The sequence below is a fragment of the Rubripirellula lacrimiformis genome (assembly GCF_007741535.1).
GTDB lineage: Bacteria > Planctomycetota > Planctomycetia > Pirellulales > Pirellulaceae > Rubripirellula > Rubripirellula lacrimiformis.
On the sequence record NZ_CP036525.1, the window covers coordinates 1,153,430 to 1,268,772 of the forward strand.

83 protein-coding genes (2 of these 83 running past the window's edge) are annotated in these 115,343 nt (G+C 58.0%); 40 read left to right on the plus strand and 43 right to left on the minus strand.

Annotated features, from left to right (window positions below):
* From K227x_RS04055 to K227x_RS04080, 6 genes are all read left to right on the plus strand, one after another.
* Nucleotides 1–793 carry the 3' portion of a COX15/CtaA family protein gene (locus tag K227x_RS04055; RefSeq protein WP_246146491.1) on the plus strand. 458 nt of this gene lie to the left of the window's left edge, so only the last 793 of its 1,251 coding nucleotides appear in the window; the start codon falls outside the window, past its left edge; it ends in the stop codon at nt 791–793.
* A gap of 14 nt (nt 794–807) precedes the next feature.
* Nucleotides 808–1,890, plus strand: coding sequence for a protoheme IX farnesyltransferase (locus K227x_RS04060; protein WP_145168184.1), 1,083 nt, complete (start codon nt 808–810; stop codon nt 1,888–1,890).
* A 6-nt stretch (nt 1,891–1,896) separates the two neighbouring features.
* Nucleotides 1,897–2,814, plus strand: a complete 918-nt coding sequence (locus K227x_RS04065; protein WP_145168185.1) for an ABC transporter ATP-binding protein — start codon at nt 1,897–1,899, stop codon at nt 2,812–2,814.
* Nucleotides 2,815–2,918: 104 nt separating this feature from the next.
* Nucleotides 2,919–3,752 (plus strand): ABC transporter permease, encoded by an 834-nt coding sequence (locus K227x_RS04070; RefSeq protein WP_145168186.1) that lies wholly within the window; start codon nt 2,919–2,921, stop codon nt 3,750–3,752.
* Nucleotides 3,753–3,813: 61 nt separating this feature from the next.
* Complete coding sequence (locus tag K227x_RS04075; protein WP_145168187.1) at nt 3,814–4,482, plus strand: SCO family protein; 669 nt, start codon at nt 3,814–3,816, stop codon at nt 4,480–4,482.
* The gene (locus K227x_RS04080; protein ID WP_145168188.1) at nt 4,482–4,949 is read left to right on the plus strand and encodes a DUF420 domain-containing protein; all 468 of its coding nucleotides are present in this window, start codon (nt 4,482–4,484) and stop codon (nt 4,947–4,949) included. Before K227x_RS04075 ends, K227x_RS04080 begins: the two co-directional genes overlap by 1 nt.
* A gap of 392 nt (nt 4,950–5,341) precedes the next feature.
* On the opposite strand, the gene K227x_RS04085 is transcribed toward K227x_RS04080, so the two are convergent.
* Together K227x_RS04085 and K227x_RS04090 are read right to left on the minus strand one after the other, a co-directional pair.
* Nucleotides 5,342–6,205, minus strand: a complete 864-nt coding sequence (locus K227x_RS04085; RefSeq protein ID WP_145168189.1) for a hypothetical protein — start codon at nt 6,203–6,205, stop codon at nt 5,342–5,344.
* A gap of 134 nt (nt 6,206–6,339) precedes the next feature.
* Nucleotides 6,340–6,762, minus strand: a complete 423-nt coding sequence (locus K227x_RS04090) for a hypothetical protein (protein ID WP_145168190.1) — start codon at nt 6,760–6,762, stop codon at nt 6,340–6,342.
* Nucleotides 6,763–6,875: 113 nt separating this feature from the next.
* Here K227x_RS04090 and K227x_RS04095 point away from each other — a divergent pair, with 113 nt between their 5' ends.
* The 9 genes from K227x_RS04095 to K227x_RS04135 all read left to right on the plus strand — a co-directional run bounded on the left by K227x_RS04095 (nt 6,876) and on the right by K227x_RS04135 (nt 14,891).
* Nucleotides 6,876–7,226, plus strand: coding sequence for a hypothetical protein (locus K227x_RS04095; RefSeq protein WP_218933763.1), 351 nt, complete (start codon nt 6,876–6,878; stop codon nt 7,224–7,226).
* A 159-nt stretch (nt 7,227–7,385) separates the two neighbouring features.
* Nucleotides 7,386–8,336, plus strand: coding sequence for a type III secretion system chaperone (locus K227x_RS04100; protein WP_145168192.1), 951 nt, complete (start codon nt 7,386–7,388; stop codon nt 8,334–8,336).
* Nucleotides 8,337–8,409: 73 nt separating this feature from the next.
* Nucleotides 8,410–9,615: a S1 family peptidase gene (locus tag K227x_RS04105; RefSeq protein WP_145168193.1), complete on the plus strand. Its 1,206-nt coding sequence runs from the start codon at nt 8,410–8,412 to the stop codon at nt 9,613–9,615.
* Between the two features lie 215 nt (nt 9,616–9,830).
* The gene (locus tag K227x_RS04110; RefSeq protein WP_145168194.1) at nt 9,831–10,760 is read left to right on the plus strand and encodes a hypothetical protein; all 930 of its coding nucleotides are present in this window, start codon (nt 9,831–9,833) and stop codon (nt 10,758–10,760) included.
* A 269-nt stretch (nt 10,761–11,029) separates the two neighbouring features.
* Nucleotides 11,030–12,508 (plus strand): signal recognition particle protein, encoded by a 1,479-nt coding sequence (gene ffh, locus K227x_RS04115; RefSeq protein ID WP_145168195.1) that lies wholly within the window; start codon nt 11,030–11,032, stop codon nt 12,506–12,508.
* 227 nt (nt 12,509–12,735) lie between these two features.
* Nucleotides 12,736–13,098 (plus strand): 30S ribosomal protein S16, encoded by a 363-nt coding sequence (gene rpsP / locus K227x_RS31500; protein ID WP_391540440.1) that lies wholly within the window; start codon nt 12,736–12,738, stop codon nt 13,096–13,098.
* A gap of 24 nt (nt 13,099–13,122) precedes the next feature.
* Nucleotides 13,123–13,830 carry a tRNA (guanosine(37)-N1)-methyltransferase TrmD gene (gene trmD, locus K227x_RS04125; RefSeq protein WP_145168197.1) on the plus strand — a complete coding sequence of 236 codons (708 nt, stop codon included), beginning with the start codon at nt 13,123–13,125 and terminating at the stop codon, nt 13,828–13,830.
* Nucleotides 13,831–13,847: 17 nt separating this feature from the next.
* Nucleotides 13,848–14,201: a 50S ribosomal protein L19 gene (rplS, locus tag K227x_RS04130; RefSeq protein ID WP_145168198.1), complete on the plus strand. Its 354-nt coding sequence runs from the start codon at nt 13,848–13,850 to the stop codon at nt 14,199–14,201.
* 249 nt (nt 14,202–14,450) lie between these two features.
* Nucleotides 14,451–14,891 (plus strand): YraN family protein, encoded by a 441-nt coding sequence (locus tag K227x_RS04135; RefSeq protein WP_246146492.1) that lies wholly within the window; start codon nt 14,451–14,453, stop codon nt 14,889–14,891.
* Here the strand turns inward: K227x_RS04135 and queC are convergent.
* Nucleotides 14,888–15,577, minus strand: a complete 690-nt coding sequence (gene queC / locus K227x_RS04140; RefSeq protein WP_145168200.1) for a 7-cyano-7-deazaguanine synthase QueC — start codon at nt 15,575–15,577, stop codon at nt 14,888–14,890. The two genes, K227x_RS04135 and queC, sit on opposite strands and share 4 nt — an antisense overlap.
* Before the next feature lie 27 nt (nt 15,578–15,604).
* Complete coding sequence (locus tag K227x_RS04145; RefSeq protein WP_218933764.1) at nt 15,605–16,567, minus strand: 3'-5' exoribonuclease YhaM family protein; 963 nt, start codon at nt 16,565–16,567, stop codon at nt 15,605–15,607.
* Between the two features lie 423 nt (nt 16,568–16,990).
* On the opposite strand from K227x_RS04145, the gene K227x_RS04150 reads away from it, so the two are divergent.
* From K227x_RS04150 to K227x_RS04170, 5 genes are all read left to right on the plus strand, one after another.
* On the plus strand, nt 16,991–19,150 hold the full coding sequence (locus K227x_RS04150; protein ID WP_145168202.1) for a serine/threonine-protein kinase: 2,160 nt from the start codon (nt 16,991–16,993) through the stop codon (nt 19,148–19,150).
* Nucleotides 19,151–19,411: 261 nt separating this feature from the next.
* Nucleotides 19,412–20,104 carry a hypothetical protein gene (locus tag K227x_RS04155; protein WP_145168203.1) on the plus strand — a complete coding sequence of 231 codons (693 nt, stop codon included), beginning with the start codon at nt 19,412–19,414 and terminating at the stop codon, nt 20,102–20,104.
* Nucleotides 20,105–20,401: 297 nt separating this feature from the next.
* Nucleotides 20,402–21,472, plus strand: coding sequence for a c-type cytochrome domain-containing protein (locus K227x_RS04160; RefSeq protein ID WP_315854338.1), 1,071 nt, complete (start codon nt 20,402–20,404; stop codon nt 21,470–21,472).
* A 219-nt stretch (nt 21,473–21,691) separates the two neighbouring features.
* On the plus strand, nt 21,692–23,938 hold the full coding sequence (ppk1, locus tag K227x_RS04165) for a polyphosphate kinase 1 (RefSeq protein ID WP_145168204.1): 2,247 nt from the start codon (nt 21,692–21,694) through the stop codon (nt 23,936–23,938).
* Nucleotides 23,939–23,980: 42 nt separating this feature from the next.
* Nucleotides 23,981–25,627 (plus strand): alpha/beta hydrolase, encoded by a 1,647-nt coding sequence (locus tag K227x_RS04170; RefSeq protein ID WP_246146493.1) that lies wholly within the window; start codon nt 23,981–23,983, stop codon nt 25,625–25,627.
* A 179-nt stretch (nt 25,628–25,806) separates the two neighbouring features.
* Here K227x_RS04170 and purB read toward each other — a convergent pair whose 3' ends face one another.
* A complete protein-coding gene (gene purB / locus K227x_RS04175; protein ID WP_246146494.1) occupies nt 25,807–27,234 on the minus strand; it encodes an adenylosuccinate lyase in 1,428 nt (475 codons plus the stop codon).
* A gap of 392 nt (nt 27,235–27,626) precedes the next feature.
* Between purB and K227x_RS04180 the strand changes: the two genes are divergently transcribed.
* Nucleotides 27,627–29,660 carry a membrane or secreted protein gene (locus K227x_RS04180; RefSeq protein WP_145168207.1) on the plus strand — a complete coding sequence of 678 codons (2,034 nt, stop codon included), beginning with the start codon at nt 27,627–27,629 and terminating at the stop codon, nt 29,658–29,660.
* Nucleotides 29,661–29,710: 50 nt separating this feature from the next.
* Nucleotides 29,711–32,857, plus strand: a complete 3,147-nt coding sequence (locus tag K227x_RS04185; RefSeq protein ID WP_218933765.1) for an FG-GAP-like repeat-containing protein — start codon at nt 29,711–29,713, stop codon at nt 32,855–32,857.
* A 35-nt stretch (nt 32,858–32,892) separates the two neighbouring features.
* Here K227x_RS04185 and K227x_RS04190 read toward each other — a convergent pair whose 3' ends face one another.
* Both K227x_RS04190 and K227x_RS04195 read right to left on the minus strand, forming a co-directional pair.
* Nucleotides 32,893–33,879 (minus strand): DHH family phosphoesterase, encoded by a 987-nt coding sequence (locus K227x_RS04190; protein WP_145168209.1) that lies wholly within the window; start codon nt 33,877–33,879, stop codon nt 32,893–32,895.
* A gap of 39 nt (nt 33,880–33,918) precedes the next feature.
* A complete protein-coding gene (locus K227x_RS04195; protein WP_246146495.1) occupies nt 33,919–34,953 on the minus strand; it encodes a bifunctional riboflavin kinase/FAD synthetase in 1,035 nt (344 codons plus the stop codon).
* A 319-nt stretch (nt 34,954–35,272) separates the two neighbouring features.
* Here K227x_RS04195 and K227x_RS04200 point away from each other — a divergent pair, with 319 nt between their 5' ends.
* The gene (locus tag K227x_RS04200) at nt 35,273–35,944 is read left to right on the plus strand and encodes a hypothetical protein (protein WP_145168210.1); all 672 of its coding nucleotides are present in this window, start codon (nt 35,273–35,275) and stop codon (nt 35,942–35,944) included.
* Nucleotides 35,937–36,623, plus strand: a complete 687-nt coding sequence (locus K227x_RS04205; protein WP_145168211.1) for a hypothetical protein — start codon at nt 35,937–35,939, stop codon at nt 36,621–36,623. Before K227x_RS04200 ends, K227x_RS04205 begins: the two co-directional genes overlap by 8 nt.
* 3 nt (nt 36,624–36,626) lie before the next feature.
* On the opposite strand, the gene K227x_RS04210 is transcribed toward K227x_RS04205, so the two are convergent.
* Nucleotides 36,627–37,496: an NAD(P)H-hydrate dehydratase gene (locus tag K227x_RS04210; protein ID WP_145168212.1), complete on the minus strand. Its 870-nt coding sequence runs from the start codon at nt 37,494–37,496 to the stop codon at nt 36,627–36,629.
* Complete coding sequence (gene larB / locus K227x_RS04215; RefSeq protein WP_145168213.1) at nt 37,493–38,494, minus strand: nickel pincer cofactor biosynthesis protein LarB; 1,002 nt, start codon at nt 38,492–38,494, stop codon at nt 37,493–37,495. Before larB ends, K227x_RS04210 begins: the two co-directional genes overlap by 4 nt.
* 91 nt (nt 38,495–38,585) lie before the next feature.
* Between larB and K227x_RS04220 the strand changes: the two genes are divergently transcribed.
* Entirely contained in the window at nt 38,586–39,800 is a 1,215-nt protein-coding gene (locus K227x_RS04220) for an argininosuccinate synthase (protein WP_145168214.1), read from the plus strand.
* Nucleotides 39,801–39,966: 166 nt separating this feature from the next.
* On the opposite strand, the gene K227x_RS04225 is transcribed toward K227x_RS04220, so the two are convergent.
* The gene (locus K227x_RS04225) at nt 39,967–40,884 is read right to left on the minus strand and encodes a DUF1559 family PulG-like putative transporter (protein ID WP_145168215.1); all 918 of its coding nucleotides are present in this window, start codon (nt 40,882–40,884) and stop codon (nt 39,967–39,969) included.
* A 171-nt stretch (nt 40,885–41,055) separates the two neighbouring features.
* Here K227x_RS04225 and dtd point away from each other — a divergent pair, with 171 nt between their 5' ends.
* A complete protein-coding gene (gene dtd, locus K227x_RS04230) occupies nt 41,056–41,523 on the plus strand; it encodes a D-aminoacyl-tRNA deacylase (RefSeq protein ID WP_145168216.1) in 468 nt (155 codons plus the stop codon).
* A gap of 476 nt (nt 41,524–41,999) precedes the next feature.
* Here the strand turns inward: dtd and K227x_RS04235 are convergent, their stop codons facing one another.
* A complete protein-coding gene (locus K227x_RS04235; RefSeq protein ID WP_145168217.1) occupies nt 42,000–42,725 on the minus strand; it encodes a metal-dependent hydrolase in 726 nt (241 codons plus the stop codon).
* A gap of 240 nt (nt 42,726–42,965) precedes the next feature.
* Here K227x_RS04235 and K227x_RS04240 point away from each other — a divergent pair, with 240 nt between their 5' ends.
* Nucleotides 42,966–43,694 carry a CvpA family protein gene (locus K227x_RS04240; RefSeq protein WP_145168218.1) on the plus strand — a complete coding sequence of 243 codons (729 nt, stop codon included), beginning with the start codon at nt 42,966–42,968 and terminating at the stop codon, nt 43,692–43,694.
* A gap of 374 nt (nt 43,695–44,068) precedes the next feature.
* Here the strand turns inward: K227x_RS04240 and K227x_RS04245 are convergent, their stop codons facing one another.
* From K227x_RS04245 to serC, 10 genes are all read right to left on the minus strand, one after another.
* On the minus strand, nt 44,069–45,034 hold the full coding sequence (locus tag K227x_RS04245) for an acetyl-CoA carboxylase carboxyltransferase subunit alpha (protein ID WP_145168219.1): 966 nt from the start codon (nt 45,032–45,034) through the stop codon (nt 44,069–44,071).
* Nucleotides 45,034–45,996: a serine/threonine protein kinase gene (locus tag K227x_RS04250; RefSeq protein WP_145168220.1), complete on the minus strand. Its 963-nt coding sequence runs from the start codon at nt 45,994–45,996 to the stop codon at nt 45,034–45,036. The genes K227x_RS04245 and K227x_RS04250 overlap by 1 nt, the downstream gene beginning before the upstream one ends.
* A gap of 106 nt (nt 45,997–46,102) precedes the next feature.
* Complete coding sequence (locus K227x_RS04255; protein WP_145177248.1) at nt 46,103–47,284, minus strand: glycosyltransferase family 4 protein; 1,182 nt, start codon at nt 47,282–47,284, stop codon at nt 46,103–46,105.
* A 198-nt stretch (nt 47,285–47,482) separates the two neighbouring features.
* Nucleotides 47,483–48,280, minus strand: a complete 798-nt coding sequence (locus K227x_RS04260; protein WP_246146496.1) for a FliA/WhiG family RNA polymerase sigma factor — start codon at nt 48,278–48,280, stop codon at nt 47,483–47,485.
* A 185-nt stretch (nt 48,281–48,465) separates the two neighbouring features.
* Nucleotides 48,466–48,735: a hypothetical protein gene (locus K227x_RS04265; RefSeq protein ID WP_246146497.1), complete on the minus strand. Its 270-nt coding sequence runs from the start codon at nt 48,733–48,735 to the stop codon at nt 48,466–48,468.
* Between the two features lie 160 nt (nt 48,736–48,895).
* The gene (gene flhF / locus K227x_RS04270) at nt 48,896–50,197 is read right to left on the minus strand and encodes a flagellar biosynthesis protein FlhF (protein WP_246146498.1); all 1,302 of its coding nucleotides are present in this window, start codon (nt 50,195–50,197) and stop codon (nt 48,896–48,898) included.
* Between the two features lie 61 nt (nt 50,198–50,258).
* Entirely contained in the window at nt 50,259–52,313 is a 2,055-nt protein-coding gene (gene flhA, locus K227x_RS04275) for a flagellar biosynthesis protein FlhA (protein ID WP_246146824.1), read from the minus strand.
* 458 nt (nt 52,314–52,771) lie between these two features.
* Nucleotides 52,772–53,377: a DUF2726 domain-containing protein gene (locus K227x_RS04280; RefSeq protein ID WP_145168223.1), complete on the minus strand. Its 606-nt coding sequence runs from the start codon at nt 53,375–53,377 to the stop codon at nt 52,772–52,774.
* A 208-nt stretch (nt 53,378–53,585) separates the two neighbouring features.
* Entirely contained in the window at nt 53,586–54,761 is a 1,176-nt protein-coding gene (locus K227x_RS04285) for a phosphoglycerate dehydrogenase (protein WP_145168224.1), read from the minus strand.
* Between the two features lie 147 nt (nt 54,762–54,908).
* On the minus strand, nt 54,909–56,021 hold the full coding sequence (serC, locus tag K227x_RS04290; protein ID WP_145168225.1) for a 3-phosphoserine/phosphohydroxythreonine transaminase: 1,113 nt from the start codon (nt 56,019–56,021) through the stop codon (nt 54,909–54,911).
* 164 nt (nt 56,022–56,185) lie between these two features.
* On the opposite strand from serC, the gene K227x_RS04295 reads away from it, so the two are divergent.
* Nucleotides 56,186–59,863 (plus strand): proline dehydrogenase family protein, encoded by a 3,678-nt coding sequence (locus K227x_RS04295; protein ID WP_145168226.1) that lies wholly within the window; start codon nt 56,186–56,188, stop codon nt 59,861–59,863.
* A 37-nt stretch (nt 59,864–59,900) separates the two neighbouring features.
* Here the strand turns inward: K227x_RS04295 and K227x_RS04300 are convergent, their stop codons facing one another.
* The 9 genes from K227x_RS04300 to K227x_RS04340 all read right to left on the minus strand — a co-directional run bounded on the left by K227x_RS04300 (nt 59,901) and on the right by K227x_RS04340 (nt 71,790).
* Nucleotides 59,901–60,455 carry an NYN domain-containing protein gene (locus K227x_RS04300; RefSeq protein WP_145168227.1) on the minus strand — a complete coding sequence of 185 codons (555 nt, stop codon included), beginning with the start codon at nt 60,453–60,455 and terminating at the stop codon, nt 59,901–59,903.
* A 44-nt stretch (nt 60,456–60,499) separates the two neighbouring features.
* Complete coding sequence (locus K227x_RS04305; RefSeq protein WP_145168228.1) at nt 60,500–61,654, minus strand: glycosyltransferase; 1,155 nt, start codon at nt 61,652–61,654, stop codon at nt 60,500–60,502.
* The gene (locus K227x_RS04310) at nt 61,651–62,970 is read right to left on the minus strand and encodes a glycosyltransferase family 4 protein (protein WP_145168229.1); all 1,320 of its coding nucleotides are present in this window, start codon (nt 62,968–62,970) and stop codon (nt 61,651–61,653) included. Before K227x_RS04310 ends, K227x_RS04305 begins: the two co-directional genes overlap by 4 nt.
* Before the next feature lie 96 nt (nt 62,971–63,066).
* Entirely contained in the window at nt 63,067–64,440 is a 1,374-nt protein-coding gene (locus tag K227x_RS04315) for a lipopolysaccharide biosynthesis protein (protein WP_145168230.1), read from the minus strand.
* A 210-nt stretch (nt 64,441–64,650) separates the two neighbouring features.
* Nucleotides 64,651–65,589: a tRNA pseudouridine synthase A gene (locus K227x_RS04320; RefSeq protein WP_218933766.1), complete on the minus strand. Its 939-nt coding sequence runs from the start codon at nt 65,587–65,589 to the stop codon at nt 64,651–64,653.
* 208 nt (nt 65,590–65,797) lie between these two features.
* Nucleotides 65,798–66,817 carry an aspartate-semialdehyde dehydrogenase gene (locus tag K227x_RS04325; RefSeq protein WP_145168232.1) on the minus strand — a complete coding sequence of 340 codons (1,020 nt, stop codon included), beginning with the start codon at nt 66,815–66,817 and terminating at the stop codon, nt 65,798–65,800.
* A gap of 101 nt (nt 66,818–66,918) precedes the next feature.
* The gene (locus K227x_RS04330; RefSeq protein WP_246146499.1) at nt 66,919–68,103 is read right to left on the minus strand and encodes a formylglycine-generating enzyme family protein; all 1,185 of its coding nucleotides are present in this window, start codon (nt 68,101–68,103) and stop codon (nt 66,919–66,921) included.
* Between the two features lie 371 nt (nt 68,104–68,474).
* Nucleotides 68,475–69,995, minus strand: a complete 1,521-nt coding sequence (locus K227x_RS04335) for an O-antigen ligase family protein (RefSeq protein WP_145168234.1) — start codon at nt 69,993–69,995, stop codon at nt 68,475–68,477.
* Between the two features lie 220 nt (nt 69,996–70,215).
* Nucleotides 70,216–71,790: a S1C family serine protease gene (locus K227x_RS04340; protein WP_246146500.1), complete on the minus strand. Its 1,575-nt coding sequence runs from the start codon at nt 71,788–71,790 to the stop codon at nt 70,216–70,218.
* 317 nt (nt 71,791–72,107) lie between these two features.
* Between K227x_RS04340 and K227x_RS04345 the strand changes: the two genes are divergently transcribed.
* Complete coding sequence (locus K227x_RS04345) at nt 72,108–74,105, plus strand: glucuronate isomerase (protein WP_145168235.1); 1,998 nt, start codon at nt 72,108–72,110, stop codon at nt 74,103–74,105.
* A 457-nt stretch (nt 74,106–74,562) separates the two neighbouring features.
* Here K227x_RS04345 and K227x_RS04350 read toward each other — a convergent pair whose 3' ends face one another.
* On the minus strand, nt 74,563–76,086 hold the full coding sequence (locus tag K227x_RS04350) for a 2-isopropylmalate synthase (protein ID WP_246146826.1): 1,524 nt from the start codon (nt 76,084–76,086) through the stop codon (nt 74,563–74,565).
* A gap of 519 nt (nt 76,087–76,605) precedes the next feature.
* Here K227x_RS04350 and K227x_RS04355 point away from each other — a divergent pair.
* Nucleotides 76,606–77,178: a hypothetical protein gene (locus tag K227x_RS04355; protein ID WP_145168237.1), complete on the plus strand. Its 573-nt coding sequence runs from the start codon at nt 76,606–76,608 to the stop codon at nt 77,176–77,178.
* 246 nt (nt 77,179–77,424) lie between these two features.
* Here the strand turns inward: K227x_RS04355 and K227x_RS04360 are convergent, their stop codons facing one another.
* The 6 genes from K227x_RS04360 to K227x_RS04385 all read right to left on the minus strand — a co-directional run bounded on the left by K227x_RS04360 (nt 77,425) and on the right by K227x_RS04385 (nt 82,591).
* Nucleotides 77,425–78,507: an EscU/YscU/HrcU family type III secretion system export apparatus switch protein gene (locus tag K227x_RS04360; RefSeq protein ID WP_145168239.1), complete on the minus strand. Its 1,083-nt coding sequence runs from the start codon at nt 78,505–78,507 to the stop codon at nt 77,425–77,427.
* 9 nt (nt 78,508–78,516) lie between these two features.
* Complete coding sequence (locus tag K227x_RS04365; RefSeq protein WP_145168241.1) at nt 78,517–79,323, minus strand: flagellar biosynthetic protein FliR; 807 nt, start codon at nt 79,321–79,323, stop codon at nt 78,517–78,519.
* A complete protein-coding gene (locus K227x_RS04370) occupies nt 79,323–79,586 on the minus strand; it encodes a flagellar biosynthetic protein FliQ (protein WP_145168243.1) in 264 nt (87 codons plus the stop codon). Before K227x_RS04370 ends, K227x_RS04365 begins: the two co-directional genes overlap by 1 nt.
* A gap of 55 nt (nt 79,587–79,641) precedes the next feature.
* On the minus strand, nt 79,642–80,385 hold the full coding sequence (gene fliP / locus K227x_RS04375; protein WP_391540441.1) for a flagellar type III secretion system pore protein FliP: 744 nt from the start codon (nt 80,383–80,385) through the stop codon (nt 79,642–79,644).
* Between the two features lie 735 nt (nt 80,386–81,120).
* Nucleotides 81,121–81,939, minus strand: coding sequence for a histidinol-phosphatase (gene hisN, locus K227x_RS04380; RefSeq protein WP_145168247.1), 819 nt, complete (start codon nt 81,937–81,939; stop codon nt 81,121–81,123).
* Nucleotides 81,923–82,591: a signal peptidase II gene (locus tag K227x_RS04385; protein WP_145168249.1), complete on the minus strand. Its 669-nt coding sequence runs from the start codon at nt 82,589–82,591 to the stop codon at nt 81,923–81,925. Before K227x_RS04385 ends, hisN begins: the two co-directional genes overlap by 17 nt.
* A 261-nt stretch (nt 82,592–82,852) precedes the next feature.
* Here K227x_RS04385 and thrC point away from each other — a divergent pair, with 261 nt between their 5' ends.
* The 7 genes from thrC (at nt 82,853) to K227x_RS30240 (ending at nt 104,135) form a co-directional block, all read left to right on the plus strand.
* Nucleotides 82,853–84,214, plus strand: coding sequence for a threonine synthase (gene thrC / locus K227x_RS04390; RefSeq protein WP_145168251.1), 1,362 nt, complete (start codon nt 82,853–82,855; stop codon nt 84,212–84,214).
* 75 nt (nt 84,215–84,289) lie between these two features.
* Nucleotides 84,290–85,096: a 4-hydroxy-tetrahydrodipicolinate reductase gene (gene dapB, locus K227x_RS04395; RefSeq protein ID WP_145168253.1), complete on the plus strand. Its 807-nt coding sequence runs from the start codon at nt 84,290–84,292 to the stop codon at nt 85,094–85,096.
* A gap of 42 nt (nt 85,097–85,138) precedes the next feature.
* Nucleotides 85,139–85,507, plus strand: coding sequence for a hypothetical protein (locus tag K227x_RS04400; protein ID WP_145168255.1), 369 nt, complete (start codon nt 85,139–85,141; stop codon nt 85,505–85,507).
* Between the two features lie 62 nt (nt 85,508–85,569).
* Nucleotides 85,570–86,889 (plus strand): MFS transporter, encoded by a 1,320-nt coding sequence (locus tag K227x_RS04405; protein ID WP_145168257.1) that lies wholly within the window; start codon nt 85,570–85,572, stop codon nt 86,887–86,889.
* A 729-nt stretch (nt 86,890–87,618) separates the two neighbouring features.
* Nucleotides 87,619–103,239, plus strand: coding sequence for a CARDB domain-containing protein (locus K227x_RS04410; RefSeq protein WP_218933767.1), 15,621 nt, complete (start codon nt 87,619–87,621; stop codon nt 103,237–103,239).
* A gap of 63 nt (nt 103,240–103,302) precedes the next feature.
* The gene (locus K227x_RS04415) at nt 103,303–103,974 is read left to right on the plus strand and encodes a PEP-CTERM sorting domain-containing protein (RefSeq protein ID WP_145168261.1); all 672 of its coding nucleotides are present in this window, start codon (nt 103,303–103,305) and stop codon (nt 103,972–103,974) included.
* Complete coding sequence (locus tag K227x_RS30240; RefSeq protein WP_218933768.1) at nt 103,974–104,135, plus strand: hypothetical protein; 162 nt, start codon at nt 103,974–103,976, stop codon at nt 104,133–104,135. Before K227x_RS04415 ends, K227x_RS30240 begins: the two co-directional genes overlap by 1 nt.
* A gap of 608 nt (nt 104,136–104,743) precedes the next feature.
* Here K227x_RS30240 and thiC read toward each other — a convergent pair.
* The 4 genes from thiC to K227x_RS04435 form a co-directional block, all read right to left on the minus strand.
* On the minus strand, nt 104,744–106,075 hold the full coding sequence (gene thiC, locus K227x_RS04420) for a phosphomethylpyrimidine synthase ThiC (RefSeq protein ID WP_145168263.1): 1,332 nt from the start codon (nt 106,073–106,075) through the stop codon (nt 104,744–104,746).
* 144 nt (nt 106,076–106,219) lie between these two features.
* Nucleotides 106,220–107,698 (minus strand): c-type cytochrome, encoded by a 1,479-nt coding sequence (locus K227x_RS04425; protein ID WP_218933769.1) that lies wholly within the window; start codon nt 107,696–107,698, stop codon nt 106,220–106,222.
* 49 nt (nt 107,699–107,747) lie between these two features.
* Entirely contained in the window at nt 107,748–109,439 is a 1,692-nt protein-coding gene (locus K227x_RS04430) for a glycosyltransferase family protein (RefSeq protein WP_145168264.1), read from the minus strand.
* Complete coding sequence (locus tag K227x_RS04435; protein ID WP_218933770.1) at nt 109,439–110,485, minus strand: threonine aldolase family protein; 1,047 nt, start codon at nt 110,483–110,485, stop codon at nt 109,439–109,441. Before K227x_RS04435 ends, K227x_RS04430 begins: the two co-directional genes overlap by 1 nt.
* Before the next feature lie 228 nt (nt 110,486–110,713).
* Between K227x_RS04435 and hisD the strand changes: the two genes are divergently transcribed.
* From hisD to hisB, 3 genes are all read left to right on the plus strand, one after another.
* A complete protein-coding gene (hisD, locus tag K227x_RS04440) occupies nt 110,714–112,060 on the plus strand; it encodes a histidinol dehydrogenase (RefSeq protein ID WP_145168268.1) in 1,347 nt (448 codons plus the stop codon).
* A gap of 178 nt (nt 112,061–112,238) precedes the next feature.
* Nucleotides 112,239–113,288, plus strand: a complete 1,050-nt coding sequence (hisC, locus tag K227x_RS04445) for a histidinol-phosphate transaminase (RefSeq protein ID WP_261343450.1) — start codon at nt 112,239–112,241, stop codon at nt 113,286–113,288.
* On the plus strand, nt 113,285–113,872 hold the full coding sequence (gene hisB, locus K227x_RS04450; RefSeq protein ID WP_145168270.1) for an imidazoleglycerol-phosphate dehydratase HisB: 588 nt from the start codon (nt 113,285–113,287) through the stop codon (nt 113,870–113,872). Before hisC ends, hisB begins: the two co-directional genes overlap by 4 nt.
* 34 nt (nt 113,873–113,906) lie before the next feature.
* On the opposite strand, the gene K227x_RS04455 is transcribed toward hisB, so the two are convergent.
* Entirely contained in the window at nt 113,907–114,941 is a 1,035-nt protein-coding gene (locus K227x_RS04455) for a glycosyltransferase family 61 protein (protein ID WP_145168272.1), read from the minus strand.
* Nucleotides 114,942–115,191: 250 nt separating this feature from the next.
* Nucleotides 115,192–115,343, minus strand: partial view of a hypothetical protein gene (locus K227x_RS04460; protein ID WP_145168274.1) — the 3' portion only. The gene runs 682 nt beyond the window's last position; the window shows 152 of its 834 coding nt (coding positions 683–834); the start codon falls outside the window, past its right edge; its stop codon occupies nt 115,192–115,194.

Sequence of the window (115,343 nt, forward strand, 5' to 3'; positions counted from 1 at the left end):
GTGGCCCCCCGGGGGAACCAGAACAGCCGCTGGGAAGGCTGGTGCCCGCAGCGGCGGCTTGGACAACGATGGATCTAGCAACGCCGAATCTTCCCAAACAGCCCCGTCCCAAAATGACCCGTCCCCAAATGACCCGTCCCCAACAGACCCGTCCCCAACAGACCCGTCCAGCGCCGATCCTTCGCTCTGTGCCGCCGGGAACTCGATCGCGGATTGGCCCAAAATCGGCTCGGGGATCGTGGGGATCGGGTTCGCATTGATTCTAATCAGCTACCTGCAACTGGTTCTGGGGGCTCAGCTACGTCACGTCCAGCCGACGACGCGTCCCGGAATCTTTGCGATGATCATCATGATGCACGTGATGACCGCGTTCATTCTGTGGGGGATGACTGCGTTGTCGTGGTGGGTTTTGCGGCGCCGCGGCCAGGGAAACCGGTGCGGCGATTTGACGCTCTCGCGTCCTGCCGCCAGCTTGGTAGGATTGGTGGCCTTGCAGATCGGTCTGGGAATCGGAACCTGGGTGGTGAACTACGGTTGGCCGTCCATTTTACAGTGGGTTCCTGGGTCGGCCGAGTTCTTGCTGCGGGCCAAGGGGTTCGCTGATTCGATCATCGTGACAGCTCATGTCGCCACAGGTTCGCTGATCTTGGCCGTCGCGGCGATGCTGGCAATCCGGTTGTGTCGGGTTCGGTCATGGCAAGGACAAACGGGGGCATCTTTGTCGCCCGCTGTCGCGGCAGCGACGGAATCCGAAATCGCACCCGTTTCCGCTCCGGCGACCGCTTCTTCCTAGTACCGGCTTTTCTAATGGCGACAGACTTACTTTCGGCCGACGCGACCACCGCAGATTCGGTGGCGACCCGGTCGCTGCGAACCGGCACGATCGCGGGCGGTGAAGACGGCAGTCGAAAAAATTCAACCGGCGAAACGATTCCGTCGGTACGCCGCGGACGAAGGTTTCGAACCAGCGGAGCAGGGCAGGGGAGTGCCGAAAATTTGGATACGCCGCAAACGAAGACCCCGACCGTCTTCGGCGACTACGTCGAACTGACCAAGCCTCGCATCGTCACCATGATTTTGGTGACGACCACCGCGACCGCCATCATGGGTGCGGGCGGTTTGGTGGCTTGGATCGATTGGATGTGGCTGATGATCGGTACCGCCGCGATCGCGGGCAGTGCCGGCGCGGCCAATCAGATCTGGGAACGCGTGATCGATTGCAACATGACTCGCACGGCCAATCGTCCGCTGCCTGCCGGTCGCGTTGGATTGCTGCCTTCGTTGATCTACACCGCGACATTGGGTGTCGTTGGCACCACGGTATTGTGGTCGTTCTTTGGGGTTCAACCGGCGCTTGCCGGCCTAGCCACTTGGATGATTTACGTTTTGGTCTACACGCCGATGAAGACGCGGACGGCATGGAACACCACCATCGGCGCCATCGCCGGTGCTCTTCCGGTGCTGATTGGGTACACCGCCACGGGCGGCCAATTGTCCGATGCCACCGGTTGGTTGTTGTTTGGGGTCTTGGGGACTTGGCAGTACCCGCACTTCATGGCGATCGCATGGATGTATCGGCGTCAATATGACGAGGCCGGTTTTAAAATGACCACGACGGTCGAACCCACCGGTCGCAGTGCAGGTTGGCAAAGCATCGTCGGATCGTTGGCGTTGATCGTTTGTGGGGTCGCGTTGTGTTTCATCAACGGATTCACATGGTTCGCCGTGCCCGCCGCGATCGGGGTCTTGGTTGCCACCGTACCGATGCTACGCGCTTCGCTGCTGTTTGCTGGCCAGCCCGACGACATCACCGCTCGCAAACTTTTGCGGTCATCCCTGTTGGTTCTGCCGGCGGTATTGTTGATCGTCACCCTCCGCGTGTTCTGGTAATTGTTCATGTCGGTTTGCATCGCGGAAAGCTTGCACCACAGCTATGGCGATCATGTTGCGTTGTCGGGGCTCGATCTATCGGTGGATGCTGGCCAAGTCGTCGCATTGCTGGGACCCAACGGCAGTGGCAAAACAACTTTGTTTCGTCTGCTGTGCACGTTGTTGCCGATCCAGCAAGGGAGCGTGACGATCGGCGGATTTGATGCCAAGACCAGCCCATTGGCGGTTCGTGGACAGATCGGGATCGTGTTCCAGTCGCCTAGTTTGGACAAGAAGCTAACGGTCGACGAAAACATCGCCTGCCAGGCGGCGCTGTACGGCATCCGCGGTGACGAACTGAATCGCCGCCGCGACGAACTGTTGGATCTATTGGATTTGAAAGATCGCCGCAGCGATTACTGCGAATCGCTTTCCGGTGGCTTGAAACGACGTGTTGAATTGGCCAAGGGGATGTTGCACCAGCCGCAGTTGTTGCTGTTGGATGAGCCCAGCACGGGGCTGGATCCGTCTGCCCGGTTGAGCTTATGGTCGGCGATACGTCGGATGGCCGACGGTGGCATGGCGGTCCTGATGACGACTCACTTGTTGGAAGAAGCCGACAAGGCCGATCGCGTGATCATCATGGCGGATGGCCGAAAGATCGCCGAAGGATCACCCCATACACTGCGCAGTGAGATGGGTGGCGGTTTGGTGACCATTCAAGCAGCGGATGCCGAAGCGGTTCAGGCCACGTTGCGTGACGACTTGGGGTTGGATGTCCAGCGGCTGGATCACCAACTTCGGTTACAGTCCGATGCACCGGAAGATTTGGTCCCGCGGTTGATCGCGGCTTTGGGGGATCGAGCCGAATCGATCACGATCGGCCGGCCCAGCTTGGAAGACGTGTTTGTCGCCAAGACTGGCCAAGCTTTTGACGTTGTCTGATCCAGACCGTCTGGTCGCGGATCCGCGGTTGCCCCGTCTTTCCACCTCCCTGCATTTTCCGTGATCAGCATCGCGGTTTTACCCCCCCCACAGCGATTTTCAATATGACTGCCACCAACACGACCACTGCCGATGGCGTCGGGGCTGCCTGGATGTTGGCACGCCGCGAATGGATTCGTTTTTTTCGCCAACGCAATCGCGTGACGGCGGCGATCCTGCAGCCGTTGTTGTTTTGGTTGCTGTTCGGCACAGGGCTGAAGGGATCGTTTTCCGGTGCCGGTGAACTGGATTTCATGCAGTTCTTTCTACCTGGCACGGTCGGGTTGATCGTGTTGTTCACCGCGATCTTCGCCACCATTTCGGTGATCGAAGACCGCCGCGAAGGGTTCATGCAGTCGGTATTGGTCGCGCCTGTGGGGCGATTGCCCGTGTTGGTCGGCAAGGTCGTCGGCGGATCGGCGATCGCGTGGGTCCAGGCGGTCGCGTTCTTGATTTTGGTATATGCGGTCGGCACCGTTTCGCTGCATGTCGGTGTGCTGGCATTGTTGGTGTTGTTGGCGGTCGTTGCCGTGGCGATGTGTTCGTTGGGGATGATCGTCGCTTGGCCGATGGAGAGCACGCAGGGGTTCCACGCGATCATGATGTTGGGGCTGATGCCGATGTGGTTGCTAAGCGGATCGTTCTTTCCGATTCCTCCGCTGGGCCAAGGGGCCGGTGTGGGGCAATGGCTGTTGGGTGGTATCATGCGAGTGAACCCACTGAGCTATTCGATGGTCGAAATGCGTCGTCTTATGTTTCCGCAAGTGGATTTTGCGGCGGTTGGATTTGCACCGTCTTCGGCGGTGTGTTGGGCCGTGACAATTTCGATGGCGCTGGGGACGACCCTGATCGCTTGGTGGTTGATGCGTGGCAGTCGAAAAGTGGACGTGATCGTTTAGTGTTGGCATCGCGCCAGACGCCGGCCCGAAGGTCGGGGGACAAACCAGCGAGAAAAATCAAATGAAGACACTGATAAACATCGTGATCATCCTGTTGGTCGGCGTGGGGCTCGGGTTGGCGATCCGCTCCTATCGCACACCAGCAAGTTCGGATGGTCCGGGCCCGGACGACGTTGTGTTCACCGACGACGGCGAGCCAGCCGAATCGCCTGACGAGATCGAAAATTCGACGCCGACCAAGCCGCCCGAAGACGAGGAATGGCTGAGCCGTTTCGAGTTGACCGAGCGCAGTGGCAAACTGGTCAAGAGCGAAGAACTGGCTGGACAGCCTTACGTGGTCAGTTTCTTTTTCAGCACCTGTCCTAGCATCTGCATCCAACAGAACCAGGTGATCAAGGAATTGCAGGACGAGTTTGCAGGGCAGGGGGTTCGGTTCGTCGCCATTTCGGTGGATCCAGAGACCGACACTCCGGAAGTTCTGCAAGAGTACGCAGCCCGATTCGGCGCGGACGACCAGCAGTGGCTATTTATGACTGGCGACCTGACCTATATTCGCCGCATCGGTGCCGAGATTTTTCGGCAGCCGGTGAACAAGCAGTTCCACACCGAACGGTTCGTGTTGGTGGACCCCAGCGGCGAGATCGAAGGCTTTTACAACTGGCCCGAGAAGAAGCAATTGTCGGCGCTGAAAGATAAAATCCGAGAAATGATCACGGCCAAGGATTCTTGATGAGCTGGCAATTTTTGGCGGACAATCTTCCTCATGCAACCGCAGCGCTCAACGCGACCGCGGCAGTGCTGTTGGCCCTGGGCTTGATCAACATCAAGAAGGGCAGGGCACGCGTCCACAAAAAATACATGTTGGCCGCCCTGGGTGTCAGCGCGTTATTTCTGTTGTTGTACCTGTTCCATAAAGTGGCCCTTTTCCAGGCCACGGGCGAGCCGAATAAGCGGTTCGCGACGGATCCCGCAATCGCCTCGGATGCCGCTCGGTATACCTATTACGGCATCCTGGGGACTCACCTGGTGCTAGCGATCACGGTGCCATTCTTGGCCATTCGGGCGGTCTACCTCGCCAAAGTAGGCCGGATCGTAGCGCACAAGAAACTGGTGCGGTATGCCTTCCCGATCTGGATGTACGTCTCGATCACCGGCGTGATGGTGTACGCGATGCTGTACCAGCTTTACCCCAGCTAGCTCAGTCGCGGTCCACCACCGATGCCGTGGGGTGAACGATCGGCGAAACAGCTGCGGAGCAGCGACAGCCCAATGCCGTTTGCCTTGGCCAACGGATTGTTTCAGTGGACCTCGCTTGATTCTTCCCCTCTCCGATCGCCGCGCACCGCGGCGATCGGAGAGGGGAGATGTCGAAGTAGTCGCTCGCGGGTACCGTTGGCCAAGGCCAACGGCATGGGGGCTGTCGCCACTGCGTGGCTGAGTGCTGAGTGGCAGGGTGCAGGGTGGCATGCTCCTCGCAGGCAGCGTGCTTTCGCCACCAGCGTGGATAAGTGCAGGGTGCCAACTGCTGGTCCTTTCCAGGATCTGGCTAGGTCGGCCGGCCTGGAATGGAGTGTTGGCGAGAACGGTCGTCAAAGCTGCGTGCTCGCTGTCTCGGCTTCAGGGATTCCGAGCTTCTCGACCGCCATCCGTAGTGCGTCGGTATCGGTGATACCACTGGGGGCCACGGCTTGTGGTCCGGTGGTGCCAGGGTCGTCAAACGTGGGCATGGTGTCGGCCGGGTTGATCCCGGTTGGATCAATCGACTCCGGTGCAATTGCCGGTGATTCGATGATGGGTGACTCGGCAGTGCCGGGGCTAGGTGCCGGCGCGGCAACGGGAATGTCCCCCACGCCTATCGCTAGGATGTTGTTGGCTTCGTTCGTTTCGACCCATTCGTCGTGTCCGTCGATACAGACGACCAGACTTTGGAATCCGACAACGCTGCCAAATCGATTCCCCATCGACAATGCTTCGACCGGCAGCGTCACGATCACTTCAGCCGCGGTGCAGGGCGGGATCGGCGTCGAAAAGGATGTCGCGGTGGGGCAGTGCGGATGAATTTGACCGAGCAACGCGACCAGCGATACTTCGACGTCGCTGACTTCGCGTTGGCTTTGGTTCATCACAACGACGGCGAACTGAGGTGCGACGCTGCCGTCGGCAGTATCGCAGCGGTGTACCGACATGATTTCAAGGTCGCCGATTTCGGATGTTGGTGTGGTCGCAAATCCGTTGGGGGTTGCGACCGTGAAGCCCACGCCTGCGGACCGGTCCATGCTTTGGTTGACGCCGTGCCGCATGATCTGGGCGATCACGTGATCACAGCGGTGGCTTCCGTGCAGGACTTGCCAGGTTTGGATTTCTTGGCCGCGAGCGACAGCGGCAAAACAGAACAAGATCGTTGTGGCCAGACTGGCAAAGGCCACGTAGCGGCAAACAGAGTAGACGTTCATCGGGATCACCATGGGGGCGGTTGGGATGATGGAATCGGAGTACGAAAAAAGCCCGTCAACTTCGATCACTGGAGTTGCGATCGCTAGAGTTGCCGAGCTTGGGGATGGTGGCTGCTAGGTCGAATGCCGTGTGCTTAGTGGCAACCCCAGTAGCTGGTGTAGCTGGGGGTGTAGTACGAGTAGGTCGGTGGACAGTAGACCGGGGTGTAGCAGTGGGTGTAGGTGCGGTAGGACGTGTGGCAAGGGTTGTGCCAAGTGGTGTAGCTGGATCCGTAGTGGCGGTGTCCGTAGCTTCCATAGCTGCTGTAGTGTCGGCCGTACCCGCCTCGGAATCGGCGGTAGCAAGCGGCGATGGCGTCTTCGCTGCTGGCATCGTCATCGCCCAGCAAGGCGTCGACATCGGCTTGCCCCAACTTGGCGTCAGCGATGTCGGCCCCAGACACCATGCTTTGGTCGACATTCATCTTGGCCAGTGCCGAAAGCAGATCGTCATCAGCAACAACCGAACCGGCGATCAGCATCATGGGAGCAATCGCAAACATCATTTTCTTGAACATCGGAAACATTCCTTGGCGTGGCAGGGTGATGGGGTGAAAGCGATCGTGAGTCTGCCGTGTCTCGGTCGTCGCTGGGCGTCACTTGACTAACCCACCAAGCGAAGGCCGCCGAAATGTGTTACCGAAAAGTTTTGAAAACTTGTTGGGGGTGCAGCGGAGGAGCGTCCCAATGGACGCTTTTGTTGGGGTTGGGGGAGTACGAGTTCGAGTTCAAGTTCGAGTTCAAGTTCGAGTTCGAGTTCGAGTTCAAGTTCAAGTTCGAGTTCAAGTTCGAGTTCAAGTTCAAGTTCGAGTTCAAGTTCGAGTTCAAGTTCAAGTTCGAGTTCAAGTTCGAGTTCAAGTTCGAGTTGGGCACTGACATGCGGCCCAAAAACTTAAACTCGAACTTAAACTCGAACTCGAACTTCTTTCCCCACGCTGCCCCCCATCATCATTCTGCCGGCGTCCTCTTTCCCACGCGATGATGAATGGAGGCCGAAACTCTTGGCGAGTCTCGCTACGGTTGCGGACGGGACTTGCGGAAACGGGGCTTGCGGAAACGGACTTGTAACAACGGCGCCCCTTTCACGCTTAGCAAAGCACACCCCCCCCCAAATCTTTGCCTTTCTGTTGCGAGTTGAACCATGTCACTGCGAATCACCTGCTTGCTGATGACGTCCATCTTGTCCACCGTTTCGGTTTCCGCAGCCGATGACCCTTTGTTCTCGGAAATTGCGATGGAAGCCGTGTTTAAGAAGGCCGGTGCATCGGTGGTGGAGATGGCGACCAGTGACGCAGTTGCCGGTTTCGACCGTGTGACGGGGGTTGGATCGCTCAGCCAGGCGTTGGAATCGGCTGGATTCGATCCGCAGCGGAAGGGCCAGTCGGTGTCTGTGCGAGTCGAAAAGGCGGGCTGGAAGCTGCCTGTTTTGATGGATGTCGATATCCAACGTGATCGAATTTATTGCCGAATGTCGCTGGTCACGATCGATCCCGATACCGTCACCGATCACGCCAGCCTGCTGAGTCTGATGGCGGCCAGCAACCAGGCGGGCGATGCCCATTTCGCCTTCGATCCCGACACCAAGTTGATCCAGCTGCGGACCACCTTTTCCAACCGCGGGCTGACGGCGTCGAAAATCCAGACTCGTTTGACCGAGCTGGCCGAAACCGCTCTGGGCCAATCCGACGTCTGGATGGCACTGAAGCCGGCGAAATCGAAGTCCACGGCGGCCGGCGATACGAAAACAGCGGCGGAAAGCACGGAAATCGCCGCTGCGGACGCAAAAACCAGTGAAGACGATCTGACGCCGATCATCGGACGCTGGTCGGCCACGGTTTCGGCCGATGTCTCGATCGCGATCGACTTTGTCAGCGGCGGGACCTTCCAGATGGTGCATGTCGCGGGGAAACAGTCGGCCGTGTCCTCCGGAACCGTCACCCGCAGCGGTGACCGCTTGGTCATGGCAGAGAAGGGAGCGACCAAGATGACCTTCCTGATCCAATCGATCGAAACCACGTCGATGGAACTGAAAATTGTCGACTCGGACGGCAAATCAGGACGTTTGATCCGTTTCCAGAAATCGGGTTCGTAACATTTTGGTCGACTTGCCGCTGAGTGATACAGCCCAACACCCCCCACCAAGTCCCCGTCCGAGGTTCACCATCATGTCCGCGACCTATCCAGTGCCCCACGCATCGAACCCATCGCCAATCTTGGGCCGTGCAATCTTGTTGCTGATCGGTTGCACGATCGCCGTGACCGCTCACGCCGATGCGGATACCTATGCCCAAGTGGTTCGATCGACCGCCTGGATCGTCACCAGCAATGCGGACAACGAAACGGCTACTGGAACGGGCGTTTTGGTCGATGCCGAAAAACGAATCGTGCTGACCAACGCCCACGTCGTCGGCGACAGCCGCACCGCCGTGGTGTTCTTTGCCGACATCAAGGACGGCATTCCCAATGTCAAACGCAAACATTATCTGGACAACGTCCTAACTTTGGCTCAGCCCGGCAAGGTTGTGGCCGTGGACCGCCGCCGCGACTTGGCTCTGATTCAACTGCCCAAGGTGCCCGAAGACGTCACCGCGATCGAGCTGGCCGACAGCAGTAGCAAGCCAGGATCCACGATCGAATTGGTCGGAAACCCTGGCAATAGCGATGTGATGTGGGTTTCGACGACCGGTTCGGTGCGAGCGGTGTACGACAAGAAATTCAAGTCCAACCACGGCGAACATGACTTTCGCGCCGTCGAAACTCAAAGCCCCATTCAGCCTGGCGACAGCGGCGGCCCGATCGTGAACGCCGACGGAAAACTGGTTGCACTGGCCCAGTCGTTTTCGCCCGCCAACACGCTGATCAGCTTCTGTGTGGACGTGTTCGAAATCCGGGCGATGTTGGCCAGCAGTTGGAAGACGGCACCGATCGCCAGCAAAAAACTGTTGGAAGACGCCGGCATCGAGCACTCCGTTAACGCGACCGGTCACTACCAAATCGAGCACAAGATCGCCGCTGAAACGACTCAAACCGTCTATGTCGCCAAGGACACCGAGTACTTCCAGCGAGCCGATGTTCGCAAAGTCTGGTCGCTTGTTCAGGTCAGCAAGGAAGAACCGACGGCGACACTGATGAACCGTCTGCTGCGTCAGAGCTCGGTGACCAAGATCGGAGCCTGGGCGATCGAAAAGAACTCCGACGGTGACTTCCTGGTCTTGTATGTCGCCAAGCTGGACGCGACCGCACCGGACGAAGCGATCAAAGGCACGATCGAGTATGTGGCTCGGATCGCAGCCGCGATGGCGAAAGAACTGAACCCCAAAGCGTCTTCCAAGACATCCGCCGAAACGCTGGCGTCCTGGTTGGCTCAGTGATCGCAGGTACGAGGCGACGGGGGTTGGCTCGGGAAAAGGGGGCGAATCAGCGGCGGGGAATCCCGGGCTGATCACGCCCCTTTTTTCGTTTTCGAAGTTTCCAGCGAAAGTTTCGTAACACATCGGACTGGAGGACGCTTGGAATCTTGGCGAGCAAACGACTGGCCGCCGACCGCATCCACCCCCACCTGTTCCCTTTCCAAGGAAACCTAGCCATGACCAAGAATTTCAAACGACTGATGATCGCCGGCGTGATCGCTTGCAGTGCAGTAAGCGGCGTCTCGGCAGTGGCTTGTGGCGGCAGCGGTCGCGGCGGCAGCGGCGGACGCAGTATCGGTTTCTCGGGCGGTTTCGGCGGCAGCTTCGGACGACACAGTGGCGGCTACGTCTCGGCTCGACCGACCTACGCTGCTTCGGTTCACACGCAATACGTCCACCCGCAACCTGTTCATTCGCAACCAGCCTACGGGCATTCTTCCTACGCTCGGCCAATCCAGTCGCAGCCCGGCTTCGCACAGGCCGCACCCGCACCGAGGCAGGCACCTGCACCCGCATTCGCCCCGAATCGGGCACCTGCACCAGCCCCGACTCAGGCATTTGCACCCGCACCCGCCCAGGCACCCGCCCAGGCACCCGCACCGACGCAGGCACCGGCCCCGATTGCCCCATCGTCGCGGGCCGCGGCACCACCAGCATCGTCACAGCCGGCAACCTTGGCGGCTCCGGCACCCGTGTCGCCTGTCGCAGCATCGACGGGGACCCCATCGGCTCTGCAGATGTTGGCATCGCTGACCCGCGAATCGGCGCCCACCACCGATGCGGCCGTGTCGTCGCTGATTCCCGAGTTCACCGCCGCGTCGACCGCTGCGGTTTCATCGCCCAGCACGGGTGCGTGGAAAGTTTCGTTGCCTGGCGATCAGTCGGTGGAACTGGTTTTGAATGATGACGGCCAGTTCACTTGGACAGCCACCAAGGCCGGATCGTCCAATTCTTTCTCGGGTCGCTACGACTTGGCCGGCGACCAACTGACACTGATCCGGTCGGGCGATCAGCAACAAATGCGAGGCCAGTGGATCGCCAATGCCACCGGATTCAGCTTCAAGCTGGACGGTGCCACCACCGGCGGCCTGTCGTTCACCCGATGAATCAACGATCGCATTGGCATACTTTCCCAGGTAAAAAACGGCAGTTCTGTTCGTGCGATCCCTCTGCGGGTGCAATGTTTCAGTAGCAGCCGGATGGTGGGTTTCAGTGCGGCTGCGATCGCGGCCAGCGACTGGCAAGAACTTTGTCGGAAAATGCGGTTTGGGTAAAAACGGCGGAGCCATTTACAAAACGGCTCCTGTTTGCGTAAACTGCCGGGCTTCGATTTCCCCGTTATTGCCCGTGTTTCTCGCTTTCGAGCCGGTTTTTCGTGTTTGAGTCCCTTTCCGACGGTCTGCAGTCTGCTTTCAAGAGTTTGTCCGGCAAGGGCAAGCTGACCGAAGGCAATATGCGCGACGGGCTGGAGATCGTCAAAAGATCGATGCTTGAAGCCGACGTCAGCTATGGCGTTGTCGAAGATTTCATGGCCCAGGTCAGCGAGCGAGCGCTGGGGAAACGGGTGCTGCTGAGTCTTCGCCCGCACGAAGAACTGGTCAATATCGTCCACAGCGAGCTGATTTCGATCCTGGGGCCTGTGGACCCGTCGTTGCACCTGAAAAAAGAAGGTCCGACGATCATCATGCTGTGCGGCCTGCAGGGCAGCGGCAAAACAACGACCTGTGGCAAGTTGTCGCAGTTGTTGAAGGAAGAAGACATCACACCGTTGTTGGTCGCCGCCGACCTTCAGCGACCCGCCGCGATCGACCAGTTGCATGTCATTGGCGATCAGCTGGGCGTGCCCGTCTTTAGTGACAAGGGCAATCAGGACCCGGTCAAGGTTTGTAAGGCTGGCGTCGACAAGGCGATCAAAGACGGCAACCGCGTTGTCATTCTGGACACCGCCGGACGTTTGGCGATCGACGAAGAGTTGATGGCCGAGTTGAAGCGGATCGACAAAAAGGTGTCGCCCGACCAGGTCTATCTGGTCGTCGACGGAATGACGGGCCAAGACGCCGTCAACAGTGCCGGGGCGTTCAACGAAGCGTTGGAACTGGACGGCGTCATCATGACGAAGTTGGACGGTGATGCCCGTGGTGGGGCTTTGCTGTCTGTCAAACATGTGACCGGCGTGCCGATCAAGTTCATCGGAACCGGCGAGCATTTTGATGCGTTGGAACCGTTTCGCCCCGAAGGCATGGCGGGCCGGATTTTGCAGATGGGCGATATGGTCGCCGCTGCTCGCGAAGCGCACCGGATCGTCGACGAAAAGGAACGCGAAGAATTAGAAGCCAAGATGGCGTCCGGCGATTTCACGCTGGACGACTTCAAAAACATGATGCAAAAGGTCGCCAAGCCAGGCATCATGGGCCGCATGATGGGGCTGATGCCCGGCATGGGGCAGTTCAAGGATGTGCTGGAAAGCGACGAAGCATCCAAGGGCATCAACCAGACCATCGGCGCGATCAACGCGATGACGATGGAAGAACGTCGCAACCCGAAGATCATCGACGCCCATCGTCGCAACCGGATCGCCCGGGGCGCCGGGGTGCAGACGCCGGTGGTGTCGCAATTGATCAAGCAGTTCGAGGTCATGAAGCCGCTGATGCAGGGCATGGCCGGCGGTGGCATGGGCGACCGGATGAAGATGATGCAGCAGCTGCAGTCCAGTGGCGCGATGTCGGATCCGTCGATGGGCATGAGCGGTTTGAAGGTCAAAAAGGGCACGGGCAAACGATTGAGCCCGGCCGAACGAGCCAAGCAAAAGAAAGAACGCGACCGAATGCTGCGTCGCCAAAAACGAAAGAAATAACACCGCTCGCAGCGCTGTCTGCGAGCTCTTCAACTGGACTACAGTTGAACACCGAACAAGTGCCAGCCGTTCTGGCACCGACCCGGCGTCCGAAACGTTTTCGGGCCCCAGGAAGTCTGACTAGTAGTCAAAAACTCGTTTCCAACAGGAACATTTTACTGATGGCAGTTCGTATTCGATTGAAGAAGATGGGACGCACCCACCGTCCGTTTTATCGCGTTGTTGCAATGGATCAACGCAGCCCCCGCGACGGTCGTGTGATCGAAGAATTGGGCACCTACGACCCGATGTGCCCCGAAACGGATGCTCGCGTCACGCTGAAGGGTGAACGAGTCGACTACTGGTTGGGTGTCGGTGCACAGCCTAGCGAAAAAGTTGGCGTGTTGATCAAGAAGTTCGGTACTAACGGAAGTCACCTGGAGGCCCAAAAGGCCGCCGTGGAACGCTTGGGCCGCCGCAAGGAATACACTCCTGCACCGCCCGAGCCTGTGAAGGCCAAGAAGGAAGAGCCAAAGGCGGAAGCACCAGCCGAAGAAGCCGCCGCGCCGGCTGCCGACGCTGCTGCGACCGAAGAAGCTGCTTCCGAGTAATCGATTCCACCGTCGGAGAGATCCATGCGATTCGATATCGTGACGCTCTTTCCGGCGTTGTTCGACGGCTACCTAAGCCAGGGATTGCTCAGCAAAGCGCTGAAGAACGAACTGGTTGAAATCCATCGGCACGATCTTCGTGATCACGCCCCCGAAACCACTCACCGACCGGTTGATGACAAACCGTTCGGCGGCGGGCCTGGGATGTTGATCCAAGTCGAACCGACGGTGAACTGTGTCGAAGCAGTCGAAGCGGCGGTCCCGGAAAAGGCAAGACGAGTCTTGTTGACGCCCCAGGGAAAACGTTTCGACCAGCGAATGGCCGAAGACTTTGCAAACGACCCACGGCTGATCTTGCTGTGCGGACGTTACGAAGGATTCGACCAGCGAGTGATCGACATTTGGGAACCCGAAGAAATCAGCGTTGGCGACTTTGTCCTAAACGGCGGCGAAGTAGCAGCGATGGTGATCATCGATGCGGTCGTCCGGTTGATTCCGGGCGTCCTAGGCGACCAGCAAAGTAACATTGACGACTCGTTCAGCCGGGGCAACCGATTGCTCGAGTTTCCGCAGTACACGCGACCGAGAGAGTTCCGCGGCCATACCGTGCCCGACGTCCTGACCGGCGGCGATCACGGGGCCATCGCCAAGTGGCGAGCAGAGCAAAGCCGATTGCGGACCCAACAACGACGCAGCGATTTGCTGCCTGAATCAGACAACCAAAACCCTTAATAGAGTGAGTAATATCCATGTCCCGAGCTATCATGGACTTGGTCGAAAAGTCCTCGATCAAAGAAGATGCACCGCAGTTCGAAATCGGTGATACCGTTGACGTTCACTTGAAGATTCTTGAAGGCAGCAAAGAACGCATCCAAGTGTTCTCTGGCGTCGTCATCGCTCGCAGTGGCAGCGGCAGCCGCGAAATGTTCGCAGTTCGTCGGATCGTCGCCGGTGAAGGTGTGGAACGTAAGTTCCCCGTCCACAGCCCGCGGATCGAGCGGATCGAAGTCAAGCGAAGCGGTATCGTACGTCGTGCGAAACTGTACTTCCTGCGTGACCGCGTCGGGAAGGCTGTTCGTCTGAAAGAACGTCGCCGCAGCTAGTCGGCAGACGATCCCAAATCGACCCATCAAGCGGCAGGTTCTCTTCGACGAAGAGTGCCTGCCGTTTTTTCATGCGCACGTGGACCCAGGCCGTTGGCGAGATTCGCTGCAAGCTTGCGCGAGAGGTGTCTGCGTTGCGCCTTTCCGCACGCCTTCCCGCACCCGTTTCGATACATTGATGGGGGTGGGTGTCGACACACTTGACGCATTTTCTGTCCTTGTCGGTGGGTGTCTCCGATGCATCCTTGGGTGCGAATTCTTTGTCAGCGTTATATCGACCTGCGTTATGGTGCGATCGATCTGGCCGCGCCGGTGGGGCGTCGCGGCGAACAGGCGGCAGCCAGGTTGCTGCGCCAGAAAGGCTTGGTCGTGGTCGCCGAGAGCGAATCGGACAAGGGTGGTGAAATCGATTTGATCGCGATCGATCAACGACAAAAGTTGATCGTGTTCGTCGAAGTCAAAACTCATTCAACTCGCAAGCCCGGGCATCCGGCGCAGCGGGTGGATGCCGAAAAGCAGGGCAGGGTATCGCGGGCTGCGCTGCGGTACCTGAAACGCAAGAAACTGCTCGGTGTGACCGCCCGTTTTGACGTTGTGGCCGTTTGGTGGCACGGGGACGGCCCGACGCCGGACCGAATCGAACACTATGAATCGGCGTTCGAAGCCAGTGGGGACTACCAAATGTTTTAGGCAGCAGGATCCGTCAAGCTGTTTTCTGCGAATCCCTTGGCACGCAGCAGGCAGGCGTCGCACTGGCCACACGCGGTGCCGTTTTGCCCCGGGTCATAGCACGACAACGTTTGTCCGTAATCAACGCCCAGTTGGATGCCGGTCGCGATGATTTGTCCTTTGGTCAGATCGATCAGTGGCGTGTGGATTCGCAGACGTTCGGCCCCATCAACCGACGCCTTGGTCGCCAGATTGGCCATCTGTTCAAAGGCTTCCACAAACTCCGGTCGGCAATCGGGATAGCCGCTGTAATCGAGTGCGTTGACGCCGATGAAGATGTCGCGGGAACCGATCGTTTCGGCCATCGCCAGGGCGAGCGACAGGAAAACGGTGTTGCGAGCCGGCACGTAGGTGACCGGGATATCGTCGCCGATGTTATCCAGGTGGTCCGTCTTGGGGACCGGGATCGATGCATCGGTCAGCGCCGATCCGCCGAACTGTGACAGATCGATGTCAACGATCCGGTGGGATGCGGCCTTCAGGTTTTTGGCCAACTGGATCGCGCGATCCAGTTCGTACTGGTGGCGCTGGCCGTATCGAAAGCTGATCGCATGCGGCGTGAATCCCTCGTCGCGTGCGATTGCCAAACAGGTGGCGCTATCGAGTCCACCGGACAGCAGCACAACGGCGGGACGTGAATTTGTCATCGGAATGGTCCGTGGCGGTAGCGATCGCTAGCTGCGTTTCTTCCACAGTTTGCGACCGATCGAAGGGTTGTAGTTGGTCCAGTGGCTGTCGCCTGAAATGTCGGTGTCGATCACCGTGGTGTAAGTCGACAGTTTGGCGTCCAGGTTATCGATGTGATGCAGCGTGACGGATTCCAGCATCACAGGCAGTTTGGGGCTGCCGTATTCGATCTGGCCGTGGTGGCTGACGATCAGGTGTTCCAGGTGCAATCGAAGTTCGGCTGGGAAGGCTTCGCCCCCGGCATCGTATTCCGCGATTTTGTCGCCCAGCATTTGGACGCCGATGACGATGTGTCCGACCAGTTGGCCGCGGTCGGTATAGGCGATCTCGCCGTCGCTGGCCAATTCTTCGATTTTGCCAAGGTCATGCAGGAACGCACCGAACATCAGCAGTTCGGCATCGATTTGAGGGTACCGTGGCGCGATCAACGCACACAGTTCCATCATGTCGACCGTGTGTCGTAGCAGTCCGCCGGGATAGGCATGGTGGTTGGATACCGCAGCAGCGGCCTTCTGGAACCGCGTGACGAAGTTTTGATCGGCAAGGTAGATCTCGCCCAGGCGACGCAGCGGAGCGTTCTGTAGCCCGCCTAGCAGTTCGGTCAGTCGCTGCAGTAGACGTTCGGAAGCGTCGGCGTCGAAACGCTCGAACTGGGCGACGTCGACTTCGGACACATCCATACGTTCGACATCGGTGACGATCAGTTGCAGCGTGCCGTTGTGGATCTGGGTTCGTCCACGGCAAAAAACGTAGTCGCCACGGTCGAACGAATCGAACATTTTTTCATCGGCGTTCCATTGCATGGCGGCGATCACGCCGGTGCGATCCGAGAGCCGCATCAGGATGTACTTGCCACCTTGGCGATTGACCCGCAATTGTTTGTCGGCTGCGCGAAAGGGTTGCTCGATCGATTGGCCGTCGGTCAGGTCGGAAACGGGGATGCGGTTCACGGGAATCGACTCAAATAAAGGGAGGACGGCGGAGCGTAGCGAATCCAAGGGCAAAACGCCCGAAAGGGAATGTATCAGTTGAAAGGATGGTCCGAAGCCTTGTCGATTGGCAAGGCCTCGCATTTAAAAAGCCGTTGGTTGGGACGGCGCCAGCGCCGCGTAGCCAAGGGGGCGGTGGAATCGAATGGATCGCCAACGATCGGGCCGATCGCCCGAAAGCGTTGAATCCGACGCCGCTAACGTCTAGTTTGCAACCAGGATGCTGCCACAATGGTGATGGTCACCAGGGGCGATGCATGGGGGGGATCGGGAAGAGCAGGGCAGGGCGGTTGATTCCGGCCGTGTGTCCCTGTGTGCCCCCGCGAGCGTCGCATTTTTCGCACTTCGATCGATCCACCGATTCCGTCACCGTCGGCCGTCTGAATGAACACCGATTCCACCGAATACGATTTCCTTGATCCGCCGCTGCAGGCTGGCGAGATCGGTCGGTTGGGGCCTTATCGGATCGTGGCCGTTTTAGGAAAGGGCGGCATGGGGCAGGTGTTCCAGGCCGAAGATGGGCGGCTAAAGCGGACGGTGGCGTTGAAGGTGATGAACCAGCGTTTTGCTGCCACGCCGAACAGCCGAAAACGGTTTGTCGAAGAGGCTCGGTCGATGGCTGCTGTCCATCACGACAATGTGGCGACGATCTTCGAAGTGGGGCTTCACGAGGGGATGCCGTTTTTGGCGATGGAGTTGTTGAAGGGCCAGTCGTTGCTGGATCGCATCAAGAGTCAGCCGGTGTTTCCTTATCGCGATGTCATCCGCATCGCACGCGAAGTGTCTCAGGGGCTGGCCGCCGCGCACGCGTGCGGGATCATTCACCGGGATATCAAACCGGCCAACATCTGGCTGGAATCGCCTAGCGGTCGAGCCAAGATTTTGGATTTTGGATTGGCCGTGACTGGGCCGGACCACCTAGCACCCAAGGGCGCCGTTGTTGGCAGCCCAGGATATCTTTCGCCGGAACAGGCTCGTAACGAACCGCTGGACGATCGCACGGACCTGTATTCGTTGGGCGTTGTGCTGTATCAGCTGTGCTGTGGGAAGGTCCCGCTGCGTGTTCGATCGTTGATCGGGCAATTGGTTGCCATCATCTGTCGTGACATCGTGCCGCTGCGGCAGGTGAATCCTGATCTGCCGGCGCCGCTTTGCGAGTTGATTGAAACGCTGTTGAAAAAAGAGGCTCGGGATCGTCCCGATTCGGCCCTTCGATTGACTCAGTGGATCGACCGGGTCGACGCGATTTGCCAGGCCGAACAAACGATGGCAATCGACATCGTCGTTGACCCGGTAGCCGTCGGCGCTGGCAAGGCACCCGCATCGCCCGAGTCACGTTGGACGCGGCGTGGCCGTGATGGCGATCCCGGCGATGGCAGGGGCCGTGGGCCGGTCTTGGTTTGGGCGATCGGGGCGGCGATGGTTGTGGTGGCGATGCTGGGCATCGGTTGGTGGGGGATGTCTGGCACGACCACCGATAGGGGAGTCGATCAGCGGCCGCAGGCTTTGAAGCCGAAGGTCACCGTCATCACGTCGGCATCGCTGGCGCCACTGAAATTGTCACCGGTGATCGCAGGTTCGTCGCGAGTGGTGGCTGGCCAAGCAGCTCGATTTCAAATGCGTCTGGAGAACCAAGCGGTCAGTCCAGCGGCGGATCCCCGGTCCATCAATCAAGGGGCCAACGTCGCAGCCCAGATTGTGACGTATCTGAAGATCATCGACGCCGACAATCCAAACGTGATCGCGAGAAAGGCACCGACGTTTCCTCGCAAGGTATCGGCACGCCAACTGCCCAGTCCGGGACAGTTGGCCGAGATTGAAATCCAGTTTTTGACCGGCAGTTTGGCGCCGGCCGAATACGAAGTGACGTTCCAGTTGCAGACGCCGGGCGGCACCGAAGTCAGTGAAACCAAGTCGACTTTGACGATCGACGAGAACATCATCGAAAGCGATTTGTTGGGTTTCGAAACCGTTCGCACTCACGAAGGTCGCGGGGCCGATACCGTGGTCAGCAGTGCAGCGGACGAATCAATGGGTGGGGGGCCAATGTTGCAGGGATTGTTGACGACCCAAAAGGGGCAAGAGGTCCGCGACCATATCTATTTGCGATTCGATCTGGCCAAATTGGGGATCCCTCGTGACACCATCGATCGATCGGTGCTGATGATGACGATCGCCGGTGACGGGAATCCATCGAAGGATGAATTTCGGGTTTATGGCATCGACGATCCCGGGGCTTCGGATTGGGTGGAATCGGGCGACGGCTATCTGGACTGGCAGCATTCGCCGCTCCGCGATGGGATCGCTGGGCAATCTTTTTTGGGGCGGCTGACCTTTGACAATTCCGGCAACCATTTGAAAGATGCCGTGGATAAAATCAGGATGGTGGGCGAAGGGTTGGACGATTTTCTGCGTTCGGCCAACAGCGATCAGGTGACCATTGTGTTGCAGCGAACCAGTACGTCGAAGAAACCAACCTATTTTTGGTCCAGGGAGGGCAAACCCGAGGCGTCGCCGGCGCTTGCCGTGCGGCCGCGATCATGACGGCGGTTATCGCGTGGGGCCGCCGATCGGTTCTGGGATGCGGGGTGCCGCGGATGAGTGCCCGGGCGAATCGGGAATTGGGCGATTCGGGAATTGGGCGATTCGGGAATTGTGCGATTCGGGAATTGGGCGAATCCGGAATTGGGCGATTCGGGAATTGGGCCGATCGGGCATCGGACCAAGCAGCGTTCTGTCGCCATGGCCATCGTTTTTGGCCCGCTGACTTCCCACATCGAATATCGGACCAGTTAGACTAACCGCATGGCAGACGTAACCTCCACCGATTCTGGCCGCATCAGTTCGATCAACTTGGTGCGGTCCTCGCACCCCTGGACCCAGGCCGACAGCGCCGCGGGGTTTGTGCTGAGATATTTGTCACCGATGCGCCGACAGCTGACGGCGATCCTGGGGACCAGCGAATTGGCGGACGAAGCGTTGAAGCTATTGCTCGGGCATTTGGTCTCGGTGGGTTTCGGCGAACACAAGCGAGGTCGGTTGCGGGACTTTCTGTTGCGGGGGATTCGATCGGCGGCGAAAAGTTCGGTTGCGGAACTGCCCGAGGCAGCGCGACCGAAATTGAAACTGGACGAGGTCACGCTGGAATCCAAACAATGGCTTAGCTATTGGCGGGAAGGATTGTTGGAACGGGCTTGGCGATCGCTCGAACGCCAGGAACATTCGGATCCTCAGATGCCGGTGTACACGATTCTGCACGGGGCGACGAAGAGTTCGCCGTCGTCGCCATCGATGTTGGCCGTTCAGATCGCAAGCGAGACCGGGCTGAAGATTGACGAGTCACAGATTCAGAAGATCTTGGTCGAATCTCGTACCCTGTTTGCCCAGTTGATTGCCGACGAAGTGGCTGAAACGTTGGAAGATCCTTCGGGCGAAGATGTGAAACGCGAAATCGCTCAATTGGGGCTCGGAAAAGCGTTTGCTGGGATCAGCGTTTAACGTTTGGGGGCCGCGTTGGCAGCCATCGGTCGGACGCTGTCATCCATCGGAGGGACGCCGTGCCACCGGTGCCGGCGACAGTGGATCGCAAAGAAACGTCGAAAGTCTTCCCCCCAGATCTGCACTGGTCTGGAAAGATTGGTGGCGGGGGGCGACAATGGGGGTGCGGTTGCCGATCGTTTTTATCGTCTTCTGCATGGGCGGCTGGTCGTGACAGGATCATGCAGCCGTCGATCCCACCCCATCTCTCTCTCTGAACACGTTGGTGCCGCTGGGGTGCCAACGGAGGTCTATCGAATGCGATCTTTTTGCTTGTCGACCCGGTCTCGGCTGACACCTTTTGCGTTCACCTTCGCCGTGTTGGCGGTCGCGATTGCGATGCCCTGTTCGCTGGCCAACGCACAAGAAGCGTTGCTGGTCGACGAAGATGTGGTGATCGAAGAGATCGTCCAGCAGGTCATGACGCCGCTGAATGAGGATGGTCATTTGGTGGATTTCGGTCGCGATATCGCTCCCATTCTTCAAGTCCGATGCTTGGACTGTCACGGTCCCGAGGAAGCCAAGAACGATTTTCGTGTCGACGATCGCGAATTGATGATGGACTACATCGAACCGGAGGACGCCGAATCGAGCACGTTGTACGTCGACTACCTGACGATTGATGACGAGGACATGCTGATGCCACCGCGTGCCCACGGTGGTCCACTGACACCGTCGGAGTTGGCGTTGGTGCGAGTTTGGATCAACGAGGGCGCCGAGTGGCCCGAGGGCGTTTCATTGACCGACGCTTTGGACGCCGCCGAAGTGCCTGTTGCAGTGGTCGGTCCGACAACGTTGGTGGGGCGCGTTTGGGCGGCCCAGGGGTTTTTGCATCCGGCGACCGTTCACTTTCCGATCGCGCTGTTGATGTTGGGCGCAGGGTTTGTCGTTTTGGGGTGGAAGTGGCCAGCACTGGGGACCCAGATCCCGTTGGCGTGCCTGTTGATCGGGTCGGTGTCGGCGGTCGTGGCAACCGTGATGGGTTGGTCGTTTGCCGTCGAACAGGGCTATGGTTCGTGGAATCGATTTGATGCCGAGATGATGGAGAAAGAAGTTTTTTGGCACCGTTGGAGCGGCGTGATCGTTTCGATTTTGTCGATCGGCTTTGCCATCGTCGCACTCTTGTCGCTGCGTTCTGATCGGCCCCGATTGACGTTCACCTGGAAGTTGGGGCTGTTGATCTGTGCCGCAATTTGCGGGGCCGTCGGACATCAAGGTGGCGAAATGAGCTACGGCGAGGACTTCTATCCCAAGATGTTCCGAGTGTTGACGGGGACCAACGATATCCAGGCGTCCGCAGTCGAACCGGAAACCACCGAATCGCCGTAACGCGTGGCCGCCACCAGACACCCGTAGCGACTGTCGCCAAGACATTCGGGCACCCGTAGCGACTGTCGCCAAGACATTCGGTGTGTCGGTGGCGCGTGGCCGAAACTCTTGGCGAGTCTGGCTACGTTTGCGCTGGCGCCGCTGGCAGCAATCGGGATAGGGTTGTATTTTGGCGGCTGGTAATGCTCGTTCGCCTTTTCTCCGGATTCGGAATCCCTCGTGACATCGAAGCCAACCCACAAGAAAAAACGCCGCTCGAACCGTCGCCCCGCTGCATTGCCGGAGGATCGGTTCATCAATCGGGAACTGAGTTGGTTGGAATTCAATCAGCGGGTTCTTGATCAGGCGGATGATCCATCGCTGCCGCTGCTGGAACGGGCGAAGTTTTTAGCGATCACCAGTTCGAATTTGGATGAATTCGTGATGGTGCGTGTCGGTTCGCTGAAATTGCAGTACCAGCGTAATTCGCTGGTGCGTGATCCATCCGGGATGACCGTTGCCGAACAGTTGCAGGCGGTTGCCAGTCGCTGCAAGGCGATTGTGACGCGTCAGTACGATGTGTTCGAGTCGCTGGAACCCCATTTGGCGGACGCCGATATTCGGCGTATCGATCTGAACGATTGCAGCGATCGATGTTCGGAAACAGCGGATTCCCGATTCCACAGCGATGTTTTTTCGGTGTTGTCGCCGCAAGCGATCTTTTCCGAGCGGCCGTTCCCGCTGATTCAGGGGCTGGGCGTCCACGTGTGTGTGCGTTTGAAAGCGACAACAGTTGGTCCCGGTGATTCGGCCGACCGCAGCAAAGGCGATTCGGCCGAAGTCGCTGATCCATCCCCGGACCAAGTGGACAATCAGGACACCTCGGAAGCCCCCGAGTGGGACTTCGTGATCATTCCGCTCGGACGCACCCTGCCGCGGATGTTGCCCATGCCAAGCGACCGTGGGCATGCGTACGTGTTGTTGGAAGACTTGGTCAAGCACTACATCGAGGACTTTTTCCCGGGCCGCGAAGTGGTCGAATGCATCTCGTTCCGGATCACCCGCAATGCCGATGTCGAACTTCGCGAAGATTCGGCGGCCGATCTGATGGTCGGCATGGAAGACGTCTTGGAAAGTCGCCGGCAATCGCGACCGGTGCGTTTGGAATACAGCGATGGGGCCAGTGATCCCATGCTGGCCTTCTTATCCGAAAAGATGTCACTGCGTAGCGAGGATTTGTTTGCCATCGGTGGTCCGTTGGACCTGACGTACCTGTTCACGCTGCATGGTCTAGAAGGGTTCGACGCGCTTCGGGACGAGCCTTGGCCGGCCCAGGGAAGCCCCGGTATCGATCCGGCGGAATCCATGTTCGCGACCATTGCCGCGGGCGACCTGTTGATGGTGCATCCCTACGAACGATTCGATCCCGTCGTGCGGATGATCGAAGAAGCGGCCAACGACCCGGATGTCCTGGCCATCAAACAGGTCCTGTACCGAACCAGTCGCAACAGTCCGATCGTCGCCGCGTTGATGCGTGCAGCCGAACACGGCAAATACGTATCGGTCATCGTCGAATTGAAGGCTCGGTTTGACGAGGCTCGCAACATCGAGTGGGCACGCGAGATGGAACAGGCAGGCGTCCAGGTGATCTACGGCATTCGCGGGCTGAAGACGCATGCCAAGGTCTGCATCATCGTGCGTCGCGAACCGCAGGGGATTGTTCGCTATCTGCATTTCGGGACCGGAAACTACAACGAAGTCACCGCGAACCTATACAGCGATGTGTCGCTGCTAACGTGCAACGAAGAACTCGGCGGCGATGCGACGTCTTTCTTCAACTGCGTCACGGGAGCCAGTCAGCCACAGCAGTTGCAGCATCTGGCATCCGCGCCGATCACGCTTCGTAAACGTGTGCTGGAGTTGATCGAGGGCGAAATGATCCGTGCCCAAGCCGGCCAACGGGGCGAGATCGTGGCCAAACTAAACGCATTGGTCGATACGCAAATCATCGACGCTCTCTATCGGGCCAGCCAAGCGGGCGTGAAAATCTTGCTGAACATTCGCGGCGTCTGCTGTTTGAAGCCCGGCGTCAAAGGGCTTAGCGAAACGATCCAGGTGGTGTCCATCGTGGATCGTTATCTGGAACACGCACGGGTGGTCCTGTTCCGACACGGCGGTGACGAAGAACTGTATATCAGCAGCGCCGATTGGATGCCCCGCAACCTCGATCGCCGCGTCGAATTGTTGATCCCGGTGGACGACGAATCGTGCCGCAAAAAATTGAAAGAGACTCTGCGGACCTATTTCAAGGACACCACCAACACCTGGGTGATGCAATCCACCGGAAGCTATCAGCGGATGGAAGCGGGCGACACCAAGTATCGATCCCAGAAGGTGCTGTATGATCGCACCTGCAAGGTCATGAAGTTGCAGCGGCAAAGTCGGTTGACGCGTTTTGAAACTCACGAACCACGTGGATCCGAGTAATTCCAGTCATCCAAGACGCAGACCCATTTGAAAGGTGTTGATTTGAATTCTTGGACGCTTCGATACTGGCAGTCGTTTTCGTTTGTAGGTTTGGTTGTCGCGACGATCTTTTTTTGCGGGTCGGTGACACCGTCGCTATTGCCCCGGCCGTATTTTGTGCAAGGAATTCTGTCTGGGTTTTCGTTGGCGATCGGCTACGGCGTTGGCGTCGCGTTGGTGTGGTTGTGGATGTTTCTGGAATTGCCCAAGCCAAGCGAAAAGCTGGAACTTCGGTCCAAACAATTCACGGTGGTCTGCGTTGCGTTGGTGTTTGTGGCCTCGGTGTGGCGGGCGACGTTCTGGCAGAACTCCATTCGTCAACGGATGGAGATGCCACCGCTTGAAACGGCTGACCCGTACCGTTTCTTTCTGATTTCGATCGTCGTGGCGTGTTTGATGGTCGCTGTGCTGCGGGCACTGCTGCGTGGCTGCGCCAGGTTAACGGTGCGTCTAGAAAGATACGTTCCGCCCCGCATTGCAGCCATGGTCAGCATGGTCGTGATTTCGACGTTGACGATCTTGGTTGCCAACGGCGTCGTCGCTCGCGGCTTGCTGGCGCTAGCCGATCAGACGTTTTCGAACGCCGATGAATTGATCGACGAGGGAATTGCCCAACCGTCCGAACCGCTGGCGTGTGGCAGTGTCGAATCGAATGTGCCGTGGGATTCCATCGGTCGGCAGGGAAAGAACTTTATCGCAGGCGGCCCCACGAAGCAGTCGATCAGCGAGTTCACCGGCGACGATGCGAAGACACCGCTGCGGGTTTATGTTGGTGTCCGGTCGGCCGAAGACGAAGAACAGCGAGCCGCATTGGCCGTCCAAGAATTGAAACGGGTTGGCGGATTTGATCGTAAAATCCTAGTGGTTGCGACGCCTACCGGGACCGGATGGTTGGATCAGGGAGCGGTGGACACGTTGGAATACATGCACGATGGCGACACCGCGATCGTCAGCACGCAGTATTCGTATCTTCCTAGCTGGATCACGATCTTGGTCGATCCGTCGTGTTCCAGGCGGTCGGCAACGGCTCTGTTCGACCAAGTCTATGCTCACTGGACAACACTGCCCAAAGACGATCGCCCACAGTTGCATCTGTTTGGTCTAAGTCTGGGATCGTTCGGTTGCGAAGACACCGCGAACTTGTTGAAGACGTTTCAGGATCCGATTCAAGGGTCGGTGAAAAGCGGTCCGCCATTTCCAAGCACTCGCTGGGCATCGATCGTGTCGGAGCGAAACCCCGGTTCAAGCGTTTGGTTGCCGACGTTTCGCGATGGTTCGATGATCCGATTCACGTCGCAACAGAATCGTCTGGAAAGCGGCAAAGCATGGGGGCCGATTCGGGACGTTTACATTCAACATGCCAGTGATCCGATGGTTTGGTTTTCACCATCGTTGGCTTGGCATCGCCCTGCGTGGCTGAACGATCCACGCGGTCCCGACGTGTCACCCCAACTGCGTTGGTATCCGATCGTGACGTTCCTGCAGATCGCGTTCGACCTGCCGATGGCGACTAGCGTTCCGATTGGCTACGGCCACAACTACGCACCGGCGAACTACATCGACGCCTGGATGGCCGTGACTGACCCGCCAAGCTGGGAACCCGACGACGTGACCCGGTTGAAGAACCAGTTTGCTCCGTCGGCACCCTGAAGGACGCCGCCAACGGTTTGTCGATTGAGTCGAACTTTCCACGGCCATGGTGAGCCGCTGGCGGTGCGGTCACGGGCACGGGCACGGGGATTCCCGGCCGCTTACGCGATCGCGGCTCACCTAAGCGACAAACTCTTGACGAGTCCCGCGACGGAAAATCACGCCGGTGCATCCGGGCGCTACAGGATCGAACCGGCTCGATAGGCAGCAGCGTCGGGATGCTGATTGACGATCGCTTCGACCTTTTGGATGACCTTGGCGACTTGTGACGTGGCGTTGCCGACAAATTCGCTGGGGGCACCGATGGCGGCTCGCAAAGTCGCCTCGTCCATCGGGATCCGATCATCGGCGGCCAGTCGTTCGATCAGATCGTTGTCGTCCCCGCCTTGTTCTCGCATCGCAAGTGCTGCGGCGACGGCGTGTTCCTTGATCGCCTCGTGTGCGGTTTCGCGTCCCACACCGGCTTTGACGGCTGCCACTAGGATCTTGGTGGTCGCAAGGAACGGAAGGAATCGATTCATTTCGCGGGCGATGACCGCGGGGTAGGCGCCGAAGTCGACCAGCACCGTCAGGAATGTTTCCATTTGTCCGTCGATGGCCAAGAAAGCGTCTGGGATCGCGATCCGGCGAACCACACTGCAGCTGACATCGCCTTCGTTCCACTGGTCGCCCAGCAGGCCACCGACCATCGATAGATAGCCTCGCAGGATGACGCTGAAACCGTCGATTCGCTCGGCCGATCGGGCGTTCATCTTGTGTGGCATCGCGGACGAACCGACTTGGCCAGGTTTGAATCCTTCGGTGGCCAGTTCGGCGCCCGCCATCAGCCGCAGGGTGCGTGCAAAGTTGGCGGGGGCAGAGGAAAGCTGTACCAGTGCGGAAACGACGTCAAAGTCCAACGATCGGGGGTAAACCTGCCCGACGGATTCAAAGCATCCCGAAAAGCCAAGACGCTTGGAAATTCGTTCGTCCAGTTGGGCCAGTTTGGAAGTATCGCCTTCGAACAGGTCCAGCATGTCCTGTTGGGTGCCGACCGGTCCCTTGATTCCTCGCAGCGGATAGCGAGCCAGCAGATCCTCGGTGCGGTTCAGTCCGATCAGCAATTCTTCGGCAATCGATGCCAGTCGTTTGCCGACGGTGGTGACCTGAGCCGGGACATTGTGGCTGCGACCGGCGATGGCCAGATCGGAAAATTCGGCGGCACGCTGTGCGATCATTCCCAAGGCGGCGATCGTGCGGTCGCGAACCAGGACCAGGGCGGTGCGGATTTGCAGCTGTTCGACGTTCTCGGTCAGGTCGCGGGATGTCATTCCCTTGTGGATATGTTCGTGTCCGGCCAACGCATTGAATTCTTCGATGCGGGCTTTGACGTCGTGTCGGGTGACGCGTTCGCGGGCGTCGATTGAGTGCAAATCGACCTGATCGACGACGGCGCGATAGGCTTCGATGACACCGGCCGGAATGGCGACTCCCAAATCGGCTTGTGCTTCCATCACCGAGATCCAAAATTCTCGCTCCAGCACGACTTTCCCGGCCGGAGACCAGATCTTGACCATTGCATCGCTGGCGTAACGGGATGCGAGCACGTTGGGGATATCGACCGACACGGTGGGATCCTGGTGGGAATCGAGAAAACGGCGGAGACAGGGCATCGAGCCTGCCGAAAATGTCTTGGTAGCCGAAAATGTAATGGACTGGCTTCGAATCGCCACCTGCCCGTCATTTTGGCTTTTTGGCGGATCTGGTCGACGAAGATGGCAATTCGAGCCGCTTCCGACGTACCATTCTGCTGACCCGTTCCCCCACATCGGAGGGTGGCCGGGTGTTTATGCTGCTTGTTTGTTCTTTGTCGCAGGGCAAACTGTTGACGAGAATCCGCTGGATCGGGGCAAAGCCGGCGTTTCGGCCTGAAAACGAGTTCGATAACATACGGGTCGGTCACAACAGCGTTATTCGCTGATTTGACCGCCAATAAATTGTCTAAAGCACCGGATTTTGAATGTTCACCCAGATTGGTCTTCCGCGTCGTCGAGCCATTCGTCGATCGGTTTTTGTTTGCTTGCAGGTCCTGGCGGGGATCCTGGTTGCCAGTCATTCGATGTCGTCGAGCGTCGTCGCACAGGATGCCGGTATCGATGCAGCAGCCCCGGATGCCGTGAATGGGGCCAATCCAGCGATTGCCTATGCACCGGCGATCAGCCTGCTGCCCGATTCGGTCGCTGGGTTGGTGCGTGTGCCAGACCTGCCCGGATTTTGCAAAGCTTGGGAAACCACCAACATGGGCAGGTTGCTGGACGATCCGGCCATGCAACCTTTCATCGAAGCCCGACGTGATCGTGCCAAAGACTATCTGCAATCGCTCGGCAACAAGGTCGGTCTGCATTTAGAAGATCTTTACGAGATCGCATCGGGCGAGGCCGTCTTTGCTTGGTTGCCTTTCGAAAAAGACAATCGTCGCCCATTCGCCATTTGCGTAGTTGCGGATATCCGCGGACGCCGAGCCAAGGCTGACGAGGTCATGGCGACCTTGGACAAGGACCTGAAGGCTGGGGGCTGGATCCGCAGCGATGTCCAGCACCGCGGGGAAGCCGTCCGAATTTACGACACCAAGCCCAAGCCCGGGCAGTTGAAGGTCGAACAGATTGCGATCACGTTGAACGATGCTCGGATCATTGCCGCCGATCGCGACACCGTTGTCACCGATCTGTTGGATGCAATCGCGGGTTCTCCCAAAGGTCCAGCGATCAACAAAGCAGAAGACTTTCGCACCGTGCTGACCCGATCGGCTCGCGAGATCAGTGGTCCCGCCAAGGAAAGCGGCGGAAGTTTGGCGTTTGAATGGTTTGCACGCCCGTTTCAAATGGGACGGATCGTTCGCGAATCGCTGGACATCGATCGGGGCAACCAAGTCGATGTGATCAAGTTGCTGCAGAACCAAGGGTTCGACGCGATCAAAGCGGCCGGTGGGATCGCGATCATGGCGGGCGATCCGTTTGATTTGCTGCACAAGGGTTACATCCTGGCCCCGCCGGTCACCAGCGAGCCCGATAAATACAAAATGGCTGCTCGGATGTTGCAGTTTGTGAACCAGCCGTTGGCCGAACTGCCGACTTGGATCCACGATGATGTGGCCAGTGTCAGCCGCGTGAACCTGCGGATCGAAGAAGCCTTCTGGGCGGCCGAGACATTGGTCAACGAAGCCTTCGGCGACGAAATCTTTCGTGACATCATCGACGGCATTCGTGAAGACGAAGTCGGCCCCCAAATCGACTTGGCCAAGAACGTGTTGCCCAACTTGGATGACCACGTCTTGTTGATGACCGACAACACATTGCCCGCCGAAATTCATTCCGAACGGATGTTGGTTGCCATTCGCGTTTCGGACGCAGCGGCCATCAAACTGGCCGTCAAAAAGGCCATGGAAGTGGAACCAGACGCAAGCCGGATGGATGTGTTGCCCGGTGTCGAAATTTGGCGGGTTCAACGCGGGGAAGGGACCGACGATTTTGATGCGGAATTGTTCGGCGACTTAGCGATCGAAGACGAAGAGGAAACCGACGAACCGCCGCCATTGTTGGACCACTGGGCCATCGCATTGGTCGAAAAAGGCCCGGGGTCGGATTCGCCTTACCTGATGTTTTCCAGCCACCCCGAATTTCTGGTCGAAACCGCCAAGCGGATTCAAGAGGGAACTCCCGGCGGCTTGGGCAGCATGCCACGTGTCGTCGCGGTCACCGGTGCGATGAAAAAACTAGGGGCCGGTTCGGTTGCGCTGGACCGTTTGGTGCGAACCAAGTTGTCGTTGCGAGTGAAGTACCAATTGCTTCGTGAAGGTCGTTTGAAAGATAGCGACACCCTGTTGGCGTCGTTGATTCGACGCGCGGTCGAAGACGCCGATGGCGAAGAACTTGAATCCGGCGATGTCGGCAAGTTGCCGCCACTGAAGCAGATCGAACAGTATCTGCCCGAAGCCGGTGGGTACATGGAAACTCACGAAGATGGATGGGGCCTGACAGGTTTTCTGTTGAAGTAGCCCGTCGGCACCATCACGAACGATCGTTTCAGCATCAGCGGAGCCGAGCGGTGTACTTCCAAAGTTTCCTGCCGTCGCTCTGCTTGGGTTGCCTGCTGACGTTCGCCCTGGGGGGCTGCTCCGGACGCGATCGTGAAACGACCGAAACCGGCGACGTTCGGGCCGCCGATCGGGCTGACGATCGGGCCGACGTTCGCGGCCAACCGAACGCTGCCGCCGGTGATTCTTCTGCCACATCGCCTGGGGATTCCGACCCCGCGAATGCGATGGCTGCGGTCGCGGCGGCATTGCGGGACAACCGTTTGGACCAAGCCGAGACGTTGCTGCGATCTCGGTTGATCCAGGCTCCCGACGATCTGCAGGCCGCTGCGTTGATCGGCGAAGTGTTGGTCCGCCGCGGTGATTTCGGCGGGGCGATCGAGTGGATCGATGGGCTGGTTGTGGACCACCCCGACCAGCGGGATGCGTTGCAAGCCGAAGCGGCAGAGATCGCGCTAGAGGCCGGCGATGATCAGCAGGCCATCGACCGATTCAACGATCTGGTCCGCCGCAGGCCTGATTTTACGGCCGCCCGATCCCGGTTGGCAGAAGTGCTGAACCAGCGAGGGTTTCGGTTCGATGGCAACCAGCAGCTGCGTCGCTTGATGGCCCTGCAGCCGATCGGCAAGCAGCAGTGGGTCGCGATCATCCACCCGATGCAGCCCTATGCCACGTTCACCGAGAAGCCTGACATCCACGATGCTGATCAGTTGGCACGCGTGGGGGTGATGAGTGTGGTGGCCGCACTGCGGTCTCGTAACGATCGCGTCGAGGCGCTGCAGTGTCTTCGGGAATCCGACTTGGTTGCCAACCGGAACCCGGCTGCCGTCGCGATGCTGGGACTGCTGTTTGCCGAGACTCAGGACAACGCGGCCGTCCAGGATTGGTTGGCCACCGCCGAACCGGCGACGGCACAGTACCCCGCATTTTGGATGGCGGCCGGTATGTGGTTGGCCGCTCAGCGAGACGACGCAGCGATCGACTGCTTTGTTCAGGCTTTGCGACTGGAACCGGGCAGTTTGGACGCGTGGAACAATTTGATTGCTGCGTTGGGAGTCGCCGGTGACTCGGCGGCGATCAAGATCGCCCAACAACACCGCCAACAGGTCACCGAAATGCGTTTCCTGGTCGGCCAGTGGGCGTCGCATGGAAATGGCGGCAGCGACCCCCAGTTGATTCAACGCATGACCGAACTGCTAAGTGGTAGCGGGCGTCCGATGGAATCGGTAGCGTGGCAGGAAACTGCGATCGCCGCGGTGGCGCCGGGGGCACCCCAGTTGCAGACGCTTGCCGCCTACAAGTCCAAGGTTCTGAAGCGGTTTCCCGATGGCCGCGATCCGTCGATTTGGTTGGCGGGATTGAATGCCGAATCTCGATCGATCGATGGCTTCATGGCGACCTGGCAACGAATGCGAACCAGCCATGTGCCGACGGTGCAGGGCAGGGCAGGGGACTCGGTTGACCAGGCCGATGCACCCATCCAGCGGCCCGTGATGGTGGGCGTGGCGAAGCAGTCGGGATTGACGTTCCGGCATCAAAATGCAGATCCGTCGATCCAACGTGAATTCCGCCTCTTTGAACCACTTGGCAGCGGCGTGGCCTGCCTGGACTATGACTGTGATGGGCAGGTTGATTTTTACTTTGCCCAAGCCGGAACCAACGTGCCGGATGTCGAAAGTTCGGTTGGCAACCAACTGTTTCGGCAATCCGATGGTGAGTTTTTGGAACAAAGCGTTGCATCGGAGTCGGGTGATTTTCGTTGGTCGACTGCCGTCACCAGTGGAGATTGGAATCAGGATGGTTTTGCCGATCTGGTCGTCGGAAGCTTGGGCCAGAACCTGCTGCTGATCAATCAAGGCGACGGTACGTTTTTGCGCCGGACGTTTGATTCGGTGGACCAACAGGGCAACCCTGAATCGGTGGATCCGATGTCGACGATGGGTTTGGCGATCGCGGACGTGACCGGCGATCTGTTGCCAGACGTGATCGAAGTGAACTATGTCGACGACTCGCGATCCCTGGATCCGATTCAACGAGACTCTCGTGGGCAACCGTTGACGTTGCCCGGACCGCTGCATTTCAAGCCAGCGGTCAATCGGGTCTTTGTGTCCCAAGGCGATGGTCGAATGGACGCCCAGGTGCTGCCCGGAGAAAGCACGGCGTTGGGTTTGATCGTGACGGACATCGATGGGGACCGCCAAGGCGATATCTTCATCGCCAATGACCAACGTGCGAACCATTGGCACAGCCATCACATGCTTGCCGACGGCACCCCGGTTTGGACCGATCAGGCGATCCTAGCGGGGTTGGGGTACGGGCCCGGCGGTAAACCGACGGCGTGCATGGGAATCGCGGCCGCCGATTTTGATCACAATGGCAATCTCGATTTGCACGTTACGAACTTCATGGATGAATGGTCCAATTTGTATCTGCAGCAGGCCGCGGGCGGATTCGTTGATTCGGCGGTCGCCTACCAGATCGACAAGGCGTCGGTTCGGATGCTGGGGTTTGGGACACAGGCGATCGATTACGACAACAATACGAGCTGGGATTTGATCGTTGGCAACGGCCACATCGAAGACTTCCGCAGCGCCGGAAAAGCGTTCGAAATGCCGACCCAAATTTTGGCGTTTGCCGGTGGCAAATTTGTGGCGGTGGATCCCGCTGGCGATGATCCGTTTTGGAAGACGGACCGATTGGCGCGAGCGGTGGCCAAGTGCGATTGGAATCGCGACGGTCGGACCGACATCGTCCTGACGGAAATGAATGGCGATGCCGAGCTGCTGGAAAACCGCACTCCCGCGGCCAATCGATTCCTGCAGATCGAACTGGCAGGGGTTCACTGCGAGCGAGATGCGATCGGCGCGAAGGTCAGTGTCCAGACCGACCAAGGCGAATGGTCCCAGTGGGTCCAGACCGGCGACGGATACCTCTGCAAGAACGAATCGCTGTTGATGTTCGGGTTGGGGGGATCCAACCGGATCGTTCGCGTCGCAGTGGCTTGGCCCGGAAAATCGCCGACGGGTTCAGCAAGGACTGAGAATGAAGCGCCTGAAAACAGTGCGTCTGGATTTGCAGAACCCGAGATCTTTGACGATGTCGCAATCGACCAGCGCGTTCTGTTGATTGAAGGCGCTGGCCGAGTTTGGCAGCGATAGGTGTTGGCCGTCGGCGGGCCGAGCGACCGTTGGCTCTATTCGGTACCGACCGCTTCGCGGACCGCTGGCAGCACTCGGTTCTGGACGTCTTCCAAGGTGCCTTCTAGGAACGCGCCTGCGGCCGCTTTGTGGCCACCGCCGCCGAACAGTTGAGCGATTTCGTTGCTGTCCATCGCACACCGGCTGCGGAAGCTGAGTTTAAAACCTCCGCGGAGTTGTTCAACGAAAATAACCGCCGCTTTGGCACCTTCGACCGCAAGCGTCAGGTTGATCGCATCCTCGGTATCGCTGGGCAGGGCACCGGTGGCTTCGAAGTCTTCTTTCTTGACGTAGGTGTGCATCAACCGCCCGTCCAATTCGGATTGGGTGCGGGACAGGATGGTGCCGCGAAGACGTAGTCGGCCGATGGTATCGCGTTCGTAAAGATCGCCGTAGATTTCGCAGGGCATGACGCCGGCATCGATCAGCCGCGCGATGACACGAAAGGTTTCTGAACTGACACTTGGGAAACGGAACCAGCCGGTGTCGGTGGCGATTGCCGCGAACAGGGGCATGCCCATGGTGCGTGTCACGGGGACGCCCAGGGCGTCGGCAGCTTGGACCACGAGGTGACCGGTCGCTTCGGCTTGATAGTCCTTGTACATCGTCGCCCCCAGGTCGTCTTCGCCGACGTGGTGGTCCAGCACGATCTTGTCGCACGATGCTGCGCGAATGACATCGCCCATGTCACCCAGTTGGGCCCATGCGCTGGTGTCCAAAATCATGATGCAGTCGCACGAAATGTCTTCGGCTTCGACATGATCGCCCAGTACTTCGATGCCTTCGGCGGGATCTAGGAACTGCAGCGCCGGCGGAGTTCGGTGGGCGTTGATGATGCGAACGGTCTTCCCGATGGTTCGCAGCACTTCGGCCATCCCGAGCTCGCTGCCCAGTGCGTCGCAGTCAGGCCGAATGTGGCTGACCAAGACGAAGGATTCGTAGTGGCTGATTTGATTGGTAAAGGCTTTCCAGTTGACGCCCATGAAGATCTGATCCTGATTTGGCTGGCACTGCAAACGGTTTCAACGTTCGGTCAGTTGGTGGCGAATGGTTTGAATGTCGTGTTGGATTTGATCGACCAAGGCTGCCGGCGAATCAAATTTAATGATTTCGCGGGTTCTAGCAACGAAGTCGACTGATAGCGATTGGCCATACAGATCCACATCGTAGTCGATCAGATGAATCTCGACCTTGGTCGATTGATTATCGTCAAAGGTCGGGTTGGGGCCGATGTGGATCGCCGCAGGACAGAATTCGTCGTCCGTAGCAGCGAATGGGAGTTTAGCGGCAGTCGATTGTGATGCAGGGGAGGGAAGGGGATTCCACGCTGCGGATGGGGGATTCATCCGAACTTGGCCTGCGTACACGCCCGGTGCCGGAACTTGGCCGTCGATCTGGCTCAGATTGGCGGTCGGAAATCCGATCGTCCGTCCGCGTCCCTGGCCTGCGACAACCGTTCCACGGATGCGGTAGGGGCGACCGAGCAACGCGGTGGCCTGGTCAACGTCGCCTGAATCCAACAGCCGCCGGATCCGTGTGCTGCTGACCATTTCACCGTCCATCGTCGTCGGATGGGCAATTTGCAGCTGGATGCCGTCGGGACTCGATAGCGTTTTCAGCGTTTCGATGCTGCCTTCGCGTCCTCGGCCGAAGAAGAAATTGGGCCCTTCAACGATTCCTTTGGCGTCCAGTGCACCGCGGATCAGCGATTGATAGAACTGGTCAGCGGTCAACCGCAGCAGCCCATCGGTGGTATCGCAGACGACCAGTGCGTCGATACCCAGGGGATGCATCAGTTCGGCCCTGCGGCTGATCGACGTCAACCGGGGTGGGGCGTGCTCGGGCCGCAGGACGGTCGCCGGGTGCGGGTCTAGGACTACCGCGACGGCTGGGCCACCGACCTGGTCGGCAAGTTTGCGGACTTGCCGAAGCAGCGCCGCATGGCCGATGTGGACACCGTCAAAGTTGCCGATCGTGATCGCCCCGCCATGCAATCGCCCCAACGCCCGATGCTGGGCGATGTCGGTGACATTGGCGAGCGGAACGATCTGCGTCACAAGAAAGCAAGCGGCGGTGAAGGGCAGGGGACCCGGCAACAGGATGCTGTCGGCCCCAAATTATGCACGGCTTCCCCGATTGCTTCTAGCCTGCACAGTTTTGTGCCTCCACGGCCGGCCACCGATCGCTCAATGGGTGGGGCATTCGGGTCCGTCGTGCCGCCGACGGGCCGAAGAACAGTCTGCGGAATGCGGGGCAGGGTAGGCCGGTGATGGGGGCCTGACGCTGCGATGTCTTTGGTACAGTGGGGGATCCGGGATATCGGTGTCTTATCGATTTTCCCCCGGTTTGTTCCAGCGGTCGGAAAAGAGGCCTTCGTTGCTACGCAGATTTCTTCGCTTTTGCTCGATCGTTGTCCCCGTCGTCGTTTCCATTGCCATGTTGGTGGGGATGTGGAGGGACCACCGCGAATGGTTGGTGCTGGACGCCAAGATCGCCAAGTACGAGAGCGCGATCGGACGATTGGACGTGACCACCGAATCTCGCATGCACCTGATTTACAGCGACCCGGGACAGCCGGATCGGTATCAGTGGCGTGGCCATCTGCCTGCGAACCAATCGTGGCGACTGTCGTGGCGTATCGCTGGAAAGGATGCTGACTATACGCAAGTTTCCAGCACGAACAGCGAGGACTTTTTCCCGCGAGTTCGAATCGATGACGACGGTAGCGAGATGTCGCTGCATGTGCTGATTGTAGGGAAGGGGATGTCACAAAGGATCGGCGCCGCAACTGCCGATCTGCTTCGCAAGTACCGTGACCAGTTGGTCATCGAAGTGATCGCAGAAACGGAAACGGAAGATTATCCAGTTGATCAGATTGTCAGCCTGTTAAAGATTCGCCTTCCTGAATCGCTTCGCCAGGATGTGGTCGACCAGTTCGGTAAATTCGCTTGGCAGGTCACCGATAACGGCACGCTGGTTCATCTGCGACTCGGTACCGATCAGGCCTTGGAAGCCGAGGAAAAATCCGAGGCGGAATCCGATGAATGATCCGGTGCCACCAACCAGTGTCGATTCAAAGGTTGCCAAGCCAGTGCAATTCTCTTTGCGGACCATTCTGCTGGTGACGGCGGCCTTTGCACTGTCGGTGGCTTGGTACCAAAAGCACACGCGGCTGATCGAAGCGCGGTCCACGGCGGCGATGCTCGCGTCTCGCGCCAGGCTGTTGGAAATCGACGACCCCAGCAAGATCACCGCGGTCGCCCGATTGCCAACGAAGATCGATGAAACCGTTTTCGAAGTCGCGATTCCCAATCGATCGAAAACCGGCCGCGGTCACCGGATCTGTTTGACGCTGGAGGGACTGGGGGCGGAGTTTTCGCTGACGCAGAAAAAGTTTCCACACCCTTCGACACGTTTAGAACTGACGCCGGGGCCGCACACGATCGAAGTCCGGCATCACAAACCGGCATCCCGCGCTGCCGCGGGGCAGCATGAAATTGAATTGGTGATCGATGGCAAAGTTGCCGATCGCTTGGTGCGTCCGGCGGTCTGGTTTACCACTCAGGTAACTTCATCGTCGGCGGTCGCCAACTGTCGTTCGTTCGATCCCGACCAGAGGGTTGAATTGCTACGCCGACGATTCCTTGTCGATGGAAACGTGGTGCCGTCACCCACGCAGGCCAATCTGGAGAACGGAATTTTGCTGTGGATCGAACGCGCGAAGTGAAGGTCATTCGACGCATTGGCGGATCACGTGCGGCAGTTGTTCCAGGATATCGAGTGCCGTCATGCCGGCCTCGCCATGTTGGGCCGCTGCCAGGTCGCCGGCACGGCCATGAACCCAAACGCCTAGCCGGGTTGCATCCCACGGGTCCATCTTCTGACCCAACAACGAAGTGATGACTCCCGTTAGCACGTCGCCGCTGCCACCGGTCGCCATGCCAGGGTTGCCAGTCGTGTTGGTCCATCGCTGATCGCCGGACACGACGACGGTGGGTCCGCCTTTGACCACGATGACCGCTCCGGTGCGCTCGGCCAAAATCTGAGCGATGCTGATTTGTTGCTCGCGGTCCGATGGCGGTACACCGGTCAATCGGTGCAGTTCGCCGGGGTGAGGCGTCAGTACCAAGCGTCCGCTGGACTGGACGTTTTCAGGGGCTGGCCAATCCATCAACGCCAAGACATTGATGGCATCCGCGTCTAGCACGCGGGGCAGGGCAGTGGTTTGCAGTAAACGTTCAACGATCCGCACCGATCCGGCGGCCATCGTCATCCCTGGACCACACGCGATCGCGTCCAGCGGTTTTAGTTTGGCCGGCAGGGCCAGCGCCGCTTCGGTCGCAAACCGGCCCTGGGCGTCGTCGGCTAGCGGGACGACCATCATGCATGGATGGAAACTAGCGACCGTTTCTAGGCATCGGTCGGGGACAGCGGCCGTGACCAGTCCAGATCCGGTTTTCAGAGCGGCCATCGACGAAAGCGCGATCGATCCGCTCATCCCACGCGATCCACCCACCAACATCACTCGACCAAAGTTTCCTTTGTGGGCGTCGCTGTTGCGTGCTGGCAAATGCACCGGAGGTAAGGGGGGGGCGTTCATGAGGACGTTTTCTCACCCGTGGTGGTGTTGGATGGCGGCGTCTGTTGATCAGCATCTTGAATCTGTCGCACCACCATGCCGGCTAGGTACCCGCCTTTGAAGCCGGCGTCGATATTGACCACGGCCACGTTCGCGGCACAGGCAGATAGCATTCCAAGCAGCGGTGTCAGACCGCCCAGCGATGCACCGTAACCGACGCTGGTCGGCACCGCAAAGATAGGGACTGCTAGGTGGCCGGCCACAACCGAGGGCAGCGCCCCTTCCATGCCCGCCACGACCACGACCGCCGAAGCGCGACGCAATCGGGGGACGACGGCCAACAACCGCTGAGGGCCGGCGACGCCGATGTCGTCATAGCGGGCCACTGGCACGCCCATCCAAGCGATCGTTTCGATGGCTTCTTCGGCGACCGGGGCATCGGTGCTGCCGGCGGTGATGACCGCGACGTGCCTTGGCCCAATCGGTGCCGGGCGGGAAGTGACCGTTGTGGGTTGGTAGGTCGGTTCCGTGCCGGGGGGGGCGGTCCGCGAATCGGCGATTCCCACGGTGTCGGCGGCGCCCATTTCGGCGCCAGGGACAGACATCGCCGACCGGGCCACACGCAATGTTCGCGCGACCGGGTTGTACCGAACGTGCTCGAATCGGCTTTGTAGTGCCTCGGCGATCGACGATTCGATGCGGGTGACCAAGGAATCTTGACCGGCCGCGATCTGGGTGGTGATGATTCGCTGGATCAAATCGGCCGGCTTTCCGGGCCCGTAAATGACTTCCCCGAACCCGCATCGGGCTAGGCGGCCAAGGTCGACGGTTGCCCCATCGATGGCCGACGTGGCATCGGATTCACCCGCTGGGACGCTGTGATTGTCGGGGCAAAGTGCCGTCAGAGACTGGATCAGTTCGTGGGCGGTACTGCGTCCGGCGATCACTTCGCCCACCAAACGCAGCAGGGCAGGGGGCAAGTCCACGGAATTCGGTGGTTTCTCGCTGGGCTCAGGCATGGGCGAATCGTCCGCAAAAGGTTACAAAATTCATCTAAACGGCTACCAAGGTCGACTTTCCATATCTTCAGTTTTCGTGGACATCATCGTAATGAAAAGTTGTGTACTGGCTTACTCAGGCGGCTTGGATACCTCCGTCATCCTCGGTTGGCTCCAAGATCAAGGCTACGAAGTTCACGCCGTTTACGTCGATCTGGGGCAACCCTGCGAAGATCGTGCCGCGATCAAAAAGAAAGCGGAAGACGGCGGAGCTAAATCGTATCGTGCCATCGATGTCCGCGAAGAACTGTGCCGCGACTTTGCCTTCCCTGTGCTCGCTTGGCAAGCCAAGTACGAACAAATCTATCTGCTGGGCACCTCCATCGCCCGTCCGTTGATCAGCAAGATCTGCCTTCAGGTCGCTCGCGAAGTCGGTGCAACCGCCTATGCCCACGGTGCGACCGGCAAGGGAAATGATCAATGCCGATTCCAATTGGCCGCCGAAGCACTCGACCCCAAGGTCGAGATGATCGCCCCGTGGCGAATCAAAGAGTTCCGCGAAGCGTTCCCAGGGCGTACCGAACTGATCGCTTACTGCAAAGAAAAGAACATCCCGGTCAAGGCGTCGACCAGCAAACCGTACAGCAGTGACGAAAACGTCCTGCACATCAGTTACGAAGCCGGCCAGTTGGAAGAATTGGACATCAATGGCGTCGAATTGGTCGACTTCGGTATGGGTGTCAGCCCCGAAGAAGCGCCCGACAAGCCTGAAACGGTTTCGATCGGGTTCGAATCCGGCGTGCCGACGACCTTGAATGGTACCAAGGTTGGCGCATTGGAAATGGTCGAAGGCCTGAACCAAATCGCTGGTCGCAACGGCGTCGGTCGGATCGACATGGTCGAAAACCGATTCGTCGGCATGAAGAGCCGCGGGGTCTACGAATCGCCCGGTATGACCGTGCTGTACAACGCGCTGATGAACGTCGAACAGTTGACGATGGATCGCGACCTGATGCACATGCGAGATCGCTTGGCACCGGAAGTCGCTGAAATGGTTTACTACGGTTTCTGGTACACGCCCAAGTTGGATGCGTTGATGGCGTTCATCCGGGAGGCTCAGAAACCAGTCACCGGCGAAGTCACTTTGAAGTTGTACAAGGGCAACATCAGCGTCGATTCGCGAACCAGCCCGAACAGCCTGTACGACGCAGAGATCGCCACGATGGAAGGTGGCGGTTCGTACAACCAAGACGATGCCGAAGGTTTCCTAAGGATCCAGGGTTTGCCTTCGCGAGTCCAAGGAACCGTGGCTCCTCGCCCGTACTAGTCGCGGCAAGTCAGTGTCGCTTCGGCATTGGCAACCGACTGAACTGCCGGTTGGCCTATCCGGTTGTCCGCCCGGCAGCATGAAATTCGCAAAGCCGAGTCACGCCCAAGTGGGGTGGCTCGGCTTTTCTTTTGGAGTCAGCAGAGCAGAGCAGGGCAGTGAGTGATCAGTCCAGCACGTCATCGGCAAGGCGTTCATCGCCCTGTACCGTGATCAGGGCGCGGACGATCGTCGGGTCGATCGAATTCGGGACGAAGTGTCCACGCTGGTCCACCGTCGCGATCGCCACACCGCCTTCGGTCAGTCCGCCCGGTTCGTTCCCCAGGTTGGTGCCAAGGTTGCCTCGCATCGTGTTGATGTCCAAGTCGATTGGTTCGGTCCACAGGGCTGACGATGTCGTGGGAATCGCCTCGGTGACCAGGATCGTTTGCGATGGATCGTCGGTGACGTCGCTTGGCCCAAGCGGTCCTTGGGGGGGAAACAACGTACCGGGGCCGGTAATCAAGTAGTAGCCCGATTGGCTGTAAAGGCCTAAGGCATCGCCGGACGGGTGATGATAGACCGACGGCATTTCATACTGGGCAATGTCTCGATTGACTGGATGGTTCCAGCTTAGGTTCAGGTCAAATTGGTTGTATAGATCTTCTTCGCCCAGGTACGGCAGCAACAGGACTCGCCATGAGTGAAGCGGTTGGTTGTTCGCGTCCACTGTCATCGGAGGCGGATACACATCGTTGTCCGCCGCGTAGGCGTTCATCGCCGCGGCAATTTTTTCTAAGTTGCGAATCGTTGCGGTTTGTTCGCGGTTGCTGGCCAGCGTGGAGATCGTTTGGCTGCCAAACCGAATCACGGCAAACAGCAGGCTGCCGATCAACAGAATTCCGACCATGGTTGCAGCGATCCAGCCGAACGTTCGCTGGTTCGACTGCGGCCCGGTCGCAGAGGGCAGGGCAGGGGATTCGCTGGAAGCCTCTGGCATTTGGATCTTGGCGCCGCAGGTGACGCACTGGCCTGCCATCCCACGGAATCGATCCTCGACCTGAGTCTTGGTTTGGCATTCGGGGCATGTGAACAAAAATGGCATACGGGCGATCCGCAATGGTCTCGAGATTAGGGTTGGCGTTGCGGGCGTTTGCCAGCACCGTGATATTAACAAACTGTTCCAGCCGATGCCGAATGTCCGCTGGTCACATCGCAGTCTGGGTTTCGGATTAGCCGACCGGCTGCGGCACTTTTTCTGGAAACGTGGGATCTGATGAGAGTCGTATTGCAGCGTGTGTCCGAGGCCAGTGTGCAAGTCGATGGGGCCGTGGTCGGCCAGATCGGACGCGGGCTGTTGGTGTTGATTGGGGTAGGGCAGGGCGATACCGAAGCGGAGGTCCGGTGGTTGGCTGATAAAACGGTGGGCCTGCGGATCTTCGAAGACGAGCAGGGCAAAATGAATCGGTCGGTATTGGACGTCGGCGGCGAAGTCTTGGTGGTCAGCCAGTTCACGCTGTTGGCGGATTGTCGCCGCGGTCGCCGCCCGGCATTCACCGCAGCCGCCGAACCGTCGCTAGCCCGCGAATTGTACTCGGTGTACGGCGATCTGATCGCAGAGCAGGGGATCCGCGTTCAACGTGGCATCTTCGCTGCCGACATGAAAGTGTCGCTGGTCAACGATGGCCCAGTCACGATCGTATTGGATCGTGACCCGGCGGTCGCCACGGGACTCGTGGATTGAAGCACAGCCGGAAGTCGCCGCCTTGATGGGCGATGATGTTTTTGAAAAGTCCCGAAGGGACGACAGCTATCTGCCGTGTGGCTTGCCACACGGTTATCTGTCGAACACTCCCCACCGGCGAAAAACGATCGCCACTGCGTGGCGATCTGCCAGCCGAGTCCCGAAGGGGCGACATCGCAGTGATGTTTTTGAAAAGTCCCGAAGGGACGACAGCTATCTGCCGTGTGGCTTGCCACACGGTTATCTGTCGAACACTCCCCACCGGCGAAAAACGATCGCCACTGTGTGGCTATCTGCCAGCCGAGTCTCGAAGGGGCGACATCGCAGTGATGTTTTTGAAAAGTCCCGAAGGGACGACAGCTATCTGCCGTGTGGCTTGCCACACGGTTATCTGTCGAACACTCCCCACCGGCGAAAAACGATCGCCACTGTGTGGCTATCTGCCAGCCAAGTCCCGAAGGGGCGACGGCTGTTTTCTAACGCCGTGGTGTCCACGAATCTCGATCGAACAAAGATTGGTCGGGCTGTGCGATGTAGGTGCGTTCTAGCAATGTTCGCGAACGGATTCGTTCGGCAATGCCGTGGTCACCCATCGCAAAGTACAAAACCAACCCAAGCTGGGCGTAGACCGCGGTGTTGGCCAGCATGTTGGGGCCAAAAAACTTCAGTGCTGTGCCAAACGATTTTTTCAGCCGAAAGCCTCGGCGGATATCGATCGACCAAATTTCATCCATTGTCAAATGGACCAAAAATCCAAGCACCACCGCGCATGACTTGAAGACTCGGATCGATTCGTTCGGGCATGGCATCACCAGATAGGCGAGGATGCCTGCGACGGCCGCCGCTGGGATGCTATGCCACATCCCGCGATGGACGGTGAATCGGCGGAAGCATTCCACTGCGATGAATCGGATGGCGATGTAGACCAGCATCGCGGCCAGAGCCATCGCTTCGTGTGAAAAATTCAGGTCGCGGAATCGGTCGATCATCAAGATGGGCACGATCGCCGCGACAAACATACTGGTTTCGCGAAGCGGGATTCCCGAGTCGCTATCCAGGTCCGGCAACATCCCGCTGACCGCGCATAGGCCACACGCCAACATGCCGCTTTCCAGCGACATTGACTGCGTGGACACACCCCAGTAGCCGTATCCGACTCCTACGATCGTGCTTCCGGTAATGTGGGATTTGAAATCTGCCACTGGGCGGCGAGGGCAGGGGAGTGGAGTGGGGAAATTTTGCTTCCCCTGTCCATACCCTTTTCCGGGCCTGCGCCGCCAGCCGAAACCTCGCGGGATTGATCTTCGAACCTTGTTGGCAGGTCGCTATAGTCCGTTCCATGAGGCGGCTGGTTTTTTTTGCTATCAACACCCTTCCCTCATTCCGCTCAGTCCTAGGTTTGGCGGTACCCGAAATCTCTTGTGATCGCATGGATGTGTTTGATGGAGATCTATGACATTGTGATGTTGGTCGTCCTGTTCGGCGCGATGTTGTTTGGCGCCGTGAAAGGTTTGGCTTGGCAGTTAGCGTCGATCGCGTCCATCTTGGGCAGCTACGTCGTGGCACTGAAGCTGCGTGAACCGTTCAGTCAATCGATCAGCGTCGAACCACCTTGGAATCGATTTCTGGCGATGCTGATTCTGTATGTCGGTACGGCGCTTCTGATCTGGGTTGCGTTTCGAATGGTCAGCGGATCGATCGATCGGATGAAACTGCGCGAGTTCGACAATCACATTGGTGCGATTTTTGGGCTGATCAAAGGAGCGTTGTATTGCACGTTGATCACCATGTTCGCCGTGACCCTGGCCGGTGATGGAATCCGCGAAGCGGTCGTGCGAAGCAAAAGCGGGAATTACATCGCCAAAGTGCTGGACCGCAGCCAGACGGTGATCCCGCCCGAGATTCATGAAGTGATCAGTCCCTATCTGGAACGGTTCGATCGCGAGTTCAGCGAAGGCAAAACCGAAGGCGGTCTGTTGGATCAAGCGACCGGATGGTTGGCTGGTGGGGATTCGCCGCCCGCTGCACAGCCTTGGTCGCCAACCAACTTTGTTCCTCCGCCGGGTACTGCCCAAGGGGCCATCGAGCCAATCGACCGCCAGGTCGCCGATCCAAGCAATTGGGTCCCACAGCAGGCTCAGCAAGCGATCCAGAATCGCTTGACTCGATAGCGGTCTTTGCGGTCGGTTGGATGACCGTGTGGCAAGCCACACGGCAGGATGCGTTCGTCCCGCTGGGACTAGCTATCCGAAGGCTACGAAGTGGCGTCCGTGCGGTTGGGACTTCGCTGTCTGAAAGCTACGACGTGGCGACAGCAGATTGCCGTGGTGCTCGGCCCGGCGGTTGGCTCGCCGGCGCTTAAATGTGATGCCCAACGGTTGGCTGCAGCAGTGGGGCGGTCCAACGTCCGTGTTTGGGCGGGTGATTCTGCGAAAACGCCTGAAACACGGGAATTACGTAGATCGAATACAACATAAGAGGCATTATCGGACGTTGCGGGGCGGGCGCATTGGCTAGGTGATTGCCTGCCTTTGCCACTGTTCCGCTACGCCGGTTCCTCTAGGAACTGACCGATCTTGCGGAACTTGTCGTAGCGTCCTTGGACCAATTCGTCGCTGTCTTTTGTTTCCAGTTCGGCCAACGTTCGCGACAGATAAGTCTTCAACCGTGACGCCATCTGGTGATGGTCGCGGTGGGCGCCGCCCAGCGGTTCTTCGAGCACATCATCCACGACTCCGAGCCGCTTCAGATCACCGCTGGTGAACCGCAGTGCGGCCGCTGCCTTGGGTGCGTGTTCGTGGCTCTTCCACAGGATCCCTGCACAGCCTTCGGGGCTGATCACGCTGTAATACGCATGCTCCAAAACGGCGACTCGGTCGCCCACGCCGATGCCCAATGCGCCCCCGGATCCGCCTTCGCCGATGACGACGCAGATGACGGGAGTTTTCAGCCGGCTCATCATGAACATGCTTTCGGCGATCACTTGCGCCTGGCCGCGTTCTTCGGCGCCGATTCCCGGGTAAGCGCCGGGTGTATCGATAAAACAGATCAGTGGCAGGCGGTACTTTTCGGCCAACTTCATCTTGACCATCGCCTTGCGATAGCCTTCGGGATGGGCGCAACCAAAGTGGCATGCGGCGCGTTCTTTGTAAGTCCGGCCTTTCTGATGCCCCAGCACCATCACCTTGAAACGGTCCAGTTTGGCAAATCCCGACAGCATCGCTCGGTCATCGCCAAAGTGCTTATCGCCATGCAGTTCGACGAATTCGTCGAAAGCAAGGTTCAGGTAATCGCGTGTGTAGGGACGATTCTTGTGCCGCGATACCTGGACGGTTTGCCAAGCGTTCAGCGAGCTGTAGGTGTCCCGCAACTGTTTGACCAAATCCAGTCGCAAACCACGAAGCTCTGTTTCGACTTCGTCGCTGCGATCGATTTGTCGTTCCAGCTGCGCGATGCGGTCTTCAGCAACGGCAATGTTTGATTCGAATTCTAATCCTGGTCCACCACTCATTATCGACCCTCCGTCGCTTGTTGATCGTCGTCGTCTTCACCTTCAAGTCCGCGATCTTTTAGCAGCATGTCGTCAGCACCTTTGATGCCCGGCATATTGTCGAAGACGCTAATCTTGGGTCGGCGAGGCCGTTTGTTGAAAATTTGAATTCCGCGCAACACCTTCAGGAACTCCCACATCGATGCCGGTCGGTTTTCTGGCTTTTTAGCCATCATGCTTTTGACCAAGTCGGCGAATTCCCGTGTCACGTTGTCGTTATGGACAATCGGACTAGGGATCGAAGCGCTCAGGTGCTTGTTCAGCAAGTCGTTGGGCGTGTCGCCGGTGTACGGTGCTTTGCCGGTCACCAATTCGTAAAGCACGCATCCGAACGCATAAACGTCGGTTCGTTCGTCGCAAACTTTGCGGCGGATCTGTTCGGGCGCCATATAACTGCGTGTGCCACGAGCGACTTTTTCGCTATGAAATAACTTACTAAGACCGGTCTTTTTCTTTTGTGAGATTGTAAAGTCAATCAACTTCACAACACCATCACGGCTTACCAAAAAGTTATCAGGCTTGATATCAAGATGGATCCAATTCTTAGTATGCATATAGTAGAGTCCTTCGGCCGCTTGCTCGACAATCTTATCAAGCATGAAGGCTAAGGATTCGGGGCCGCGTCGCAGTGCCTGTTTCATGTTCAGTTCGCTGAACAATTCCATGACCAGCATTGGTCGGCCGCTTTCTTCGCGGTACTCGTGGACCTTGATGATCCGCGGACTCGAAAGATCTTTGGCGACGGTGTATTCGTGTTTCAGCAGCGCGGTCTCGGACTTGTCGGCTTTGCTTTCGCGAAGCACTTTCAGCGCATAGCGATCTTGGGTGTTCTCTTCGATCGCTTCCCAGACTTCGGCGGTGCTACCGCCACGGATCAAACGGGCAAGGCGGTAGGGGCCTAGGAAGTCTCGTGATTTCGACATGGGCTGTGCGCCGGGGAACGGATGGCTGAAAAGGGGCGTCAGATGATACCGGTTAGGTGATGCCACATGATAACGCAAGGTTTCCCTACTGGGGAAGATCAGGCCTTCACTGCCCTGCACCGTCGTTTCGCTGTGAAGCCAGGATTTCGCCGTAAAGACGCCTGATTTGCCGTGTCATCGTCTGATGACGGAATTGATCCGTAAATCGCGACTGCCCTTCCCTGCCCATCCGATCTCGCATGCCGGCATCGCCAGCGATCCTTTGCAGGGCGATCGACAGCATGGCGGTGTCCTGGGCGGGCACCAGGAACCCGGTTTCGTCGTTGATCGCTACCTCGCGGGCTCCGTCGACGTCGTAGCTAACGACCGGTTTGCCGGCGATCAGGGCCTGTGGCAGGGCCCGAGCTAAACCTTCCCGGTACGACGTATGGACCAGGGCGTCCATCGCCCCCACCAAACAAGGGACTTCCGAGGGGGGGACAAGCCCGGTGAAGACAAAGTGCGAATCCAGGCCGAGTTGCGCAATGCGATTCTGTAGCGGAGATTTCAAGATCCCGTCGCCGACCCACAGGAACCGCACATTGGGGTTGGCGGCGATCACATCGACCGCTGCGGTGATCAGGTCGTCGTGGCCCTTCAAATGAAACAGCCGGGCGATCTTACCGATCACAATGTGGTGGTCTGCGAACCCTAGTTTGCGACGCATTTCATCGCGATGGTCGTTCGCATGGATAAATGGTTCGACGTCCATTCCGCTGTAGATGGTCTTGAACTTTTCACGCGGCGCGACGCCTGCGTCTACCATCAAGTCGGTCATCGCATCGGCCACGCAAATCATTTGATGACAGCGTTTCGCCGCCCATCGTTCGCAGCGTTGAAAGAATTGCCGAGCCATCGCCGATTGATAGGGATGGAAAGGCGCCCCGTGAACACTGTGGATAACCGCTGGCACCCGCTGGCCCCATGCGACGTGCCGCCCTAGCAGTCCGCCTTTGGCGCTGTGGGTGTGGACGACATCGGGGGCGAAATCGCGGATAGCGGATCGGATGTCGCGCGCGGCCTGCCAGTCGTGGACTGGATGAATGGCTCGGCGAAGCGAGGGCAGGATCCGGGTCGGCAACTGCCCTGCCCTGCCCTGGTCCAACAGATTGCCCTCTGGTCCAAGCGATGGTCCGGTGATCAACAGCACATCGTCGCCATAGTCTTGGATCAAGTCCAGACAATTCAGCAGCGTGTTCTCTTGCGCCCCGCCGATGATCATTCGTGTGATGACGTGTGCGATCCGCAAAACAGCATTCTTTCCAGTGGAGATCTCGGCGAGCGACTTTCCCAGCATGTTCCAGTCAGCCGGTTGTCGCAACCAATGGTGGCTTGGATTGCTGCGAAATGGGCCGCTACGAAAAAAGCGGCGTCCCCCGGAAAGGGGACGCCGCTTCGATGGTTTGCGACATGCGGGTGATGGCTGAACCCGTTCGGAGCCTTGCGACTAAGCGCCGAACTCGATTCGGCGATAGCCGAGTTGTTGCTGCAGACGATTGACGATCGAGGTATGCATTTGGCTTACCCGCGATTCAGAAAGATCAAGGGTTGCACCGATCTCTTTCATCGTCAGTTCTTCGTAGTAATAAAGAATGATGATCAATCGTTCGTTGCGGTTGAGTCCCTTGGTGACCAATCGCATCAGGTCGTTCTTCTGGACGCGACGAGTCGGGTCTTCGCCCTTCTTGTCTTCCAGAATGTCGATTTCGCGGACGTCTTTGTAGCTGTCCGTTTCGTACCACTTCTTGTTCAGCGATACGACGCCGACTGCGTTGGCATCGGACTGCATTTTTTCAACTTCGGCGACCGGCAATTCCATGTGTTCGGAAAGTTCGGCAACCGACGGAGCGCGTCCAAATCGGGTTTCAAGCGTCTTCTTGGCAGTCGCAAGCTTGCTGGCTTTGCTGCGAACCAAGCGAGGCACCCAGTCCATTGTCCGCAGTTCGTCCAACATGGCTCCGCGAATACGGGGCACACAGTAGGTTTCGAACTTCACCCCACGTTCCATGTCGTAGGCGTCGATCGCGTCCATCAATCCAAAGATGCCGGCGCTGATCAGGTCGTCCAGTTCGACTCCGTCGGGCAAGCGTTGCCAGATTCGTTCGCCGTTATAGCGAACCAATGGCATGTAACGCTCAACCAACCGATTCCGGAGGTCTTCGTAGTCGTGAGCATCCTTTTCCAGCTTTTTGAATTCTTGCCAGACTTGCAGGATCTCGTCGTCGGCTGTGGCTGTCGCTGCCATCCAATCCTCCGTGAAAGTTATGTATCGCAGCGTCGTGCTGCACCGACTGCCGCCCAAAGCAAGTGCTTTGTCCGGTAGCCAACGTTCGTCCAATCGCGGTGAGGATCACGCAGCATCCATGCTGACGCGACACCTCGCCGCCTTCACAACATCACCGAAGCAACCTTGTTGGACATCCGTGTCCTTCAGTTACTCGGTGTATCTGTTTTGTTCAAGCCAGAATCTGCGACACCTTCGCGGTACCACTCGACTCGAGCACGAAACATTCGTTCCAGAGAGTCACGGATCAAGTAATCCGATATCTTTCCGGCAACAAAACCCACACCTGCAAACACGATCATGGCCACGATGGCTTCGCTGGCAACGCTGCCGGCTAGTTCGCCGTTGATGGCACCTCGGATGACCACAAGGGCCATGGCGAGAGCACCAAGTGATGCGGCGAAACTTCGTGACACGGGTTCGTCAAGTTGTTCAGGGTTGTGTTGTCATGTTTCCTAGTTCGCTTAGTTGCGTCGCAAAAAAAATTACTCAAGTCAATTTTGTTCTGCGCGAAACGTCACAATGTCAGTATCGGGTTTCCCCCAGCGGTTCATTACTAATTCTTTTTAGATTCTTTTAGGCGGCGTCGATCTGCGAAAACGCTACTGGTGCCGGTAGCAATCGTGATAGCAAGTATTCACGTTCTGCGGGCGCAATGTCATCAGGGACCTGTTGGCCGTTGGTGACATAGCTGAGCGGGATCCCGGCAAAGTGTTCGTTGGTGACCAGGGCCGACAATGCGGCTGCCGTGTGCGGTGTCTCGTCCAGCTTGGTCAGGATGGCCGATGTCGGCTGGACCGGCGCGAATCCTTCTAGCGTGGATTGGATCGCGCTGGCCGAACTGTTGCTGCTGAGCACCAGGTGTGTTTCATCAGGCTGGGCACTGTGCAGCAGGTCCACCAGTTGATCGATGCGAGCACCGCTGCGTGGGCTTCGGCCGGCGGTGTCGATCAAGATCAGGTCGACATCGCCCAAACGGTCCAGTGCGGGCTGCATCTGGTCGGGGCGTTCGACCACTTCCATCGGCAGGTCCATGATTTCGGCATAGGCCTTTAACTGTTGGACCGCGGCGATGCGGAATGTATCAATGGTCAGCAGCCCCACTCGGCGGCGTGCTTCGATGCGGAATCCGGCGGCTAGTTTCGCCACCGTCGTGGTCTTGCCGACACCGGTTGGTCCCACCAAGGCGACGATGCGGCGGTCACCGGGATGGGTCAGGATCGGGCTGCCGATCCGCAGTTCGCGTCCGATGGTTCGTTGTAAGTGTTCTAGCCACGGGGTGCCCGACAGGAAGGTCCCGCCCGGTGCATCGCCCAGACCCATCGCGAAACTTGCAGTCGCCGTCAGCCAGCGATCTGCTGTGGCGGCCGATACACCCGCATCGATCAGTTCGTTGCGAAAGGACTGCAGGGGCAACGGCAAGTCTGCTGCGGCATCGGCGCCGCTGTGGCTGCGGAAGGTGGCCGGTGCGTGGTCGTGATCCGCCATCCGGATCGACGGTCGCGAAAACTCGGCTTGGTCTGGCCCCAAGTGGAAACTGTCGGGCGACGGAATTTCGGCGTCCTCGGACTCGATGCCCGGATCCATTGCAGTGGACGTTGTCGCGCTCGAACGAGCGATTTCATCGTGGGCGGCCTGTGGCCCGGTGCCATCGGTGTCTTTCAATCCCGCGGTGACTTCAACATAGGTCCGTCCCAACCAACCCATCCATCCATCGCGGACTTGCCGCGTGTGCAGAACGGAAGCGTCAGATCCCATCTGTTGACGGATCTGTTCCAATGCGTCTTGCAAGCTAGCCGCTCGAAAGGTGCGAATGTGCATGGCGTGAACGTTTGGATCAGGGAAAGTGGAAACGGTCAGCATTGATGGGGCAGTCATCTTTGCGTCCCGGAAGTCAGGGCGGCAGTCGGTGATCGGTTGGGAACGCTTCGGTCACCGGCTATTGATCACTGATAACTCCGTGGGATTCAATTTTGGTGTCTTGTGTAACTTCGTTGTACGAAAGGACCTTCAAACGCGGCAATGCCGTCGCGGTGATTTGTCGAAGACCAGGCCGAATTCTTGGACTGACCAAAACCAGCGGTGTATGGCCTGCTGCAATTAGTTTCTTAACGCCTTCTTGAATTTTCTCGCAAGTCGAGTCGATGGCTGCTGGACTCATTCGGACAAAAAGTCCGCGATCATTGTGTTCCAGTCCTGCTGCGATTCGATCTTCCATCGCTGGATCAAAGGCCATCACGTGCAAACGATTCTGGTCATCGCGATAGCGAGAGCTGATTGTCCGCGCCAGACGATGTCGGACGTATTCGCAAAGCCAAGTGGGGTCTTTGGTACGCGGGGCAAAGTCACCCAGCGTTTCCATGATGATGCCAAGTTGGCGGATCGGGACGTCTTCGCGAAGCAACAGGTGCAGCACTTGCTGGACATCGCTGATCTTCATCACGCTTGGGATCAGTTCGTCGACCACGGTCGGTGACGCTTCTTTCAGTTCGTCGATCAGGTGTTTGGTCGCGTCGCGTGAAAGCAGTTCATCGGCATGACGCCGCGCCAGTTCCTGCAGGTGCGTGGCCAGCACCGCGCCGGGTTCCACCGTGGTGTACCCATAGATGGCGGCTTGTTCACGCCGCATCGGATCGATCCACACGGCCGGTTCGCCGAATGTTGGATCGCGAGTCGGTTCGCCATCGATCACGCCAGTGGTTTGTCCGCTGTCGATCGCAAGGAGTCGGTCGGGCAGGATCGTTGCGTGCCCAATCGGGTTGCCTTGGATGCGAATTTCATAATCGAATTGATCCAAAGTCATCTCGTCGCGAACGCGGACTTTGGGCAGGATGACACCGATGTCGGCGGCAATCGCGTTTCGCACGCCGGTGATTCGCTGCATCAGATCGCCGCCACGCGCCGGGTCGGCAAGGCTTAGCAATCCCAATCCGATAGAGATTTCCATCGGATCGATGGTCAGGAAATCTTCCACGCGTTTTTCGGGCGGGACGGCCGCTGCGACTCGCTGTGCCTCGACTTGGTCGGCTTCTTCGACACCTCGCAGCGCGGTTTGTCGATTCATCACGACGGCCAGTCCGATGCATCCGAGCCCGAGGGTTGCCATGGGGACGGCGGGCAAATTGGTGACGATCATCAGCATCAAGAATCCGCCAGCCACAAATAGCGCTTTGGGATTCCCGAAAAGTTGCTGCATGAACTGCGTCGGCAGGCTGGCTTTCTTGGCACTACGCGTGACCAGCAAACCGGCGGCTAGCGAGATCAGCAGTGCGGGGACTTGGCTGACTAGGCCGTCCCCAATGGTCAATTTGGTGAACAACGCCCCGGCTTCGGTGATCGTCATTCCGGCTTGCATCACGCCGATGTACAGACCGCCAATCACGTTGATGATGGTGATCACAATCCCGGCCACGGCATCGCCGCGGACAAACTTGCTGGCACCATCCATCGCCCCGTAAAAGTCGGCTTGTCCAGCGACTTCCTCGCGGCGTTCTTGAGCTTGTTTTTCGTCGATCAGGCCAGCGTTCAAGTCGGCGTCGATCGCCATCTGCTTTCCTGGCATCCCGTCCAACGCAAATCGGGCGGCGACTTCACTGATCCGAGTGGCACCCTTGGTGATCACGATGAACTGGATCAAAACGATGATCACAAAGATGATCAGGCCAACTTCGATTCGGTCACCGGCAACAAATTCGCCGAAGCTTTGGATCACTCCGCCGGCGGCGCCCATGCCCCGTCCGTCGGCACCTGTCAAAATCAGCCGCGTTGTCGCGACGTTCAATACCAGTCGTGCCAGCGTGGTAGCTAGCAACAGAGACGGGAAAATGCTGAATTCTAGCGGCGTGGAAACGTAGACCGTGGTCAACAGCACGATCACACCGATCGTAATGTTGCCGGCCAATAGCAGGTCCATCAGTGCCGGCGGCAGCGGGACCAGGATGACGACCAAGCAACCGATGATGCCAAGCGGAAGCACCAGGTCCCGGTATCGCATCAAAAACTGCATCGATCGCCCTTTCTGCATCGTTCCTACCCGGCAACTCATTTGACGGGCAAGAACCGACGGTAGCGGAAACCCGTCGTTGCGGTCTAGAGAACTTCGCATCAGCGATCACGCGACAGTCCACCGGCCGATTGGAAATTGGCGTGGCGCTTCAATCCGAGAGCGGTCAGAATTCCCAGATCGGCGATTCGCTATCGGCGAACCTTCGGCGGATGAGCCGTTTGGGCGATCGCCCCGGTTGCCACGTTCGACCGGCGATAGCGGCCGGCTGCCTTCGTCGTTGTCGAGGAAACAGCGTTGGAACCACAATTCGACGCGTCAGCCAATCCCTCGCTTACGCGTCGGGGGACTGGAATTGCTTGGTGGGGGATTGGGGTGGGGGATTGCCGGATCGGCGTCGCTGCGCTCCTTGATCCGGCCTACTTTGCTGGCAACTTGCTTGCACGGGGCTATTTGATGGCGCCGGGCGGCGTCGATCCCCGTTGGGACAACCGTTTTTGCCACGACAGTTGCTGGGTCGGCGGCCGCAGTTGCTCGTTCGAGTGAACCGTCGCGATCGACGATGCCTTGGTTCGATGCTTGGCGATGATCTCGTCTAGCAGGTGTCGCAGTTCTTCGACCGATGGTGGATTTTCAATGTCCAGGCGGATCAGGGGAAGCTTGGCGGTTGCTAGCACTTGACGCATGAAATCATGCTGAGTCCGCCGCCGTCGATCCATGATCGGTTCGGTCTGGACCGCGCAGATCGATGCTCCGCTGGTCGCGTCACAGATCAAGAAGTCGATCCGCTTCAGATTCAATCGGACCGCTTGCTGGACAAATTCAGTCGCGTTGGCGAGGTAGATGACGTCGCTGAGGCGTGTGTGGGGGCACACGATTGCTCGGGTGCCGACGGCCTGTTGAAGTTGGCGAAATAGCACCAATTCGGCAGATGACAGGAATCGCGGTCGCGCCTCGGCCGGTACGGTGGCGGCGACCTTCGGAACTTCCCAGCGGCCGGTTTTGAAAAAATGCCGCGCCTTCAGAACCCACGGGAAATGGGTTTCGATTGGCATCCGTTTGTCCTCGTGTCACGCTTGATTGTCTTCGCGTCGAGCGACGCAAAGTGTCAAAGTTTTATGAGGATAGTGCCTGGGCAATTCGTTCGGCAAGGTGTCCCCGCTGCGGAGCGGTGGTCAACAATGCACCGACGCCACTAGGCTGGGAAGCACTGCAGCCCCCCTGCCGTTGGTCGGTTGGGATCATCTGAAACGCGGCGATTCGCTACGCCGTCGCTCGCAGATGTCGAACCGATAGCACGCCCTTGATGCTGCGGATTGCTGCGATCGTTTCGTCGCTGATTTCAGCGTCCAGGTCGACGATGGTATAGGCAATGTCGCCGCGCGACTTGTTCAACAAGTCGGCGATGTTCTGTCCGGCATTTGCAAGCAATGTCGAAATCTGGCCGACCATGTTCGGGACGTTCGCGTTGGCGATCGTGATCCGATGGCCGCTGGTCCGCGGCATGTGGGCCTCGGGGAAATTGACCGAATTGGTCACCGTGCCGTCTTCTAGGAATTCGCGAACGCTATCGGCGACCATCATCGCACAGTTTTCTTCGGCTTCGTTGGTCGAGGCACCCAGGTGAGGGAACGCCAATACCTTGGGGTGCTTCAGGAGCGCTGCGGTCGGGAAGTCGGCGACGTAGCAATGGGAGTGGCCTGAATCCAACGACGCCAGAACCGCCGCATCGTCGCAGATGCCGCCGCGAGCCAGGTTTACGATGATTCCGCCCTTGGGCATCATCTTCAATCGTTCGGCGTTGACGATGCCGCGTGTGGCGTCGATCAGCGGTACGTGGACCGTGATGGCGTCGCATTGCGAAAACAGGTGGTCCAGGCTGACAGCCTTTTCGACGCCACTGGACAGTTGCCAAGCGCTTTGCACCGAAATCAACGGATCGTATCCGACGACTTTCATGCCCAGCGACAGTGCCGCGTTGGCGACGCGAACGCCGATCGCACCCAGGCCGATCACGCCCAATGTCTTCGACGGCAGTTCGGATCCGACAAAGTTCTTCTTGCCCGCTTCGACTGCGACCGAAATCGCTGCATCGTCACCCTCGACGTCGGCAGCGAAACGCATGGCACCATGGATATTCCGCGATGCCATCAACAAACCAGCCAGAACCAGTTCTTTGACAGCATTGGCGTTTGCACCCGGTGCGTTGAACACGGGGACGCCGCGGCTGGTCATCGCTTCGACCGGGATATTGTTGACCCCGGCTCCCGCGCGACCGATCGCGGCCACCGATTCGGGGATTTCCATATCGTGCATTTTGAACGAACGCAGCAGAATGCCGTCCGGGTCGCTAATTTCCGAGCCGATCTCGTACTGTTCACGAGGCAAGCGTTGAAGGCCCAGGGGAGAGATGTTGTTCAGCGTCAGAATCTTGTGCATGGACGGCTAGTGGCGTTTGGCGGAAATGCGAAAGAAAGGGAATAGAGGTTCGGCCGGGGGTGAAGGCTGCCCTCCCCTGCCCGACCGAAGTCACGAAACAGAAAGCCCAAGTCCTTCGAAGCTCGATTGCTTCAAAGGACCGCGGGCTTAGCCGTTTTTGTTGGCGAAATCATCCATGAACGAAGCGAGGGCTTGGGCACCTTCGTGCGGCATCGCGTTGTAGATGCTGGCCCGAATGCCACCGACACTGCGGTGACCCTTTAGGTTCTGCAGATTTTGTTTGCTGGCTTCGGCGACGAATTGACCTAGCAGTTCTTCGTTTGGCAAATTGAAGGTCACGTTCATCATCGATCGGCAATCGGTTTGGGCATGCCCGAGATAAAATTCGGGATGCTTGTCGATCGTGCCGTACAGCAATGCCGATTTGGCCCGGTTCTGGGCTTCCATCGTTTCCAGTCCGCCAATGTCGTTTTGCAACCATTTGGCGACTTTCCCCAGCACGTAGATCGGGAATGTGGGAGGCGTGTTCCACATGGATCCATTGCTAGCGTGGTTCTTGTAGTTCAAGTACCCAGGCAGCGATTCGCTGCCGCGTTCCAGCAGATCGCGGCGGATGATCACGACCGTCACGCCGGCCGGGCCAGCGTTCTTTTGAGCACAGGCGTACAACAATCCGTATTTGTTGATATCCAGCGGACGCGACAGAAAGTCGCTCGAAGCGTCGCTGATCAGCGGGACATCGGCCCCGGTTTGGGGTTCGGATTGGAACTGAACTCCCTGGATCGTTTCGTTGCTGCAGTAATAAAGGTACGCCGCGTTATCATCGGTTTGATAGTCGCCCGCGGTGGGGACACGGTCAAAGTTTGATTCCGCAGCCGAATAGGCGATATCGACGGTGCCTTCTTTTTTGGCTTCGCCAATCGCCTTTTTGCCCCAGGCACCGGTCAGCAGGTACTGCGCCGATTTGCCGCTATCGCGAAGCAGGTTGGCCGGGATCATCGAAAACTGTAGGGCTGCCCCGCCCTGCAGCATCAAAACGGCGTAATCGTCCGAAATATTCAGCAGCGATCGAATCGACGCTTCGGCTTGTTCCATGATGTCGATGAAGACTTTGCCACGGTGGCTCAGTTCCATGACAGAGGCCCCGGCACCGGGATAACACAACAGTTCGTCCTGGACCTCCTGCAACACTGGCAGCGGCAAAGCGGCCGGACCAGCCGAAAAGTTGAAAACCCGCTCTGCGGTCGCTGTGGCGCTCATCGTATCTGAGTTTCCTATAACGAAGGGTATCATGGGATCAAGCAAGCCAAACGGGCCGGAATGACAGCCAGCCTGACCGAGGAATGCTTTTGACATCGGATTCTATGCCTTCCGACAATGGTGCGGAAGGTTGCGATCCGCACCAACTTCAAGCGAGCCGCTAAATGCTTCTTAACGACGGTGACGGGGGTCAGATTGACGCCAATCGCGATGCCGACGACGGTTCTGACCGATCTGACGTGGATCGAGCGATCCAACTTGCCGCGGACCTGCTAGAGCGGGCTGCCGAACTGCAGACTCCGCAAGAACGCCGCCAACAGGCCGAATTGGACCGAATGGTCAAGCACCAGACGGACAAAGCCACCATGGTCGAAATGACCGACCAAGCTTTTCGGACCTATTCCCCGGCTCGCGTCGCCGACCAGCTGACCCACCTGTTGGATGTCCAGGGGATCCCGCGGTTCTTCAGTCCCGTCGAACAGGCGATGCTGCGTGGGTTCCAGTCGTTCGGGGAATATCTGCCCGGCGTGGCGGTCCCGCTAGTCAAAGAAAAGATGCGCCGCGAAACCGCGAACGTGATCTTGCCGGCCGAACCGGAACTGTTGACCCAGCACCTTCGCAACCGGCAAAGCCACGGCGTCGGTATGAACGTCAACCTGTTGGGCGAAGCCGTGCTGGGCGAAGACGAGGTCCGAAACCGAATGCGACGCTACACCGAAGCGCTGCGTTTGGATGATGTCCGATGCATGTCGGTGAAGATATCGACCATGGACAGTCAAGTGTCGTCGCTGGCACGCCAGCACACGATTGACAAAGTTTCCGACCGATTGGAAACGTTGTATCGAACCGCGGATCGCGAAATCGATCCGTCGACGGGCAACAGCAAGTTCATCTATCTGGACATGGAAGAATATCGCGATCTGTACCTGACCGCCGATGTGCTGTGCCAGACGCTGGACCGCCCCGGACTGGAACAAACTCGCGCTGGTATCGCGCTGCAGGCCTATGTGCCTGATTCCTATCCCGTGATGCAGCGCTTGATCGAGTGGTCGACCAAGCGAGTTGCCGATGGTTGCACCGGACTGACGATTCGGTTGGTCAAAGGCGCCAACCTGGAAATGGAACGCGTGGAATCTTCCATCGGCGGCCACCGACAATCCCCCTACATGTCAAAGGTGGAAACCGACGCGAACTACAAACGCATGCTTCGCGACTTGGTCGCTGCGGCACGATCGGGCATCGTCCACATCGGCTTGGCATCCCACAATTTATTCGATGTCGCACTGGGATTGATTTGGGCTGGCGATTTGGTTCATACCGACGCAATTCAGATCGAAATGTTGGAAGGGATGGCCAATCACCAACGCCGGGCGATCGGAGACCATGTCGAGAATCTATTGCTGTATGCACCGGCATGTCGGCAGGATGAATTTCTGAATGCGATCGGGTACCTGATTCGGCGATTGGACGAAAACACCGGACCTCAGAATTTCTTGCGTCACTCGTATCGGTTGAAACCGGGCAGCCCCGAATTCAAACGTTTGGCGGATGATTTCCGGCAATCGTATGCGATGATCGATTCGGTATCGTCGGCGCCACGCCGGAATGTCGAACGAAAGGATGCACCGGAGCAGCCGCCGGTTGCCGAACACTGGTCGTTGTACGTCAACGAACCGGATACCGACTGGTCCGTTCCCGCCAATTCGGTTTGGGCGGAACAGACGTTGCAAAAATGGAAAGATCAGTGCGGTGATCAGGCGACGGTGGTTCCCTTGTGGGTGGGGGATCAACAGGTCACGCCCGAGCCTGACCAGATGCGTGAATCGACGGACCCATCGCGGCCTGGATGCGTGGTTTGCCGTTACCCGATGGCCAGTTTGGATCAGGTGCAGCAGGCCGTTTCGATTGCCGCGTCCGACAGCAATCCGTGGAAAGACACGTCGCTGGAACATCGCCATGAAGTGCTTCGCGGGGCGGCCCAGCGAATGCGGCAGCGGCGTGGTGATATGATCGGCGCGATGGTCGCCGAAGGCGGGAAAACGATTCCAGAAGCCGATCCCGAAATCAGCGAAGCGATCGACTTTTGCGAGTTCTATCCGCTGACGGTCAATCATTGGGCCCAGCAAGCCGGCGTTGATATCTGTTCGCGCGGTGTCGTGGCGGTGATCACCCCTTGGAATTTCCCGTTGGCGATTCCGGCAGGCGGAATCGCGGCGGCGTTGGCGTGTGGCAACACCGTGATCCTGAAACCCGCATCCGAAACCGTTTGGGTCGCAGCGATGGTATGCGACGCGTTCTGGGACGCTGGCGTCCCGCGTGATGCGTTGCAAATGCTTCCCTGCGAGGACGAGGTCGCTGAATCGGGACTGGTCAAAGACGGCCGCGTCGAAACGGTGATCTTGACCGGGGGAACATCGACGGCCAAACGGATGTTGGCAGTGCGACCGGATTTGCACTTGTTGGCTGAAACCGGCGGGAAGAATGCAACCATCGTGACGGCGATGGCCGATCGTGATTTGGCGGTCAAGCACGTTGTCCAGTCGGCGTTTGGACACGCTGGTCAAAAATGCAGTGCGACATCGCTGCTGTTGTTGGAACAAGAGGTGTTCGACGATCCGAAATTTCAATCGCTGTTGGCCGATGCGGTCGAGAGTTTGCCGGTGGGTTCGGCTTGGGATCTGGAAACCAAGATGGGCCCGTTGATCGCTCCGCCCGGCAAGACGCTGACTCGCGGAATGAAGACTCTGGAAGACGACGAAACTTGGTTGGTGGCTCCCGAACATATCGTCGGCCAGCCCAATCTGTATCGCCCCGGCGTCAAATGGAATGTCGCACCAGGAAGTTTCTCGCACCTGACCGAACTGTTCGGTCCGGTGTTGGGTGTGATGCCGTTCAGTCGGCTAGAGGAGGCGATCGAAATTGTCCGGTCGACCGGGTACGGATTGACCAGCGGGCTGGAAAGTCTGGATGACCGCGAAATCGAATTGTGGAAACAATCGATTCACGCAGGCAACCTGTACATCAACCGATCCACGACCGGGGCGATTGTGCTGCGGCAACCATTCGGCGGCGTGGGGCTTAGTGCGTATGGTCCGGGAGTCAAAGCCGGGGGGCCGCACTATGTGTTGGCGCTGATGCGAATCACCGATTCAGGTCAAACCACGCCGTCGACCGATTCGGTGTCCACCACGGTGGCCCCCTCGACGCTGGGATCGAAGCCGACCGATGCTCTAACGCGTTGGGTTGGTGAATTGTCGGGGACGGGAATCGACGACGAACTTCGTCGGTCGCTGATGCAAATGGTCGACGAATGTTCTCGCGCCATGCAGGTCGAATTCTCGGGCAGTCACGACACCGTCCGACTGCTCGGCCAAGACAATCTTCGTCGATATCTTTCGGTCAAAGGTTTGACGATCCGTGTGGAAGCTGGCGATTCGCAAAGCGACTTGCTATCAGCCGTGATTGCCGCGGTTTCGGTTCAGACTCCGGTCACGTTGTCGATCGACCCGAAGGTGCCCGATGAATGGATCGAGTGGCTGGATGCGGCGGCCGACGCGGTGCCCGGTTTGGTCGATCCGATCGACGAAACGGATTCGGATCTGGCTGATCGGATCGCTGCGGGGGATGTCACTCGGCTGCGTCGTTTGACGCCATCCGTTCCCGGTTCGGGTTCGTTGGCGGCTTGTTGCGAACACTTCGTGACGGTCATTTCGGAACCGGTGCTATCCTGCGCCGCGATCGAATGTCTGCGTTACTTGGACGAGCAATCGATTTCGCACGACTATCACCGGTACGGGAACCTGGGGCGTCGAGCCAACCAGCAACGGCGTCCGGTGGAATGATCTGACCGCCGTGCAGGGCCTAGGCGTCGTGCAGGGCCTAGTCGTCGAAGCCGAATTCTCGCATCCAGTCGGCGACATCGGCTTCGTCCAATTCGTCAGGCTTGCGATCCGTCGCGGGCGGTGGTTCGTCCACTTCCCGCTGGACCGCTAGGTGGACGTGTTGATCCAGCAGGTCATCCAACCATTCCTGTGAATCCAGCGCCAGGCTGCCGCGACGTTTCGCGGCGGTCTGCACGCGTTGGTCCGATGAAACGACCGCCAACGACTTGGGCGCCGAGTGGGCTGCGATCAGTTCTTCCAACAGGTCGTCAGCCTCCGGATAGTCGACGGCAAAGATGATTTCGATTTCGTGGATGATGAATCGATGGGGGCGATCGCGGGGCGGGTTGGCTGCGTCAAAAACGACGCAAGTTCTAGCCCGTGTAGCGGCATCCAGATGTTTGCTTAGCCGGCTGACCAATCGCATTCTTTCCTGGTGCAACCAGTGGGCATCCGGCCGACGCGGTGGTGCCGTTGGGGCTAGCACGTTGTATCCATCGATCAACAGCCACAGTGTGGGGCGTGGCGGTTCGTCGGTGGGCGTGAATTCCATTTCGTGGTCCCATGGGAACGGATGATTTCATCAAGGGACGTGCGTTAACGGTTCGCAGCACGATGAAAGGCGTCGATCACTCGATTGGCGATGATCGTGTTGGAAAATCGGCTATGCATTTCATCACTGATCGACGTGACGGTGGCCGAATTGACCGATAGTGCCCACGCTAGTGCTGCTGCAAAGTCGTCGACGTCTTCAAGATCGAACTCCCCTGCCCTGCCCTGTTCGCCGACAACCTCGCCAACGGATGTCCCGCGAACGTAACACGTCGGTGTGCCCACATAGTAGGCTTCCAACGCTGGAAGCCCAAACCCCTCGATTTCGCTGGGCAGCAACAGCGCGGTCGATCGGCCCACTGCGGCTTGCAATTCCGTCATCGATTTTGGTGGATACTGCGTGACGCCCCGAAGTGATGCCAGGATTTGTTGACCCGCGTTGTCTAACTTTCCGATCAGTTCCAGTCGCGGTAAATCATGGCCGCGTTGCTGCAGTGTGTGCCAAAACGTTAGCAAGCGGTTGGTGCCTTTATGAGGGGCGGGCGATGCTAAGTGGGTCACGCAGTCGTCTTTGGCATTACGATGCCCTCGCAGGCTTTCCCAGGAACTGCCTTCGTAGGTGACTTCGATCGGTGGCGGTGTGATGTCATGCCGTTGGCAGAATTGTCGCAGTTGGTCGGCGGCATGATCCGAGATGGTCATCACGTAGGACAATTGACGCAGGCTTCGCTTGGTCAGTTCAATCCAATATCGGAACGCTCGCGGGCTTCGCGTTTCGGGGTAATGGTCGGCGTAGTGCTGGACGATGGTGTCATGCATCGTGCCAATCGATGGACGATGCGGGGTGGACCAGTTCGATACATAGCCCTTGGGGTAGTACCACAGGTCGACTTCGGGACGCGCCAACCAGGGGTGAAACGCATCCGCCATTACGCGGCCAAGCGTTTGGTCGGTGCGAAATGGAATCTTGCGTGACTGGATCGACGGTTCAGGGTGGGCGTACGAACTGCGGCTGATCACCTGGGTCATCGCCAGGTCGTCGCGGCCCGCAAATTCATCCATCAACGTCCGCGTCATCGACGTGATGCCGAGGCTGCGGTCGCGATGCGGATTTTGATCCGCAAGGTAAACCGCCACCCTTAGCGGCGAGGTTCTAGCCTGATGGTCAGCGTGGGCCGTCGGTGCGATGGATGTTGTCATGGCCCGGTCACCGTCGCTTTGGTTACCGCAGCCGCTTGAGACGCCATCATCGCTTGGGTCGATTGGCTTCCCGTCGATGAAACCGGACCTGAATCATTGCCCGCCTGCGATGGGTGGTGACTTGCTGATTGCAGGTCGATCGGATGACCCCGCTGCGCCGCGATCGCATGACAGACGGCGTCCACCAATTGATCGGCAGATGCCATCGGTGTGCGAGCGGATCCCGTGGCGCGAGCCGCGATCGGCATCTGTTGGTAGGCCGCATCCGGCATCGCCAACATGCGATCCAAAGCCATCGCTAGCGAACCCGGTGATTCCGGATCGTATTGGAACCCCTGTTCGCCGTCACGCAGCAACGTGTTGACCGCTTGGCTGTGACAGCTGCCGATCACCGGCAATCCCGACATCAACGATTCGTCGACCACCAACCCCCATTCGTCGGCCAGCGTGGGGAACAACATCACGTCGTTGCTGCGATAGTGTTCGGCAATCTGTTCGGGTGCGCAGTGGCCGTGCATGACCAGCGTCAGGTTTGCTGCCGTTGGACGAGATTCGATGTCGGACTTCAACGGGCCATCGCCCACCAGATTCCAAGTGACCGAAATGTCGGGGTTGGCCGCGGCCCAATCCGATAGTTGGTCCATCGCCTGCATCACCCCTTTCCGCTCGCTCAGTTGTCCGACACTCAGCATGCGAATCGACGTGCGGTCGACGTGCGGCGTGCGATCACCGCGGAATGGTTTGTGCGGATCGGCGGCATAGTCCCATGGCGACAACCGCGCGGGGTCGGCACCGAGTGATCGAACCAGACGACGGCAACTGGGGCCGTTGTAGGTGACCCAATCGGTGCGTCGCAACAGTCGACGGCGAAGCCAATGTCGCAGTCGACCACGACCGCTCTCGCTACGCTCCGATGCATACACCGCCGTTACGTGTGCACAGTTGCGATGCCATCGGCTGTACAGCGACGACCAAGCGGTGCGAGCACCCAATTCCAAAGACACGATCGCGTCGGGGTTCAAGCGGCGCAGCTGGCCGATGGTGTCTAGCGGCACATGGATATAGTTGACTTCGCGGTACCCGCTGGGGTGCGTTGGATGCCGTGTGATGGTCCACGTTTTCTGGACTCGAACATCCAGGTCGCTCCAGTCGGTTTGCCAGTCGCGGTTGGATTCCATCGCAACCGACGACAGGATCGTGAACCGCCCTACCCGCTGCGACATTTCTTGACAGACGGCGATCAAATTGGGAGCGACAAAGTTGACCAGAAAGACAACGTGCAAATCTTCAGGGGCGACCGTCGCTGAGGGTTTCATGGAGTCGTTGTGACGGATCGGCTGAAGAGGATACTGAAACGCGATCAATGCGCCGCGACGCCTTCGTTCTTGCGGGGCAACGATGAATCCGACGCATCAGTCAGACTGGTGTACGTCAGAATACACGATGCTAGTCAACCAAACGAAACAAACAAGTTGCCCGGCCAAAGCTGCGATGGCAATCGACAGTGTTCCATAGGTGTCAAATAGCCCCCAAGTGGCGGCGAACATCACCCCGATGGCCAAGAAACGAGCTCGGATCGGCGCCAATGGGCGCCCACGGCCCTTCAGATAACTGTCCAGTCCCTGCAGGATCCCTTTGATGGCAGAAACCGGTGCTAGCCAGAGTGCAAAAATGATCGCTGGTTCGAACGCATCCCCATAGAACAGTCTGACCAACGGGCCGATCAACAGCATGAACGCGATCGTGCTGGCCACCTGGACGGCCACCGATGATCCTAGAATTCGATGGATGTCGCTGGTGCCTAACCGCTTGTCCGAATTGGCTCCTGCGTTGAACAGGAACATGCCCAGCGTGTTGGGGATCACCGTCAATGGATACACCGCAGGGACCATCGCGGCGTAGAAGCCTTGTTCGATCATCGGCGCCAGCCATAGCACCAACAGCAAATCCAATCGTTCGAACAGGTCCGTCGCCAACATCGACACCCCATAGGGACGGCTCTCTTTGGCAAGTGTTCGGACCGTTGGACGGGAGGGGCCGCGAAACGGTTGGGGTAAACCAATCAGGCAGGCTACCATCGAAATGCCGGATGAAGCCACGAACATCCAGGCGGCCAAGTGGACGTCAATCGTGGTGACCATTGCCGCGATCAACAACAGGCATGGGAACGCTGCCGCGGCAATCAATCGACGCACGTTGTACCTGCCGAATTCCCCCGCACCGCGATCCACCGCGGTCATGATCAGCATGGCATGCTGGCCAAGGATGCTGAGCGAACACAAGGTTGCCACGGGAATCAAATATCGTTTGTCACCGGGCAACGCCAGCAGGTTCAGCGCGATCGCGATCAACATGGTGATCGTACCGGTGGTGATCCCTAGCCACAGTGCGGCCCGTCGCAGGCGATAGCGACCTTCGGCCGAGTTCGAGACGGCTTCGGTGGCTCGTCGGCACACCGCTTCGATGCCACCGAACAGCCCCACATACAACAGCAGTTGGACGTACAACATCGCCGCGGCGTACTCACCGCGACCTTCGGGACCCAGCAAGCGGGCAAGCAGAATCCCCTGCCCCAACTGCAACCCGACGATCGCGAAGGCGATGCCCGTGGTCGACACGAACTGGGACGCGTGGCGTCGGTATCCCTGCCCGGGCGTGTCGGATTCGCCGCTGGATCGTGGCGTAAAGTAGCCTCCATCGGCAGCCGGTGTGGCGGTCGATTCCTCGCGCTCGGGCTGCAGGTTCTCTGCGGCCAGCGTCTCGGGACTGATTGCGGGGGGGGTCATGCTGACGCAAGTATAGTCGGACGCCCGAAACGGGCTGAACCCAACCTCCCAAAATAATGTGTTTCGCGAGGCGATTTACCGGAGCGGTGGAACGGTTCAGGCCGCAGAGAATTCGCAGGCTTTCTAATCTGCCATCCCCCCGTCCGGTCTCGGTCGTCCAAGAGGCTAAGCTGCCCGCCGGTTTGCCGGTTTGCTGGGTGGCTAGCTTGGCTAGCTTGGATGGCTTGCGGTGGGATGCCAATCGGTCAGGATCGATGACGGATAATCGACATTCAGCAGGAACAACCCGTGTGCCGGCGCGGTCTGGCCGGCAGCGCTGCGGTCCAGTGCCGCGAACACATCGGCTACCCACTCGGGCGGATACTTTCCGCGGCCCACCGCCACCAACGTGCCCACGATATTGCGGACCATGTTGTAAAGAAATCCGTTCGCTTCGACTTCGATGGCAAGGTTCAGTGCGGGCTGCTCGGGGCGACCGCCGTAGACCTGGGCATCGGGCGTTTCGCGGTCATCGATCTCTGGTGAGTCGATCCCTGGTGATTCGATCCCCGGCGAATCTTGGATGATCACGTCACATGCTCGGACATCACGGACCGTCGTTTTACGATCCGATCCGGACGCCTGGAAACTGGCAAAGTCGTGCTCGCCCACCATCCGCCGAGCCGCCGTGCGCATCGCTTCGACATCGATCGCCGTGTGCAGGTGCCATCGATATCGGTATTGGAAAACGTCCCGCGGCCCGCCCACCTGCAGTTGGTATCGGTAGCGTTTTCCGGTGGCGTCGCGGATCGCGTGGAATCCATCGACAGCGGTTTGGGCCTGCGTCACCACGATGGTATCGGGCAAATGAACGTTGATCGCACGAGCGAGTGTTTGGGGGGAATGCGACCAGGTGGGGATCCGCACGCTGGCGACTTGCGCAATCGCATGCACGCCTGCGTCGGTTCGCCCGCTGCCAACGACGTTGCATCGTTGGCCTGCGATTTTTGCAATCGCATTCTGCAAGCACTCTTGAACGGTCTTGCGATCTGATTGGACCTGCCACCCCGCAAAAGATCCGCCGTCATAGGCGATCGTCAGTTTGTAGGTTCCAGTCAGTCGTCTGATCCTGCGTGAAAAAAAATATCCCTGCGCCGCGAAACTCGCCAAGCGTCTGCCGATTGAGTGAGCCGCGACGCGTGAGCGGCCGGGAAATCCCCCACCCGTTGCCTCACCGCCAGCTGTTCATCATTGCCGCTAAAGGTTCGACTCAATCAACAGCCTGCCAAGCGTGTCGGCCGTGCGTCGGCGTAAGCGAAAGTCTTGGCGACATTCGCTGCCGATTGATCGGCATTGTCCGCGTTCTTTTGCAACCGCGTTAGCTTGATACCGCGGCTGCTTTGCGGACTAGCAATTCGGCGATTTGGACGGCATTGGTAGCCGCGCCTTTTCGCAAGTTGTCGCTGACGCACCAAAATGCGATGCCGCCGGAACCGCTGATGTCTTTGCGAATTCGGCCGACGAAAACGTCATCTTTGCCATCGCAGTCACGCGGCATCGGATACTGCATCGCGTCCAGGTCATCGACGACGGTGACGCCATCGGCAGCTCGAAACAGTTCGGTCGCTTCGGCAGCCGTCAGTGGCCGCTCGGTTTCCACCAAAATCGATTCGCTGTGACCGATCATGACGGGGACACGGACGCATGTTGGGCAGATTTGGATGTCGTCATCGCCGAAAATCTTGCGAGTCTCGTAGACCATCTTCATCTCTTCGCTGGTGTACCCCTCGTACTTTCGCGATCCGATTTGCGGGATCAGGTTGAACGCGATGGGGTGTTGGAACACCTTGGCCGGATGGACTTTGCCCGACAGCGAATCACGGACGCTGTCCTTCAGTTCCTCGTTGCCGGCGATGCCTGCGCCACTGGTGGCTTGATAGGTGCTAACCACGACTCGTTTGACGCGGGCTGCTTTGTGCAGTGGGGCCAGTGCAACGACCATCTGTGTGGTGCTGCAGTTCGGGCTGGCGATGATCCCCGAGTGGTGGTCGACCGCGTCGGGGTTCACTTCGGGCACGACCAACGGCACCTTGTCGTCCATCCGCCAGAAAGCGCTTTCGTCGACGACGACCGCACCGGCTTCGACAGCCCAGGCTGCGAATTCGGCCGACACTTCGTCCGGCGTGCTGGCAATGACCAGGTCGACATGCTTGAACGCGTTGGGTTCCAGCAATTCGATTTTGATCGTTTCGTCGCCAACGCGTACTTCCTTGCCCACCGATCGCTCGGATGCCAACAATTTCAGTCGCTTGTAGGGGAATTTGCGTTCCACGAGTTGTTCAAGAACAATCCGACCGACGGCGCCCGTAGCGCCGACCAAAGCAATGGTTTCGTACACAGAAAAAACGAATGGTTTCAGGTTTCAGGTGTCATGTAAAAAGGGATAGCCGCCCAAGGCTCTGAGCCTCGGGCTCCCGGCGGCCTACTACTGTTGATCTTCTACTGTTGGTCTTTCATCGCTTCGGGCAGGCTTGGGTCAACCAAGCCGTATCCGCCGCGACCGCCAAGGATTCGCGATTCGACGTCGCTAAGGACGTCCTCGGCGCTGGCGCTTTGGAACTTACGGATCGCTTCGGCGCTGAGCGGACGATAGCTGCGGAACAAACGAAAGCCGACGCCACGAGCCGGGTCGCTGGTGTACCACCAGGGGCTCTTGGGAAAGTTCGGGTCTTCCTCTTTCCAGGCTTCGTCATCGCTAACCAAGCGAGCGGCACTGCGAAGCATTTCTGGATCGCCTTCCCAGCTGCCGCCGCGAACGACCACGCCGGAGGCGGTCTCGCCCCACTTCACGACATCGGTTGCGTTGATAGGTTCGCTCTTTTTGAACGGCGTGTAGTCTTCGGTGTGCGAGTTGACGGTGATCTCAGCAACGTTGCCATGCATGTCGTGCAGGCCAAATGCGTTGGGTTTCTTGGTTCCAACCGGCATCTGTCCCGAATCGGCGTTGTCAAAGTACCAGGCGTAATCGTCGATGTCGTCGGCGCTGTCACCCCAACTGAAGGCCGTCTTGGATCCCGCACGGCAAGCGTATTCCCATTCGGCTTCGGTGGGCAAACGATACTGAGTGCCGGTGACTCCGGTCAGCCACTTGGTGAACTGCTGAGCCGAATATTGGGTCATCGTGACCGCTGCTTGCTGTGGATCTTCACCGTATTCGAACGTGAAGCTGGGTTCGTACAGTTCGGTGGGCGCGGTGATCGCATCGACCACGTTGGAGTCGTCCACCACACGTTTGCCGTCGGCTTCGAAACTCTTGAAGATCGCGTACAGTCGCATGAACTCTTTGTACTGGGCCCAGGTTGTTTCGGTCTTGGCAACCCAGATTGGATCGACCACGACTTCGACCTGAGGACCTTCGTCGTCACCGCGATCGGATTCGTCTTCGGGGCTGCCCATCATGTACGTTCCACCGGGCACAGGGACCATGTCGATGGTCACGTCGGTGCCGGGAATCGTCAGGCTGTACGGGACCATGTAGCCCTCGTCGACTTTGACCGATGGCCCTTCGGCCGGCTTGGTTGCCGAGATGCCAACCTTGTTGCCCGCTGCTTTGGTGTCCGAGGTTTCAGCTTGAACCGATGCCGATCCGACCAACAACGATCCGGCCAAGGCTACGGTCGTCATGGCTGTGGAACGAAAAGTTTTCAGTGGCTTTGTCAGGTCGGGCAAATGCATGAAAGGTTACTCGCGGGTGAAAGAAAGGCAGTTGAAATTGGCGGGGCTAGCGGCGTGCGTGACTCATCGGCTGTCAAAACTTTGCTGGCTGGCCCAATGGATTCGTTGGTTTCGAAAGTCCTGCGGGCTTTCGAATCAAGCGGAGATGGATCGACGCAGGGTATCGAGTGGTTCGTCTTGATTGTGACTTCGGTTAGGGGAAACCCAGAAGTCCAATTTAGATGCCGCACTCGCGGTCACAAGTGTTCTCTTGCGGGAAAGCACCAGAGTCTCAGTGCTACCAGAGACCCGATGCCACCCGTTGGCTGGAGTTCCCAGCGTCATTGGGGATCGTCATCGGAAACCGGCAACGAAGGGCCCGAAGGATCTGGTCGCTGAAAACCAGTATACGGTGGTAGGGCATTGCTTTCGATGTCCGATTCGGAATCAAACGGGGCTTTCCTGCGGCCGGGTAGCCATTGTTGGCCGGTTGCGGGGTAAATCAGGACCGCAAACCACAGCAGTGTCGAAGGCGATGCGAAAGTGTCCAGCACGGTGTCCTCGAAGATCGCCGAAATCAGCACATAACCAGAGATCGCTCGGATCAGCGGCAGCGGGCTAAGCAGCCCAAATACCAGGTTCCATCCCAACAGCGCCAACACCAACAATCCGGCAATCAGTCCGCCCGAAAACGTCGCGTGCAGCACCAGGTTGTGAGTGTGCATGGAAAAATCCTGCATCAGTTTCGGGGTGCTGTTCAGCCCCCACCCCTGCAGCGGCCGCTGGGCGATCAGACGCACCGCTTCGGCCCAAATCGCGGTCCGACCCGTTGCCGATGTCAGTTCTTCGATATCGCCCGTCTTGGTCACCATCGATGTCAGCGAGTCTCCGCGAAATGCCTTTCCGCTGGCCAATTCGACAACGATCAACCCCGCCATTGCGATCGCGATGACGGCCAGCAAGGATGCGATTCCGACACGCGTCATCAATTTGTCGATCAACAGCATGCCAGCGGCAACCAGCCCCGCTAAAACGGCACTGCGGCTGAATGCGGCGATGGCCGTCGCGACCGCTAGGACGATGATCGACATCCACAGCAACCGCCGCCATGGCTGGGCCGTCGCCCCAAACTGCCGATCGTTTGGACGCGTTGAATTCATCGGCCGCTGTGTCTTGCCCGCCTGATGTTCGCTGCCCGAGGATTGCAGCAGTGCCAGGCTAAGCAGTCCGGCTAAGACTCCGGTTCGTCCGATCGCGTTGGGGTGACCTAACCCGCCCATTCGCAAAACAAACGTTTCCTGGCCAAGTTCTTCTGAAAAAATCCCGTACTGGGGCATCAGCAAGTACAGCCCCCAATTCGCCAACGCATTGATCACCAGACCGCACAAACAGGCGATCACAAATCGACGCATGCCCAACACCACGATGACCGTTGGGACAAAGCAGACGTAGCCCATGTTGATCACCGCTGCGACCCGCGATGTGGTGGCCACCTCTTTGAAAGCGACCGCCGACGTCAACAAGAAGACAACGGAAATCGCCACCAACAGCAAACCGGGGAACGTCATCAGTGTCTGGCGAACTTGCCGGCTGCAGATCGTGCCAGCGACGCCGATTAGGCCGGCGGCCAACGCGATCACCAGCTTGATCAGGACCGGGCCATCCACGCCCAGGTGGTCATCGCCCGATTCGTAGAATCCATTGATGTCGACCGTGTTGAACAACGTTGCCGCGATCGTTGTGATCAAACACGCGATCGAAAACGACTTGGTACTGACCAACCCCGTCGCCACCCAATCGGATGCCGATCGTTCGGTGGAACCGCCAGAGACGGTGTGCGGATGGGGCGCCGAAGCATCCATGAGGCCAATGAAGGGGGAAAGTACCGGTCGAACGGGAGGACGGCTGCACAGAGGCCGATCCGCTATCCTAATTCGCCAATTCTTAGCTGCCGCTTTTCAACGGGCAAGTCAGACGGATTTGCCCGGATCGAAATGCAATCTGCGAAATTTGATCGGGCGAATTGGAATCAGCAAGACTCGATCGGCGAAGTTTCATCCGCCCATCTCTCACCGGCGATCGTCAATGACGATCCAGCATCTCTGGACGCATGCCCAGCACGACGGCGATGTCCAGCGGTTCGCCTTCGCGGTGGATCTTTAGCGAAACACGGGTGCCGGATTCCGACTGGCCGATCAGCTGCATCAAATGAGTTTTGTCGCGAGCCAGGTGGCCGTCGACCGCCAAAATAACGTCGCCGGCAACCAACCCTGCGGTTGCCGCTGGCGAATCCAGGGCGGGAACCTGGGTGATCATGGCACCACGAATCCGGGCGTTGTCCCCGGTCAGCTGTTCGTCGGGCACTTCGCCCAACAAGACGCCTAGAAAGCCGCGTTCCACCCGACCAAAGTCACGCAGCCGATGGTAAACCTGTTTGACGACGTTGCTGGGGATCGAAAAACTGACGCCCTGGTAAGTGTCGCCGACGATCGCCGTGTTGATGCCAACCAGGGTGCCGCGTGCATCCACCAAAGGGCCGCCGCTGTTGCCTGGATTGACCGCGACATCGCTTTGCATGAAGTCTTGATACTGAGTGCTGGCTCGAACCATCCGGTGTTTGCCACTCAAAATGCCAAACGTGACGGTACGGTCCAGACCAAACGGGCTGCCAACGGCCCAGACCGGCGAACCGACACGGCAACGGTCGCTGTCGCCCCACACGATCGGGATCAGGCGATCCGAATCGATCTTCAGCAGAGCCAAGTCGGTCAACGGATCGGTGCCCGCGACGACCGCCGATACGCGCCGCCCGTCGCTAAGTGTGACCGTGATGTCCTCGCCGTCGGCGATCACATGGCGGTTGGTCAAAACATAGCCGGCCGCATCCACCACAACCCCGCTTCCCTGGTCGGGGGAAGGCGTCAAACGAGGTCCCAATAGCGATGCCACGTTGGCGTCCTTGATCGGCAACCGACGCTGGACGTCGATGTGGACGACGCTGGGGCCGACCGCAGCATTCACCATCTGGTAGGCATCGCTAAGCGTATCGAGCGAAACATTGCGAAGTCCCTCGGTGCCCGATTCGTATTCGGCACGAAGTTCTCCACGGTGCCAGGCGTAACGAATCTCTTCGACGATCTGTGGGACCACGAAACGGGCCGCCAACAACAGCATCGCCATCGTCGCCAACAACACCAAGCTTTGAGTTAACGGGTCAGGGTTCCGATTCTTCTTGCGTTTCGCGGGTTTGGATCCGCTGGGCGGGGCGACCGCATGGATTTCCGATGGGGTGCCAATCGCCGCTGGATTTTGGGCCAGACGCGACGATTCGGAAACGGGCGGCGGATCGACCGGCTTGGGGCCTGCGGGGATCACCGGCAACCCGGGGCGGCCGACGTCGACTCGGCGAAGCGTGATTTCGTAGGCCGTTTCCGGGGCCAGGCCGGATTCAGGATCAAAATCAGACGGCTGCACCGGATCGGACCGCTGGATCCGTACGGGCAGCCGGTCCAATTCAGGCAACTGGTTCAGTTCGGGAAGCTGGTCCCGGCTGGGCGACTTGTCCAATTCCGGACGGAAGTGTCCCATCGCGGGCGGCGACGTCGGTGGAGTCTCTGGCAGGGCGTCGCGGCCTGGACGCGATGGATCATCGGCCATGATGCTAAAGCGACTCCTCAAAAAAGACACTGGTCTGTGAACGCATCCATTGTAGCGCAGCCACAATAGCGTCAGGCAAGTTTTTTTGGCTGATTTTGACCGCATTCAAGCTTGCTGGCCGTTACAACCGGCCCGTTATGCGTGCTGGACGGGGGGATGGTGCACCCAGGCTGTCTCAGATTTCGATCCCCCCAATCGGCCGGGCAAGCTGACTGCGGCATGTCGGACCGAGTATCTTTACACTGGTGTCGGCCAGTCTCTGGCGACGCTTGAACCGGCTCCCTATCCCCGCTCCGACGTTTTCTGCACGATTGCCCATGTCTGACTCCATCCGCGAATCGATTTACGAAGCGATTGCATCGATTCGACTGATCGACCCCCACACGCACATCAATCCCCATGCGGCCGGTTCGACAACTTTGGCAGACCTGTTGGGCTATCACTATTACACCGAACTGGCGCATTCGGCGGGGATGCCGAAGCAACAGATCGAAGAACCGGGGATCGGCCCGCGTGAACTGGTTCGCCGATTGGTCGAAAATCTCTCGCCGCTGGAAAATACGGCCCAGTACCGATGGTTGGTCGAAATCTGTCGGATGTTCTTCGGGTTCGATGGCGATCGGATCGACGCGTCGAATTGGGAATCGCTGTACGACACGGCCGAAACCCAGATGGCATCGGCGGATTGGGCCCAGATGGTGCTGGATCAAAGCAACGTCGAAGCGGTCTTTTTGACCAACGATTTTGATGATGATTTGGCCGGCTTCGACACCGACACTTACATCCCTTGCCTGCGCACCGACGATCTGGTGTTCCACTTGGCCAAGCCCGAAGTCCGCCAGCGTTTGGCCGGTTGTTCGGGGATCGAATTGGACGGGTCGCTGGCTTCGTTGCGGGCGTCATTGCGTCAGCGGTTCCAGCACTTTGTCGCACGCGGGGCGCGCGCTTGTGCGATCTCGTTGCCGCCAACCTTCCAGCCCGCCCCGGTCAGCGATGGGCGAGCGGCCACCGCGCTGGACCAAGTCCTTCGCCGCGGTGTGCTGGCGGATGATTCGCACAAACAGGCGCTGTCGCGTCGCGTGTTTTGGACGCTGGCGGAACTCTGTGACGAATTCGGGCTGCCCTTCGATCTGATGATTGGCGTGAATCGTGGCGTCTATGCCAACGGCGTCTACCAGGGCCAAGACCTGTACGACAGCCGCGTGTCGTTGATCCAGTATCGGGAACTGTTCAATGCGTTCCCCGATGTCAAGTTTCCCGTCTCCGTTTTGGCCAGCGTCACCAACCAGGAATTGGTCAGTTACGCATGGATCTTTCCCAACGTGATCACCAACGGTCACTGGTGGTACAGCAATACGCCGTCGTTCATCGCTCGCGATGCGGCTGCCCGATTGGAAGCCGTCCCCCAAACCAAGCAGATTGGTTATTACAGCGACGCCTATAAATTGGAATTCGTCTGGCCCAAGTTCGACATGTACCGTCATGTGCTCTCCGGCGTGTTGGCCGACCACTTTGTTGGCAGCTGTGGGTGGAGCGAAGAGCGCGCGGTCGCACTGGGCCGTCGCGTGCTACGAGACAACGTCGACGAGATTTTTCCGCGACCGACGAAACAACCCGAACGGGTCGATCCGTTGGCGGACACCTGGACCGATGATGATTCCGGAATCTCGCTAGGTTCGATCGGTTCCGCCGGTGCCGCGGCGATCGGAGCAGCCGGGATTCTGGGGGGAAATGATTCACCGACATCACCCAGCAGTGAATCGGATCGGATGACTGCCCTGCCCTCGGACGCTGGATCCAGCGAAACCGTTGCGATCGATGATGACGATGACGAAGACGGGCTAGCCGATTTCGCCACCGTCAGTGAAGCCGACGAAACGATCCGTATCGACGAAGACGATGCATCCGAAGTGGATCCGATCGTTGATAGCCTGAATCCGTTGATGGACCTGGATCCGTTGCCAAGCGAAGACGAGATCCAGTCGGCCGAAGTGGATGATGTCGAATTGCGAGACACGTCGTCCCAGCGAACCGCACCGGATGCGGAATCCATCGCCAGCGAACTGGACGACCAACCGTTGGACCTGGGTGATATGTTTGCCGACGACGATGGGCCCCAGGCTAGTGTCGAAGACGGTCCGCAGATCAAACAGCTTCGCGGCGAAGAATCGTTCAATCCCGACGATGAATCGTTGAAACTAACGCCCGATCCATTGACCGGTGAATTGACCTTCGCAGTTGGCGACGACGAAGAGATCGCCGACCCCAACGCGACGTTGGAAATCAAAGACGACGACGAACAGAAGCCCAGCTGATCTCGTTCGCGGTTTAGTCGCTAACCTCGGTTTGAACACCCAAGATCGGGGCGATCGCCCAAACGGTTCGCCCACCGAAAGACGGCTGGTGACTTGCTTCATCTGCGGTCAGCTCGAACCCGAACTCGAACTCGAACTCGAACTCGAACTCGAACTCGAACTCGAACTCGAACTCGAACTCGAACTTTTTCTCCGCATCAGGAACACGCTTGGACGGGCCACCGTTGGTGCCAGTCTGCGTGATGTCAATCGGGCGGTTGACTTGTGGGCCTTGGTTTTACGGTGGGAAGAAAGTTCGAGTTTAAGTTCGAGTTCGAGTTTAAGTTTTTATAGCGGCTCGCCAGCCGAAAGACGGCTGGCTGCTTGCTTGTCGTTTCCCGTGCCAGCGGCACCACATCATCCGATGCGATGCCGTTGGTTTGCCGGAGGGGCGATTCGAGGGGCGATCCGAGGGGGATTAAGCCTGTGCCGGTTTGGGGCTGTCGGCGATGATCCGGTTGACCGCGTTCAGCATGGCCAGGATCGTGCTTTCGACCGTGTCCGTGCTGACGCCGACACCGCGATAGCTGCGGCCTTTGTGTTCGACTTCTAGATTGACTTCGCCGATCGCGTCACGTCCCAGCGTTGCACTGCGAACGCGATAGTCCTTGCAGACGACTTCGACGCCAGTGATCTTTTCGACAGCCCAGAAGGCTGCGTCGATTGGACCGTCACCCTGTTCGATCTTCTCGGTCGATTCTTCATCGCCATTGCGAAGGGTCAGTTCGACCACCGGGCCGCGTCCCTTGCCGCTGGTGACGACGTAATTGACCAGTGTCCACTGCGCGTCGACGCTGCCGCTGATCTGGTGTTGGACCAGCGCGACGATGTCGCCGTCGTAGATTTCTTTCTTCTTGTCGGCCAACGTTTTGAATTCCGTGAACACGGTATTCAATTGCTCGGCCGTCAAAGTGAAGCCCAGCATCTTGGCGCGGTCGGCAAGCGCCGCCCGTCCGCTGTGTTTGCCCAAGACCAAGTCGGTCTTCGCAAATCCAACGTCTTCGGGTGACATGATTTCATAGGTGCTGCGTTCTTTCAGCATGCCGTCTTGGTGGATGCCGGATTCATGAGCAAACGCGTTGCGGCCGACGATGGCCTTGTTGCGTTGCACTTGGATCCCGGTCGTTTTGCTGACCAAACGGCTGGCGGGCACCAAACGCGTGCTGTCGATCCGAGTGGTGCAGTGGAAATAGTCCTGACGCGTCTTCATCGCCATCACGACTTCTTCAAGAGCCGCATTGCCCGCGCGTTCGCCGATGCCGTTGATCGTGCATTCGATCTGCCCTGCCCCGGCGGCAACGGCCGACAAGCTGTTGGCGACCGCCATGCCCAGGTCGTCGTGGCAGTGGGTGCTAAGCACGGCCTTGTCGATGTTCGGCACGCGATTGCGAAGCATCGTGAATCGTTCGTAAATTTCCGTGGGGGTGGCATAACCGACGGTGTCGGGAATGTTGACGGTGGTCGCCCCGGCGTCGATGGCGGCTTCGACCACGCGGCACAGGAAATCATGCTCGGTGCGGCAGGCATCCTCGGGGGAAAACTCGACGTCGTCACAGTAGCCTTTGGCTCGTTTGACGCCGGCCACCGCACGCTCGACAATTTCATCGGTCGACATGCGAAGTTTGAATTCGCGGTGAATCGCACTGGTCGCCAAGAATACGTGGATGCGTGATTGGCGAGCCCCTTTGACGGCTTCCCACGCAGCGTCGATGTCCTTGTCCGCACAGCGGGCTAGTCCGCAGATCGTCGAATGGTGGATGGCCGAAGCGATCTTTTGGACCGCTTCGAAGTCGCCGGGCGAAGCGATCGGAAAACCGGCCTCGATGATGTCCACGCCCATCGCCTCTAGCAGCTGTGCAACCTCCAGCTTCTCGGCCAAGTTCATGCTGGCGCCGGGCGATTGTTCGCCGTCACGCAGCGTGGTGTCGAAGATCCGAATCATGCGGGCTTCGGATGCGTCGGTGGCCGAGGCATCGCCTTGGGGAGCCGGCGTGCTGCCGGTCTCGGTCGTTGGTTGCGACATCGCTAGGAGAACCTTTCAGGGACTCTTGGAAATGGGAAACAGTGTTTGAGAAAAGGGAACTTCGACCATGCGGTCTGACCTACAAGACCATAAAAAAACCCGAGTCGCTGGGCGACTCGGGTCTATGTCTTTTTCTTTCGTGAACCACCCTCGTGGTCCGGACAAAACCTGATCACCCGCCGAATCGGCGTCGCAGAAGTAGCAGCGATAGGTTCAGGGTGATGTTTTGCATGGGCTTATGTTAGCCAGGACCCCGCGCCCGCGTCAACGGTTCACTTCGATTGCTGAATTTGGCAGCGAAAGCTGGATTTGCCGCAGTCCAGTCTCCCGTCACGGCCGCGCCGCCACGCAAATCTCTTTGCGTGCGCCTTGCGTACGCGGTGCGTGCGGTGTATGATTCGCTCGTTCACTGCCCTGCCCCGTTCACGGAAAACAAAAATGCCTTACTTAATGATCAATCTGGACGACATCGGCGATTGCCAACGCGGCCTGCGCCAACTTCGTGGCCGTCTTCGCCGCGCCGGCGCCGAACCGATGGGCCGCGGGCGTCATGGCGGTCCCTGCGGACCCGGACCCGGACCCGGACCCGGACCTGGACCCGGCCGCGGAAACGCCGGCGGCGATCCATCCGCGGCGGGGAACCATGAAGGTCCCGCCCGTCATGGGAATGGCGGAAACGGGAATGGCGGAAACGCAGACGAAAAGACTGGACCAGCATCGTTGCCGCTAAGACAGAAGTTGGCTCGGATCAGTCAGCGGGGCGTTTGGCGATTCGTCTCTGGGATCGCCCAACTGGATCCGGCGCCCCGTTCGCTGGCGGAACTTGACGAAGCGCTTTCGCTGCCGGCCAATAAGATGCGGTCCACCAAAGCGATCTTTGCCAAGCTCGAAAACCGCTTCGATCTAAGGTTCTTGCGTTTGGCCGAAGAAGCTGGCAACGACAGCGCTGGGAACCCGCGGTACATCATGCCGCCAAGGATTCGTAAAGCTGTCCGTGAAATCACCGGCTGATACGGTTTCACTTCGAAACTGCGGCCGCGAAACCTCGGTAGCGGTTTGTCGATTGAGCCGAACTTTCAATGGTAATGGTGATTCGCTGGCCGTGATGCCGCGGGTGTTGGGGTGATTCCCGGCCGCTCGCGCGATCACGGCTCACTTAGGTCGACACACCGCCAAGAGTTTCGGCCGTGTGTGGAGGGTGGCCGAAAGTCTTGGCGACGTTCGCTCGTGCCAGAACGAAAGTCCCGGCCGCCGTCGTTAGGCTGCGGTTGCTTTGGGGATGTCTTTGCCCTGCAACTGATACACGTACCGCAGCACTTCGGCGACGGCTTGGTACTGTTCGGTTGGCACGATCTGGCCGACGTCAACGGTCTTGTAGAGGACCTGCGCCAGCGGTTTGCGTTCGACGACGGGGATCCCGTTTTCGAGTGCGATTCGGCGAATCTTTTGGGCCAGTGGCCCGGCGCCCTTGGCCAGCACAATCGGGGCGGGCATGGTCAGTGGATCGTATTGAATCGCGATGGCGAGTTCGGTGGGGTTGCTGACAACGACATCGGCTTTGGGGACTTCCGATTCGGCGCGTTGCATCATCATTTGTCGCTGGACATGTCGGCGGCGAGCGGCGACTTGCGGGTCGCCTTCGGTTTCTTTCATCTCGTCACGCATCTCTTGGTCGCTCATCATCATGTCCTGTTCTTGCTTCCAATGTTGGAACGCATATTCGGCAATGGCCAAGATGAAAAGAGCGACACCGATCCACACGCAGGTTCCCATCAGCGATCGAAACATGACGCTGGCGATTTGCGGCACACTCATTTGTGCCAGCGATAGAATGGGATCGCGATAGTATCGCAGCGCCGCATAGGCGACGGCGCCAATGATCATCAGTTTGAAAATCCCGAATCCCAGTCGCATAACGCCCTGTAGCGACAGGATCCGTTTGACGCCGGCAAGTGGGCTGATGTTGCTTAGCTTGGGTTCAATTTTGGACGTCGTCAGAATCAGACCGGTCTGCGAGACGTTGACCAGCACGCCGGCGACGAACATTGCCAACAGCATCGGTACCGCGGCGATCGCTAGTCGTGCCGATCCACCCAGCAGCCAATTTGATGCATCCTGCGTCCCGATGGGTGCCATGCGGGGAGTCGACAGCGCGTCGGCGATCGCACCTGCCATGTGGGCGCAGGCTGGTTCGCCCAGCATCCACAGCGCGGCCAATGCCGCCAACAGCATGCCGGCCGAGGTCAGGTCCTGACTCTTGGCGATCTGGCCCTGTTCGCGCGACTGACGCCGCTTCTTTTCGGTTGCTAAGTGTTTCTTGTCACCACTGCTGTCAGACATCGATCAAACTCACCAAAGCTTTCCGAGTCGGACGGCGGTGACGGCCAGTTCGTTCTGGAAGATCAATCCAGCCGATCCGATCGTGAGCGCCAACACGACCAACATGGCCAACGCGTTGATGCTAAGTCCGATCGCCAGCACGTTGATCTGTGGCAGAGTTCGGCTGATCAGTCCGGTGACCACGTTGGCCAATAGCAGAGCCGCCATCACCGGTGCGGCAACGCGGATGCCGGCGACCATGCCGGAGGTCAATTGATCAACGATCAGCGTCATCATGGATTCATCGAACGTCACATCGCCGGCTGGCAGCGATTGGAAACTGTCCATCAAAATATCTAGCATCATGCGATGACCGCCGGCCGCCAACATCACCGCCGTCACCAGCATCCCAACCATCCGTGCGATCGCTGGCATGCTGCTGCGTGTGGTCGGGTCGATCGCGTCGCCCAATTGCATACCGCCGGTGCTGGTGATCGCTTCGCCACCAAGCTGCAGCCCGGTGATGATCAGTTGAACGGTCGCACCGATCAGCAGTCCAATCATGCCCTCGCGAGCCAGTGCGATCGCAAGTTCCACCAAATTGTCCATCTGGGGCAACGATTCCGCGGGGGTAACGGCGGAAACCGACGGCAGCAACAAGGCGGTGATCATGATCGCCAAGAACGCTCGCACGCGGTTGGGGACGCCGACACCGATCGCTGGCATCGACATCAGTAGTGCGCTCAGCCGCGTCAGTACCAACACACCCAACAACAGGTGGTCGCCCATCCATTGGGTCAGAATCGACGTCGTCGATGCAGCCACGTCCGGTTCCATCACGGCATCCCTGCGTGCTCGAACACATGCCGCGTGAATTCAACCAATCGCGTTAGCAACCAGGGCAAGCACGCCACCAACGCTGCCGCCATGGCCAGCACCTTGGGCACAAAGGCGACCGTTTGGTCTTGGACCTGAGTCAACGCCTGCATCAGGCCGACCGCCAAGCCGGCAGCCATGCCGACCAACAGCATCGGCGCAGCGATCACGACAGCGGCAATCAGCGTCGCACGGCAAAGGTCGATGGCGTCGGCAGGATCCATGTTTGGCTGGCAAATGAAGGGGGGAAGGAAGAGAATGAAAAGTTGGTGGCGGTCGTCAACCAATGGTGCCGAAGCTGTCCATCAGCATCTTGACGACCAGGTGCCAGCCGTCGACGAGGACGAACAGCAACAGTTTGAATGGCAACGAGATCACTTGGGGCGGCAGCATCAGCATGCCCATCGAAATCGTCACGCTGGCGACGACCAAGTCGACGATCAGGAATGGCAGGTAGATTTGGAATCCCATCAGGAACGCCGTCTTCAATTCGCTCAGGATGTAGGCTGGCAACAGCACTCGCATCGGGACGTCTTCGTAACCCGTCGGCAGGTCGGCTTCGCTGTCCATGTATCCATAAAACAGCAGCACGTCGTCTTCGTTGCCCGCCACGTCAATCTGACGCGACATGAACTGGCGAATCGGAATGGCCCCTGCCTCGTACGCTTCTTCGAGCGTCATCGGGGTCTCGGGATCGGTGTACGGTTTGACGGCGTCTTCATAGACGCGGGTCCACACCGGTGTCATCACAAACATGGTCATGAACAACGCGATGCTGGTCATCACTTGGCTGGGCGGCAACGATTGCAGCCCGATCGCTTGGCGCAGCAGCCCCAACACGATGATGATCCGGACATAGCAGGTCGTCATCAACAGGATTGCCGGTGCCATGCTAAGCACGGTCAACAGCAACAACACCTGCAGACTGCTGGCCATCCCTTCGGGGCTGGTCCACTGTTCCGGCCCGCCGCCGATCATGTCGATTGCATTGGTGGGGACCGAGATCGGGCCGCGCGAGATGATCGTCGGCGCGTTATCCGCGGAAGTGGTTTGCGAGGTCTGGGGCGATTCGATGCTGGTATCGGCCGAGGTCTGCGCAAACGCGCTGCCAACACTGCTGGATAGCAGGGTGACGAAAAACGCTAGGCTGCAAAACCGACTCAACACCACGTCGCTCCATCGACTACGGCCAACGAAGGTGGCCGACTAGGATCGGAGCTTAGGAGATGGACGGTGCCGGGCGAAAGATCAACCCTCGGCAAGAATCGATACAGACATGAGCGGGAATGGAAATTTTCTAGCGTTTCGTAGCGAAAGTCGCCAAGACTTTCGGCGATCCACGTCTCGTACCGAAAGTCGCCAAGACTTTCGGCGATCCACGTCTCGTAGCGAAAGTCGCCAAGACTTTCGGTGACCTCACGTCTCGTAGCGAAAGTCGCCAAGACTTTCGGCGATCCACGTCTCGTAACGAAAGTCGCCAACGGTTTGTCGATTTCGTCGAACTTTCAACGGCAATGGAGAGCCGCTGGCCGTGAAGCAACTGGCAACGGGAAATGCCCGGCCGCTCACGCGATCACGGCTCACTCCATCGACAAACTCTTGACGAGTTCTGCTACGAAAAACCGCCCCAAACATGGGGAATCAATGCTTTACAGCGTTGCCCAAACGGCTAGCGAATCCAATGGAATCCGACCTTTCGCCACGAAAGTGGCGCTATCCAGCTTGGGAGCGTGCGAGAAACGAGAGTCCTCGCAGTCCTCAGCGAAGCATTTTCAGCGCGGCGTCGTGCAGTCGCCCGTTGGTGCCCACCCCGTCGCCGCCGCGACAGGTTTCGATGCCTTTCCAGTCGGTGAATTTGCCACCGGCTTCGACCACAACCGGCAGGATCGCGGCCACATCCCAGGCGTTGCATTCGGGGTCGACCATGATGTCGGCTCGCCCGGTGGCCACCATCAGGTATCCGTATCCATCGCCCCAGGATCGAGTCAGCCAGGCGGCTTTTTCCAGATCCTTGTAGGCGGATTGGGCACCGCGTTGATCGAACGAATCGACTTGGCTGACCACAAACACCGCTTCGGCGATGTCCGATTTGGTCGAAACGGCGGCCTTTTTCCAGGGGCTCGATTCGACGGCATGGTCGTCTTTGAACCAACTGCCCTGCCCCACCGCGGCGACGATGATTTCGCCAGTCGCGGGAATGAAGATGACTCCGCCCAGCGGTTTGCCGTCCCATTCCAGCGCCAGCAGCGTCGAATACAGAGGAACGCCACAGACGAACGATTTGGTCCCATCGATCGGGTCGACGACCCATCGATAGCGGCTGGTGCCGGCCTGTTCGGCGAATTCCTCGCCTTGCACCGTGTCGCTAGCAAACCGCTGCTGGATCAATTTGCGGACCAACTGCTCGGCTTCGCGGTCGGCGACCGTGACGGGGGATTCGTCGGATTTCGCATCGATCACCAAACTGTCGCTGCGAAAATACTTCAGCGTGTGGTGTCCGGCTGCGACGGCGACGTCGATCATCGCCGACAATCGGCCGTCGTGGGCTTCGGTCCAGGAATCAGGATTTTGCGACATGGTCGTGTTTTGCTTCAGCGTTTTTTGATTCGGCGGGCTGTTTGTCGTTTTTCCCGTTGGAATCCGGTTGGGGCGAATCCAGTTGGCCCGGGAAAAAAGATTGATACATCAGCATGCCGGCTCCGACCACCAGCAGCGAATCGGCAATGTTAAAATTTGGCCACGGATCCAGCCCCGGAAACCCTTCGATGCGGAACAAAATCCAGTCTCGAACACCGCTCTGCCACTGGGGTGGGTACCCGTCCAACCACCACATCCCCAGCCGATCGTACAGATTTCCGATGATTCCGCCGGTGATCATGCCCAACGCCACCGTCAGCCACAGCGACTGGGCGGCACGGTAAACGAACAACCAGACCAGGATCCCGATCGCGGCGACGATCGAAAATGCGGCGAAAAACAAGCCTTTGCCGGCTCCGATCCCAAACACGGCACCAATATTGACGGCCGTTTCGATGCCCAGGACCCCGTCGATGATCCACCAGGGATCGTTCATGCCGGGCAGCCCACGCCATTGGAAAATGGCGGATTTGGTCGCTAAATCTGCAACCGCACCCAATGTCGCCAAGGCAACGAACCACACGACACGTGATTTTGGCACCGCCAGAGACGATGCGGCGCTGGAATCCAGTTCAGGTGTGGCAGAGTTCATAGCAGGCGGGATCGTGATGGCAGTGGGGCGAGCGGGCGGTGGAATCGGTTGGGCGCCAGAATCGAAGCGGAGCTGCAGGGGGAAGCCGCCAAGTTCCGGGTCGTGCTGGGCTGGCTTCACGGTAGAATTAGCCAGCCCGATTGCCCAGACCGGTTTCGAAACACAAGTCAGGCCAAATTTCCCAGAGTTCATCGCCATTTGCCAGTTCGGCTGGCGATGAACATAATGAGAGAAAACCGTAAAACACTAGGATCGCAACCCATGTCGTCTGTCGCTGAGCTTAAGTCTGATACCGCAAGCCAAACGGTCTATTTCCGATGCGTGGCGGGCTGTGCCGAAAAGCATTCGATTTACGACGTTATCTACACCTGCCCGACCTGCGGCAGTTTGTTGGAAGTTCACCACGAACGCCAGCCGCTGAAAAAACGCAACGCTTATCAATGGCAGCAACTGTTTGATTCCCGTGCCAGCACGTCTAGCTGGCCATACGGCAGCGGTGTTTGGGGGATGCGTGAATGGGTCATCCCTTCGCTGGCGGACGAAAATGTCGTCAGCATGTTCGAAGGCAACACGAACCTGTTTTGGGCCGAACGACTGGGCAAACAGTTGGGCGTCCCCGATCTGTGGATCAAACTTTGCGGCAATAGCCACACCGGCAGCTTCAAAGATTTGGGCATGACGGTGTTGGTCAGTGTCGTCAAGCAGATGATGGCCCAAGGCAGCCCCGTCAAAGCGGTCGCCTGTGCCAGTACCGGCGACACCAGTGCGGCTCTGGCTGCCTATGCCGCCTACGCCGGCATCCCCGCGGTCATCTTCCTGCCGGCCGGAAAGGTCAGTACGGCTCAGTTGATTCAGCCGGTTTCCAACGGAGCCCACGTGTTGGCGTTGGACACCGATTTCGATGGCTGTATGAAGATCGTCCAGGAAGTCACCAAGGACGATTCGATCTACCTGGCCAATTCGATGAATAGCCTGCGAATCGAAGGGCAAAAAACCGTCGGGATCGAAATCGTTCGCCAGTTCGAATGGGAAGTCCCGGATTGGATCATCATTCCGGTCGGCAACCTCGGCAACATCAGCGCCCTGCACAAGGGGTTCCAGTTGATGATGGACCTGGGGCTGATCAACCGGATGCCGCGTTTAGTGGCGGCGCAAACCGAACGCGCCAATCCGTTCTACCAATCGTTCAAAAATGGGTTCCGCGAAAAGGTCAGCGTGACCGCCAGCGATACCTTGGCCAACGCGATCCGAATCGGTGACCCGGTCAGCTATGTCAAAGCGGTCAAAGCGGTCCAGGAAACCGACGGGATCGTCGAACAGGCCAGCGAAGATGAATTGGCCGCCGCGGCCGCCCACGCTGACCTGACCGGCATGTTTACCTGTCCCCACACGGGCGTCGCGTTGGCGGTGCTGACCAAACTGATCAAGCGAGGCGTGATCAAGTCGTCGGACCGAACCGTCGTGCTTAGTACTGCACACGGGCTGAAGTTCACCGATTTCAAGGTCGGCTATCACGAGTCGACTTTGGAAGGCATCAACAGCCAGTACGCCAACCCAGCCGTCCACCTGCCCGCCGATGCGTCGGCGGTCAAAGACGAAATTGCCAAGCGACTGAATTTGTAGCCCGTGGGGTCGATCGGTATCGGCCCGTAAGCCCTGGCCTACGAAAACGATCCGGTTGACGTTAGATTCTTCGGCATGAGCAACAAAATTCAACTCGCCGTACACGGCGCTGCTGGTCGGATGGGACGTCGCGTCGTCGCTTTGGCTGCCGAAGACAAGGATATCCAAGTCACCGCCGCGATCGATCACGCCGAAAACGGCCTGATCGGGCAAGACGCCGGTTTGGTCGCCGGGATCGCTGCGCTGAACGTGCCGCTGTCTGCCGAGTGGCCCGGCTACGCCAGCGTCGTCATCGATTTCTCGCTACCGATCGCCGTCGATGGTTGTCTGGCCCGCTGCGTCGCGGCCAAGATGCCCCTGGTGATCGCGACCACAGGGCTGCAGGATTCTCAGAAAGCGGCGATTGCCGAAGCCGCCAAACTGATCCCCGTCGTGTGGGCGCCCAGCATGTCGACGGCGGTCAATTTGACGATGAAAGTGACTCAGCAGATCACCGAAACGCTCAAAAATGTGACCGGCGGAGTCGACATCGAAATCATCGAACGGCATCACCGATTCAAAGCGGATGCCCCCAGCGGAACGGCGCTGCGGTTCGGCGAACTGATCGCTGAAAAAATGGACGGCGATGTCAAACATGTGCACGGCCGCGAAGGCGAAACCGGGCAACGCACCCGCAACGAAATTGGTTATCACGCCGTCCGCGTTGGTGACAATCCCGGCGAACACACCATCGTGTTTGCGATGATGGGCGAACGCATCGAAATCAATGTCGCGGCCAGCAATCGTGATTGTTACGCGTCCGGCGCGATCACGGCTGCGAAGTGGCTGCAGAGCCAACCGGCTGGCTTGTACAATATGTTCGACGTGTTGGGACTTTCGTAGTCGCAGCTTTTTCGTTTTCGCACAAGAGGCCCAACAAGTTCGATGGCGAAATGTGACGAAGGCTATCTGTGTGAAGTCTGCCAGTGCGATGTGGCGTCGATCGTGGACAGCGATTTGTACCTTCGTTATGTGATCGGCGAATTGGATCCCGAGGTGCTGCATACGCGGCCCGAACGCCACATCCGATGCAATCCGGTCATGGCCCAGTTCATCGATCACTCGCATTTCGATGCGGTGACGGTCGACGGGGACTTTGCTAAATCCGAACTGGATGCCGACTACGTTGCCGCGCGGACTGCGTTGGTCACACGCGGCTATCAACGGTTGCTGGAAATCGCGGCGACCGAAGGCGACCGGGATGTGACGGCGTACCCGTTGCCCGAAGCGATCGCAAAGTACCGGATAGGTTGATCTGCTAGACTCTCGCCAAGTTCGACCGATTTCGATTCCCTTGGTCCAGAGACCCCGTCGCCATGTCCAGCAAACTTTTTCAGCGTGGTTTTCTTAGCCTGCTGACAGCTCAGTTTTTTGGTGCGATGAACGACAACGTGCTGAAGGGCATTTTGACTTTCATGGTCATCGATGGTGCTTGGGCCGGGCACCTGGGCGAAGGCGGGCAAGGGATCGTTGGTATTTGCTTCACCATCCCATTCATCTTGTTGTCGGGGTACGGTGGCCAGTTGGCCGATCGATTTTCGAAGCGGGATGTGACGATGTGGGTCAAGATCGCGGAGATCCCGATCGCGATCATTGCCGCCATCGGGTTCTTCACGGGCAACCTGTGGCTGACGATGTTGGGTCTGGTCGCATTGACCTGTCAAAGTTCGTTTTTCGGACCGGCCAAGTACGGCATGATCCCGGAACTGGTCGACGATGGCGACCTTAGCCGCGCCAACGGCACGATCAACATGATGACCAACGTGGCTGTCATCGTGGGCACCTTGGCCGCTGGTGCGATCAGCGATCGATATTCGCCACAGGAAGGTACCGCCGGTCTGGCTTGGTTGCCGGGCGCCGCATTGGTTTTGATCGCGATCTGCGGATGGGCGGTCGCTCTCGCGATGCCTCGACTGCCGGTGGGTGACCATGATCTGAAATGGGACTGGAACCCGTTGTCGACTTACGTCCTGACCATCCGTGAAATGGCCAAGTCGCGGCTGTTGGCGGTGATGATGGCCTGGGGGTACTTCTACTTGTTGGCTGGGTTGGCCCTGTTCATCGTGCCCGAGTACACCGTCGTGCTGGGAATCAATCGGGCCGAGGCCAGTGTGTTGATGGGCGTTTTGGGCATCGCGATCGGCGTCGGATGCGCGGTGGCCGGATTGATTTCGGGGCACAAGATCCAGCCCAAGTTGATCCCGATCGGTGCAGCCGGTTTGATTGTGTTTTTCACATTGTTGGCGGCCGTGCCTGCACCTCAGATGCCGGGCGCGACGATGTTGCAGGTCGCCACTAGCATGGTTTCGCTGCTGATCTTTGGTGCCGGCTTCTTTGCCGGGTTTTACATCGTGCCGCTGCAGGCACTGCTGCAGTACTTGTCGCCCGATGACGAACGGGGCCGTTTCTTGGGCACCGCCAATGCGGTTTCATTCGCCTTCATGACCGTAGCGGCGCTGTTGTACTGGGCCATCCGCCCCGGCTTTGACGACAAGCCGCAGAACATCTTTTACATCTGCGCAGCTCTGATGGCCATCGGCGCGGCATTCTTTCTGTGGCGACTGCGCGGGACAGGGTTACTAGTCGGCAGCCGTGCGCCCGACAGTTCGATCGACGACGACGTCATCGGCGAATAGCCCCAGCCGGCGTGCGGGGCATTACGTCTGCTGAGGCAAACGGAGATGTGTTTCCGCGGCCTGCTGATTGAGTGAGCCGTGATCGCGTGAGCGGCCGGGCATTGCCCTTCCCCCATTGCCCGTGGCCTCACGGCCAGCAGCTCACCATTCCCGTTGAAAGTTCGGCTAAATCAGCAGTCGGCTAGCCACGGTTCCCACATTCGATCGGGGACAACGTTCAAACGGCGAGTGGGGTTCTCTCCCATCATTCCGGCCTACCTGATTGCGAGTTCAAAAACTTAAACTCGAACTCGAACTTAACTCGAACTTTCTTTCTGGCACAACATCAGGACAAGCAAGCCGACCGTCCGGTGAATGCTAGTGATGCTATGTGAGGTCAACCCCATCCGCGGCCAGAAACCAGCGAATTGCTTTCGCATTCGCGATTTTCTCGCCCCAACGAATGGAACTCGGATGGTTGCCTCGGGTTTCTTTGGGCCCAATCGGGGGATACGATAGTCGGAGCTCTGGTATCCGAAATATCCAAAATAGTTAAGGTCCGAGATGGCTCGCAAGCGAGAAGTCGGCAAAAAGCAGCGACGGTCAGTTCTTCGAATGGAACCACTCGAGAAGAGAAACCTGCTTGCCGCAGCGATCACGCCATGCGGCCCCCCGACTATTCTAGAATTGGTCTCTGACCAGAGCGTTGTTCGAGAGTCCGTCCATCCCGCCCTGGCCTCTGAAAGGTTGATGAGTCATAGCGTGCCGGAAGGGGAATCCGTGGTAACGGCTGTGTGGACCGATCCGTCCGGCGGTGATTGGAGCGACCGGACAAAATGGCAATCTGGCCAACTTCCAGGTGCGTCAGATGTGGTACTTGTCGATTTGGATCCTGACGCGACACTTTTTGTTTCAAGCGGAACGAATGAAGTAGCTGAAGTTCAGCTTAGCGGTGAGATTCATATTGGCTCTGGAAGTCTCTCAGCGGCAAGGATTGGAGTATGGGCGGGGCAGATCACGCTCGCCGGTGGAACGCTCTCGAACACATCGGTCGTCTCCACCTCATCTGAGGCGATCTTCAGTGGTGTTGCTGGGAGTCTTCGCAATGTGATTCTCGACGGTAATGGATCGATCAGTGCTTTAGGGTCAGACAGTATCATCAATGTCAACGGTGGCTTGACGCTCAATGGTGACCTGACGATTACCGGAACTCGCACTTCCAGTGGCGAGAACTTTCGAGCGGGATTGAGTTTCGGTAGCAACGAAAGCTTGTCGGGATCCGGGCAAGTGTTTCTCAACACAGTCAACGCCACCGATGATGTCGCCGCTCTGGCATTTCTTGAACTGGAAGGCTTCAGTAGCAATGTTGAAACGCTCTCCATTGGCTCGGACATTGAGATCGGCGGCGACGGCGGCTCAATCTACACAACCCAGTCGAGTGACTTAGTCGCGATCGGTGGGGCAGTGACGGGATCCAGCAGTGGTGATCTTTTCATTCGACGTGCCACCGGACCGCTAGCCGTTACGGATCTTGCAGGTAACGTCACTTTGGAGGGCCCGTTTGACAATCTTCAGTTGACTTCAGTAGGAGAGACCCAGCTCGATTTATCACAAGTGACCAGTCTGGTCGGCGTCAGTCTAACGGGAGATGTACTCTTCGGCCCTGGATCTGACGTCAACATCAATGGCGGCTTAGCGATTGACGGTGAAGTCACACTAGCCGGTTCGGACGTGCCAGCATCACTAACCTTCCAGAGCAACGAAGCGATCAATGGAACCGGAGCTATCCGCTTTTCGGATGAGAACGCCACGTCCGGGAGCGCGATCAACTCTTTGTTTCTTGAAGGCGTCTCCAACCTTGTTGAAACGCTGACAGTCCGCCCAGGGATCGCGATTGGTGGTGGGCCGGGGACCATCGCCACCACACAGTCGAGCGATGAAATACGAATCGAAGGTCTGGTGATGGGCGGTGACAGCGGACCGCTGACGATCCGCCGCGCTACGGGACCTTTGACGGTTGACGACCCCAGCGGAAACGTGTCGCTGGTGGGCCGCTTCGACGGCTTGGCATTAACTGCCACTGAGGGCACTCGCGTCGACTTGCAAAACGTAACGGACCTAATCGGAGCGACCATCAACGGTGATGCCGTTATCACTCCGGGCAGTCACGTCGAAGTCAACGGAGGACTGACAATCAACGGCGAACTTGCCTTGGCTGGGTCCGATGTGCCAGCCACGTTAACGTTTGGCGGAAGCGAGACCGTCGGCGGAACAGGGACGCTCCGCTTCTCCAATGAAAATGCCATCGATGAGATTTCCAACAACTTTGTCATCCTTGAAGGAGTCAGCAGCAACGTCGAGACGCTGACGTTTGGTGAGGAACTCAGGATCATTGGTGACCATGGTCAGATCATCCCTCAAAGTTCGTCAGATACGATCACGATCGCTGGGCCGGTTAGAGGCGAAGGTGAGGGGCGTTTGCTCTTGGCAAATTTAAATGGAACGCTCACGATCGATGACGTTTTGGGAGGAGCCAGCCTTAGCGGCAACATTGCTGATCTTACTGTCAATGCCACCGAAGGAACAACGCTCGACCTCTCGGGAGTTGATAACCTTGCACGCAGTGCGTTTAATTCTGATTTGACAATTACGGCGACCACGTCCGACAGCGTCATTGATGTCAACGGTGGCTTGACGCTCAATGGTGACCTGACGATTACCGGAACTCGCACTTCCAGTGGCGAGAACTTTCGAGCGGGATTGAGTTTCGGTAGCAACGAAAGCTTGTCGGGATCCGGGCAAGTGTTTCTCAACACAGTCAACGCCACCGATGATGTCGCCGCTCTGGCATTTCTTGAACTGGAAGGCTTCAGTAGCAATGTTGAAACGCTCTCCATTGGCTCGGACATTGAGATCGGCGGCGACGGCGGCTCAATCTACACAACCCAGTCGAGTGACTTAGTCGCGATCGGTGGGGCAGTGACGGGATCCAGCAGTGGTGATCTTTTCATTCGACGTGCCACCGGACCGCTAGCCGTTACGGATCTTGCAGGTAACGTCACTTTGGAGGGCCCGTTTGACAATCTTCAGTTGACTTCAGTAGGAGAGACCCAGCTCGATTTATCACAAGTGACCAGTCTGGTCGGCGTCAGTCTAACGGGAGATGTACTCTTCGGCCCTGGATCTGACGTCAACATCAATGGCGGCTTAGCGATTGACGGTGAAGTCACACTAGCCGGTTCGGACGTGCCAGCATCACTAACCTTCCAGAGCAACGAAGCGATCAATGGAACCGGAGCTATCCGCTTTTCGGATGAGAACGCCACGTCCGGGAGCGCGATCAACTCTTTGTTTCTTGAAGGCGTCTCCAACCTTGTTGAAACGCTGACAGTCCGCCCAGGGATCGCGATTGGTGGTGGGCCGGGGACCATCGCCACCACACAGTCGAGCGATGAAATACGAATCGAAGGTCTGGTGATGGGCGGTGACAGCGGACCGCTGACGATCCGCCGCGCTACGGGACCTTTGACGGTTGACGACCCCAGCGGAAACGTGTCGCTGGTGGGCCGCTTCGACGGCTTGGCATTAACTGCCACTGAGGGCACTCGCGTCGACTTGCAAAACGTAACGGACCTAGTCGGAGCGACCATCAACGGTGATGCCGTCATCACTCCGGGCAGTCAAGTCGAAGTCAACGGAGGACTGACAATCAACGGCGAACTTACCTTGGCCGGGTCCGATATCCCAGCCACGTTGACGTTTGGCGGAAGCGAGACCGTCGGCGGAACAGGGACCCTCCGCTTCTCCATTGAAAATGCCGTGGGTGAGACTTCCAACAACATAGTCATCCTTGAAGGAGTCAGCAGCAACGTCGAGACGCTGACGTTTGGAGGCGGGACGACGATTACGGGCGGGAGCGGGGCGATACTCCCGTCGCAACCAAGCGACCAAATTGCGGTCGAAGGAAAGTTCATCGTCGGTCCTGGCACGGATATCGAACTGGGACGAACGGTTGGACAACCGGCTGAGATAGTTGTCCAAATTTCCGGTAATGAAACTGCAACGCCCAGGCTGCGCGGCTCCGGGCAATTCTCGCTGCCGTCGGTTCTGCGAATTGAATCAGAAGAGGATTTTGTTCCCTCGCCGGAAAGCCTGATCACCGTCCTCCAGTTTGACCAACTGGTGGGTGAAATCGGCGAGGTCTTAGGCGATGAAATTGCCTCGTTCCGCACGACGCCGTTGGCCGAGGGCGGTAGCTTAGTTCTCGTCAACGTCCCTCATTCACTAGCGACGCGAATGTTTGTAGTCGCGGACGGTGACAATACTTCCCGCCAGAACGCCAAGCCATTCGTACCTGCAGCCGATGAACTGGGAACTGGATTGTTGCGAGCGGGTGGGCTGGGGATCCTGTCTCCTGACGGCGACGCACGCAACGACTGGTGGTCTTTTCAAGCCAGCGCCGGTGATGAACTTGCAATTAGCATCGACGAATTGACGGGAACTCCGGCGTCCGATATTACAGTGCTGGTCCATGATGATAGTGGTCCGGTGTGGGACCTTACTACTCAAATCAGTGGTGGCGACGGACACTTTAGCGGATTCGAAGTGGCAGTCGACGGAGTTTACTATTTTCAGCTTACGTCTAACCGCAACGAAATCGCTACCTATACGATCCGGCTTGATGTTGCCCGAGATTTTGATATTGAAAGAGACGCTGTTGGGAGTTTCGACGTCTTGGGGCAGCCCACGACACTTCAAACAAATGTCAACGGGACCACTGTCGGATACAAGGTCGCCGGAAAAATTGACTCCCGGGATTCTGAAATACCGGACCAAGACTTCTTTGACATAGGGTCGGTCCGCGCGGAACGATCGATCATCGCTTACCTGAGAACGCCCTCCGGTAGCACCCTCGACCCGCAGATGAACATTCGCGATGCGAACGGTCAGGTCGTGTCGCTGCGTCCCAACCCGAACGACCCACGGATCGTTCGGTTTGACGTACCGTCCGACGGTAATTTCCTTATCGATGTGTCAGCGGTCGCCGGTGACGGCCCTGAAGCGTCTTATGTGGTTGATGTTTTCGTGCAGCCAACTGATGGGCTCGGCTTCTCTGATCTGTCCGTTGGCAATCTCCAAATCAGCGATGATTCACCGCAGAGCGGCCAAACACTGGACGTTACATGGACCGTCGGCAACTACGGTGCCGTCGCGACGGCGGACGATGAGTGGACCGATAAAGTTGTACTGAGTGTCAATGATCGATTCGGTGATGCCGATGATGTTTTGCTCTCGGAAATACAACGAATTGCTTCGCTAGCCATCAACGAAACCTATACGCAAACCGCTTCCGTTCAAATTCCCGTCGGGATTGCGGGGGCCTTTTACTTGTTTGTTGAGACAGACGCTCAGGACCAAGTCGCAGAGTTCCTGTTCGAGGAAAACAATGTGACCTCGTTGAATATCGATGTCACGGTAACTCCGAACGCAGATTTGCGAGCCTCGGAAGTCGTTGCACCAGCGATGTCATTCGTTGGCGAGCCTGCAACGGTCACCTGGACCGTGGCGAACGTTGGTTCCAGTTCAACTGGTGATGGAACTCCAAACGGCAGCGTTGACTCCTGGCTAGACCGAGTTTTTGTGTCGGTCGATGATGTTTTTGGTAATGCCGATGACGTACTAATTGCCGAAGTCACGCATGACGGTGTGCTAAACGGCGGCGAGAGTTATTTGGGAACATGGTCAGGCAACGTTCCCGAAGAATTGGATGGTCGCTACCAATGGTTCGTTCGAACCGATGTAAATGACGCAGTCTACGAATTTGACGACGTCGCGCCAAACGTCGCCGCGACAGATGGCGTCGTGATCGCACCGAATCGTTTCGCCGATCTTGTACCGACACAGATCGTATCACCCGGTACAGCGATCAGTGGTCTCGCGATACCTATCACCTGGACCACCGCAAACCGAGGTTTTCGAGATGCCACGGGTTCATGGACAAACCGGTTCTACCTTTCGGCAGACGACACTTTCAGTGGTGACGACGTTCTGGTCGGTAGCGAAGCGATCAATCAGACCATTGCAATCGATAGCACTGCTAACCACTCAGTCGACATTGTCTTGCCTGAACGAATTGAAGGCGACTTCCATCTGATTCTGGTCGTCAACGCCGATGGCGCCGAGTACGAGTTTCTATTCTCTGACAACAACGAGATTGCTACCACGGCCATCATGGTCATGCGGCGACTGGAACCAGACTTGGTTCCGGAAATTGTAGGTTCACCGACGACAATTCAACTCAACCTACCGTTTGATTTTAGCTACACGGTTGGCAACCGAGGCGCTGGTGACACCGTCGGAACCTGGACTGATCGTGTCTACCTTTCCTCTGACTCCAAGATCGACCAAGGCGATCTACTAATCAAGGAAATCGTTAGTCCATCGGGTTCATTGCCGCTGACTCCATTGGGAGCGACGTATGCTTTCATTGACAGTTTCACCATACCATTCGGTTTCGATCCGGGTGAGTACAACCTGCTGCTTATCACCAATGCGTTGGGTGACGAGTTGGAGACGGATGAATCCAACAACACGCTTGTCCTTGGTCCCCTGTCTGTCGAGTCCCCACCTGTACCTGACCTCGTCATCACCAGTGTGACTGCACCTGCCTTTTCCGGTAGCGGCGAACAGATCACGGTTTCCTGGACCGGTGTGAACGCGGGTGCGGTTGATTTCGCGGAAACGACTTGGAGCGACCGTATCTATCTTTCGATTGATGCTGAATTTGGCAATGCGGATGACGTCGTGCTTGGCACGTTCGCACAGACGCGATCATTAACCGCTGGTGGCGGTAACTACGTCGATTCGCGAATGGTGACGCTGCCGTCGGGGATCGAAGGCGACTATTTCATATACGTCGAAGTGGATGCGATCAACAATGTCCCGGAATTCATTTTTGAGGGGAACAACGTTTCCTCGGCAACGGTGCTTCCTGTCGCTCGAAACTATCCAGACCTGGAGGCGACAACTTTCGTCGCTCCAGCGTCTGGTCGTCGCGGCGATCCACTGCAACTGTCATGGACCGTCACCAATGTCGGTGATGACAGCAGTGTGTCTACTCGCTGGACTGACCGAGTCGTCTACTCTGGAGACGCGGTCTTGGGCAACGCTGACGATATCGTTCTTGCCGACGTCCAGCGTTTGACATCGCTTGCCAAGACGACGTTTTATGACGTTGCGTTGACGCTTGACGAGCTACCTCTCGATTTGCCTCTCGGCAGCGGAACGCTGTTTCTAATTGTAAATGCAGACGTGGCAGTCGACGAAAATTCGGCAACGACAAACAACGTCGGCTCAAGAACTTTCCTAGTCGAGGAGCGGGTCTTCATCGATTTGGCCGTCCAGCCAAACTTGATCGTCGCGCCCGCCACGATTGAAGCAGGCAGCCAGTTTGACCTTGTCTGGACCGTGAAAAATCTTGGCGTCACGCCGGCGGTCGGACCTTGGGAGGAACGAGTCTACCTGTCGGACAGTCCGACTGGTGGAGGCCGTCAACTGCTAGGCTCATTCCGATTTGAAAGCGACTTGGCCGCGAGTGCCGATATCGTGAGACAACGCACCTTCACAATGCCGATCACGGGTCACGCAGGTGACGTTTACTTCGTTGTCGAAGTCGATGCCACGAATCGGGTCATCGAAAGCGACGAGTCGAATCGATTCGTCAGCTCGACCCCGACCGAGGTGCCGTTGAAACTCTCCGTATCCACCAATACGAATCGCGTTACCGAGGGACAGACTGCCGCTCGACTAGTCGTTTCCCGAAACGGGAGTCCTTCCACTGCCTTGACGGTCAATCTTTCTGCGGATGTCGCTTCCCAGTTAGATCTTCCCACGCAAGTCACGATTCCCGCTGGCCAGTACAGCGTTCGTGTTCCTGTTGCCGCGACACTCGATGGTGTTGTCGATGGAGACCAGTTGGTCGTTGTCTCCGCCAATGCGAGCGGGTACCCGTCGGCCACGATTCCTCTAACGGCGGTTGATGTCGATGTCAAAGAATTGACTCTCGAATTTGATTTCGAGTCGCTTGATGAGGCCCAAGTCGGAACGGCCACCGTGACACACAACGGTTCCACGGCGACCGAACTGATTGTCGCCATCGGTGTCAGCCCACGCGTCGAACTGTCCGCCCCGATTCGCGTGACGATTCCCGCTGGTCAAAACAGTGCATCTTTTGATGTCACCGCCGTCGATGATGACCAGCTTGAGAACAACGACACTGTGACGCTGTCACTCACCGCTCCCGGCTTCCGTGGGGCGATTGAATCGACGCTCATCAATCCGAGTGATGTTCCCTCAGTGACGCTGACGCTTCCGACGATGATCGCCGAAGGCACGCAAAGTGGTGCCGCCTTTGGTCAGGTCACACTTGATGCGGTCCAGCCACGCGATGTCAGTCTATTGCTGACGTCATCAGATTCATCCAGTTTGTTCGTTCTGCCCACGGTAACGATCCCGCGAGGCTCAAGGACCGCCAGCTTCGCTTTGTTTAGCAACGATGATGCGTTGCTCAACGGGACTCGCAACGTTGACGTGACCGCCGCCGCAATTCCTACCGGCGGTGGTCCGGCTTTGGAGGACATCTTGGCAGCCGGATCCATCGCCGTGACCGACAACGATGGTCCTACTTTGAGAGTGTCTTTCGATCGCAACGTCGTAGCTGAATACGCGGCTACAACCGCGACTGTCTTCCGCAACACGGCAACCGATGATGCCTTGACTGTCACTCTTGCGACGGATGATCCCAGCGAGCTGCAAATTCCAGCGAGCGTCGTCATTCCCGCGGGCGCTGACTCAGTCTCGTTCACAGTTTCTGGAATTGCTGACCGCCTCGCCGATGGCGATCAACGGGCGACGCTGACTGCTAACGCGGATGCATTTCAAGCTGGACTCTCGACGATTCTGGTTGCCGATGTCGATCGAGCCGACCTGCTCGCCGACGGATTGGTTACGCCGGCATCCGGCACGGTTGGTGAGAATGCGGCCGTCCAGTGGCGAGTTCTCAACGACGGCGTCGCTCCCGCACGCGGGCGATGGACCGAAAATGTCTTCTGGTCATCCGATCGAATCGTCGGCGATGACCAGCAAGTCGAAACCGTTGATTTCCAAGGTCCACTCGGTTTCGGCCAATCGTACAGCCGCTCGGCCATCGTCACGCTGCCAACGATGCCTGGTCAGTACTTTCTTATCGTCCAAGTGGACGCCAACGATTCGGTACGAGAAGTCCTTGAAACCAACAACTACGTTGTCTCCGCATCGGCGATCACCATCGAGGCACCGTACACGGCAACCGTATCATCAGGCATCGAAACCGCTTCCGTTGGCACTCCGGTATCGCTTGCTGGAACCGCAACCAAGGTGGATGGATCACCAGCGGTCTCGGTCGACGTCGCCGTCAACATTTCTGTTCGCGGCACCAATCGGGTACTGCCAGCAACAACCGACGCAGACGGCAACTTCGCTGTGACCTTCGTCCCGCTACCTGGTGAAGGCGGGCAATACAGTGTCTCGGCCACCTATCCCGGCATCGCTCCCACCGATTCGCAGGATGCATTCCAACTGCTCGGACTCCAGCCCACCGAAGGTTTCGATTTCATCAACCTGACCTCCGGTGCGACCACGACGCAGACCATCACCGTTCGCAACCTCGCCGATGTCGATCTGTCGGGTCTAACCGTCGAAGCAATCGACATCGGAACTGGGCTCACTGTGACTCCGAGAATCGCCGATGGAGCCAACACGCTGCCCGCCTCCGAAAGTTTTCAACTCGAATACGACCTTGGCAGCGGCACCGCTACCTTCGGCGAAACAGGCTTCACACTGCGAATCAGTACAACCGAAGCACCGAACCTGGACATCCCCATCACCGTCGATGTCCTTGCTCCGACTGCTCGGCTCGTCGCCAGCGTCGAGACAATCGAATCAACTATGGTCGTTGGCGAGCAAACCACCATCGAGTTTGAATTAGAAAATCGCGGCGGAGCTGACTCGGGACCGATCGAATTTCTGCTTCCCGACGGTGCCCCATGGCTGTCCGTCAGCTCTGGACATCGAATCGCAAATATCTCGCCCGGAGGATTGACAACCGTCACACTGCTGCTCAGTCCGCAAATCGATTTGGAACTAACTCAATACAGCGGTTTGATTGTTGCTCGAACAGAAGGCGACGACTTGGCTGTTCAGTTTAGACTTCAAGCAACAGCCGAAACTGTTGGCGATCTAACGGTCAGAGTTGTCGATGAATTTACCTTTTATAAAAATGATGCCCCGCTGGTCGATGGTGCCATCGTTCGCATTCTTGACCCCATTACTCGTGAACTTGTTGCAACGAATGCAGTTCCAGTCTCATCTTTCAAGGCTAACGCAGAAGGTGAACAAAATGTTGCAGCTGCTGGTGACTTTTTCTTTCAAGCACTTGCACGCGGAAAATACGTTCTCGAAGTAAGTGCCGAAAATCATGAAACAAAGACGAGTTTAGTTGACATTCAGGCGGGTGACGGAAATGAGGTCGAAGTATTCATCCCAAGAAACTTTGTGGAATACAATTGGAGTGTAGAAGAAATTGGAGTTGAAGACCGAACGCGAATTTCGGTCGAGGCAGTGTTCGAGACAAATGTTCCAGCGCCAGTGGTTGTCGTTGAAAGCAATATCGACCTTAATATGCTCGAATTCATCGGCGACAGTAAGACATTTGTAATTCAATACACCAATCACGGCTTAATTGATGCTATTGACATCCAACTTTTTTTCGATGAACACCCGGCATTGGAGATTAAACCACTCGTCGATTCGTTACCTGTATTGTCGGCAAAGTCTACGATATCAATCCCAGTTGTAATTACGCTTAGAAATCCTGCCGTTGAAACATCTAGCCTTCGCTCTGCACGTTTCGCAGAGGGTGAAGCAGTATCTCGACAGCAACTTTTCACTACTCCAGATACGCTATTCGATTTGGGAAATGTTCCCTGCGACCTGGAGGTCTATACAACGTACCGATACATTTGTGGCGACTACTTCTTGTTGAGTAGCATTCCAATCCCTGTGCTTGGAATCAGCTGTACGCCAAAAGGAGGAATCGGAACCGGGTCAGGCTCGGGAGGTGGGTTTGGTGGATTCGGACGTACCGAGATTGTCGATCTTGGGAACTTCGGAAGGGGCCGAAAACCTAGGGAAACTCTTGACCAGAATCCAATAGTCATCCGACGTGAAGACCCTGTTATTTCAGTTCCGTTCAATTGCGATGATTGCGTTTTGGGGACAGCGATAGCGGTGGGGAATTTACTTGCCCAACTATCTTCGTTACCAATAAGCGTTATCCCGGACTTGCAAGACTGCAGTCAAGGAATAGCTGGCTTTTTGACTGGTACTGGAAATCAAACAGGTATTGGAATAGGTAACAGTTGTTCTCAAGTTGGCTTAGGATTGGTCAAGACTAGACTTGATAAAGTTGGGAAGTCGATTCCATTGTTGAATCTATATCTCTTCGCCCAAGATCTCATAGGATTTATCAACGATGTTGCTGAAGCCTGTCCGGAGTTTCCTTGGGAGCCTCTAGATGAACTTCCTCCGATACCGGAACCCAACTTGGCTCGCTCCGCCGAAGGCGAGCAGGACTCAATAGCGGTTTCCATCAATGACCAGTTGAGCCGCTTAGATCGCATGGGGACACTTTTCTCACAGCTAGCAGCACCTGAAGTCTACTTCTACGGTAGTCAAGGGTTTGTTGCTAATCTGGATATTGCCGTCGCTCAGGACTGGACTTCATTGTTGCGATCAGTGAGTCTCGATGATTCAGGAGCGATTTCAGTTGTCAGCGAGTCAGAAAAGGATCAGCTGTACCGCTCCCCAAGTCGACCAGCGGGCTTAATTGACGAAGATATCGATCGTTTTGTTGATCGCCTAAATCGAACAGTGCTTTACTGGTCGGAAGGTATCTTCATAGCAAGTGACGTTCCGCTAGGAAACTCCGAAGATTTCATTGACCTTGAAGTCTGGTTGGGAGAAATGCAGATCGCCGAATCTGCACAAAGTGAAATTGCGAACGCTGGCGTAGCGGATGTCTATAGTGGGATTTCAGCAACTGGCAATGAACTGCTAAGCCTATTTTCCAGGTACTCAGCCGATGGCGTCTGTGCCGAAGTACGGATTCAAATTTCGCAGGATGTCGTTCAAACCCGCCAAGCGTTTGACGCGACACTTGAGATATCGAACGAGACTGCTGAGGATCTTGCGAGCCTGCAGGCGTCGATAGTGGTTTTGAATGGCGATGGAGAAGATGTTTCCGACTTGTTTGGAATTGAGTTGATTGAACAGACCGGCTTCGTTAATGCGAACGTCGGTGATACTCTAGCAGCCGGATCAGGAGGGCAATTTCAATGGAGATTGGTTCCGTCGGCCGATGCTGCCGTGGATGATTCGACTGAGTACTTTGTGACCGGTAATTTGGCTTACGAGGAACTTGGTGTCGCGGTCAGCAATAATTTTCAACCTACAAGAATCACAGTTGTTCCGCAGCCGCAGTTAGCAATCGACTATTTTTTTCAACGGGACGTAATCTCAGACGATCCCTTCACTGACGAAATCGAATCCTCGGAAACTTTTTCACTAGGAGTTCAGGTCAAGAACGACGGAGGTGGCGATGCACGAGATTTGCGCATCGAATCCGCTCAACCAAAAATCATCGAAAACGAGAAAGGACTGCTCGTCGAATTTGAAATTGTTGGCACGAGCGTCAATGGTGAGCCTGCCGAGAGAACTTTAACTGCGGAATTTGGTGATCTGGCTTCCGGCTCGTTATCGACCGCTGAGTTTTTGCTTGAGTCGACTTTGCAAGGCTTGTTCACCGAATACGAAGCAAGCTTCGAGCATGTTTCCGACTTCGGCAGCCAAGAACTCAGCCTCGTTAAGAGCGTTGAGATTCATGAATTGATCCGGTCGGTCAGTGCGACGGCATCGGGTGTCGATGATGCGATTCCGGATTTCTTGGTCAATGACATCGCCGATCCACTCGATCTGCCGGACACGCTCTACCTTTCCGATGGAACAGTGTTGGATGTTTCGCTTGGTAGCGACGTTGTCGCCGCTTTGATGCCGACGCTTGCCGACTTGACGGTTGATGTTTCCGCTACGGTTTCAGCGGGTTGGAGTTTTCTCCGATTTGACGATCCGAGCGATGGCTTGTTCGATGTGATAGGTATCCGCCGATCTGATGGCACGATGCTCGATCCCAAGAATTTTTGGCAAACCGATCGGACGTTCATTGGGTTGGGGCAGCGGCCAATCTACGAGAACAAGCTGCAATTGCTGGACTTCAACAGCACCGGTCAGTACGAACTGATCTATTCCAACGGTGACGTCGAGGGTCCGTCGGTGGATTCGGTGTCCGGCGTCGACTCGGTGACTGACTCGGCGGTCAGCCAGTTGCAAATCGAGTTCAGCGAAACCATTGATGCTGGCAGCGTGGAGGTCAGTGATTTTCGCTTGCTTAAAAACGGACAATCGATCGACACGATCGCACTCTCTGTTTCAGCTGTCTCAGGAACTACTTTCACGTTGGACGGACTTGCACCATTGACGATGGATGACGCCGTCTACGAACTTGAAATCGCTCTCGACGGCATCACGGACCAAGTCGGCAATTCTGGCGAGGGTCTTTCGGCATTTACTTGGGTCAAAGGCGAAGCGGCACCAGCGGTCATCGAATTCGCTGGCGTGCCAGATCGCATTACGAACTCGACCATTGACACGATTCGTCTCGAACTAACCGAACCGATTGAAATCGACACGCTCTCCGGCGCGACATCGTTGACACTGGACGGTGTGAATCTGCTGGATGCCACAACGACGTTTACCGAGATCGAAGCTGGCGTTTACGAAGTCGGAAATCTGCAAACTCTGATGAGCAGTGATGGAGAGTATCGGTTCTCGGTCGACGCGACTCAGTTGCTTGATTTGGATGGGCTGGCTGGAATCGGGTCACGGTCCGCGTCCTGGACCCTCGACCAAACGGCTCCCGCAGTCGTTGAAGTGATTCAGCCGTCAACCAATCCCCGAAACACGCCCGTCCAACCAATCGACGTGCAGTTCAGCGAGATCATCGACTTGTCATCGCTTTCGGTAGATGACCTGCGACTTACCCGTGACGGCGGCAGTGAAAATCTTTTGGCCGACGAAACCAGGATCACGTTCGAGGATCTTGGCGACGGACTCTATCGAATCGGTGGCATTTCTTTCGTGCAAGGCTTCCTTGCCGATCCACAGGTGGCCAGCTTCACCGTCACCATTGATGGAGCCAGCATCAGTGACTTGGCAGGCAACGACGGAGTCGCCAGCGCATCGACAACCTGGACATTCGATTTGGCGCCCCCCGAAGGCCCGACGAATGTTCGCTTGTCATCCGCCGACGCCGCAATTGACGGCGATACGGTCGGCTCCGAAAACGTCATCATTAGCGGTGATCTCGCCGAGGCTGGATTGAGGATCAGGATCACTGACACAGTCACGAACACGCAGTACGGTCCGTTTGATATTCCAGGAACCCAATTTGCCCTGCCAATCGAGCTGACGTCCGCTGGGCGTCACGCCTTCACGATTCGCACCATCGATCCGGCGGGGAACACGACGGACACCGATATCAACGGACTATTTCTTCAACCAGCCCCGGTTGCGGTTTTGGAAACCGACGGTATTCCTGGTCGATTCACTCGCAGCGGGTTTGACTCAATCGATGTCACGTTCGTTGCACCTATCATGGCCGACGGCATTTCAAGTGACCTGTTGACGATTCGGCGGAACGGAGGCGCAAACTTGGTTGATAGTGGCATCGCTACCTCACTATCGGAAGATGGTCGCACGCTAACGATTTCGGGGCTTACCGATGTCGTCAACTCCGAGGGCGTTTACACGCTTGCATTGGATCTCACCGCGCTGAACACTCTGACGGGAGTTCCAGGCAGTAGCCCGTTCACGGCAAGTTGGACTCTCGACACCCAGTCGCCGAGCAGTGTGGTCCAACCGCTTCAGCCCGACCAAACGATTCCGTCGTTTGTCCTTTCGGTCACCGGCAGCGATCCGCGACTTCCCGGCGGCCGTATCGGAAGCGGCATCGAAGCTTACGATATCTTCGTATCTACCGACGATGGACCGTATGAGTTCTATCGAAGGCTCACCGGACGGACCTCGACTAACTTCGTGGGTGCCGAAAACACCTCCTACGGTTTCTACAGCGTCGCGGTTGATCGAGCTGGCAATACGGAAGCGGTACCCGCTGAACCGGATGCTACAACAAAAGTTGGGCGACTTGGTCCGGCCATCGAGCAGGCTCCTGTGCAAACGGGACTTGATTCCCGATCGAATGTTGACGTTGTGAGCTTTGAGTTTGATCGCGTGACCAACCTGCCATCACTCATCAACGACGGTCGGATTGTCGACGCAGTGACACTCACGAATTTCGGCGTGGATGGAACCGAGAATGAGGTTCGTGATCTGTCCGCCGATCAATTCCGGTTCGAGACTGACCCAAAAACTGGAGTTGGAAAGCTGATCTGGTCGCTTGACAGCTTCACTGACAGCCGAAACACGTTGCCTGATGGATTCTATGCCTTCGAGTTCAACGCCGACTTCATGACCGACGTAGCGGGCTTTGCCCTCGACGGCGACACCAGCGGTTCCAGCGGCGGAACCTACCAGAAGACGTTCCACCGCCTTACCGGTGATGCCGACGGGAACGGAGTTGTCGACGCTTTAGATCGCTCGATCGTGCTTGATTCGCTCGGTCGTTTTTCAACCGCCGACAATTTCGACGCCAATGCTGACCTGGACCGAGACGGCCGGATCAGTGTCCGAGATCGCATCGCTGTGATCCGAGCGAATGGACGATCGATTACGCCACCCGTTGGGATGTCATTGTCAGCCACCCAATCCAGCGTTGCTAAACCAATCGCTTACGAGGACACCAATCGTGACGGTCGCGTTTCAGCACTCGACGCATTGATGGTCATCAATCAGCTGAGTCGGCTGTCTGCCTCCTCCGTTGCTGGTGCGGAAGGCGAAAGTGAATCGCTGGTATCAAGCCGCTATGACGTCAACGGCGACGGCACGGTGTCGGCGCTCGATGCGCTACAGGTTATCAACAAACTCGGCCGTCAATCAGTTACGGGGAATGCAGAGTTCGAATCCCTCGCTCCCACTGAAACCACGACCACTACAATCGACTCGGTCTACACTTCAGCAACCGCCCAAATGGATGACGGGGAAGACGACGATTTGTTGCAAGTATTGGCCGACGATCAGGCAAGACTCAGCTTGACCCAATGATCGTCAAGTAGTCTCACTATTCCCAATCACCGAAAACCCCACCTAGACGGGATACACATCACCATGTTTTTACGACTGTTACTGATTCCACTGATGGCCTTAATGGCGACGGTTGCGTCCTCCGCCCCGGTGCGACTCTTGTTTCCCGATTCGACGTTTACACCGGGAAGCCAATTCTTTTTTTCGGTTGAACTGCCCACCGCGACGAATCTCGGCTCCTACCAAATCGATCTGCTGCTGTCGGGAAGTTCTGGTACAGCAGGTGTCGACTACTTTTTCGATTTGGCCGGAACCGACGCGGCAATGACGGGATACGTTTTCCCGTCTGATGGACAATTCTTTGATACAGTGAACCTTGATTCGGCAATGTCGCAGCGTCTAACGTTGTCCGACATCAACTTCGACGGAATGGACGTCAATGGAGCAGGCGTGGTTTCTGGTACGAACGACGCTATCGCGAATATCGTCGTTTCGACACTGCCTACGTTCTCGGGCAGTTTGATGTTTTCCGTTGATGCAGACGCTTTGATCCTAGATACGCCAGACCTGACGCCGACTTCGATCAATGAATTTGCGACGATCCAAGCTGATACCGTTGCCGTGGCCCCGCAAACTGTCACTGCCGCCGCGGTCCCCGAACCCTCGGGCATCGCGATGCTGGCGGTTGCAGCGGTAGGCGTGCTAACTCTGCGTCGCAGGAGGAAGATTGCGTTTGGTGAGTCGAAACTGCGGTAATGCTTTCGTTGACGCCGCTTGCGCATCGCTTCTACGAGGTGGGCGTCAACCAACAAAAGATGGCTCATCCCTCGGAAGCGCGCGACGCACAGCCCGAGGTTTTTGGAGACACCTTTCTGGTGTCCCATGGCTTTGACGGAAGTGTCCCTGACGAAAAATGATTCGCCGCGGACAGGTCACGCCATTGACGCACCATCATCAAGGCCATCCCGTGTCGAGTTAGACCTCGGCAGAGCTGGATTCCGTTTCGCCTGGCAATTCCAGTGTAACGCTCGATAAAGACGCTCTCAAACACTATGGGACAACGGAGCCATTCCTAGAATACCGTTCGCTCACCCTTCCGACGGATGAGCCATTTTTTTACCCATCAATTTTCTAACCCCATTTCCCTGATCTGCGAGCCGATCGCCCGATCGCGGTTCCACGCTTAGCAAGCACCCGTTCGTGACCATCAACAGGAACGAGCAAGCGAACGTTGGGTTAAAAAATTTGTGGATTAAAAGATTGCAGGCGTTCAAAGCCATAGGCCGTGAACGATTACAACATAAATTGGCTAGCGGCAGGCCTGGTCGCTGAATCGTCCAAAGTGCGTGACAGCGTCTTGCGAGCGTGGTTAAGAAGTTCGAGTTCCAGTTTAAGTTGGGTGCTGGAATACGGTTCGAAAACTCGAACTCGAACTCGAACTTAAACTCGAACTACTTTGTCCAGGCGAAGCTCACGCTTCGCCTCTCTCTAACAGTCCTGCCCCTTGCAGGGCTCTCGAGGCAGCTCACTCGGTCGGAATTTCGACCAGTTGCTTTTCCTTGGCCATCTGACGGATTTCCTCGGTGATCTTCATCGAGCAGTACTTCGGTCCGCACATGCTGCAGAAGTGGGCGCTCTTGAAGGTGTCCTGAGGTAGGGTTTCGTCGTGATAGCGGCGAGCGGTTTCGGGGTCCAGGGATAGACGGAACTGTTCGTTCCAGTCGAATGCGAAACGGGCTTTGGAAAGCGCGTCGTCACGGTCCTGGGCACCTTTGCGGCCGCGAGCGACGTCGGCTGCGTGAGCGGCGATCTTGTAGGCGATCACGCCTTGCTTGACGTCTTCTTCGTTGGGCAGCCCCAGGTGTTCCTTGGGCGTCACATAGCACAGCATGGCGGCACCATGCATGCCGGCGTTGGCCGCACCGATGCAGCTGGTGATGTGGTCATATCCAGGTGCGATGTCCGTGACCAAGGGGCCCAAGACATAGAACGGTGCGCCGTCGCAAATCTCGATTTGCTTTTCGATGTTCATCTGGATCTGATCCAGCGGGATGTGGCCAGGACCTTCGACCATCACTTGCGATCCGCGTGCTTGGCCTCGCTTGGTCAATTCCCCTAGCACGTCCAGTTCCGCAAACTGGGCAGCGTCGGATGCGTCGGCGATCGATCCCGGCCGCAGTCCGTCACCCAAAGACCAAGTCACGTCGTATTGGCGGAAAATGTCGCACAGGTCGTCAAACGCGGTGTACAGCGGGTTCTGTTTGTTGTGCACCATCATCCACTTGGCAATCAGCGATCCACCACGGCTGACGATGCCGGTGACTCGGTTGATGCTAAGGTGCAGGTGTTCCAGTTTGACGCCGGCGTGCACGGTCATGTAATCGACACCCTGCTTGGCTTGGTGTTCGCACATGTCCAAGAAGTGCTGGGCCGTCATGTCTTCGATGTTGCCGCCCAATTCTTCCAACATTTGGTAGATCGGAACGGTCCCGATCGGCACCGGGCTCTTTTCGATGATTTGTCGACGGATATTGTCGATGTCCTTGCCGGTCGACAGGTCCATCACCGTGTCGGCACCGAAGTGCACTGCGGTATGCAATTTTTCCAGTTCTTCGCCGACGTTGCTGGTCACGGCGCTGTTGCCGATGTTGGCGTTGATCTTGCACTTGGCGGCGATGCCGATGGCCATGGGTTCCAGGGCGCCAGCGGCGTGGACCTTGTTGGCTGGGATGACCATGCGGCCGGCGGCCACTTCGTCGCGGATCAATTCGACGCCCAAGTCTTCTCGCTTGGCGACATATTCCATTTCAGGCGTGATTTCACCGGCACGCGCGGCTTCTAGTTGGGTCTTCGTCATCGAATGTATTACTCCGTCGGGTGTGGACAGCGAATCATCGCTGCTACGCCGTGAAAATTACGCCGTGAAATGTCGAGTGTGAACCTGCTTTTATACGCTGCGGGCGGCCAATCGAGTAGTCGCCATCGGCTGGCCCGGTTTCGGCTACAGCGTCTTCAGGTACTCCAGCACCGCCCGTTTCTGGTTCTCGTCCAGCTGATCGGGATAATCGTGCCCAGCACGGCTTTTGCCAAATCGGCGTGTGTCGAAATAGCTGCGGCGGATCGCGACGTCGGGTTCGGTCAGCGGCACTTTATCAGCCAGTTGGATCGAAAAACCGACCCGCTGCTGATCCATTTCCTGTCCGGTTCTGCGCCAAACCACTGGCCGATCGGACGGATGCAACACATGCCACAGGGTGGGGACGCTGCCGTTGTGGAAATAAGGCGGGCTGGCCCACACACCGTCCAGCGGCGGGGCAACGTAACCGTCGGGATCGACGATCGTCGCGGCATGGACATCGTCGGGCCGATCCTTCGCCAAATCGCGGGGGTGTTCCCGCGTTCCGGGACCCTCGTCATCGGTTGCGGCAACCGCTTTTTCGCGATTAAACCAGCTGTCGGCGTATTTTTGTCGGCCTGCGATGGACAGTGCCCGCAATCGCACGGGATCCGTACCGATGTCTTCGATAGGAATCCGCCGATTGGGATAGTGTTCGTCGTCGCCGTAGGTGCCATGACACTGAGCGCAGGTTTGGTTGAACAGTGCCCTGCCCTGTTGTGCCAGATCGGTATCGATTGGCCCGCTGTATCGGGGGGGATCCAGTGACGACAAATAGGCGTACACGTCACGGAATTCGTCTTCGTGATCTCGGAAAAACTCGGGACCGTTCTCGGGAATCAGTGCGAACTGCATCAGCCCTCGATGCCCCTTGGCGGCGAACCCGTCAATGTACATCGACGGCCGTTTACCGAAGTGCCACCACGGTGGTGCGTCCATGTCGTGATGCGTGAAAGAATCCAGCGGTGCGTCGACCAAGTTCAGTTCGGTATCACGGCTGGCCATCAATCCCATGCCAAAGACCACCGCATTGGTGGTGCCGTTGGTCGTCCCCAGCGGAATGATCAGTGATCCGATGTCCATTCGAGACAGGGGTTTGCCCAGTTTGAACTTCGTCGCACGAATCTCTTCGGTCATCGTTTGCAATGCGAACCGGCTGTTCGGCGCACCGGGCGTCGGTGTTCCATAGACGCTGCCGCCGTGGCAGGCAAAGCAGTTCATCGTCCAGTTGCCGGTGGCATCGTCCACGACGTACTGCAGCGGTTTCGGGAAATCATCGCCTTTCCGGTCGCCGTCTGTTCGGTGATCGGGGCGAGCGGTCAGCCCGTATCGGTCAAAGGCCATCGCGCGACGCTCGGCGGGCGTCGATTTTTCAGCCTGGCTGCGGAGAGGCTCGGGCCACGACCGCCATGTCTGGTTGAACACGTCTTCGGTGAAATCGTTCGATAACAGCGGAGTTTCGGTCAACACACGGTAGCCCCGTTGGGCTGCGTCCAGGTTGCCTTCGTCCGCGCCGCATCGTTGTCCTGCGATCGCCAGGACGGACAGGATGGCAAACAGGTACCGGGTTGACGAAGATTTCATGATCACGGTCGCAGGGAATGGATTCGATACAACCTAGGATAGACCGCGATCAATCGCCTTTGGGTAACCGCATCACCGTTACCCCGCCAAACTGGACGACTTCGCTGCCTGGAAACTTGGCACGGTCGCTCGGCCCCAGCCGCCGTCGAGTGATCAGGAAGGCGTTTTCCCGTGGCCAATCGTTGATGTCACGCCCGATGGGCTGGGGGGGCACGGCCAACGGGTAAGGACCTCGCAGCGGATAGGCCAGATACTGTCGCTGGGCCTCCGTCGCGTCTTCGACAGCGATCGTCCGCGCTTCGATCAGTCCGGAATCCAGCCATGTGGCGACCGGCGGTTGCTCGGTTGGCCGTTCTTGATGGATCCCCAGTTGCTGATTCACCCATTGGGCCGCGCCACGCCAATCTTCTCCGCGAGCGGCGTTTGCCGCGGTGGGGTGTTGGATCCATCGGCCAAGAGTCCCCTGATGGTAGGTCAGTCCCGTCAACATCGCGATCGCCGCGATCCATCCCCAACATTGGCCACGCGAGGATGCGGCACCGACGCCACCGCCCGCCGCGATCGCCATGATCGGTAGCGCGGCCACGTAGTACCGGCGATGCCACAGCGGCAACCAACCTGACCAAGACACCCACCAGTACCCGGAGGTTGCGATCACGGCGATGGCTGCCAGGATCCAAACCGTCGTGCCGATTCGCGGGATGGGCAGCGCCCTCGTCGCACGCGAGGTCCTCGTCGCACGCGCGCCGACCGGTAATGCCCGACCCGGCGGAATGACTCGCTTGGCGGCCAACGCCAACAACATCGGGAACATCACCAGCCATGGCCAGTCCCAGGTTCGCCACAGTTGGTTCAGATGCGTCGCGGTGGCGAACGAGGCCCAGATCTGTCGGTTCTGCCACGAATGCTGAAGTGTAAAGCTCCACAGTACAGCTGCGATCCCCACGGTTGCGATTGCGATACACACCAGCGTCCGGATTCGCACCGCCCTGCCCTGCCCTGCTTCGATCGATTCGTCTTCATTGGGTTGGCGAGCGACCGAATCACGGTCTTTGGGCGTGAAAAACCAGATCCCAATCGCCGCCACAAAGAACCACCCCAGCACGCCGGCGCTGGTGGGTTGGCAGACCATGGCGGCCAAAATGCCAACCGACATCCAGGTCCATCCGCGCCGCTGCTGGCGTCGATCGGGGGCCGATTGGAAAAGCACAAATCCGATGGTCGCAACGCACGCAAACAGCATCACCGCAGCAAACGGCCGCAGTTCAGTGCCGAAGAAGATCGCGTTTTTCTCCAGTGCAAGCACCAGTCCGGATGCCAGGCCTGCTGCCAGACTTCCCGTCCACCGGGTCACACCCACGGTAGCGATACCGCCACCGAGCGCCACCGCCAATACGCTGGACATCCGCAATGCAAATTCGGACTGGCCGATCACCAGTTTCCAGAACCATAGAAACAGAAAGTACACCGGCGACTGGTTGCCGGCTCGCGACCGTGCCACGACATCGCCCAGCGAATCCCAGATGCACCAAGCCGAATGCAGTTCGTCGACCCACAGACTTTCGCTCAGTGATGTGATTCGTACCGCGATCGATACCGCCATCGCGATCACGGCAACGCACCAGGTTGCTGGCCACGATGGATGTGCCATGGACGCGGGAATATCGGACGCGGCGATATCGGACGCGGCGATATCGGACGCGGGGATATCGGAAGCGGGGATCGCGTCAGGCGGTGGCATCACGCGGTGACCGAGGCTGGCGTTTCGGCGATCGTGCGGATGATGCGACAGGCGGATTCGATTTCGGATTCGCTGACATCCAAGTGGGTGACGAAGCGGACGGCTTGTGGCCCGATCGCAAAGCAGTCGATGCCGTTCTGGAAAAGCTGTTTGGTCATCTGGTCTGCTGTGCCCCAGGCGGTGTCGATCTCGACAACCACGATGTTCGTATCGACCCGGTCGCCCCGGATGGAAAGCGATTCGCATTGTCGGCAAGCGTCCCCCAACCTGGTCGCTGCCGCATGGTCGTCGGCTAGCCGGGCGCGGTGGTGTTCCAGTGCGTGGACTGCACCGGCGGCGATCATGCCGGCCTGACGCATCGCGCCGCCGAACAATTTTCGCGTTCGCTTTGCTTCGGCGATGAACGCGGCCGAACCGGCCAATGCCGACCCGACGGGGGCGCCGAGTCCCTTGCTGAAACAGACGCTGACCGAATCAAACGGGGCGGCCAATTCGGATTCGCTGATCCCGGTCGCGACTGCCGCGTTCCACAATCGGGCCCCGTCCAAATGCGTGCGGAGATCGTTCTCGGCTGCCCACTGGCAGATCGCCAACACGTTTTCCTGCGGCTGGATGCGTCCGCCCCACCGGTTGTGCGTGTTTTCTAGACAGACCAATCGGGTGCGGACCATGTGGTCGTTGACGGGCCGGATGTGAGGACGCAATTGGTCCACCGTCAACACACCCCCAGTACCGGCGACGGTATGCGCGACTAGGCCGGAGAGTTGGGCGAATGCCCCCTGTTCGTAGTGATAGATGTGACAGTCGGCTTCGCACAAAAATTCGCTGCCACGGTCGCAGTGGACGCGAATGCCGACCTGGTTGGTCATCGATCCGCTGGGCATGAACACGGCCGCTTCCTTCCCCAGGATTTCGGCGGTCATCTTTTCTAATCGGTCCACGGTTGGGTCGACGTCGATCACGGCGTCACCCACCACGGCGCCAGCGATCGCCTGTCGCATGGCGGGGGTGGGACCAGTGACGGTGTCGCTGCGCAAATCAATCATCGGGTGAACCATCGAATCAATGAACGGGTCTTGAAAAGTGACTTTTGCCGGCTTGGGGGGGCTGTGCCCGCCAACAACCGGCACGGTGGCGACGCGATCTCCAAACGGCGAATCAGCCGAAAGACTGCTGGCGGCCGGATTAGTCCCCTGCGGTAACCGGCGGAGACAAGTTCTATTATCCTATCGGACATCCTTTCATTGCACTTCCCCCGGGAATCCTTCGTCCAGATGACCCTGAACCTTCAATGCGTCGACGCTACCCGCGGATCGACGGAAGTTTTGCAGCAACTTCGTGACAAGCTAAGTCCGCAGGGCGACGTCGTCAGCCCACGTGGTCGGGCGTTGACCGAGGAAGTGTTTGGGCAGGCGCTGACGCCGGTCCAGGTCGTCGATCGAATTTGCGACGATGTCCGCCGCGACGGCACCCCTGCCCTGCTCCGCTACTCGGCTTCGCTGGACAAAGCCGACCTGTCCGCCGACCAGTTGCGAGTTCCCGCTGCGGATCTGGCCGCCGCCCACGCCGGTGCGGACCCCGAACTGCTGAATTCGATTCGCCGTATCGCCGAAAATATCCGCCAGTTCCAAACCGCGATCCTGCACCGTGATGTCACGATCACTCCGCAGCCCGGCGTGACACTGACCCAGCGGTACCTGCCGCTGCGACGTGTCGGCGTCTGTGTCCCAGGCGGCGCCGCGGCCTATCCGTCGACCGTGTTGATGACCGTCGTCCCGGCGCAGGTCGCCGGCGTCGACGAGATCGTGGTGGTCGCTCCGCCAACCAAGTTCGGTTCTTACAACACGGACATGTTGGCAACCTGTCACGAACTGGGCGTCACCGAAGTCTATCGCTGTGGTGGTGCACAAGCGGTCGCGGCAATGGCCTATGGATGCGACGCTCTGCCAGCGGTCGACAAGATCGTTGGTCCCGGCAATCTGTTTGTGGCGCTGGCTAAGAAAAACGTTTATGGCACCGTCGACATCGATTCGTTCGCCGGGCCAAGCGAAGTGATCGTGATCGCCGACCAGACCGCTCGCGCCGACTATGTTGCGGCCGACCTGTTGGCCCAAGCCGAACATTCGCCCGGATCCGCGATCCTGATCACCTGGCACGCGCCCCTGATCGAAGCGGTCAAGGTCGAACTGGAAAAACAGGTCGCGATGCTGCAGCGGAGCGAGTTGACGGTCGATGCATTGGAATCCTTTGGCGCCTTGATCTTGGTCCGCGACCAGGATCATGCCTGCGAATTGACCGACCAGTTTGCTCCCGAACACTTGAACATCGAAACCGAAGATCCGCATGCGATGATCGCCAAGATCCGAAACGCCGGTGCAACCTTCCTGGGGCATCACACACCGGTTGCACTGGGTGACTACGCGGCTGGCCCCAGTCACGTGTTGCCGACCGGCGGCACCTGCACATGGGCCGCCGGTTTGTCCTGCAACAGTTTTCTGCGCAGCGGCAGTGTGACCGAATTCGACCCGGCCGCATTGAACCAAATCGCTCCGGACGTCGTCCGGTTAGCGGAAAAAGAAGGCCTGACCGCCCACGCCCGCAGTGTCACGATCCGCCAATAGTCCGAAAGCCGCCGTTTTCAGCGTCCGCGTTTTCACTGCTTCACTTCCGATTTTTCTGTAGTGGGTTTTGCCAAAAATCCCAGATGCGACTCGCATCGTTCGCAACGTCCACTACTCGAACCCATCGTTCCTCAATCTCACCCCCAAAGTCCAGTTCCCAGCCGTGACGAACGCCGACCTGTTCCGCCCTGCCCTATCGAAGATGCTGCCATATGCGCCGGGTGAACAGCCGCCGCCGGGGACCGGCGTCAAGCTGAACACGAACGAGAATCCGTATCCACCGCCGCCTGCGGTTGTGGAAGCGATCCGAGCGGCTGCCGGCGGGCCGCTGAACCGGTATCCCGACCCCATGGCGAACTCGTTTCGGGTGGCCGCCGCAAAGGCGTTGGGGATGCCCGGCCCGGAATGGATCTTGGCGGGCAATGGCAGCGACGAAATTTTAACGCTGTTGGTCCGTGGCTTCGTCGGGGAAGGACAACGGTTGCGACTGCCCTACCCCAGCTACATCTTGTATCGCACTTTGGCAGACATCCAGGGCGCGGGTTGGGAACAGGTTCCCTTCGAAGACGACTGGAAACTACCCGCCGCGTTCGGGAAAAGTGACGACGACTTGCGACTGGTGCTGTTGCCCAATCCAAACAGCCCTTCGGGAACAATCGTCCCACCGGATCAGATCGCCGCGATCGCTGATTCGCTGGACTGTCCGTTGGTGGTCGACGAAGCGTACGTTGATTTTGCGGAAACGAATTGTCTGGACTTGGTCCAAAAGAACGAACGAGTCTTCGTCACCCGTACGCTCAGCAAATCCTACGGTTTGGCTGGTTTGCGATTCGGGTTTTTGGTCGCCCAGCCGCACATGGTGGCCGAGCTGACCAAAATCAAGGACAGCTACAACTGCGACGCGATCGCCATCGCCGCCGCCACGGCGGCAATGGGATGTCAGGATTGGCTGGCCGATATCAAAACCAAGATGAACGCCACACGCGCAGTGCTGGAAACTCGGTTGGCGCAAATGGGATTCCATGTCACCCCGTCCCACGCCAACTTCGTTTGGTGCCAGCACCCGACGGGGAATCACCAATCGATCTATGAATTTCTAAAGCAACAACAAATCCTGATTCGATACATGCAGTTTCCCGATTGGGGTGACGGCCTACGGATTTCCGTGGGGACCGACGACCAAATCGAGACTTGTTTGTCCGCAATCGAAAGAGCACTAAAGTTATGAACCGTATCGCATCGATTGCTCGCAAGACCGGCGAGACTGATATCCAGTTGACCATCAACCTGGATGGCCAAGGTGACGGAACACGTCGATCGGGTGTCGGATTTCTGGACCACATGTTGGACCTGTTTGCCAAGCATGCCCTGATCGATTTGGACGTGCATGCCACCGGCGATTTGCACGTCGACGACCATCATACGACCGAAGACATTGGGATCGCGCTAGGCGAAGCGGTGCACGAAGCCCTGGCCGATCGCGCTGGTATCCGCCGCTACGGTCACTTCGCGCTGCCGATGGACGAATGCTTGGTCACCGCTGCGGTCGACTTGGGTGGCCGCTATGCGTTCGAGTATCAGGCACCGATCACGGCGTCCAAGATTGGCACCTTCGATAGCGAGTTGGTCGAACATTTTTGGCAATCGTTTGCCGCCAATGCTCGCTGCAATCTACACGTGCTGTTGCACCACGGTCGCAACGGGCACCACATTTCGGAATGCGTGTTCAAGGCCGTCGCGCGAGCCGTCCGGATGGCAGCCGAAAGCGACCCGCGAAGCAACGCGATCCCCAGCACCAAGGGCGTCCTGTAGTCCGGGAAGTGAATGGTGATGCCCGCCGATCTGATTAGGCGGAGACCATCCGGGAGATGGCGCTGTCAAGCAATGATGGGTCCACGATCACGTTCCCGCTGTGCATCGACTGCGCCGCGTTTTCGGGTTTCGCGAACATGTAGTAGTAGTGGATGTCGGCAGCGCCCGCCAAGTTGTGGTAGCAGCCGTTGATCGGTTTGCCATCGGTGTGGATTTCCATCACGCTGCTGCTGGGCTGCATCATCATCATGTTGGACAACCCCGCGCCGTGGTTGGAAATCATGTACTCAGCGTTCATCGCTGTACGTACTTGATCGGCCCAACTCATCTGGCCCGCCACCATCACCTCGAATCCGTGACGTTCCAGAACGTGCATGAATTCCGACTCGTTGACCACTTTTCGTCGGCCCGCGTCACGACGTGAAATGTAGATTCGTTTCCCCGTCGTCACGGACGAATCACCGAAGGCGGAACGAAATCGTTGTCGCATCGCGTCCATGATTTGCGGATCGTGATGTCCGGTTCGGGCGACATGGCCGGGGACCACCAGTTCTCTGCAACGCAATCGCTGGAATCGACGAAGCAGACGGATGTCTCGCAACCCAAAGACACTCAGGCTTTCTAGGAAATACGGGTATCGCCCAAACTTGTGTGGCAAAACGACTGTCAGTTCGTCCGCCTGGTACAAACGCAGCGCCAGTTCCAGTCGGGGCAACGCATCGCACATCCAGTGGAAATACCCGGCGCTCCAATTGTCCACGAACCAGATGCTGCGCTCGTCCAATCGTTCGGTACGTTGAAAGACGCGTTCGATCGATAGCCGTAACGGTCCGCCTTTATTTTCCCACTGTTGCTTGTGCTGCTCGTTGACGAATGCTTCCGCCAGCGCGCGACCGTTCTGGTCCAGGATCGGCCCTCGGCCGTGAACATCGACTTCGTTGAACAGCTGCAGTCGATATTCGGGATTCTGGTTGCTGTCGTAATTTGGTAGCCCAGCATTCTGGGTCGGATGGCAGATGACGGCAGGAGGAAACGTGACGCACTGGCCCTGATACGTTTGCACAATCACGAAACACGCCTTTCGGAAGATAGTCGAGGGAACTCGCAGCAATACGCGTGATGCCAGAATCCGCCGAAAACGTCAAGTTCGATTGTTGGTCGTTTGTCCCGCCGCTTCCCCGTTTCAGAATCAAAAAGCGGGTCCCGTTGCAGGATCGGCGTCGCTCCGCTTCTTGATCCGGCCTACTTTGCTGGCGGTGACCGTCGAATCGTTCCGCCGGGCCTACCCGATCCAACGACGCGGATAGCAGTCCGCTGTATCACGCGGTTTGTCGTTTCGGACCCGTTGGCTTGGACGGCTTGGCGAAGAATCCGACGGATGCCAATCCGATCAAGCACATCAGTACCGAAAACAGCAGGAAGTTGGACAGCAACGCGATCGACGATAGCAGCACGATGCCCACGGCGGCTG

Bases quoted from the DNA above. Each gene is read 5' to 3' on its own strand.
- K227x_RS04060 (WP_145168184.1), top strand. From the start codon at position 808: ATGGCGACAGACTTACTTTCGGCCGACGCGACCACCGCAGATTCGGTG.
- K227x_RS04065 (WP_145168185.1), top strand. From the start codon at position 1,897: ATGTCGGTTTGCATCGCGGAAAGCTTGCACCACAGCTATGGCGATCAT.
- K227x_RS04070 (WP_145168186.1), top strand. From the start codon at position 2,919: ATGACTGCCACCAACACGACCACTGCCGATGGCGTCGGGGCTGCCTGG.
- K227x_RS04075 (WP_145168187.1), top strand. From the start codon at position 3,814: ATGAAGACACTGATAAACATCGTGATCATCCTGTTGGTCGGCGTGGGG.
- K227x_RS04080 (WP_145168188.1), top strand. From the start codon at position 4,482: ATGAGCTGGCAATTTTTGGCGGACAATCTTCCTCATGCAACCGCAGCG.
- K227x_RS04085 (WP_145168189.1), bottom strand. From the start codon at position 6,205: ATGAACGTCTACTCTGTTTGCCGCTACGTGGCCTTTGCCAGTCTGGCC.
- K227x_RS04090 (WP_145168190.1), bottom strand. From the start codon at position 6,762: ATGTTCAAGAAAATGATGTTTGCGATTGCTCCCATGATGCTGATCGCC.
- K227x_RS04095 (WP_218933763.1), top strand. From the start codon at position 6,876: ATGTGTTACCGAAAAGTTTTGAAAACTTGTTGGGGGTGCAGCGGAGGA.
- K227x_RS04100 (WP_145168192.1), top strand. From the start codon at position 7,386: ATGTCACTGCGAATCACCTGCTTGCTGATGACGTCCATCTTGTCCACC.
- K227x_RS04105 (WP_145168193.1), top strand. From the start codon at position 8,410: ATGTCCGCGACCTATCCAGTGCCCCACGCATCGAACCCATCGCCAATC.
- K227x_RS04110 (WP_145168194.1), top strand. From the start codon at position 9,831: ATGACCAAGAATTTCAAACGACTGATGATCGCCGGCGTGATCGCTTGC.
- rpsP (WP_391540440.1), top strand. From the start codon at position 12,736: ATGGATCAACGCAGCCCCCGCGACGGTCGTGTGATCGAAGAATTGGGC.
- trmD (WP_145168197.1), top strand. From the start codon at position 13,123: ATGCGATTCGATATCGTGACGCTCTTTCCGGCGTTGTTCGACGGCTAC.
- rplS (WP_145168198.1), top strand. From the start codon at position 13,848: ATGTCCCGAGCTATCATGGACTTGGTCGAAAAGTCCTCGATCAAAGAA.
- queC (WP_145168200.1), bottom strand. From the start codon at position 15,577: ATGACAAATTCACGTCCCGCCGTTGTGCTGCTGTCCGGTGGACTCGAT.
- K227x_RS04150 (WP_145168202.1), top strand. From the start codon at position 16,991: ATGAACACCGATTCCACCGAATACGATTTCCTTGATCCGCCGCTGCAG.
- K227x_RS04155 (WP_145168203.1), top strand. From the start codon at position 19,412: ATGGCAGACGTAACCTCCACCGATTCTGGCCGCATCAGTTCGATCAAC.
- K227x_RS04160 (WP_315854338.1), top strand. From the start codon at position 20,402: ATGCGATCTTTTTGCTTGTCGACCCGGTCTCGGCTGACACCTTTTGCG.
- K227x_RS04180 (WP_145168207.1), top strand. From the start codon at position 27,627: ATGTTCACCCAGATTGGTCTTCCGCGTCGTCGAGCCATTCGTCGATCG.
- K227x_RS04190 (WP_145168209.1), bottom strand. From the start codon at position 33,879: ATGGGCGTCAACTGGAAAGCCTTTACCAATCAAATCAGCCACTACGAA.
- K227x_RS04205 (WP_145168211.1), top strand. From the start codon at position 35,937: ATGAATGATCCGGTGCCACCAACCAGTGTCGATTCAAAGGTTGCCAAG.
- K227x_RS04210 (WP_145168212.1), bottom strand. From the start codon at position 37,496: ATGAACGCCCCCCCCTTACCTCCGGTGCATTTGCCAGCACGCAACAGC.
- larB (WP_145168213.1), bottom strand. From the start codon at position 38,494: ATGCCTGAGCCCAGCGAGAAACCACCGAATTCCGTGGACTTGCCCCCT.
- K227x_RS04220 (WP_145168214.1), top strand. From the start codon at position 38,586: ATGAAAAGTTGTGTACTGGCTTACTCAGGCGGCTTGGATACCTCCGTC.
- K227x_RS04225 (WP_145168215.1), bottom strand. From the start codon at position 40,884: ATGCCATTTTTGTTCACATGCCCCGAATGCCAAACCAAGACTCAGGTC.
- dtd (WP_145168216.1), top strand. From the start codon at position 41,056: ATGAGAGTCGTATTGCAGCGTGTGTCCGAGGCCAGTGTGCAAGTCGAT.
- K227x_RS04240 (WP_145168218.1), top strand. From the start codon at position 42,966: ATGGAGATCTATGACATTGTGATGTTGGTCGTCCTGTTCGGCGCGATG.
- K227x_RS04245 (WP_145168219.1), bottom strand. From the start codon at position 45,034: ATGAGTGGTGGACCAGGATTAGAATTCGAATCAAACATTGCCGTTGCT.
- K227x_RS04250 (WP_145168220.1), bottom strand. From the start codon at position 45,996: ATGTCGAAATCACGAGACTTCCTAGGCCCCTACCGCCTTGCCCGTTTG.
- K227x_RS04260 (WP_246146496.1), bottom strand. From the start codon at position 48,280: ATGGCAGCGACAGCCACAGCCGACGACGAGATCCTGCAAGTCTGGCAA.
- flhF (WP_246146498.1), bottom strand. From the start codon at position 50,197: ATGACTGCCCCATCAATGCTGACCGTTTCCACTTTCCCTGATCCAAAC.
- flhA (WP_246146824.1), bottom strand. From the start codon at position 52,313: ATGCGATACCGGGACCTGGTGCTTCCGCTTGGCATCATCGGTTGCTTG.
- K227x_RS04280 (WP_145168223.1), bottom strand. From the start codon at position 53,377: ATGCCAATCGAAACCCATTTCCCGTGGGTTCTGAAGGCGCGGCATTTT.
- K227x_RS04285 (WP_145168224.1), bottom strand. From the start codon at position 54,761: ATGCACAAGATTCTGACGCTGAACAACATCTCTCCCCTGGGCCTTCAA.
- serC (WP_145168225.1), bottom strand. From the start codon at position 56,021: ATGAGCGCCACAGCGACCGCAGAGCGGGTTTTCAACTTTTCGGCTGGT.
- K227x_RS04295 (WP_145168226.1), top strand. From the start codon at position 56,186: ATGCTTCTTAACGACGGTGACGGGGGTCAGATTGACGCCAATCGCGAT.
- K227x_RS04300 (WP_145168227.1), bottom strand. From the start codon at position 60,455: ATGGAATTCACGCCCACCGACGAACCGCCACGCCCCACACTGTGGCTG.
- K227x_RS04305 (WP_145168228.1), bottom strand. From the start codon at position 61,654: ATGACAACATCCATCGCACCGACGGCCCACGCTGACCATCAGGCTAGA.
- K227x_RS04310 (WP_145168229.1), bottom strand. From the start codon at position 62,970: ATGAAACCCTCAGCGACGGTCGCCCCTGAAGATTTGCACGTTGTCTTT.
- K227x_RS04315 (WP_145168230.1), bottom strand. From the start codon at position 64,440: ATGACCCCCCCCGCAATCAGTCCCGAGACGCTGGCCGCAGAGAACCTG.
- K227x_RS04330 (WP_246146499.1), bottom strand. From the start codon at position 68,103: ATGACGACCGTAGCCTTGGCCGGATCGTTGTTGGTCGGATCGGCATCG.
- K227x_RS04335 (WP_145168234.1), bottom strand. From the start codon at position 69,995: ATGGATGCTTCGGCGCCCCATCCGCACACCGTCTCTGGCGGTTCCACC.
- K227x_RS04340 (WP_246146500.1), bottom strand. From the start codon at position 71,790: ATGGCCGATGATCCATCGCGTCCAGGCCGCGACGCCCTGCCAGAGACT.
- K227x_RS04345 (WP_145168235.1), top strand. From the start codon at position 72,108: ATGTCTGACTCCATCCGCGAATCGATTTACGAAGCGATTGCATCGATT.
- K227x_RS04350 (WP_246146826.1), bottom strand. From the start codon at position 76,086: ATGATTCGGATCTTCGACACCACGCTGCGTGACGGCGAACAATCGCCC.
- K227x_RS04355 (WP_145168237.1), top strand. From the start codon at position 76,606: ATGCCTTACTTAATGATCAATCTGGACGACATCGGCGATTGCCAACGC.
- K227x_RS04360 (WP_145168239.1), bottom strand. From the start codon at position 78,507: ATGTCTGACAGCAGTGGTGACAAGAAACACTTAGCAACCGAAAAGAAG.
- K227x_RS04365 (WP_145168241.1), bottom strand. From the start codon at position 79,323: ATGGAACCGGACGTGGCTGCATCGACGACGTCGATTCTGACCCAATGG.
- K227x_RS04370 (WP_145168243.1), bottom strand. From the start codon at position 79,586: ATGGATCCTGCCGACGCCATCGACCTTTGCCGTGCGACGCTGATTGCC.
- hisN (WP_145168247.1), bottom strand. From the start codon at position 81,939: ATGTCGCAAAATCCTGATTCCTGGACCGAAGCCCACGACGGCCGATTG.
- K227x_RS04385 (WP_145168249.1), bottom strand. From the start codon at position 82,591: ATGAACTCTGCCACACCTGAACTGGATTCCAGCGCCGCATCGTCTCTG.
- thrC (WP_145168251.1), top strand. From the start codon at position 82,853: ATGTCGTCTGTCGCTGAGCTTAAGTCTGATACCGCAAGCCAAACGGTC.
- dapB (WP_145168253.1), top strand. From the start codon at position 84,290: ATGAGCAACAAAATTCAACTCGCCGTACACGGCGCTGCTGGTCGGATG.
- K227x_RS04400 (WP_145168255.1), top strand. From the start codon at position 85,139: ATGGCGAAATGTGACGAAGGCTATCTGTGTGAAGTCTGCCAGTGCGAT.
- K227x_RS04405 (WP_145168257.1), top strand. From the start codon at position 85,570: ATGTCCAGCAAACTTTTTCAGCGTGGTTTTCTTAGCCTGCTGACAGCT.
- K227x_RS04410 (WP_218933767.1), top strand. From the start codon at position 87,619: ATGAGTCATAGCGTGCCGGAAGGGGAATCCGTGGTAACGGCTGTGTGG.
- K227x_RS04415 (WP_145168261.1), top strand. From the start codon at position 103,303: ATGTTTTTACGACTGTTACTGATTCCACTGATGGCCTTAATGGCGACG.
- K227x_RS30240 (WP_218933768.1), top strand. From the start codon at position 103,974: ATGCTTTCGTTGACGCCGCTTGCGCATCGCTTCTACGAGGTGGGCGTC.
- thiC (WP_145168263.1), bottom strand. From the start codon at position 106,075: ATGACGAAGACCCAACTAGAAGCCGCGCGTGCCGGTGAAATCACGCCT.
- K227x_RS04425 (WP_218933769.1), bottom strand. From the start codon at position 107,698: ATGAAATCTTCGTCAACCCGGTACCTGTTTGCCATCCTGTCCGTCCTG.
- K227x_RS04430 (WP_145168264.1), bottom strand. From the start codon at position 109,439: ATGCCACCGCCTGACGCGATCCCCGCTTCCGATATCCCCGCGTCCGAT.
- K227x_RS04435 (WP_218933770.1), bottom strand. From the start codon at position 110,485: ATGATTGATTTGCGCAGCGACACCGTCACTGGTCCCACCCCCGCCATG.
- hisD (WP_145168268.1), top strand. From the start codon at position 110,714: ATGACCCTGAACCTTCAATGCGTCGACGCTACCCGCGGATCGACGGAA.
- hisB (WP_145168270.1), top strand. From the start codon at position 113,285: ATGAACCGTATCGCATCGATTGCTCGCAAGACCGGCGAGACTGATATC.